Below are 115,343 nucleotides of genomic sequence, written 5' to 3' on the forward strand. Positions count from 1 at the left end.
TTGAATAATTCCAGGTACCCTTACCAGTTTGCATTTCCCACCAAACCCCCACAAATTTCATTGGCTTTATCCATGATGTATTTTCAATTTTTGATGGATCATTGAGATTCAGGATCAATTTTGAGGTTAATATATCCGCAGCATTATCAGTCACAATAATAGTACGCCACGGACTTTTAAAAGGGGCGTGTACATAGGCCTTATTGCCTGTAGGAGCTGGCACCAAACTAGCAGTAAGCTGATAATTGCTTCGATCAACATGCAATTGCATGGCTGGAAAGTTCACCAATCCAGCTTCATGTATATTGATATACAAGCCATCGGCTGTTTTCATCATTAACGGCGTCTGCACGGCATAAGCATCAGGAGCTACTCTTACTGCTATATCAGTTGATGAAGCTACCAGTTGTCTATTATCGATCTCGCTTATTTTTGAAGTGGTATATGGATATTCATTAGTATCATAATCGCCCGGTATCCAAAAAGTCTTGTGATCGCCTGCCATGTTAAATCCCGTCAACTCGTTCGAAACCACAAAATATTTCAGATTAGGTTGCTTTGGAAATTCATAACGAAAACCCACGCCATACTCAAATACCCTGAAAACAATATTCATCAGCCTATTTGGGCTATCTTTTTGCTTCAGGTGAATAGTTACCTGCTGATAATGATTACGAATACTGCTTACTTCGCCCCAAACCGGTTTCCAGGTCTCATCTACTGAAGTTTGCTCAGACCCAGTTAGCTCAAAATGTTTATCAAAGGCACTGTCATTAGCTAAAGTAAAACCCAAAGCAGAGGGTTTAATAACCGGTTTTTCGCCATAATAAACCGAATAAACCGGCTTTCCTTCAGCATCAAGCATAAACTCAAGTCTTACCTTGTTCATACTCGCTTTTATTAGTTTATTATCCTGTGCTTTAGCCGCATGCAATATGGCAAGGCACATCAAAAATGTGTAAATTTTTTTCATTATAATATCCGGCTTTGTTAGCGATGAAGGTTCATCATTGGTCTTTAAAAGCTCCAAAGTAACTCTTTTGTTACAGTTTTTTAATATAAAAATAAAAAAAGTGTAAAGTTACTTTAACTGAATTGTATCTAATAATCAATTCGATAAGCTAATGGCTACAGTGGAAAATGGAATAATCAGATCTTTGAGTATATTGAACCTCTTTTGATAGCATGTGCTTCCTTTAAAACAGAAACCAGGAGCTCTAGTTTCATGGGCTTGGAAACATAATTATCCATACCCTGCTTCAGACATATTTCACGATCTTCCGCAAGTGCATTTGCTGTCATTGCAACAATGTAAGGCTGTTCTATACCAAGTTGGCGGATATTTCTTGTGGCTTCAAACCCATCCATTTCAGGCATTTGAACATCCATCAATACCACATCAAATGTTTGTTCTGAAACCTTCTGCAATGCCTCAAGTCCATTATTGACAATTATGGTTTTATAACCTAGTTTGGCCAATATGCGCATTATAAGCATTTGATTGACAGGATTATCTTCCGCTATCAGGATATCTATCGGATACTGCTCTGCAAAATTGACATCAAGAACATTGCCTGGTTTTTCTTCTACCTGTATGGCTTCCCTCAGATCACCCAGTTCAGCATAAATACTCTTTAATAGCTGATTCTGTTTTACCGGTTTTATGAGTACAGCCGAGAACAAGCCAGGATATTTTTTGCGGCTTGTATCACCTATCGAGCTTAAAATAATAACGGGAACCGGATTAGGCATATTCTTAATTACACTTGCCAGGCCTGCCCCATCCATATCGGGCATCTCCATGTCAGAAATAACCAGGTCGAAACCTGTATCCTCAGTCAGGATTTTTATAGCCTCATGTGCAGAAGTACAGGTTACAGGCATAAGATTCCACTGCTCCAATTGGGTTTTTAAAATCACCAGGTTGGTTTTGTTGTCGTCAACTATCAGTATCCGCTTCCCTTTGATATTTGAAATACTATGTAATAACGGTGTTTCAGGAGCAGATTTAGTGCTTGTTTTAGCCTGTATTGTGAAGTTAAAAGTCGACCCTTCACCCACTTTACTTTCAACCCACACATTACCACCCATCAATTTAACCAGGCGCTCACTAATAATTAACCCTAAACCTGAACCGCCATATTTGCGGGTGGTAGACGAATCAACCTGTGAAAATGCCTGGAATAAAGTTGAAAGTTTATCCTCTGGAATACCTATACCAGTATCTTTAACGCTAAAACCAACCGCTATTTCATTACTGGAGACAATACTGGATAAAAATACTTTTATAAATACTTCACCCTGTGACGTGAATTTTATTGCATTATTGATCAGATTGATGATCACCTGTTTAAGACGAAGGCTATCCCCTATTACATAACGTGGCAGGTTAAAATCGATCTGGTATATAAGATCAAGATGTTGCTCTGCAGCCTTTTGCGAGAATATATCCATTATCTCTTCAATGTTCTGGCGCAAATCAAAATCCTCTTCCTCAATATCCATTTTACCTGATTCTATTTTCGAGAAATCCAGGATATCGTTGATTACATTAATAAGGCTGTCGCCGCAATTGACTATAGTTTCGGTATACTCGCGTTGCTCGCTTGTCAGGTTAGTTTCCGAAAGTAACGAAGCCATCCCTATCACACCATTCATTGGCGTCCTGATCTCATGACTCATAGTTGCCAGGAAAATACTTTTAGCCTGGTTGGCTTTATCAGCCTCTTGTCTGGCCTGGTATTCCTGATTTTTCTGATCCTGAAGTTCTTCTGATTGTGCCTGCAATTCCTCGTTCAGAGCCTGTAATTCCTCTGACTGTGCCAGCAATTCATCATTAACTGTCTGCAATTCTTCTGATTGGGCCTGCAATTCCTCGTTCAAGGCCTGCAGATTTTCAGATTGTAATTGCATTTCTTCAGTCTGGCGCACTATTACCGTGGTACGTTCCTTTACCTCATGCTCCAGTTTCGCCTTTTGCCTGATGATACTTTGAACCCGATACATATAGATGCGATAAATACATAATACCACAAATACAGCAACCGAAAACTCGAACCACCACGTAAGCCAAAACGGTGGTACAACTGTAACCTCTATGCTTAAAATCTGTGGAGACCATTGCCCCGAACTATTCTGGCTTTTAACCTTGAACACGTAATCACCGGGAGGAATATTAGTATAAGCTGCTATATTTTTGTTCCCTACATAATTCCACCCTTTATCAAAGCCTTCCATTATATAGGCATATTTCTTTTTAGTTGGCGACAAATAATCTAAGGATGCATATTCAAATGAAATAACCGATTGATCATGTGTTAATGTAATAGATTTTGTCTCGGAAATATCCTGTTTTAACGGCGAATCATCACTATCGTTTTTTGCAACTTCTACACTATTGTTAAATATCTGGAAATCCGTAAAAACAAGCGGCGGATTATATGCACCCTGGAATACTTCCTCCGGAAAAAATGAATTAAAACCATTTACCCCACCAAAATAGAAGGCTCCTGTACTGCTTCTCAAAGCTGAATGTTGTTTAAACTCATCCGCTTGCAAACCGTCTTCTATCGTAAAGTTTTTAAATTTATTCGTTTGGGGATCATACATGGATATCCCATTGTTGGTACTTATCCATAATTGTCCCTTATCATCTTCTAATATGGCTTGCGTATAATCATTAGGCAAACCATCCTTTGTTTTAAATATGGTAAAGCGACGGGTTACCGGATCAAAACGGTCAAGCCCCCCCAATGTACATATCCATATTTTGCCAAGATGATCCTGCATCAGATCAAGAACCGTATTGTTACTGATACTATTCTTTTTATCATTATGCGGAAAACGTACAAATGTGTTCGTTTTCGCATCAAAAAGATCCATACCGGCATTGTCTGTACCGATCCACAAATTTCCTTCTTTATCACTTAACAGGGCATTGATCCTGTCACTACTGATACTTTTAGGATCATTTTCATCATTTTTATAATGAATAAAGCTATTGGTTTGTGGTTGGTACAAATTTAAACCATCCCCAAAAGAACCAAGCCATATCCTTTTATCGGATGTTTGTGCTATGGCATAAATGTTATCTCCGCTTAAACTATTCGGGTCAGCCGGGTTATGTTTAAAAGCCTTAAAGGTTCGGGTAACGGGGTTCATTATATTTACGCCATTACCCCATGTACCTATCCATATGTTATTTTGATCGTCTGCCTTGATCTCAAGTATATTATTACCTGATATACTATTTTTATCAGAGTCCTTATGCTTGTAAGCTGTAAACTTACCCGACTTGAGATTAAACAAGTTTAATCCACCGCCGTCCGTGCCTATCCATATGTTATAATTTTTGTCTTCAAAAAGGCCGAGTACAAAATCATTTGAAAGGCTATAAGGCAGCGAGTTATGCTTATAGTGCATAAAATCGCTTTTATTTTTCTTATACAGGTTAATACCCCCGGCATAAACACCAAGCCACATATTGCCGTTCTTGTCCTTTAGAATTACATCTACTGAATTGCTGGTTAAAGTGGTATTGTCAACGTCATCATGATAAAAACTGGAGAATTGCTCCCACGCCGGATAGTATATACTCAAGCCACCATTCTCAGTTCCTATCCATAAATTATGATCGTCATCCTCAGCAATACTTTGTATACTATTGTTTACTAACGAACTACTGTTATTTGGATCATTTACAAAATGTCTGAACTTGCCTGTGCCTGCATTATAAAGGTTTAATCCTGTTTCTTGTGTACCTATCCACAGGCGGTGTTTACTGTCCTCAAAAATGGCGGTTACTTTATTCCCGGATATTGATTCCTTATCAGTTGGAATATTTTTGAAATTAACGAAATTATTGTTTTCGCGATCAAACAGGCTAAGACCGTTGCTCATTGTCCCTACCCATACATCATTATTATGATCTCTGTAAACAGTTATGATATCATTATCTGCAATGCTTTTTGGATCACTGCTATTAAGATAATGTACACTCTTACCAGTTTTAGGGTCGAACAGGTTCAAGCCACTCCTTTGCGTAGCAACCCATAATTTACCCGAACCGTCAAGTGCTACCTTACTGATAAAATTACTTGACAGACTATTCTTATCTTTTTCGTTATGCAGGTAACGATGAAACCGATTAGTATTTCTGTCGTATTTATTTAAACCGCCCCCAACTGTGGCAACCCAAATATTACCGCTTTTATCTTCAATAATATCCTGAATGAAATTATTACCGATAGTAGTAATATCTTTAACATCGTTTCTGAATATTTTAAACTTATATCCGTCATAGCGGTTCAACCCATCGGCAGTACCTATCCAGATAAATCCGCGGCCATCTTGCAATATGCAATTTGGATTTAGCTCGGAAAGGCCGTTTTCTGTCCCAAGATGATCAAAATGTAATTGTTGATTCTGGGCAAATAAACAAGCAGATATTGTAAGTAAAATGATAGTGAAAAAATATTTAACACCTCGTGTTATCACAGATCCTATCAAGTTGTTTGGTTTAACCATTAAAGTTCTACTAATCAGGTTTTAATAGCGTTAATCTATAATTGCATTTATTAATAGACTTTTACGTGAACCTTACATTTTTAGTTATAGGTTTATATGAGAAGTTCAATTTTACTAAGGATAAGTGGGGGTAAAATCTCTTTATAAACATTGTCAAAATTTCCAAAAAAACAATAAAATATGCGTTCATTGTCCTTAATGACAACTTTGCACAGGACAATCATATTTTTTATATAATAAAGCTTGTGCGGGTATTACGCAAAAAATACCGTGTAAACACCCTTGTTTAATGGATATATATCATTTAATTTTATATAAATTACTCATACACAATAATATTTTACTTCCCGATCTATTATACTTTGATTAATAATAGTCTATAAAACTGCTGCTAATATAGCCGATCAATCAAAACTGATCATGACATAAATAAACCAACCTATGCTGAAATCTTTCTCTTTTGGCAAAAATCAGGCTAGCGTTTTAATTACGCTTTTGATATTGATCTCTTTGGGGGCATGTTATTTCTTCATCTATCTTCCTAACAATGAAAAAGCCGTACAAGAACGACGGTTCCGGTGTTTGCGCAAAATTGATACTAACATCCATACAAAAATTGAAAACAGTTTTACGCAAATTGCCAATTTGCTGGAGAATTATGATAAAAACTCGCCGCCTTATATTAATATCAGCAGGGATAGTATTAAAAAGAAGGATAGTTTGCTTAGCGGGCTAAGGGAATATATTAGTGGTTATCCTAAAACATATTTTACTATACTGCTTCCCGAACAGGCAAATAAATATTTTAACAGGCACAGGCGTACTAATAGCACAAATCGCAGTAAGAGTGATACCCCGATATTTATTCGGGAAGACATATCAAATAATATCAGGTTTTATATTGACGTTAGCGCCCAGTTTACAATACTCGCTAAAAAAGCAAGAATTAATAACACTTATTCAAATGTTGGCAAACTGCTTAGAAGTGATACAATAGATAATAGAGTAATCGGCATCCAATTTGATTTTGAACAATTTTTCAAGCCCCTTTTACCTCCGGATGTCTTCGATAACTACCTTGTCTTTGTCAAAAATAAAAAGCTTTACGAAAGTTTTCCGTCCGGCCTGAATTTTACAGATCCCGATTCATTACTGAATGTAAAAAACAAAATTACCACGCCAGGTGTCCACAGCCTTAAAATTGGCGAAACGGATTATAAGATATTTTCTCATCCTGCATACACATATACTAATAACAAATGGTTAATCACCGGGTTGGTTTCTGATAGCAATTATCAAAAAGAGAAAAACCAATTGCCGCTATGGGCTTTGCTCATGCTTTTAACAGCCGTGATCATTATGCTGGTCTCATTGCCGTGGATAAAGCTTTACCATATGGGCAATAAAGATAGAGTCACAGTAAATGACGGGATCGCGTCAGTATTAGTATCTATGATATTGATGTCCCTGCTGTTCTTTGTGCTGTTTAAGTATCATTTTAGTTTTAAAGAAGAGAAATTGTCTTATTCCGGTACCAAATCCGGAGATGATTTATCCTATCCCAAGGACGCTTATTCGAGAAATGTGCTCGCGACAAAAGTTACTGATGCGTTTGAAAAAGAAATTAACAATGCCTATAAGTTGCTTGATACCATTGATAAAATTCACCAAAAAAAAGATACAGATGTCAATTTACTGGGAAGAGGCAAAGAAAAAACGATAATCAGATATGATACTTTATATAATGCGAGTGGGAATTGGGTTGCAACAATAAAAAATGGCCGATTAATTCCGTCTACACAAAACTCCGGCAACATACCCGAGTTATTGTTCACAAAATATGATCTGTTATTTAGAAAAGCCTCAAATGGGATTGATGTGAAACAAATTTTCTGGCTTGATAATTCGGGTATAGAAAAAACCAATCTGAGTATCGATTCAAATAATGAGCCCAAGTCTGATTATCACGAAAGAAACTACTTTAAAAATGCCATCGTAAGTAATTATAATAAAACCAGCGATCCTAAATTTTATATTGATCAGATAGTTTCACGTACGGAGGGAATTTTCAGAACAGTAATCGCAAAAAAATCTTTTAAAAATACACAGGTTGTGGGGATGACATTTACGGTGAAAAGCCTGGATAGCGTAATAATGCCCGATGGATATCAATTTGCTATTATTGATAATTACGGCCGGGTGCTTTATCATTCCAGGCCAAATCGCAATCTGAATGAGAACCTTAAAGATGAATTAGCTGACAGCAGTGAGCTGGTAAGCTGTATCGCTGCCCAATCTGACACCTGTTTTAAAGCCGAATATTATGGCAGACAATACAATGTAAAAATAAAGCCCCTGCCCAATCTATCTTATTTCACAATAATATTTGAGGATCTCGAATACAACGACATGCGCGATACCGAAGCTTACGCTTTTACTTTATCTATGCTCATCTTTCTGCTTATATTTCTTATTATCAAGTATAGCGTTGTCTTTTTTGTATCGTCAAGGCATTCGTATTTTAAGAAACAGCATTTTGATACCTCCTGGATAGGGCCCCATGTGAGATCACACCATCAATATAACCTGGCCATAATTGCCAATATCTTTATGATCCTGATATTGGTGATCTTTTTTAATTTTTCTTCTTTCCTGGAATACGTATATATTCTGCTTGATTCCGTTGTATTTACTTCCTTATTCTTAAATCTCATTTTTGCCGGCAAATACAAAAACACCGATCCTTATAAATACAATTTTAAAAAAACAGCTATAATATGGCTATCACTATTCATATTGGTAATAGATATTGTGGCCTGGTTTAACCTTAGAGGGCACGTCATTTACGTTTTTTTATATCAATTGATTTTAATAGGCGTCTATCCTTTCATCTTTATTTGGGGACAATCTTTGCTGGCAAAAGCACGTAAATACAAGATAGAATTCAACTTTTCATGGACATTCACTCACAGTTATGCGCTAATGGTTGTTACCCGTCTTATTATTTCCAGCGGCATATCGGTAGCATTCTTTTTTATATTTTCCTATAATTATGAGCAAAACCTGGATACGCGCTACAGGCAATTAGATTTTGCAAAAGCTTTATCACAAAAAGGGTATTTTACAGGAAAAGATATTACAGCCGTCAATAAAAGACTTGATAGCCTTAAAAACAATCAGATTTTTACGGCAGGCGTTTATTTTGACGAATTAGTTATTGACTCTATTAAAGCCGACACAGGAAATAAAATTGTTGCCAGGCTAACATCAATCTCAGCATATAAACATGAAGATTTTCTGACAGCAGCGATACTAAACACATTCCGGCTACAGGTAAATAGCGCAGAAGTAAAAAATAACAATCTTGATTTGCCGTCTATTGATAGTACTGTTTATTTTTCAAAATTGAATAGGAATTGTAGTGATGCTTCTCCTGTACAAACATTTTACAAAATAGGTTCAAATAAGTATGTCACAATCAGCTCACTATCAAGTACCAGCTATGGATCTCCCCATTTACTTTTCTGGTTTCTGCTTATTGGGATGCTTTTTATGTTTTATTATATCATCCATCAGGTCATCAGGAAGCTATTTGCTTTAAATCTGCACCCTACTGAAGGATGGGGACAAATGGATAGTAAATTATTGCGAAACAATAAATTCAATAAACTGGTATTAATTGTTGGTTCGCCGGGGTCAAATACATTATCAAAACTAAAATATAAGATAATTAAGAAAAAAATAAAGAGCAATAACGATATGCCGCTTGTGCTCGAGGATGCAGACCCATCAAAGGTCAATGTTTTTATTGCTGATATGATGAAGATATCAGTAGAAAACGGAGAATCTGATATCAGTTGGGTAAGGCATAAAAAAGAAATTCTTAGCGGTCATTCACTTACCATTATTAATCATTTTGAATATAATATCAAAGATCCATCTGCAAATAAGATAAAGCTTGATCTGCTTGAAGAGTTATTGATGCAGAGAAAAAATAACAAAGTGATTATTATCTCAACGATGCATCCGTTAACTTTTCTTGATTCATTTAGCCAGCAGCAAAACAACCCCATACCCGAAAGCGAACTAGGGAGATGGCATGCGTTATTAGGTAATTTTAGAGTGGTAATAGACCCTCTTATAAGTTCTGAAATTCCCGAAGGCACTCAAATGCCCGATAGGGCCATAATGGAAGAAACTAAGTACAGTCGCTTTTTACATAGAATGCAGAAGATATCTTTAAAATATATGGATAAGGGAATCAGTTCAATATTGCCGGAAGAGGAAATCAAAGCACAGATCACAGATTCGATGATATTTAAACTGCAGCTTACATCACAATATTTTTATACTGATATATGGCAATCGCTCACACGTGAAGAAAAATTTATATTATATGACCTTGCCGAAGATGGTCTTGTTAATTCATCTGACAGTTTTAATCTGAGCATGCTGATATGCAAAGGGCTGATCATAAAGCATGATGGCGTTCTGCTGTTGTTTAATAAAAGCTTTAGAAATTTTATATTGACTGCCATAGGTCAAAAAGAGATCAATCGTATTAAAGAACAGATAAAGGACAATGGTAAATGGGGGAATATGAAAGCGCCGATGAGCCTGGTTATATTAGCTATACTGGTATTTTTATTTGCTTCTCAGCAGGAAGCATATTCACACGTTATTACTTATATAACCGCATTAGGCGCGGGCATACCGGCAATCCTAAAAATATTTTCGATGTTTGGTGGCAGTAGTAGCAATACCCAAAAAACAGAATGATACTATATACTAGTGTCGTGTCAATTATGAATTGACGTTTAGTCCTGAGTCGAAAGTCTGGAGTCAGAAAAGCACAAAACCGACTTACTACTGAAGACTATTGACTTGACACCAGGTTATTCCAATTGAGCTAATTAAGGCATTCTGCATGAATTCAGTATCCCTTGATTTTGAGCCGGATAAATAACTCAGGCAGCCACAACTGCATTCTTATTATACTTATTCCGATAATCAACAGGTGGCATACCGGTGATTCTTTTAAATACGTCCCTGAACGCTTTGATATCGGTATACCCAACATCATACATCACTTCATAAATAGTTTTCCGGCTGCTCTCAAAACTCTTTTTGGCCGCTTCAATTTTCACACGCTGAATATATTCGACTACCGTGTTATGTGTTGATTTTTTGAAACGTCGTTCAAACGTACGGCGTACTATGCTGAATTTATCGGATAATTCGTCAACAGATATTTTGTTATGAAAGTTGTTCTCAATGTATTCCTGTGCATTTTTAACCACCTCGTCTTCATGATCTTTTTGCCCCTGGAAAATAATGAACGGCGACTGGTCATTTCGCCCCATATCAATTACAAAAAATTTAGACGCCAGGATGGCCATTTCGCGGTTAGTATATTTTTCAACCAGGTATAAAAGGAGGTTCCAGTAAGAATTAGCTCCACCGCTTGAGTAAACATGCCCTTCTTCGGTGATTATTTTTTCATCAACCAATTCAACCTCCGGGAACATATTTCTGAATTCATTGGCGAATAACCAATGGGTTGAACATTTTTTTCCATTAAGCAACCCGGTAGATGCCAACAGGAATGCACCCAAACATAAACTAGCTACCTCTGCTCCGCGGCTGTATTGCTCTACTATCCATGGAAGAAACTCTTTATTCAATTTTATGGCTGTATTCAAATCACCGCTTAATGGTGGTACAATTACCAGATCAGATTTCTTTGCTTCACTAAGCAATAAATCAGGATGGATAGAAAATGCACCGCCGTTAAATTTGACTTCTTTGGTAAGCCCAACTAATTGCACATGAAATAAGGGTGGTTTGCCTGCATTCTTTAAAAATTCGTTTACCGCGGTAAACATATACCTGGGATCAGCAACGCCTTGCAAAACAGCGCTTTCCGGAACGAGAATGGAAACTGTCTTCATAAATTATCTGATAAAATAGTTTGTCGCAAACAACCCTTTCGATTGTCGTATTTACGCGTTTTATAACCGGTTTATTGACACTAATTTGCATCATTCAATTAGGTAAACCAAATATATATGAAAAACGATCTGCAAAGTGAATTAACAAACACAAAACAGGATTTATTAAATACCCTGAATTTGTTTGACCAGGAAAATATAAATGTAGTCCCGTTCGAAGATAGCTGGACAGGCGGACAAGTAGCCGAACATGTTTTGAAGTCTTTATCCGGATGCCTGCAAAATATAACCGGTCCCACAAAGCTCACTGAAAGAAACCCCGCTGAGCATGTAAAACAATTAGGCGAAGTTTTTTTGAATATGAACATCAAAATGAAATCGCCGGATTTTATTATTCCGTCAAATGATCCGAAAACTAAAGCATTGCTTATTAAATCGCTGGCAGAAAGCCTGGACGGAATAAAAATTGTTGCTGGTACAGAAGATCTAAGCGCTACCTGTACCGGTTTTGAAATGCCGATGCTTGGCGCGCTTACACGGGTAGAATGGATCTCCTTTTCATTATTTCATACTCAAAGACATATTCATCAATTAAAAAATATTGCAAATCACTTAAAAACTCAAACAGCATGACAACGATTAATCCATACATCGGCTTTAATGGCAAATGCCGTGAAGCGATGACCTTCTATCAAAATTGCTTTGGTGGCGGAGAACTTAATTTTATGACATTTGAGGATACACCAATGGGTGACCAATGTGCCCCGCAAATGAAACAACATATTGTACATTCAAGCTTAATAAAAGGTCCTTTAACAATTATGGGCACAGATATGACCGGGCCTGAAGGCTACATTTATGGCAATTCTATTTCCATTTCAGTAAATTGCGTCAGCGAAGAAGAGATCAATACTTTGTTCAAACGATTTTCGGAAGGTGGAAAAATTCTCGATGCATTGGGAATCAAATTTTGGGGAGATATGTTTGGCATGGTTCAAGATAAATATAGCGTAGGCTGGATGTTTAACTACCATAAAAACGAACAGGATTAATAATATTTTTATAACTTGAATTATAACCAATTAAAAGACTAAGATCATGGCAATCGTAAATTCTTATTTAAACTTTAACGGTAATACCGAAGAAGCTTTTAATTTCTACAAATCAGTTTTTGGAACTGAATTCTCTGGTTTAATGCGTTTTAAAGACGCCCCGGGTGGCGACAAAATGCAGCCATCCGACAAGGAGAAATTGATGCATATCTCATTACCTGTCGGGAATGGAAATACATTAATGGCGACCGACATTCTGGAATCGCAAGGCCAGGTTTTGAAAGAAGGCAATAATTTCAGTTTATCTATATCACCCGACAGTGAGGATGAAGGTAACCGATTTTTCAATGGGCTTTCGGCCGGAGGAAAAGTAGAAGTGCCTTTTAGCAAAGCATTTTGGGGTGCTTATTTTGGAATGTTTACTGATAAATTCGGTATCAGGTGGATGATAAATTATGATCCCAATCAATCTAAATAATCAGAAAAAGAAATTATCATGAGCGCTAAAACCATAAAAATAACTTACTGGGTGCTTAATATCCTTTTCTGCCTTTTTCATGTAATGGATGCAATAGGAGGATTAACCCAGGCAAAAGCAGGTGTGGATGCAATGCAGGCAATGGGCTACCCTTTATATCTGATGAGTTTCCTGGCTGTTCTCAAGCTTTTGGGTGTAATTGCTCTGTTGCAGGATAAATTCAGAACGATCAAAGAATGGACATTTGCCGGCTTTTCTTTTACACTTATAGGCACAGCTGTATCTCATGCCTGTATTAATGATAACCCTGCCTTTGTCATACTGCCAGTGGTATTTTTAGCTTTGCTTTTTGCGCTATATTATTTCTGGAGAAAATTTGAGCAGGTAAAAGTTGACTTGGCATAACTGCACTCTCATATTTGCAGTATCTTAGTATTAGATACTGCAAATTTTCGAATATTATGAAAGGCGATTATTTAGAAAGTACCATCAAACAGTTTGAATATTACAAATTGCTTGGTGAAAAGTCGATGGAACAATTGCCCGAAGAAAAATTGTTCTGGCAATTTAATAATGAGAGTAATAGCATAGCAACTATTGTAAAACATCTTTGGGGCAATATGCTTTCCAGGTGGACGGACTTTTTAACATCAGACGGAGAAAAAGAATGGCGCAACAGGGATGCTGAGTTTGAAAATGATATCCGATCTAAAGAAGAGTTGCTGGCGAAATGGAACGAAGGCTGGCAATGTATGCTTAATTCATTAAAGCAATTGGAGGAGGATGATCTGCAAAAGATAATTTATATCCGTAACCAGGGGCATACCGTGATGGAGGCCATTAACCGGCAATTGGCTCATTATCCATATCATATTGGGCAAATGGTATACATAGCCAAGATGGTAGCTGATAATAACTGGAAAAGCCTGACCATTCCAAAAGGGAATTCACAATCATTCAATGCTGAAAAGTTCTCGAAACCTAAATCAAGAAAGCATTTTACTGATGAAATATTGAAAAGTCACAATAGACAATCACACTAAGCTGACGCGGCAGATCCTTTATTCCCCGGATTTTTTCTTTTCTTAAAATTATTTCTGTTCCTGTTGCGGCCATCAGATGGTTTACGATCTCTGAAAACCGGGGCTTCCCCCAATTCAGCAGGCAGTATATTTTCGGTGATCTCTTTACCTATCAGTTGTTCAATTGTTTTTAGTTTCCGGTTATCGCGTTCATTTACCAGGGTAATAGCTGTGCCTGTAGTTTCAGCACGTGCAGTACGACCTATGCGGTGAATATAATCTTCAGGATCGGATGGCACATCATAATTGATCACTAAATCAATACCTTCAACATCAATTCCCCGCGACAGCGCATCTGTACCAATAATAACGGGCAGATCGCGATTTTTAAAATCAAGTAGTATTTTTTCACGCTCATTCTGCTCAAAATCGGAATGGAACGCGCTTACCTTAATATGCGCCGCTCTAAGTTCGCGGTTCAGTCTTTTTACTTCATCCTTCGTATTAGCAAATATGATGGTACTGGTGTAATTGCCGTTTTTAAGCAAGAAAGTTACCAGCTTTGATTTTTGTTCATTATGAACTTTATATAGCTGCTGATTAATACCTTCTGCAGGTTGAGAAGTAGCGAGGTTGACCTGCTCCGGATTGCGCAAAATAGAATTGGCCAATTTGCGAATAGGTCCCGGCATGGTAGCCGAGAACAGAAGCGTTTGACGCTGCACAGGTATATCGCGTATGATGCGCATGATATCTCCCATAAAACCCATATCGAGCATTCGATCGGCCTCATCCAATATGAGGTATTTGATATGGTCAAGCTTAAGCACCCCCGAAGTCAGGTGGGCAATAAGTCTTCCCGGTGTTGCGATCAGAATATCTACCTTGTTTTGTATGCCTCTGCGTTGCTGTTCATACACAATGCCGTCGCCACCGCCATAAACCGCTATTGAGCTTAAACCTGTAAAATAGGCCAAACCTTCTACCTGCTGATCTATTTGCTGAGCCAGTTCGCGTGTAGGTGCCAATATAAGTGCAGTTATTTTATGCCCCTCACCTGCTTCAGCGATCTTGTGAAGCACTGGTAATAAATAAGAAGCTGTTTTCCCGGTGCCGGTTTGTGCACAGGCAATAAGGTCTTTACCCTCTAATACAATAGGTATAGCCATTTCCTGTATAGGCGTGGGCGTATTGTATCCCATGCTTAGGATACCTTCGTTGAGGTGTTCGTTAAAATTAAATTCCTGGAATGTCAATAGTCTAAATTATGTCCCGCAAGATACGAAAAATTTGAGGCTCAGCTAAATACTGTTTTTATTTAAATGCTTATCCTGCAATATATTTACCAATAAATGGTATTTTACTAATAATGAAGATCAACAAAAAGGACAGGATAAAACAAACTAACGCGGTGATGGGAATACTAAAAACGGGATTGCATAATTTATAACTGATACCCCACCATTGATCGATCAAAACAAGGAACAAGGCATGGCACAAATAAATACCTAAACTAAGCCCCCCTGCAAGGTCACGAATTTTAACCAAGGATTGCGGTAGTTTGAAAACCGTTACCCGGGCGAGTAAAAATATGCCCGATGAAAACAATATAATGAATGGCCCAAGTGGTTCATACATGGCTGTACTAAGATCTCTATTGTTTGCTGAAATGAAGTAGGTACCAATCGTAATTCCAATAAGACAAACGAAGAAATAAATGATCAATGGAGTTTTAATTCCTTTAGGTAATTCTTTTGAAGCAAGATAATGCCCTAATACTAAATAACCCAAATACCCTATAAAATAATGCACATCTATTTGTGGTTGAAATCTTGATAAATAGGGCTGACTAAAGGCCGTCACCACAAACCAAACGAGTAAAAAGTAAAGTATCTCTTTTTCTGTTGCATGCTGCACAAACTTGCTAATCACCGGTATAAACAGATACAGGCCAATCAGCATATATACATACCACAGATGGTAAAAAGCACCATATTTAAGCTGATGCAAAATGATATGAATATTTGCCCATACATCATTTGTAAAAGCAATATCCTCATTATACCAGGAGTAACCGATATAAACAAAACTCCAGAACAGAAAAGGCCAAATTACCCTGGTAAGGCGTCGTTTCAGGAAATCGCCTAGTTCATACTCACGATGAAGAAGCAATGTTCCGCTTATCATTACAAAAACAGGCACAGCAAAACGGACCAAAGCATTATAAAAATCAGCCACCAGCCAATGATTAAGTGGTGACTTTTTATAATCCATCAACAACAACGAGGCCGTATGCAGCACAATAACAGCAAAAAGAGAGATCACCTTTAAATTGTTGATCCAATCAATGGTTGGGGGCTTATTAACTACTGTATTTTGTGATGCTGAGGTTTCCAGGGCTGAAAGTTTTGTTAAAAATAGTATTTTAAAATAAAAACCCGGTTACCATTAAGCAACCGGGTATATGCAAAGATCAATGACTGTTATCAGATCAATTAAGAATTGACGTTTAGTCCTGAGTCGAAAGTCTGGAGTCTGGGATCGGAAAAATGCGAAACCGACTTAAGACTTACGACTAAAGACTTTTGACCTGACACCAGTTTTTTTTTATCTCTTCAGCTCAGTAATAGCTACTTGTGGCTGCAATACATCATGTACTTTTTCGGTTACGATGTTTTTCGCAAGGTCAAACTTTTTGGTCTCCTTAATATCCGTTGCAGAAGCACCAATTTTTACCTCGTAAGTACCTGCCTGTGCCACCCATGATAATTTAGCAGTATCAAATGATGCCAGATCCTTCGCAGATAATGTCAGGTTGATAGTTTGTGATTCTTTTGGAGCCAATAATTTGGTTTTAGCAAAAGCTTTTAACTCTTCTTCTGGCTTAGGTAAACCGCTTTGAGGCGCACTAACATAAAGCTCTACTACCTCACGGCCTGCTACATCACCATTATTAGTAACAGTAATGGTCGCTGTAATTGTACCGTTAAAAGTTTTTGAGCTCAGTTTAAGGTCACTATACTTAAAGTTGGTATATGATAAACCATATCCAAACGGATAGGCTGTTTTTACATCAAAAGTATTGTAGTAACGGTAGCCAACATAAATGCCTTCTTCGTAAGTCACTTCAGATGGCCTGCCTCCCATCATGCCTGGCTTTTCTCCTGCCGGCATTGGTAAATCCTTACCAGGGAAATTTTTCGCCGAGGGCACATCCTGGTAATCCATCGGGAATGTGGTTGCCAGTTTGCCAGAAGGGTTTACTTTTCCACTTAAAACGTCTGTAATAGCGTTACCTGCTTCCAAACCTGGCTGCCATGCTAACAAGATGCCATCAGCCTGATCTCTCCAGCTTGCTGTTTCAATTACACCGCCAATATTCAATACTACTACCAGTTTTTTACCTTTTGCATGGAAGGCATCAGAAATACTTTTAATCAAAGCTTTTTCATCAGTCGAAAGATTAAAGTCATTATCTACCTTACGGTCAGCACCTTCACCGGCATTACGGCCAATAGTAAAGACGGCCACATCAGCATCGTTAGCTTCTTTTGCAAGCACTTCAGGAGTAATGGCCAACTGTGGGGGTGGCGGAGGCAGCATAAAGAATGACATTGCGTTATGCGGCTGTTTTGCTTTTATATCTTTTAAATACGATTCATATGAGTTTTTAAGGTTATTATCAACTGTGTAACCGCCATTGGCTAAACCCTGTACCAGCGAAATGGTATATGCCTTGTTCACATTACCGCTACCACTGCCGCCGGCAATCAGGTCATATGAAGTATTACCAAAAAGGGCTATACTCTTAGCCTTTAAAGGCAGAGCGTGGCCTTCATCTTTTAACAACACCATTCCCTGCGCAGCCGCAGAACGGGAAATCTGTGCATCTTTTTTAAGATCAGGTGCGCTTGAATATTTGTACTTTTTAAACTCAGGCGATTTCAGGATGATATTCAATATCCTGGTAACATTGGCATCAAGTTGTGCCATGCTTAATTTGCCATTCTTCACTGCGTCAACAATAGCTTTTGATTGCTGCGGATTACCCGGCATCAATAGGTCATTACCGGCATTCATTTGCTCTACAGCATCTCGCCCGCCGAACCAGTCGGTCATTACTAACCCTTTAAAGCCCCATTCGTTCTTTAATACGGTGGTCAAAAGGTCACGGCGTTGTGATGTATAAGTTCCGTTCAATTTGTTATAAGATGACATTACTGTCCATGGATGTGAGTTTTTTATGGCGATCTCAAACCCCTTCAGATAAATCTCACGCATAGCCCTTTCGCTTACAATCGTATTTACGCTGTTACGATTAGTTTCCTGGTTATTAGCAACAAAATGTTTGATAGATGTTCCTACACCCTGTGATTGTATACCATTGATCATAGCAGCAGCAATACGGCCGGTTACCAGCGGATCTTCAGAGTAGTATTCAAAATTACGTCCACCCAATGGGTTACGGTGGATATTTACACCCGGGCCTAACAGCACATCAGCACCATATTCATGTACTTCACTACCGAATGCGGCACCAACCTGGTGCACCAATGCAGGATCCCATGAGGATGCCAGCAACGTACCAACCGGGAAAGCTGTAGCATAATAAGTTTTTGAGCTATCACCATTACGGATAGGGTCGATACGGATACCTGCCGGGCCATCAGAAACGGTAATTGATGGAATTCCCAAACGTTTAATGGCATGGGTACGACCTGCAGCGCCTGGTACTTTTTCAGGGATATTGTAAGCGTCCTCGTCAGACGGAGGCAGCTTAAATCCGCCGATATCAACACCCTCTTTCATTTGTTTTGCGGTGGGCTTCGGTGCTCCGGGCATTTTAAAGCCCATACCTACCACCAGTTTGGATTTCTCTTCCAGAGTCATGGCTTTAACAACATCTTTTACCGGGCTTTTCCCAAGCTGCGGGGTTGCCGCGGGCTGAGCTTTCGTCTGTGCAGACGCATTAATACTGACCAAGCAAGCCATCAAGGCTATGGTCGGCAAAAAGAATAAGTTTTTCTTCATTTCAGGATTATTTTGATTTGTTCCCTCAATTAGTAGCGAGGGATAAATTGGTTTATTGGTTCAACAAAACAACTTAGTGTCATTGTGACACAATGATAGTGATTATTTTATTATATCCAAATAACTGCAGCAGATTTATTTTATAGACAGATAGTTACACTGCCTAAGGTTTAAAACCCCAATCAAATAACTATTTAAATAATGTATTAAGGAAACGTACGTAATAGATACGCATACAAAAAGCATAGACAAGAAGCTGTTTTTAATCTATGAAAAGAATTGATCTGATGGGTTATTATGCATAAATACATCACTCAAATCATTTTTATTTATTTACTTTGGCACCCTGTATTACTTTTCAATACGGATTATAAAGATGACCTACTGTTTAGGAATTAAAGTTAAAGAGGGGCTGGTAGCCATTGCTGATACGCTGATTACTTCGGGGACGGAAACAGCTATCAAAAAGAAAATATTTATAGAACAAAAAGATAATTTTTCTCTTTTTATCATGACCAGCGGATTACGGTCTGTAAGGGATAAAGCGGTAGTATATTTCAGGGAACAATTGGAGAGTCAGGAGTTTAACAAACTGTACAAAGCCGCCAATGCTTTCGGACAGCAGATCAAACGGGTTGCCGAAGAAGACAAAGTATCACTTGAAAAAGCAGGCTTTAAATTCGACCTGAACACCATCATTGGAGGCCAACTAAAGGACGATACTGAACATAAGTTGTTTTTGCTTTTTCCTGAAGGGAATTGGGTAGAATTGGAACAGGGTGCACCTTACGTGATCATCGGTAATTCCGGACATGGCAAGGCTATACTTAACCGAACGCTGACAGAAAACACAAGCATGAAACTCGCTTTAAAGGCGGGGTTTTTGTCGTTTGATTCGACAAGGGTAAGTTCCAATAATGTTGACTTCCCGATAGATGTGATACTCTACAAAAAGGATACTTACGAGATCGCCGAACAGCGCTATGAACAAAAAGATCTCCAGGATATTTCTGCCCAATGGGCCGAAGAGCTAAAAAAAGCGCTCGAAGATATCTCAGAAGACTGGATGGAGGCTGCATTTGCAAAATTGCCACATAACGAAAAAGTATAATACTGTTGATTGAGTTGATTAAGTGAGTGGTTGAATGAGTTGAATTTCCTTTAGAAGATTATTATTACAATAACTTAATCAACCCAATTAAACTTAATCAACCAAAAAATATGAAATTCAATGTTTCCGCTGAAATGGGATATAAGATCAGGTCCGCGGGAACGCTGATATTAAATATTCATGCCTTACGAACGCCTACTCAGGCAGTTCTGGAGGAAACTTTTACTATTGAACCTTATGTAAAAGTAGAAGAGCTGTTTTCTGTCAATGGCGAGAACCGCATTATCCGCCTGGAGATAGAGGAAAAGGGTAATGTCAGGATCACTTATAAAGCTACCGTTGATAATACTTTTGAAATAAAAGACCATACCGGACGTGAAGAGATTCTCATAGGAAAAATGGACCCATTGGTATTACCTTATTTGTATCCAAGTCGTTATTGCCAATCGGATAAACTTTACAGACTGGCTAATAATCTTTTCGGGCATATTAATGACGCATACGAAAAGGTGCTGACTATTACTAACTGGATACATACAAATGTAGAATACCGCAGCGGCTCTACAAACGCACAAACATCTGCATATGATACTGTTACCCAACAAGCCGGTGTATGCCGTGATTTTGCACATTTGGGTATTGCACTTTGCAGGGCACTTACCATTCCGGCACGGTATTTTACAGGTTATGCCTATCAATTAGAGCCTGCTGATTTTCACGCATGTTTCGAGGCATATATTGGTGAAGAATGGATATTGTTTGATGCTACCAAATTGGTACCACTGAACGGACTAATTAAAATAGCCACCGGTCGTGATGCTGCCGATACAGCCATAGCCAATATCTTTGGGGACATCACTTTTACATCTATGCGGGTCAACTGTGAGTTGGCAGATGAAAATTTTGTGCCGGTTTATTTGTAGCAATATCGTAGATTCTACTCACCCTGACTTCGCTTCGCCCGTCATCCCTTTCTTCGGCAAGCCGAAAAGAAGGAAAAGCCAATTTCAATATTTTCTTTTTACCCTCTTTCCGCACAGCGGAGAGAGGGTCGTCCATCCGCCTTTAGGCGGAAGACGGGGTGAGTAAACCCACATGCTATTCGATATAATTACCCAATCACCCTAACCATATTTTTTATAACTTACAGCCACATTCTAACACATACTTATGGCTGAAACACCCCTCATCCAGATCCGTAATCTTTCCAAGTCATACGGCTCCAAACTGGTTTTAAAAGGACTTTCATTGGATATCTATCCCGGACAGGTAATAGGTTATATCGGCCCAAATGGCGCCGGTAAATCTACTACGGTTAAAATTCTGACCGGCCTTATTCCTGATTTTGAGGGTGAAGTGATTGTGGATGGTATCAATATGGCAGTTGATCCGCTCGGTATTAAAAAGCTGTTTGGCTATGTTCCCGAAAATGCAGAGATATACGATGTGTTGACTCCCATGGAGTACTTGGATTTTATCGGGAAATTGTACAGCATGGACGAAGCCACCTTACACGACAGGGCTAAAAAATTACTGATCGCTTTTGGTCTTGGTATAAATGGTGATGACCGCATGGATACGTTTTCCAAAGGAATGAAACAAAAAGTGTTACTCATATCCGGAATTATTCATAATCCCAAGATCATTATACTGGATGAACCCTTATCTGGTTTGGACGCCAATGCGGTGATTATGATCAAGGAGTTAATTATGAGGCTATCACAGGAAGGCAAAACGATCTTCTATTGCTCGCATATGATGGATGTGGTGGAGAAAGTGTCAGATAGAATACTACTTATTAATAAAGGTGAGATCATAGCCGACGGCACTTTCGAATCATTAAAACAAAATCATAGCGATACGCTCGAGCGGATATTCTCTAAGCTGACCGGCCGCGAAGACCAGGCAAATGAAACGGACGCCATTATTAATGCTTTTGATTAAAGTATGAACAATATCCTTTTAATGTTACTATCGATGGATAAACTGTTTTTACGTCTCGTATCTTTCTTTTACCCTGTTTTAGCGAAAACCGGTGTTGATACAGATCAGCTAAACGAAATATTGCGCGTAAAGCTGTTAATGGACAACCGCAGGCCCAAGGCCATGTTCGCGGCCCGTAAAAATGCCAAAAACAACGGGCAGCAATCGCCCTGGCTCACTAGCTTCTTTACCCTGTTAATGGGATTTCTTATAGGTTTGGTATTGACATTAGACGGTATGCCCTACGTTGGTGAAACCTATTATTTCATCATATTTATGATGTTGATGGCAATTACGCTGATATCAGATTTTACGACCGTATTGATAGACACCCGCGACCAATTTATTTTGCTGCCGCGACCAGTTAATGACCGCACAATAGCTGTATCACGTATATTGCATATCAGCATTTATGTATTGCGATTGGCTTTATTGCAAGGCTTACCGGCATTAATAATCGTAGGCTTTGTTGATGGTATAATGGCTGTGCCTGTCTTCTTTATACAAATACTTGAAGCCACATTCCTGAGCATCTTTATGGTGAATATCATTTACCTGTTGCTAATGAAATCAGTGAGCCCGCAACGCTTTAAAGATATTATCAGCTATTTCCAGATAGGATTTTCGGTATTGATATTTGCTACTTATTACCTGTTGCCAAGGCTGATCAATGTATCCGTATTGGGTAATGTTAACCTGCTTTCGCACTGGTGGGCTTATTGTTTACCCCCGGTTTGGATAGCTGCTTTGAACGAATTGCTGATACATTCGTCCCGCTCAGGGATGATCACCAGTGTACTGGCTATCATCGGGCTCACATTGCCTGTCGCTGGTTTATGGTTTGTGGCTAAAGTATTGGCCCCCGGTTTTAACAGGCGCTTATCCATCATTGCAACTTCTGATGGTAATACGAATACTTCGACCCAAATTAAAAAGGTGGGAAAATTCAGTTTAATAGAAAAGATCTCCAACCTTATCGCACCTGATCCTGTCGAAAATGCCGGGTTCAGGATCACATGGAAACTGGCTGCCCGTACCCGCGAATTTAAGATGAAAGTTTACCCCTCATTTGCTTATGTTCCTATCTACTTTATATTTATTGCATTAAACGGCAAAGGTGATATATCTGAAAGATTAGATAAGCTGCAAAACGGTCATAATTACGTTCTTTTGATCTATCTGAGTACATTTATATTATCATCTATACTCATGAATATATCCATGTCCGAAAAATATAAATCTGCCTGGGTCTATTATGCAATGCCTATCGATGAACCCGGTAAAATATTATCCGGTATGTATAAGGCGATCGTCACCCTTTACTTTTTACCTTATTGCCTGGTATTGAGCATTATAATTATTGCAATGTGGGGGCCACAGGCCATCAACGATTTGATCCTCGCCTTTCTGGTAAGCCTGGTATATGGTATGCTGATGGCATTGTTTATGGTGAAAGGATTGCCTTTTTCAAAACCTGTGATTGCTAAACAGGCCGGCGGCAAAATGATCACCTCTTTAATGATCCTTGCCCTTATAGCCAGCCTTGGATTTGGCCACTATTACTTGATGCGCTGGGAAATGGTAGTATGGATAGCTATCATCCCTTTCCTGTTTATCAACTGGATCATGTTCCGATACTACAAAAGGCAAACCTGGGATAATATAGAATTATCAGAGATATAGTAAGCGGGATCTTACTGGAAACTTTGCTTACCTTTCTAATTATTGATCTGGATCTCAGAAGCTGTCTATTATTTGATTTAAACTAATGATGTAAGTTCATTGCCGTTGACTTCAGTCAACGGAATAGTGGATTAAACATGTGGCTTTAGCCCAATATCCGCCTGAATAATTCGGCTAAAGCCAGATAGAGGCCTTTACTTCACCGTTGACTGAAGTCAACGGCAATGAATGAAATATTTTTAGCCAGTTTCTTAATTCAAAAAATCCTCTATCACAGGCAAAGCTGCCGGAGGATTATGTGCTGTCTTTAATGTAGTTAACTCCCCCATGTAGGCACCATGCCCACCGGGAAAAATAGCCAGGCTGGCATGTGGCATACGGCGATACATCTCAACTGCATGCTCTGGCAATGGCACATCTTTATCTCCAATAATTACCAGCGTAGTGTTTTGTATGGCGCTGATAGTCGCATCAGGTATGTCTGTAAAGTGCAGCATCCTTTGCACACATTGATCAAACATAATATGCAATGCATCCTGGCTGGGATTGACTGCTAAGAATGCCTGCTTGTACGCGTCAGGCATAACCCCAAAATCCGGGTTATTAAAGCCCTGCCAAAATTCAGGCACTACCCCTGCCCTTTTATACATGGATGAAGCTATGATCAGTTTGTTAACCAATTTAGGATGACGGATAGCAATCTGCAGCGCGGTAGTGCCACCGTTGCTAAAGCCGAATATATCGGCATTATCAATATGCAATTGCTGTAATAATGTGGCCACATCATCAGCATCTTGTTCAAAAGTTATCGGCCTGCCATCACGGTTATCGCTATGCCCATGGGCTTGGAATTCCACAGCAATTATTTTATGCGTTTTTTCCAACTCTGGTATCAACCTGCCAAAAGTGGTTTGGATAGTTGAGGCCGCGCCATGTATCAGCACCAAAGGTTTACCGGTGCCATGTATTTCGTAATACATGTGTAAACCGTTAACACTGGCATATTTTCCGTTCTGAGCTATTGCCGTATTCATAAATGTAATTATTAAAAATATTAAAGTTGTGACCCGTTTCATACCGAGTTATTTTTAGGATTTCAGATCTTGTTTTTCACTTTCATTCCGGCAAGGTATACTTCCAGTTTTTCTACATTTTGCTTTAATCCTTCGTCTGCCTTAAAGGTTTTCACTACCGGGATCAATTGTTCAGCCGATTCAAAAAGCATATGCCAGGTAAGCTGTGTTTGTTCACCCTGCGCTTCAAAACTTATGGTTGAAACAAACCTGGGAGCCGAAACATGTTCGTAAACTATCTTTTTATAGAGAACTACTTCTTTAAATATGCTTTTGTTTTTATAGTCTGTTCCATCAGGGCCATGCATAACCAGGTTCCATTCACCACCAGCGGTTAGATCCATTTTGCTAATGGTGGTTGTAAATCCATTAGGTCCCCACCAGTTGGCAATATGTTCAGGCTTGATCCATGCTTCCCAAACCAGATCTACCGGGGCATTCAGTTTCCTTGAAATAGTAATTTCCCGGTCGTGCGTGCTACTTTTTAGGTTTTCCATATCTTTCTTTTTTGAGTTTTTCTAAATATGTTTCTAAAGCGTCTAATTTATTCTCAAAATGCTGCCTGAATTGATCTACCCAAACAGATACCTCACTCAACTGATCTAATTGGGCCTCACAAAATCTTTCCCTGCCAACTTGTTTAATAGCGATTAATCCGCAATCAGTCAAGATCTGAACATGCAGTGATATAGCCTGCCGGCTAACATCAAACTTTTCGGCAATGGTGTTCACATTATGAGGCTGATCAGCAATCATGCTTATTATCGCTCTTCGGGTTGGGTCGGCTATCGCCTGATATACATCACGTCTGGCTCTCATATTGCACAAGTAAGTACTTGCAAATATAAGCGCAAGCATTTACTTGCGCAATATTTTTTTTAATTTTTTTTCAATAATAAATCTGATCTATAGAAAAGAGAGCATATCTCCAGAAGATCGTAAATAATTTGCAAATTTGATCTGTAAAGTGTTGTGTCTGATTGATACACTTAGTTCAATAAATACTCAACCATGAAAAAACAACTATTTATTATTCTTATTGCCTGCTTTAGTCTGACGGTTACCGCCACTGCTACTCAGGCACAAACAACCGAAAAACAAGCCACTGTTCACATTGATGGCGAGGTTACGTCACCCCTGGCAATAAATGACGCTGATCTGCAGAAATTCACGCAAACAACTGTTGTCAGGAAGGACAAAGATGGCCATGACCACACTTATTCGGGTGTACTTTTAGCCGATATTTTGAAAAAAGCGGGCGTGACCTTAGGTTCTGACCTAAAAGGGAAAAACCTTACAAAATGTCTGTTAATCACGGCCAGTGATAATTACCAGGTTATTTTCGCCTTAGCCGAACTGGATAAAGCATATACCGACAGAATTATCATCCTTGCTGACCAAATGGATGGCAAGCCTTTACCCACAGGTGATGGCCCTTTTCGGGTCATTATACAAGATGAGAAAAAGCCTGCCAGGTGCATTAAACAGGTAACCGGAATGAAAGTCCTATTCGCAAAATAGAAATAGATTATTAACTATCGACTCAGGACTTTCGACTAAAGACTCATAACGGCCTCACCGGGCTGCCGGTCCAATCCGTTCCAGGAGCAAGCCTTTCACCTTTCATTACTAATGAGAGGGCTTCGATTTTGGTGTCATCGCCTATTTCACTATCGTAAAGGATAATAGTTCCTGCACCAATACTGCTGCGTGCCCCTATCTTCACCGGTCCAACTTTCATTACACGGTCTTCAAACAAATGTGTCTGCGGACCACAATCGGCATTTAAGGCCACATCATTGCAGATGGTCACCATATCAAATTCGGTGATATCTGTAGTATTCATCCATACTCTTCTACCGGTTTTTACACCCAACAACCGCATAAACAAGGGTAACCAGGGTGTTCCCTGCATATATTCCAAAAGGAATGGGATAGACAATGCCTCATAGGTTGAAGTGATGGCTTCGCTGCGCCATACTTTCCAGGTCCACATGGGTTTTTGCTGTGGCCTGTATTTGCCTATAAATGTCCATTTCAATAAGGCAGTTAGTAAGAACGCCGGGATGCCCATAAAGAACAGGTAGTAGAATGGGAAATACAGGATGATCTTCCATAGTGGTTTTTCAACCAACAAGTCATGCCCATAGGCTATAAACAGGATAGAAAAACAGATGATAGCACTTTCCGGCAGTATGATACGTATAAACTCAACCGTTGCTCTTGCCACTTTACGCCGGCGTTTTGGGCGAATAGTCAGCTCCGGCGGGAACGGATTACTTTCCTGCCTGCGCGGAAGTGCAATAGCCGGTGAACCAAACCAATCGCGTGCGTTGCTATCAGCCATTTGTTGGGCATCAGGTGGGGTTGATAATACACCAATCAGCATATTACCTTCCAAATGATAACCTTGTGGTATCAGTGCACTATTACCTACAAAACTAAAACCATCAATGATCGTTTTATCCAATATTAATTGCTGACCACGCACGTCGGCTTCGCCTAATGTAACCGCATCAGCCACAAAAGCTCCGCTGCCAATTTCCAGTAATGGGTGAGTTACATTGCTGGCTGTAGATATCTCCGTATCCTTGCCTACCTTCGCTCCCAACGCCCTGAAAAATCTAGAAACAAATACAGTAGCATAAATAGGGTGCATTACGATCAGGTTTAATGATAATAGCTGATCAGCAAACCATTTGCGCACATAAAACATGCTATAGATAGGGAATTTGCCAGGCTTTACTTTCCGCTGTAAAAGCCGGGTAATAATAATAGTTTCAGCAGCAAATAACGCGAGATATATCACGGCCAAAACAGGCGCACCTATCAGATAGGTAAAATCATAATCATCAGCAGCATTATCCAGTTTGTTAATCGTGATGATAGTCGGCAAGAGCGGTAGCAGAATGATGAATGGAAAGATCAAAATAAACAGGATAAAGATCATTTTATATTTTCTGCGCCTGGCCTTAGATACTGGTAACGGCTGTGGCAGATCGGCAATATCTTTTTTCTCTTTTAATTGCGCCGGGCTACCCTGCCAAACCTCGCCCTCGGCAATAGTCCCACCCGGCTGCAAATGGCTCAGGTCTTGCAACTCACCCCAATCTTCTATTGTTGTACCACCTGATATTATTGCACTGCTGCCGATATAAGCATGGTCTCCAATAGTTATTCTGCGCAATTTTAATATTCCATCCTCTACAAAAGCATTGTTCAGACTGGTTTGTGAACTTAAACTGGCATCGCTGCCAATAGAGATCAGGTCCTCTGCACCAAAGCTAAAATCACTGATCTGCGCATCTTCGGTAATTTTCATTCCCAGCATACGCAGGTATGACGGATAAAGCGGCGTACCATTAAGAAACTGCGCAGGTAACAAACGCTGCATAGTTTTTACAAACCACCATCTGAAATAATATGATCCCCATAGCGGATAATCCCCCTCTTTCATTTTGCCGATAACCAGCCACTTGGTTGCAACACACACCACAGTGAAAATAGGCGGGATAAATGAGAATAATACCAGTGAAGTAATAATAGAATAAAGAACTACGCCCGTCTCCTGGTCCACATAGTAATAACCCAGGTACGGGATAAATATCTGAAACGCAAAAAGCCCGTAAATAATCAGCAGTGACACTGTTTGTGCCAGCCAACATGCAATGTGCCGAAAGAAAGGCACTTTTTTAAAGTTACTTGCCCTTGTGCTTTTTTCCTGCGGCTCTTTGTCCCATGCATCGATCAACGTACTGATGGGCCGGTGGATATATACATCCTTTAACGAGACATGCGGTAAGCCTGCATCACGCCTTAACTGGGATACAAAACCAGCTGCCAGCAAGGAATGTCCGCCCAAATCATCAAAAAAATCCATTGAGGGGTCAATGGTTTTGTTCGGGAATGTCTTGCGAAGCACAGCCATTATCCTGTCATGTGCAGGGGCATCCAGATCAAGTGCTTCCTGTGCATCACTATTTGGATCGATGGTAAAAGACTCAGGCATAGGCAAAGTCTTACGGTTGATCTTCCCGCTGGGCATTCTGGGCATTTCGGGCAGGGTAACTATTGTACCAGGCACCATGTAAGATGGCAATGTTTTACCTAATTCAAGCCTGAAAAGATTTTCTTCAATACAAACCTGGTCTTCCATTACCACATAACCCACCAGTTGTTCCTGCCCGGTGCTATCCTTACGCACAGCAACAGCTGCCGACCTTACGCCTGATATCCCGTTCAAACAGGCTTCAATCTCCCCCAACTCAATCCGGTAACCACGCAACTTGATCTGATCGTCAAACCGTCCTTGCAGATCTATGGATCCGTCCCGATTAATGATAGCTGCATCACCTGTACGATAGACTCTATCGCCCGGTAACTCAGCAAGTGAAGCGGGCTTTTGAACAAATTTCTCCGAAGTTAGCTGAGGCAATTTCACGTATCCGTTTGATACCCCCGGGCCGGTAATAACCAGCTCCCCTGCTTCGCCGAATGGCAACAAATTTAACTTGTCATCTACCACAGCCAGGTTATAATTAGGCAATGGCTGTCCTATCACGATGTTATCACCTGGATTTAGCTGAGCGATGGTAGCAGTAACCGTAGTCTCCGTCGGGCCATAGCTATTATAAAATTTAATACCTTCTTTTGCCCATTTCGCTAAAACCTGTGGCGTACACGCCTCGCCGCCTGCGTTAACCAACCGTAATGACGGTATCGTATCTTCCATCACAGCAAGCAAACTTGGCACCGCATGCAGTATAGTTATATTTTCTTTTTTTAGTGTGTCGCCTAATTCATCAATGGCTTTTGATGTTGTATTATCTGCTACCCAAAGCGTTGCCCCGGCAAAATAACTGATCCAGGTTTCTTCGCACCACATATCAAATGACACGGAAAATCCCTGGTATACTTTATCCTCTGGTTTAATATTAAATACAGTTTGCTCAGCCCTCACCAAATGGCAAATCTGCTTATGGCTGATAGGGATTCCTTTAGGTTTACCTGTACTGCCCGAAGTATATAATACATAAGCGCAATCATTGGGTTGAGGACCAGCCCCCCCGCCCCCTAAAGGGGGAGAAGCAGTTTTTAACTCCCCCTTTAGGGGGCTGGGGGGCACTTGCAGCAATTTGCACTGCACATTCAACTGCTGCATACTGAAGCAGGCGGTAGCGCCTACTTCTTCCATGATCACCTCTACCCTTTCGGCAGGTATTTCCCGATCAACAGGAACATAAGCGGCACCGGCTTTTATAATACCCAGAATGGCTGCATGTAATTCAAACCCACGCTGCCACCACACGCCAACATTACTTTTGCAACCAATGCCATTTTTTATGAGATAAGCGGCTATTACATCACTCCATCTGTCGAGCTCGCCATAAGTTAATTGCTGGTCATGAAAAATAAGTGCAGTTTTATTCGCATATTGCTGCGCTGATGCGGAAAATAAAGTTACAAGGGTCTCCTCTCTGATCAGATCCGGACGATCGGCACCAATTACAATACTTAGCTCACTCATAAAAACAGTACCTATTCCTTTGTTAAGGTATTGATATAGACAACAAGAATAGCGGAAGGTTTATACATCAATATTAAAGATTGTTTATTGCTGTTATGCAAAACAAAATATAAATCTTTTATTACCTTTCTGTGCTAATATTAAACTGATGGTCATCTGCTGCTATACCGAAATAAACTACCCATGGAGCGAACAGGAACTTGCCGATAAACTGGCGTTGCTCCCCGAAAAATTACGGCAGCAGGCATTACGCAAAAGGCAATGGATAGACAGGCAATTGTCCATAGCTGGAAAATTACTTTTGATACATTTATTAGAAAAGTTTAAGAGTGATTTCACTTTGTCCCATCTAAAATATAATACTTATCATCGACCATATTTTAATGCTGAATTTGATTTTAATATTGCTCATTCAGGAAATATGGTGATCTGTTGCGGAACTGATACCGGACAAATTGGGATCGATATTGAACAGATAAAAGAGATAGATCTGGATGATTATTTAAACTATTTTACCAAAAATGAATGGGATAAGATCGATCATTATCCGAAGCGGTTTAATGGCTTTTATAATTTCTGGACACGCAAGGAAGCTGTTTTAAAAGCCATAGGAAGTGGCTTCCATACGCCATTATCATCAGTTGATGTTTCAAACGAAAGCGTGGTCTATGATGATATTATTTATCATATACAATCATTAGAGATCGATCCAAATTATAAATGCCATATTGCGACAACTCAAATTTCACCAAGTATGAGGTTGATCAATATAAACTTATGATTGAGTATACTTGCAAAACACTAACTTTGTTATTGCGTTCTTGAACCTATGAAGAAGTTCTTATTGATTATCAGCCTGTTTACCTTATCTGCAAATATTTCTTTTGCCGATGCTATCACCATTAATCACTTTGTTGTCAAGGAAAATCCATTTGCGAAAAACGAAATCGCTATTGTGGCTGTTGACACTGCAAATAATGTTCTTGAAAATGTTAACGGAATATTCGCTTTTACTATCGATGGCTTCCAGGAATCTTTAAGATTTAACAGGGGCACTGCTTTTTACCAGCATAAGCTCGACAAATCAAGCTTCTTATATGTAAAACATGTGAATGAAGCAGGTACGCATTCCATCCTATACTACGTTTATAAAACCGATGATAAACTAACGCCTATCCATATTAGTTGGATTGTGCTTTTGGCGATTCCTGTACTATTGGTGTTGCTGAGTTATTTGTTCAAAAAATTTGTCATCATTGCGATCATCATCTTTATTATCTTCCTGTATTTTAACCACCATGCGGGTTTAAGCATTCCAACATTTTTTGAGAGTATTATTGATGGATTGAAGGGAATCTTTAAGTAGCCCCCTCTAAATCTCCACCGGTAGGGCAATGTCATTAAGTTAAGCAATAAAAGTAAAATGAATCTAAAATCCCTCCTTTTTGCTTGCAAAAGGGAGGGTGGTCGAGCAAAGCAAAGACCGGGTGGGTAAAATATGCAAGCAGCATTGACGCTAATGCATTGGCGACATCTACCCACCCCGACTACGCTACGCTGGTCGGCCCTCCATTTTGCTTGCAAAAGGGAGGGCAAAAAAAGAAAGAGATCTTAATTTAAGAACATTGCCGGCGGAGAGACTTATACAATGCCCTCCCTTCTGGGGAGGGTTGGGTTGGGCTAAAATGGCAGTCCTATACCGAAGTTGAGTTGTAGAAAATTAAAGTTATCAGTGTTAGTTTGCTGGTACTCCTTTTTAAATTCCCCCGAATGGAATAATTCGTCAAAGTGTTTAATCAACACCCATTGATCTGCTCCGGTAAACTCAGGATCTTTAAACTTGAGCGCGGCATCAAACCTGAAAATGAAAAAGCCGAGGTCGAAGCGCAAACCTGTTCCTATACCTATAGCTGTCGACTGAAAAAAGTTATTGAATTTAAATTGGCCGCCCGGGGTTTCAGGGTCGTTATGTAATCGCCATACGTTACCGGCATCAATAAAGAATGCACCTTTTAACTTTGATCCGAAAAAATTATCAGCGAGTTTGTACCTGTATTCAGCATTGGCTACAAACTTTATTTCACCATATTGATCAAGATATTTTAAGCGAAGCCTGGTAGTGTCTGCCGTCGGTCCTACACCATAACTTGCCCTGTTAAAATTACCCGGACCAAGAGTGCGTGGTAACCATGCGCGGATATCGTTTGCCCCGCCTGTATAAAAGTTCTTTTCAAATACCAGTTGTGTACTATTCCCGTATGGAATCCCAATTCCGGGATTAAGACGGAAAACCAATTGCTGTTCACCTCCGAGGCTTTTGTAAAATCGCAGATCAATCTCAGCCTTGGTATATTGTGCAAAAGTATAACCAAAAATTGTGCGTGCTCCGGATGTATCTCTGGGGGTATTAAATATATTACTCAACAGTGAAAGGGTATTGCCGCCTACGTCTAACGCCCCTTTGAAGTATAAAAAATTCTTATATGAATTTAATTTATTGGCATTTAGCTGATAACTATACTGGCTCCCAAATGTAAATACTGTACGGCCTATCAAGTAAACATATGAATAGAAATTCTCTTTCAATAACTGCTCCTTTGCAACCGGATCAATAGTACCTTTTGAAAATTCAATATTTATTGGTGTTAAAGTATGTACCTTATCGGGTGTTTCGGTAAAATCATAGGTAATAGAATTGGAAATCCCCTCGCGTTCAACCAAACCTTTTTGAAAAAACAGGGAGTAATTACTTGAAAAAGTGGTATGGGGCACACCGTATTTACCTAATATGGGCAAATTAAAAGGAGACAATATTTGCGGATAGGTAACAGTAGCGCCAAGTTTAAACTCCTGGTTTTCAATATGACCGCCTATAGAAGAACCGCTATCGAACAGCGTGCTGTAGTTAAATTTAAGCTGGAATATAGCCGCTGTTTTGAATAAGTTTCTATCTGTGAATGTATTGCCAACGTTAAACCCGTAACGCCCTGCATTAAACAGGAACTCGCCCTCTACCCTGTCTGACATTTGCTTTAACGGCACAATATCAATCTTGCTATTTAGGCGATTCGTACTATCCGGTAATTTCTCGTAGGTGGGATTCGGCACATTTCTAAACACATTAAGTTCAGACAGGCGACTGGTTGTCAATGACTGTTTGTCAATATTATACAAATCTCCCTTCTTTTGGAAAATATAGATAGTAACGATCCTGGGGCCAAATTTTTTGGAGTAATCCACAAACCTGAATTGTGAATCGACCTGCAACGTATCAGGCTTTCCCGGCGTACGGCCATTGCTGCTTGAAATGGTGATCAGCGTATTGTTGATCTTATAAATTGGATGGGATGATTTACCTAACGGGTTATCAATGATCATATTGACATCTGCAATTCCCTTATTATAAGTAGTATCCGAATTAAAAGTGATGTACTGCCTGAAAAAGTCGAAATAACCATTGCGTTTCATCAGCATGAATACTTCGTCCCTTTGAGCAGCAAGACTATCGGTATCAAAACGTCCACCAATCCTTATATGTGAAAGCTTTGCTCTATTAGCCCGATATAAGCCCTGCATTTTTTTATCGGCTATGCTATCAGTAAAATTCCGCACCCTAAACATTGGCCCTTCTGTTGCAGTAAATATCAGTTCTGCTTTTTTCTTTTTTACGCTGATACTATCCGCTACCTTGGCTTTCAGGTATCCTTTGTTCTGCAAAAACTTTTGGATCTGTAATCTTGAAAATTCTACAAGGGAGCTATCCAGCAAATTAGGAGCTTCACCTATATCTCTTTTCCCATTTTTACTGAACCAATAATAAAACTTCAGGTTAAGCCAGTTATTGGGTTGCTGTTCTTTATCAACGTAATTTACAGCAGCTTCTGAAAATTCCTTATCAACACCTTTTATAGTTATCTTCCTTACAAGCGCCTGGTTGGGTTTAAGCCTATGGGTTAAGCTGCAGCCGGTGACCAGAAAGATGAGTAAAATACTTAATATTGTAAGGCGATAACCTTTAGGTTTTATATATGCTTTCAAAATCTCAGATCAATTTACTAAAGTCATTACAACATAAAAAGTTTCGCCGCGAACACGGGCTTTTCCTGGTTGAAGGCCATAAATCAATAGCCGAATTCATTAATTCTGCATACCAGATAGAGGCTGTTTACCATACCAACGCATTCAGCCCAAAAGTGCTGAAATTATCCCAAAAAATAAACTTATGTGAAATTTCTGTTACAGACCTGGAGAAGATCAGCAGCTTAAAAACTCCGCAGGAAGTAATAGTATTGTTAAAGATACCTCAATGGCCTGTTCTTAAGCACGAACAGCTAAAAGGAAAATTCTCATTAGTGCTTGATGGCATACAAGATCCGGGTAATTTGGGTACGATAATTCGTATTGCCGATTGGTTTGGTATCGAAAACATTATCTGTTCGGATGATACGGTAGATGTATATAATCCAAAAGTAGTGCAAGCCTGTATGGGCTCCTTGTCAAGAGTAAAAGTACATTATACATCGCTCATTGGACTTTTGGGCCAAATAAAACTGCCTATATTTGGCGCATTGCTTGATGGTGAAGATATTTATAATACCAACTTTGGCAGCGATGGACTCGTAGTAATGGGGAATGAAGGCAATGGCATGCGCCCCGAAATACAAAAATTGGTAAATAAAGCAGTCACTATACCACGCATTGGCGGGGCCGAATCATTAAATGTGGCTATAGCTACTGCACTTTTCTGTTCAGAAATAACCAGAAAATGAAATAATAAACTTGGCATGCAATAAATAATTTACTATTTTTGCACTCCTTAAAAAGGGTCGGGTGGCCGAGTGGCTAGGCAGAGGTCTGCAAAACCTTTTACAGCGGTTCGAATCCGCTCCCGACCTCAAGGTTTAAAAAATTAAAATTACAACACCATGGGCGTTACTCGTTTAAAAAGAAAAGACAGAAAAAATAAAACTGTATCCCGTTTAGAAGTACAGGCTCTTAAGCTTGCTACCAACATCGAACAGGGAAGCCGTTCTGCTGAACCAAAAAACAGCCAGATCGCTAAAAACAATGCAGCTTTAGATAAGGCTTTAGGAAAATAATTCGCCCAGGGGGTTCGAATTTTCAAGAACTATAAATCCTGTTGGTTTATGCCGACAGGATTTTTTTATTGATTCTTTTTACCAGGCCGGGACCTTCATAAATAAAACCGGTATAAAGTTGGATAAGCGATGCCCCGGCTTTCAATTTCTCCATAGCATCTTCAGGCGAATGAATTCCACCCACGCCTATTATCGGAAATGCGCCATTTGACTTTTGCGACAAGTACCGTACCACTTCTGTAGATCTCTTAGTTAAAGGCTTACCACTTAGTCCACCTGCTTCGCCGCTCAATTTCTCTGATTTTAGCCCATCGCGTATAATGGTTGTATTGGTAGCTATAACACCAGCAATACCTGTTTCCTTTACAATATCCACGATATCATCCAATTGCTCATTAGTAAGATCCGGCGCTATCTTCAATAAAATAGGCCTGCTTATACCGTTCTTAGCGTTACGCTGTTGTAAGGTGTTCAATATCTTAGTTAAAGGCTCTTTTTCCTGCAATGCGCGTAGTCCGGGCGTATTGGGGGAGCTTACATTCACTACAAAATAATCCACCACATCAAACAATCTGTCAAAACATTTAATATAATCTTTAACGGCATCTTCATTATCAGTCACCTTATTCTTACCGATATTGCCGCCTATCATCAGTCCTTTTTGGGCTTTTGAATTACGCCGATAAGCGGCTATCCTTTCAGCAGCCACATCCATTCCCAGGTTATTAAAACCCATACGGTTGATGAGCGCTTTATCCGCCGGAAGGCGAAACATTCTTGGTTTTAAATTGCCGGGCTGCGGCAAGGGTGTTACTGTACCAACCTCCACAAAACCAAAACCAAGGTTACCCATTTCGACGATCAGTTCGGCATTTTTATCAAATCCTGCTGCAAGCCCTACCGGGTTTTTAAATTTCAATCCGAATACTTCTCTTTCAAGCTCTTCATCCTCTATATTCCATAACATCCTGCTGAATGCCGCACCGCCCGGAAAACGATTAAAACGTTTCAGGTTACGTGTAACAAAGTAATGCATCTTTTCAGGATCAAACAGAAACAACAGTGGCTTTATTAACTGATACATGCCGCGAAGTTAACAGTTTGAATGAATAAGCTCAAAGGAGAAAGCGCAAAGCTGAAAGCTCATATAGTATATTATTACATTGAAACCAAAAAGCTTTCGGCTTTGGTCTTTAAGCTTTCAGCTTAAAAAAGTATCTTTGCGCGCAAATGATAGCTATTAATAATCTTACGTTCGAGATCGGTGCGCGGGCATTGTATGATGAGGCCAACTGGCATATTAAACCCGGTGAAAAAATAGGCCTTATCGGGGCCAATGGTACAGGCAAAACCACACTGCTTAAAATTATAGTTGGCGACTATAAACCAACTTCGGGCACTATATCCATGGCTAAGGACCTTACCATGGGTTATCTTAACCAGGATCTGCTATCCTACTCTTCTGATAAAAACATATTGCATGTAGCGATGGAGGCTTTTGAGCGTCAGAATCAATTGCATGATGAGATAGAAGTACTGTTACAAAAACTTGAAACAGAATACACTGAAGATCTGCTGCACAAACTCAGCGATAAACAACACGAGTTTGAAGTACTGGACGGTTATAATATTGAGTATAAGGCACACGAAATATTAGCCGGTTTAGGTTTCAGTGAACCAGATACACACCGCAAACTGAGTGAATTCTCCGGTGGATGGCGTATGAGGGTGATGCTTGCTAAAATATTATTACAGGCGCCAGATATATTATTACTGGATGAGCCAACCAACCACCTTGACTTACCATCCATTGTATGGCTGGAAGATTATTTAAAGGCATTTGAAGGTGCAATAGTTATCGTATCACACGACAGGTGGTTTTTAGATAAGGTGATCAACCGTACAGTGGAATCACGTAAAGGCAAATTGACTGTTTATGCAGGCAATTATTCTTTCTATTTAGAAGAAAAAGCGTTGCGCGAAGAAATACAGCGTGGTGAGTTTAAAAACCAGCAATCAAAAATTAAGCAGGAAGAACGTTTGATAGAGCGTTTCAGGGCCAAAGCCTCAAAAGCGAAAATGGCCCAATCGCGTATTAAAATGCTCGATAAAATGGATCGCGTGGACGACGTGGATGATGATAATCCGTCAGTAAATTTCAGTTTTCGTTTTTCAAAACAATCAGGTCGCCATGTAGTGACGCTTGATCATATCACCAAAAAATATCCCTCTATTGATATTTTGACGGGCGCTGAAGCAGTTATTGAAAAAGGCGATAAAATTGCTCTGATAGGTGCTAACGGTAAAGGTAAATCTACCCTGTTGCGTATCATTGCCGGAGCTGATAAAGATTTCGCAGGTAAATCTGAAACCGGCCATAACGTATCACAAACGTTTTTTGCACAGCACCAGTTAGAAGCCCTGCATCTTGAAAATACTGCCTTACAGGAACTCCAGTCATTTGCACCGAAACATACAGAAACAGAGCTGCGCACAATATTGGGTTCGTTTCTATTTACAGGCGATGATGTATTTAAAAAGGTCAAAGTATTATCCGGAGGTGAAAAATCGCGCGTTGCTTTAGCTAAAGCGCTAACTGCCGATGCCAACTTCCTTGTACTGGATGAGCCTACCAATCACCTGGATATAGCATCAGTAAACATATTGATACAGGCATTACAACAATTTGAAGGCACATTCATCGTAGTATCGCACGACCGTTATTTCCTTGATAATATTGCAAATAAGATCTGGTTCATTGAAGATCAGCAAATAAAACAATACCCGGGTACTTATGCAGAGTTTGATGTATGGAACAGCAAACGCAAGCTGGAACCTAAAACTCCCGCCCCTGCTCCTCAACCTAAAAAAGAAGAGAAGAAAGAGCCTGTTGCGGTTAAGCAACAACCTAACGATGAAAAGTCGAAACAGCTTAAAAAATTGAATCAGGATCTGACCAGGATGGAAGAGCAGATAGGCGACCTTGAAAAAACAGTAAAACAGCTTGAAGTGCAATTGGCCGATGATAAATTATATACTGATGCCCAAAAAGCCCAGGATGTAACTGAAACTTATCAGCTGAAGAAATTGGAGCTAAAAGAGGTGCAGACAAAATGGGAAGCCTTAGCTGAACATATCCTGGAGTTAGAGGCGTAAGCCAGTAGTTAAAGATTAGCGGTAGTGAGATACTAAATGAACAGCCATGCCGTTCAGGTGTTAATAAACCTTTACACAATGTATAAAATGATAAAAAGGATACTTTCTGTCTCTATTATTTTACTTACCGCTTCAATCTCATTTGCCCAATCAGCTTACAATAACCAGGTTTTTCGTCCTGAGATTAAAAGTGTAGAATTTTATAACACTAAGAAGAACCCTTCTTTTCCGCTCATTCGCCTTAATTCGGGCGAGCAGTTGAAATTGGATTTTGATGATCTGAGTAGTGGCAGCCGCAACTATTATTACACTATTGAACATTGCGATGATTCCTGGAATTCATCCAATCTTTCACCAGTAGAATATCTGCAAAATTTCACTGAAGATCAGATACGTGATTATAATTATTCATCAACAACACTGCAAAAATACACGCATTACGATATCAAATTTCCTAATGATAATATCAAACCCAAGCTATCAGGAAATTATGTTTTGAAAGTATATGAGGACAATGATCCTTCAAAAATAGTGCTTGTTCAGCGTTTTTATGTGGTCGATTCAAAGGTTTCCATTATGGCCGAAGTGGTTCCTTCATCAGATAATTCATTAAGGCAGACCAATCAGAAGATCAACTTTCAGATCAATTACGGCGCTTTAAGGGTACAAAATCCTGGTTATGATATCCGTACATTCATCATGCAAAATGCACGCAGCGAGACCGGGCAGCTGAGCAACCAACCATCCAATATACACGGAACATCATTAGTTTATAATGATTTGAGCACAAATGATTTTCAAGGGTTAAATGAGTTCAGGCATTTTGATACGAGGAGTTTAAAGCTTAATTCGGACCGTATTTTACATATTTATCGTGATACAGCCAATACGGTTATCCTGTTGACCGACCCCACCCTTGATCAGCCTAATTATACCTTTTATTATGATAATGGCGGCAACTTTTACATAGGTAACCAGGACGGCAGCAACCCAGCTATTGATGCTGATTATGCGCACATGTACTTTACGTTAGCCAGCACTAAACCAGGCGGCAATGGCTCGGCATATATTGTGGGTCAGTTTAACAATTTCCGTATTGACGAAAACAGCAAGCTTCAATATGATGCAGTAAGAAATCGTTATGGCACACAACTGCTTTTAAAGCAAGGCGTGTATGACTATGCTTACGTTTGGGTACCTAATGGTTCTGATAAACCTGATAATACTTATTTTGAAGGCTCACACTTCGAAACTGAAAATAACTATCAAATATTAGTTTACTACCATCCCGCAGGAGCAAGATGGACAGAGTTGGTGGGTTACCAGGTTTTAAATACCGGCAAAAAATAAAGTGTTCATGCCGTGACACTTAAATCGTCTTCAAAAAGCCCCTTAAAACGTATCTTTGCAAAAAGATCAGCCATGAAAGCCAAAAACCCTAAGGAATCACATACTATAATGAATGAACTGGTATTGCCCAATGATACCAATACATTGAATAACCTGATGGGTGGGCGTTTGCTGCATTGGATGGATATTGCAGCAGCAATTTCGGCACAAAAACATTGCAACCGTATTGTGGTGACTGCTTCTGTTGATAATGTTTCCTTTAAACACTCTATCAAACTGGGCGATGTAGTAACCATCGAAGCTAAAGTAACCCGCGCGTTTACAACTTCGGTAGAAGTGCGTTTGGATGTATGGGCTGAAAACATCCCTTCAGGGACCAAATTAAAGAGCAACGAGGCTTATTATACTTTTGTAGCAGTAGACCAAAGCGGTCGCACCATACCCGTACCTGCACTTGAGCCGGAGACTGAAGAAGATAAAATGCTATATGCCGGGGCACTGCGCCGCCGCCAGCTGCGCCTGATATTGGGTGGAAAAATGAAACCCGATGATGCTACAGAACTGAAAGCTCTATTTTTCGCTGAGCAGAAAGATTAAGCTTTAAGCTTACCGGTTTCCTCTTTTAAGATATTCAGCACATTACCTTCACTCACGTTACCGAAAAGTGATACACCTGCTGCCCCGTTTTTTAACGCGTATTGAATCCCCTGGCGTATTTCATCATCACTCTTAAAATCAGAAAGGTATAAACCCGCATATAATGGAAATGACCCAGCCAAAAAATGCACACCTTCGGCTACCGCATCCCCTATCCAGCTTACCTTTTCTTTATAAAATCCGTGATAGATCATCGGGCAAACAGCATCAAGTCTCCAATTTGTCCAATCCTGGCGCACATTGCGTCGGGCTACCTCGGGCGTTGGAAATACCGCGGCAGTAATGGCCTTATGATGGTTCTTTGCTATGTCAGACAGACTATTTACCACGCGGGTAATATTTCTGTATCGAAACAAACGCCATGACAGGCTGGCTTCAGGAAACTGAATATCAGAAAGCTCAATACCAAAATCGTTTTTAAATTTGGCCCGACAAACATCACAATAGCAAAAATCATATTCGGGCAATTCTTTGGTCTGCTCAATATTGTATTTAGACCAAAGATTTACTGGTAATACCACATCGCAATAACGCACATAATCAAGGTGGATACCATCTACGTAATCTTTATTCAGAATATCATTTACCTGTTGCTCCAAATATTGTTGCACTTCGGGCCTGGATGGACAAAGCCAACGGTAGTAAGTAACATAAGGCGGATGATTCGCACATGACTCTCCATTACGGTTTTTGCTGTACCATTCAGGGTGTGTACCAACTAATTCGGCACGGTTAAAGGTCCATATCCAGCGGTGCGTCTCAATACCCTGTGCTTTTGCTGCACGGAAATGCCTTTCGCTATCAGCCTCAAAAAATATCCCGGTGATACCGGCGGCTTTAAATGCAGCATAACGCGTTTTAAGCTCATCATCCATATCTTTTTGATTAGGATTAGTCCAAACCCAATTCTTCCATTTCTTTTTTTTGCTGGAAGGTAAATGTGCTGCTGCTTCACTTTTTATAGGTAATTGTGTGGCTAATCCGGCTACGATGCTTGCTTTTAAAAATTCGCGTTTATTCATGAGGTTGATTATTTATTCGCTGTATAAGTCCGTCCTGGTTAATGGCCCATGTCGCTTTAGTTTCACTATCTGTTATCCATGCCATAAACTGGTGCCGGGTGGCTTCCAGTTTTAAGATATTATCTTTTTTGTCGATGCCGGCGTGTTCATCAATGCCCAGATCATGCAGCGTTAACGCATATTCATGGTGTCCAATAAACCACTTTTTTTGGCGATAGTAAATTAGCCATAAATATTGTTTCTGCAGTTCAGCATAAGGTAAATTAAACGTTACAGAATTGGGAGTTTTATTACTAAACTGCAGGTAACCCCACCTTTCAGGATAATGCATATTAATAACACCTTGCGGCGACCATACCCAGTTATGTTCGGGTAGTGCTTTTCCTGAACTATCTTTTAATTTAACATAATTGCCATTGACAACTTTTGTATCCCATTCAACACGGGAAAAATTGATCCGCCACATTGTACCGTCGTGTGGTGTGCCAGACCGGAGATTTGAGACAAGCGATTTAAAAGGTATAGCCATTTCAACCGTCCAGCCTTCATCCTTATCAGAGGGATCATTCAAAGTGCCTTGTATCTTCACTGCTGATCTTAAAGCCCTCAAATCCCAGTTACTTAATGGACTACCGCCATCCCGGTAAGGTTTAGTTAAAAGCAGGTCGAAAATCGTATTCAATGGATTTACCTCAACTTCGTAATAAGGTTGGGCGGTATTAGCCGGGTCAATAAAAAATTCAAAATCATTATCATGAAAAATAACATCATCGTGATGCTTCAGGGTGGCCCACACATTCGGTTCGGTTAGCTGAGCGGCAATGTAAAGGCAGCTATCATCCCAAAGCATTTTGATCTTCGTTGGGTATGTGGGTTTAGGCTTTGCCGATCCTTCAATATCAACAAACTCCTTTGTCCAGTTGACCTGCTGCCAAACTAGTTCATTGATGTTACCGTCTATTACAGGTGGGTGGTCAACGTGATAAACCACATAGTTCCCGGGTGTTTCAAACAGGTTTTCCAGTCCCTTGAATGCGGATGATTGTGCATTAACGGTAATTGTATAAAGCAAAATTGCTGATAACGATGCTAATCCCTTCAAGTAATTAACACGTGCTATAAACCATGAACTATTATCCATTAGCTATTAGCCATTTCCAATACCTTATCAAACTCTTCTGGTTTCACAGCGCTTACAGACAAACGGCCCAGGCGCACCAATTCCATAGTCTTCAATGACGGTTCAGCCTTGATCTGTTCAAGTGTTACTGATTTTTTTAGAGATTCAAAAGGAGCAAATTCGACTACCAGCCAATTTGGATCAGTTGTGGTTGGATCCTGGTATGACTCTTTAATAACCTTAGCAATCCCGACTATATCTTTACCCTCGTTGCTGTGGTAAAAAAAAGCCAGGTCGCCCTCTTTCATCGCTCGCAGGTTATTACGGGCAGCAAAATTGCGCACGCCGTCCCACATGGTGCGGCCATCCTTATTGAATTGTTCCCAGCTGTACTTATGAGGTTCCGATTTGATGAGCCAATAGTTCATGATAGTTGATTTTACTTCAGTAAAAATGTGAAAAAGCCCGGAGAAACAGAAATGAACATGATGTTAAAATCGGAATAATTACCCGAAGGCTACGGCTTTAGCCGGCTACCGGTAAAAGACTTGTTACACTTGTGATTTTGCTTTTTGGTGTATATTTGAATGACCTGCTTTAATGTTTAAACTCACAAATAGACTTATCACATAATAAAACCGATAAAAACAAGTTACTGTAAAACATATTATCCCCTTATATATGAGAAAAACCTACCCTCTAAAAAGACTATTATTTGTTTCTGTTTCAGTTATCGTTCTTGCTACAGCTTCCTGTAAAAAGGATAATAATAACCAGGTGAAACCTACTCCTGTAATTACTAATGCTACTCCTACAAAATTTGGGTTATATGAGGCTACTGATTCCATTTATAAATTAGCGTATACCTATGTATCGAAAATAGGAACACTTGATGTTACCAATTCTGATTACTACCTGGTGTTTGATACAGGCTCTGGCGGTTTTGTAATTGACGCCGACGGTATTTTGCCTTCATCTATGATCACCAGTACAGGTTTTAATTTTACGCAGGACTCAACCGTTGTGAACGGGATCACTATTTATAATCAAAAATCAACAATTGAATATGGTGATGATGCGAATACCACAGACAAGGTTTATGGTAACCTGGCCTATGCCAATGTGACCATAGGCGATGATAATGGCAATATCGTTATAAAGCGCCTGCCATTCTTTTTGTATTACAAAGCAGTAGATGGTAACGGCAAGGTATTTACTACACATCATGACTTTGACGTATTAGGCGTGTCCCCCGAATACGATGTTACTTTCCCCAATAATGCCTATATTACAAGTCCTTTTAGTTATTTCGATCCCGGAACAGGCCTCACTAAAGGATTTAAGATGGCAGCCCTGGGCACGAACAATTTTTCGTATGAGGGCACTTATGTGCCTGGCGTAGTTACATTAGGTTTAACTGCGTCTGATCTTTCATCAGCAAGCGGTTTTATAATGCATCAATTAACCTATCGGCCAGGCGATGGTTATGCACCTGTTATTCCAGTATCATTGACTTATAACAATAAGACGGTTGCTACTGATGCAATATTTGATACAGGTACCGAACCTTATAGTTATCTCGAAGACACATCCGCAGCTGATACCACATTACTCTTGCCGAACAACACCAATGTATCACTCTCTAGTACGCAGGGATTTAGCTATACATATACTACGAGTGCTACCGAAAACATTACTTATGTTGAGAATCCTCGGGTATCTCAATCCAACTTTTCCGTCATAAGCCTTGAGTTCTTTTTAAACAATGAATACATGGTTGATTACACTAATCACAAGTTGGGCCTGAAGAATAACTAGGTTATTAATATACTTTACCTGGTTGCTATCACTTTCCCTTTATCGTCCAGTGTTGCAATAACCGGTTGATTTTGTTTATTGATGTATATTTTTAAGCGGGGTGTGCCTTTGTCATCCCGCAAAAATAATCCCACTTCACCATCGGAATCTTTTCCGACAAAAAGCCGTTCTCTACCTAACCATCCCTCGGCACGCACTTTTTTTATACCAGCGTTGTAAGCACCGGTATCTTTTAGATTTTTCAAGGAGTCTACATAGTCAATCAGTCTGCCTGTAGGGAAACGGTCATCCCGGTCCCACAGCTTTAGCCCATAACTTCTATTTAGTCCGCTGGCTTCTTTATCCTGCGCATATTGTACCTGCATGATCTGATCGTTCTTATACTGATCGATGGAATAGGTCATGCTCGCTCCTTTTTTGCTTCCATCATAAACCAGCCCGCCGCACTCATCACCGTCATCATTAAAAAATATCATACCCGCTGGTCTGTCCCGTTTAGGCAGGTCTTTCCCATTATAGGAGCCCGGATGCTGATTTTCGTGATTACTGATCACCATTCTTAATTTACCATCCTGCTCAACTATATTAATTCTGCCGGCTGTTATTTCATTAAAGTGCCCGTCAGTATGCATCATTTTAAATACAGCTGCTATACACGCAATCACAATAATGGTTAATACGATGGCGTATATTTTTAATATCTTAACCTGTTTTGCCAGTTCTTCCATGGTTTTTAGTTTGATGAAGGTTCAATTTTATATCACAGGGAAAATAACTATTTATTCATTCTATATTGATACACAAATAGTAAATATTTTTTGATATTTCTTTTTAAGAAAAAATTGACAATATATCGCCAACAATTTTATCTTTACAGTCGGAAGATAGAGGATATGGGATTACAATTAAGAATAACATTTAATGATACGGATCATACGTATCAGATCATTAACAGTAAGTTGATTGATCAGTATACTACCGAGCTTGAGTTAATGCTGGATGGCGAAAAAGTGGGATTACTGAAGGATAAAGACAGGGGATGGGTACAAAAAGATGGTGATAGTACAATTGACCCAGGCCTTGTATTAGCGTTGGGCCGCTCCGTATCACTGCGATTGCGGATGTAGCGTACTATTAGAGATAGGCAAAAATAAAACGCAAAAAATCAAGGAAGTATCTACTTCCTTGATTTTAATATATAAGCACGCCACGCCAGGCGTAGCGCTATTCAAATCTGGTCAGAATTATCTGCTCCTGCGGTTATCTCTTGAGTAACCACCGCCGCCACCGCCGCCGTAGCCGCCACCACCGCCACGGTTACCACCGCCGCCGCCGTAACCACCGCTGCTTCTGCTGTTGTCTCTGGGCTTTTTATCTTCAGCCTGGTTTACTACAATGTTTCTGCCTGCAACTTCGCTCCCATTCAATTCGGCAATCGCTTTTTTTGCTGCCTCATCATCCGTCATCTCAACAAAACCAAACCCTTTGCTTCTCCCGGTTTCTCTGTCGTTAATAATTTTTGCTGAGCTTACTTCTCCAAATGCTTCGAAGAGTTCTTTTAAATCTGCTTCCTGTACTTTGAAAGGAAGGCTTCCTACGAAAATGTTCATTAATTAAATTTTTAAATAGTTAAGATGCAGTGCTTAACATCACTTTGTAACGCCAATGGGAGTCAATAGTAAAGGTGCACATTTTTTTATTTACTGGGTATAAATTATAAATTAATATTTATAAAAAACTTTATTACTTATTATTTAAGCTTACTCTATTGCCATGTAACAATCTCTCTAAGGGTTTGTTTTAAATTAATGAAGAATTTTAAACATTAATTCTTTCATCAGTTCACCATTGCCCGAATTTGAATCAACGCCCTTACTTTTCAGGTCATATTCGCGCAGCAAACTAATTATTTGCATCGATTTTCCGTAATTATAATTGCGGGCCGCTAATTCATAATCCTTTATAAAATAAGGACTTACACCCAATTCCCGCGCCAGGCCTTGCGGCGACTTGTCTTTGGCATAATGATAAAGCAGCACTTTACTGAAAAAATTGTTCAGATTCCCTAATACCAGCACTATTGGATTAGCCTTTGGGTTCGCCTCAAAATAATTAATGATCTGGTTTACCTTGAAAGGGTCTTTCCTGCTTAATGCAGATTGCAGTTCAAAAACATTGTATTCTTTGCTGATACCAATATTATCCTGTACATGCTGCAAGGTGATCGTTTGCCCAACTGGAACATTCAACATCAGCTTTTCCATCTCGTTAGCAATTTTAGACAGGTCATTGCCTAAATATTCGGCCAGCATAGCTGAGGCTTGCGGATCGATCCGGTATTTTTTCCCGGCAACAAAAGCTTCTATCCACGACGGTATCTTGCTATCATAAAGCGGAGCCGATTCAAAAATGACTCCGTTTTTTTCAATCGCCTTGTACGTTTTTTTGCGCTTGTCAAACTTTCCATACTTATAGCAAAAAATAAGAATTGTACTTTTTAAGGGATTCTCAAGATAATTGAGCAGTGGATTGATGCTTTTTTTATCATCATCGTCCCTCCCCCACTTCATATCCTGCGCTTCTTTTACCAGCACAACCTGGTATTCGGCCATCATCGGGTAACGTTTAGCCGCGTTAAGCACAACCATAATATCAGTATCCTTACCATACAATACCGTTTGGTTAAACCCACGCTCTGCTTCCGAAAGCAGTTGATGCTCGGCATAATTACTTACCTGGTCGATAAAATAAGGCTCTTCGCCATGCAGCAGGTAAAGCGGTTTATACTTGCGGTTTTTGAGGTCTTTTATAATATCGTCGGCAGTCATACTGGAATTCAAAAGTAGTTATTTTTGGGGAAGTTGGAGACGTTGGAAATGTTGTAGTGGTTGTAATGGTTGAAGATGTCGAAAGGGGCGTTGTAAAAACCAATTTAACTTTTATAACATTTACAACTTTTATAACCATTTCAACCCAATCAACTAACTTTGAGGCCATGTTACAGCCACTTGAATTACCCCCCTATCCTTTTAAGATCACTGAGCAAAATGGCCGGCTGACATTGTTTGACGATATCCGTAAAAAACATATCGTGATCACGCCCGAAGAATGGGTGAGGCAGCATTTTGTACAGTACCTCATCAATCAAAAAGGGTATCCGAAATCATTGATCAAACTGGAAGGAGGATTAAAGCTTCATGGAAATGCCCGACGAACGGACATTGTGGTTTTCAATTCTTCGGGTGAAAAGATATTATTGATTGAATGCAAAGCACCTTCTGTTAATATCAGCCAAAAGGTTTTTGATCAGGTTGCCCGATACAATATGGTGCACAAGGTGGCCTTGCTCGCTGTAAGTAACGGCTTAAAACATTACTACTGCCGTATTGATTTTATAAATGAAAAATATCAGTTTATTGAAGCCCTGCCCGATTATAAAGAAATTGCGCTCTAAATAACTGTAGTCACCAGGTTCTGCATTTTTTCACGCAGTTCATCAGGCTTAAACGGTTTTGAGACATAATCATTCATCCCCGAGCTAAATACACGTTCTTTAATATCTAACAGTGCCGATGCAGTTAACGCGATGATTGGCGTGTTGGCTTTTTTAGGGTCGCGTATTTTCCTGATCTCAACAGCTGCATCAAATCCATTCATTACCGGCATCTGCAGGTCCATCAGGATAATATCAAAATTACCATATTGAGCTATCTCTACTGCGCGCTCACCATTTTCGGCAATGGTTGGCGTAATGCCCCACTTAGAAAACAGCTTCTTCATCAGCATCACATTCACCAGGTTGTCTTCTGCTATCAGCACACGGAGGCTGTTCATGCCTTCATTCCCGTTTAATACCAATGGTTGTTTTTCGGCCAGTTCGGTAGCGGTTTCGGTTGAAACAGGGAATTCCAGATTAAATGAAAATTCCGAACCTATTCCCGGCTGACTTAAAACGCTCATTTGTAAACCTTGTAGCTCCAACAGGCGTTTTACTATAGCCAGCCCTAAACCGGTACCTCCATATTGACGCGTAGTAGTTATAGATTCCTGTGTAAAAGGCTCAAATATGGCATCAAGATTTTCTTTTTCTATGCCTATGCCGGTATCTTTAACAGCAAAATCGACTGTAACTGTATTATGCCGATCTTCAAGCTGTGTAACTTTCACCCAAACATTTCCGGTATGGGTGAACTTAATAGCATTACTTATCAGATTGAAAACGATTTGGGTCAAACGGGTCGGGTCACCAAAAAACTCCCTGTTTCTAAGGCTATCATCTATCTCCAATATAAAATTAAGTCCCTTTTCTTCCGCTTTCAGCTTTTGTCCCCCGCATACATTTTGCATCAGCTCAACCAGGTTAAACTTGAGATTTTCAAACACCACTTTGCCCGATTCGATTTTGTTAAAATCCAGTACATCATTTACCAATGCCAACAGGTTATTGGCAGAAAATTTTAAGATATCCAAATTATCTTTCTGATCTGGCCTTGGGTTACCCATTATGAGTAAGTTCGTCATTCCTATCACCGCGTTCATAGGGGTCCGTATCTCATGTGACATGGTAGAAAGGAATTCGGATTTTGCCTGGGATGATTTCTCGACTTTTTCTATTGCTTTCTCAAACTCTACATTCAGGTTTCCCCGCTCTTCGGCAGTAGCTTTCAACTGCTTTATACTCTTGATAAATGCCCGGTAAAAGTGATTTTGAATGAATATTATAAATATAAAATTGGCAAAAATGGCTATGATCATGGTTGATCCGTCTACCACCTTTGGCTTTAAAGGTATAAAGTAGGTATTATCATATTCAAGCACCAAAAATATCAGGATGGGAATCAGGTTAACCAGCGAATAAAATAGTCCGCAGGTTTGCCCGAGCATATAAAAGCTAAATACGATGATCAGAAGAGTGATTTGGGCAGTAACAATATTTACGCTTTGAAGCGTAATAAACACATTGGTAAGATTGACCATGGTACCCAGTACCAGCAAAATATGTGATATGATGCCCCACCTTGGCCTAAATGTTAAATATTTGAACAGGATAAGGATACTTAATAGCAGCATACTTGTGCTGTAGCTGAGTATCTGACGATGCTGGATATAAAGTGTAGCCAATATTGCCGCAACAGTAATAATTGCAAGCCATAAACCATAGTATAGTAAACGTATCCGGGCCTGATCAAGGATGGTCTGATCCCTGGTTAATATTTTATTTACTGAGAAGTTAAAAAAACCTACGTCTCTGTTCATTTACAGGGCTTTACCGATGTGTAAAATTACTCTTAAAATTACGATGCCCGGAAAGATTCACAAACATTAATTTTCAAGATTGTATTGTTATACACAATTAGTTTGCCAAAGAGTCCAGGTTATCTTCAATTATTTTCAACTTAGTTTCAGCATCCGCTTTTTTCTTTAATTCGTTATCGATGATCTCGGGTTTGGCATTGTTCATAAAACGTTCGTTACCCAATTTTGCATCTACCGATTTTAAAAATCCAAGCAGGTATTCTTTCTCTTTGGTCAGTCTTTCAGTTTCAGCAGCAGTATCTATATTCCCGGTCAGCGGTATGTAAAACTCGTCTTTCGATACCATAAAACTAACCGCACCATTTACCTTCTCATCAACAATATTGAATTCATTGATATTACCCATCTTACGGATGATAGGCTCATATTGACTATAACTAATTTTTGAGTTTACTTTTATCGATAAAGCCAGCGCTTCTTTCGGAGATATTTGTTTACTGTTACGGGTGTTGCGGATATCCGTAACCACCTGTTTAACTATTTCTACATCTTCCAGCAAATGGGCATTTATTTGCTCAATTTTTGGTAATTGGGCAACTATGCAGCAATCCATTTCGCCCCGTTTCCCGAAAACTTCATCATGCCATAGCTCCTCAGTGATAAACGGAATAAATGGATGAAGGATTTTCAAAATATCTTCGAAGAGCTTTATTGTTTGTGTATAAGTTTCCCTGTCGATAGGGTGCTTATAAGCCGGTTTGATCATCTCCAGATACCAGGCACAAAAGTCATCCCATACCAATTTATAAGTAGCCATTAATGCTTCCGATAAACGATATTGGGCAAAGTCATCTTCTATTTCGGTTAAGGCCTGACTAAAGCGGCTTTTGAACCATTCGCTAGCTATTTTATTCGGATTTTCAAGATTATCATCTACCTTCCAACCTTTAACTAAACTGAAGGCATTCCAAACCTTATTCCAGAAATTACGGCCCTGTTTGCAATGCTCCTCATCAAACATCAAGTCATTACCAGCAGGTGAGCTTAACAGCATCCCCACCCTTACACCATCGGCACCATATTCTTCAATCAGGTTCAGCGGATCAGGTGAGTTACCTAATGATTTAGACATCTTACGGCCCAGTTTATCACGTACAATACCGGTCAGATAAACATTTCTGAAAGGCAATTCACCCCTAAACTCATGCCCCGCCATGATCATTCTGGCTACCCAGAAAAACAATATCTCCGGCGCAGTTACCAGGTCATTAGTTGGATAATAGTAATTGATATCATCATTATTCGGATCTTTAAAACCATCAAACACAGATATCGGCCATAACCATGAAGAAAACCAGGTATCTACTACGTCTTCTTCCTGTTTTAAGTCGGTAGTTGTAAGTTTTGAGTTTTGAGTTTTCCCCTTAGCCAACTCCAAAGCTTCATCTACATTTTTAGCAATTACATATTGTCCGTCCGATAAATACCATGCGGGTATCTGTTGTCCCCACCATAATTGGCGACTGATTGTCCAGTCATGAACATTCTCCATCCAATGCTTATAAGTATTTACAAACTTATCCGGGATCAGTTTAATATCACCTTTCAACACATAATCCAGTGCGGGCTTGGCCATTTCTTCCATCTTGCAAAACCATTGCATGGATAGTTTCGGCTCAATCACCGCATCAGTACGTTCACTGAACCCGATCTGCGATTTATAGTCTTCGACCTTTGCCAACTGGTGTGCATTCTCCAGCAAAACAGCGATCTTTTTACGGGCGGCAAAACGATCCTCGCCTATCAGTATCTCTGCCTTTTCGTTCAGCGTTCCATCATCATTCAAAATATCTATAACCGGCAAGTTGTGCTTAATACCCAGATTATAGTCATTCAGATCATGTGCAGGTGTAACTTTCAAGCATCCCGTACCAAAATCCATCTCCACATAATCATCCAGGATGATCGGTATTTCTCTATTTATTAACGGAATGATCGCTTTTTTACCATGCAAATGCTTATACCTTTCATCATTAGGATTAATACAGATAGCAGTATCCGCCATAATGGTTTCCGGGCGGGTGGTTGCAATGGTAAGGAAGTCTGAAGTCTGAAGTCCGAAGTCCGAAGTCGATTTTTGACTTTCGCCATCCGCCCCGCGCTCACCGGCTACCGCATATTTAATATAGTAAAGCTTCTGATTAACTTCTTTACGAATAACTTCTTCATCCGAAACTGCAGTTTTCCCTTGCGGATCCCAGTTTACCATACGTACACCACGGTATATCCAACCCTTTTTATGAAGATGGATAAAGGTATCGATCACCGCTTCAGACAGGTCATCATCCATTGTAAAACGGGTACGGTCCCAATCACAGGATGCGCCTAGTTTCTTTAATTGTTCAAGTATAATACCACCGTATTTTTCTTTCCATTCCCAGGCATACTTCAGAAATTCCTCACGACTAAGGTCTTTTTTATTGATGCCGCGCTCTTTAAGCATGGCTACAACTTTGGCTTCAGTAGCAATACTGGCATGATCAGTTCCAGGTACCCAGCAGGCATTTTTACCTTTCATGCGGGCACGGCGTATCAATACATCCTGAATTGTATTGTTCAGCATGTGGCCCATGTGCAAAACGCCGGTAACATTCGGCGGCGGAATGACTATAGTATAAGGCTCACGCTCATCAGGCACCGACCTGAAAAACTTGTGCTTTAACCAATAGCTATACCATTTATCTTCTGCTTCTTTGGGCTGATACGTTTTAGAAATACTCATAGCGTGCAAAAATAGAGAATTCGGCGAATAGTTCATGGCTCATAGTTGATAGTTCCCGAAGAGCCTTAATCTTTGTAGATGGGTTACGTATTCTATCACAAATTTAATATGATTTTCAACGGGGTTCGTTTCCCCTCGGGGCCTCTGATTAAATTGTAAGGCCTTCGTCTGAACAAAAAAAATCGATAGAGGACATATAACCTTCGGTTTTAATACACCGAGAGCAAATTGATTTGCTTATCAGCCTATTATCTTTTAATAATTTTATAGATTTGAAACAGCTATTGATCTGATAAGGACTATTGAAGCCGTACATATTCCATATTACCCTATTTGACCTGGCCTTTCTGGTAGCGATAATCATTGGAATAAATTTCTCCCTGCTTTTAGGATTCAGCAAGCGGGCTTATCATTCAGCTAATAAGTATTTGGCGTTAGCCCTGATGATTAGTGTTTTGTGGACAGCCCGCATTTTAGCGATTGACATAGGGTTGGCAGCCATTTTTCCTATTTGGGCCTGTATACCGCTCCGGTTCTCACTGGCACTTGGACCCCTCATTTACTTTTATGTCCTCAAAATTACCCGACCTGAATTTAAGTTATGCTTCAAGGACCTTTTGCATTTTAGTCCGTTGTTTCTGGAGCTAAGCGTTCAGCTGGCATTTCAGCAACTAAACCCTGTATTGTCGGTGTTGGCGTTTATTTCGGTCATCACCTACCTGTATTTCTCTCATAGGCTGATAAAACGCTTTTATCAAGGGCTGAAATTTAACGAGATGAGTGACCGCTACCACCATCAATTGCGCTGGCTGCATCGCTTACTGACCGTTTTGGGACTGTTATGGCTGTTGTGGATACCCTTTACAGCGGTATATTATTATTACCAATCAGGCATAAGTATTTATTATCCCCTGTATCTACTTTTAATGGGAGACATTATTTGGATCGCAGTAGTAGCCCATTTAAGACCAGAGGCCGGGATGAAAGCGGAGGCGCTTGTCTCAAGACCATCATCCACTGCTGATCTGAAGCAAAAAGGTATTTGGCTAAAGAGGATCGTTAAGGAGAACCGATATTACCAGGACCCGGAATTAAGCTTAACCTCGCTGGCTGACAAGCTTGGTCTGACGACGCACGAATTATCCCGGATAATTAATACTGCGCTCAAAAAAAGCTTTAATGATTTTATCAATGAATACCGTGTGGCTGAAGTAGCGCAAAAAATGCAGGACCATGCTTATGATCATTTAACGCTGATGGGCATCGCCTATGATTCCGGGTTCAACTCCCAAAGCACCTTTCACCGCGCATTCAAAGAGCTGACGGGAAAAACACCTGCGGAATATAAAAAAGAACTACCATTTTATAATTTGACACATCGCTCCAGGTTTGCAGCTGTAATTTCGAGACATGAAACCACGCCAAAGTGGCCTCACGACAAGTTAAATCGCAACTATATGTTTAGAAATTATTTAATGGTCGCATGGCGCAACCTTATTAAGAATAAGGCATTGTCGCTCATTAATATAGGTGGCCTTGCAGTGGGTATGGCAGTGGTAATGCTAATCAGCTTGTGGGTTTTGGATGAAGTATCCTTTGATAAGTATCACGATAATTATCACCATATAGCGGAGGTGGCACAAAATGTGACCAATAATGGCGAAGTGAAAACCTCGTTCCAGGTACCATATCCCCTAGCAGCCGCGCTGCGCAAAAACTATGGCAGCGATTTTAAGTCTGTAGTAATGTCGACGCTCCCGAGAGATTATATACTGGGTTTAAGCGACAAAAAACTGACTGAACAAGGGGCCTTTATGGAAACCGGCGGTCCGGACCTGTTCACACTAAATATGCTTGAGGGGAGGGGCGATGCTATAAAGGACCCATCATCTATATTGATATCAGCGTCGACAGCTAAGGCATTTTTCGGAAATGCGGACCCCATGACTAAAGTATTGAAGATGAACAATCAGGATAACCTGAAAGTAGCCGGCGTTTATGCAGATCTGCCTGAAAATACCACGCTTGCCGGTCTGGCTTTTATTGGTTGCTGGGACCGTTATTATACAGATTATAGACTGAGCGAAATGCGCGAGCCATGGGGGCCAGGCAAAGTTAATTTATATGTTCAATTGGCTGATAATGCCGACCTCGGGAAAGTATCTTTAAAAATCAGGGATGAACAGCTGCGGCATTTAAAACCGGTTTCAGCTAAAGCGAAACCGGCGCTGTTCCTGCAGCCGATGAGTAAATGGCATTTGTACAGCGAGTTTAAGGACGGAAAAAACATTGGTGGCAAAATACAATATGTGTGGCTGTTTGGTATTGTAGGGGTGTTTGTACTGCTGCTGGCCTGTATTAACTTCATGAACTTAAGTACAGCCAGGTCTGAGAAACGCGCGCGCGAAGTAGGTATTCGCAAGGCAATTGGTTCATCCCGCAGCCAATTGATATACCAGTTTTACACTGAATCGTTACTTTGCGTATCGCTGGCATTTTTGGCCTCCATCCTATTGGTCGTGTTAAGTGTTCCAGCATTCGATCAGCTGACCGGTAAACAAATCGTCATTCCCTGGAACAACCCTGCGTTTTGGCTCGCCGGAATTGGTCTCAGCTTCATCACCGCAATTATCACCGGCAGTTACCCGGCACTCTACCTGTCGTCATTTAAGCCCGTGAAGGTATTAAAGGGGGTGTTCCGGGTCGGGCGGCTGGCTTCGGCCCCGCGTAAAGTACTGGTGGTACTTCAGTTTACAGTTTCTATTGTGCTGATCATCGGTACCCTTGTGGTTATCCGGCAGATACTTTTTGCCAAAGACCGCCCTGTAGGCTACATCCAGGACAGATTGGTTGCCATACCCGTCCGAACTTATGAACTCCACCAACATTTTGATGTGATAAAACAGGCCCTTGCGAGCAATGGCACAATAACGGAAATGGCCGAAGCAGATGCTCCACCTAACAAAGTTGCTGGTACTACCAGCGGCGTCGCATGGCCTGGAGAAGACCCCCATCTGGATGCCAGTTTCAGCCAGGACGATATTTCATACGATTATGGCAAAACCATTGGCTGGGAATTTAGCGCAGGCCGCGACTTCTCGCGATCATTCCTTTCCGATTCAGCAGCGGTGATCATCAACCAGGCAGCAGCTGATTTTATGACCATGAAAAAACCGACAGAAAACTACATAACCTTTTTTGGGGAAAAATTTAGGATCATAGGCGTAACTAAAGACATCATTAACCGTTCGCCTTATGGACAGGTGCAACCTATGGTTTATTTTTTAGCGAAATGGCCGGGAGGTTGTTTACTGCTAAAGATCAGCCCGAAAATGAGCGCTGGTAAAGCTATCAGCAACATTGCTTCGGTGTTAAAAACCGAGAATCCGCAACAGCCATTTGAGTATCATTTCGTTGACCAGGAATATGCCAAAGAATTCGGTAACGAAGAACGCATAGGTACGCTGGCAACCGCCTTCACCGGCCTGGCTATATTTATCAGCTGTCTTGGGTTGTTTGGTATGGCTTCATTCATGGCCGAACAGCGTGTTAAAGAAATAGGTATACGCAAGGTGCTTGGCGCTTCGGTATTCGGCCTGTGGCAATTGCTATCGAAAGATTTTGCCATACTGGTATTTGTTTCGATAATTATTGCCTCGCCTGTGGCTTATTACTTCATGCATAACTGGCTGAACAAATATCAGTATCATACTGATGTTTCCTGGTGGATATTTATTAGTACTGCTATTGTGACCATGCTGATCACACTACTAACGGTAAGCTTCCAATCTATAAAAGCCGCATTGGCAAACCCGATAAAAAGTTTGAAGACAGAATAGTAAGCTATGTATTTCGACTTTTTTATTTGCCCCGCTGTCCGAAGTTTAAATTTAGGTCCCGCGCTTTTTATAATAACCATCATAGGCTCAATCCTGGTCGCATGGGCAACGGTAGGTTATACGGCCATCAAAGCCGCGTTGGCCAATCCAGCAAGAAGTTTGCGCAATGAGTAGGAATTGCGTATGACCGTTTTAATAAACTAATTGTTCTAAGCCAGCAACGAAAGAGATTTAAGGGCGCTTTATCACAATATTTTTACAATAGCATAGTTTATAACGTTGTACTACATAAAAACTATGAAAATGAACTTTAGCCACAAAATATTGGATGTTCTGCTGCGGAAGATTGGCTTTTACACATTAGTCAGCTGGTTCAACCGCTAAAAACTGTCCTTTCTGTTTTGCATCTATTACAGGTAAATTATTAACTTCAACTTTTCTCAACTAACTAACATGAAATTGAAGTTCAAATATCTGATGCTTTCAGGCGCAGTTGTATTGGCTGCAGTGGCATTTACACCCGATGGTGGTAAAAAGAATGCCGGCGACCCTCCCACAAAATTTATTGATCCGGCTAACATGGATCTCTCAGTTAAACCCGGCGATGATTTCTTTGATTACGCCAATGGTACCTGGATCAAGCAAAATGCTATCCCTGCCAAAGAAACACGCTGGGGCAGCTTTAATATCCTTCACCAGGAAAATACGGATAAATTACTTGGCTTACTGAAAGAAGTAAGTAAAACACCGGGCTTACCTAAAGGCAGCCTGAAACAACGTGTTGGTGACTTGTATGCCAGTGGCATGGACAGCCTTGCTATTGAAAAGCTAGGTTACAACCCCATAAAGCCCGATCTGGCCCGCATCAACCAAGTGGCTGATCTGAACGGTGTTATTGCTGAAATCGTTTATGAACGTACAAATGGCGAGGGCAACCCATTATTTGGGTTTGGTGTTGGACAAGATTCAAAACATCCCACAAAAAATATTGTACAATTTAACCAGGGAGGCATCAGTTTACCCGATAGGGATTATTATTTAAAGGATGATGCCCGTACCAAAAAAATACAGGATGCCTACAGGCAGTACATCATAACGCTATTTACTCTAACAGGCACAAGCCAGGCCGATGCGGAAAAAAATGCTGCAACAATATTTACGATGGAAACCACGCTGGCCAAAGCACAATTGAGCCGTGTAGCCATGCGCGATCCTAATAAAACCTACAATAAGTTTTCGGTAACTGATTTTGATAAAACCACACCACATTTAAACTGGTCGCAATTAATGCCTTTGATGAAGGTAAGCGGACAGGATACTGTATTGGTGGCACAGCCCGATTTCTTTAAAGCAGCCGATGATTTACTTGCTTCCACATCAGTAGCAGACTGGAAAGTCTATCTGAAATGGAACATACTAAAGGGTTTTTCCGGAGCATTAAGTTCACCATTTGTAAAAGCAAATTTTGAATACAGCAGTGCTTTAAGCGGACAAAAAATACAAACGCCCCGCGACGAGCGTATGTCAGGACTGGTGGATGGCAGCATTGGCGAATTACTGGGCCAATTATATGTAGAGAAATACTTCACGCCCGCCGCCAAACAATACATGGTAAACCTGGTGAATAACTTAAAAGAAACATTAGGCGAACGTATACAACACCTCGACTGGATGAGCGATGCCACCAAGGCAAAGGCACTTAAAAAACTGGCTGCGTTTACAGTGAAGATCGGTTATCCGGATAAATGGCAGCCTTATGCCGGTTTAATGATCGAGCGGAATGACTATGCGGGCAACTTACGCCGCATATCAATATGGAGATATAATTATTCTACCAGTCAGTTGGGCAAACCTGTTGATAGAGCGCGCTGGGGTATGAGTCCGCCTACTGTTAATGCTTCCTACAGCCCAACCAATAATGATATTACATTCCCGGCAGGTATATTACAGTTTCCATTTTTTGATTTTGGTGCCGACGATGCCGTAAACTATGGCGGTATAGGCGCTGTTATCGGTCACGAAATGACACACGGCTTTGATGATCAGGGTCGTCAGTACGATGGTGACGGTACATTACGCGATTGGTGGACAAAAGATGATGCCGATAAATTCAAATTCCGTGCCGACCAGGTGGTTGCTCAATACAATGCATTTACTGTTTTGGATACCATTCATGTAAACGGCAAACTTACCCTGGGCGAAAACCTGGCTGACCTTGGTGGATTGAACGTGGCTTACGCTGCCTTTAAGAAAACAAAAGAAGGCCAATCTGATACCAAAATTGACGGATTTACACCTGATCAGCGTTTCTTTTTATCTTGGGCACAGGTTTGGCGTGGTTCACAGCGTCCGGAAGCCGCAGCTCAACGTATTCTTGTTGATCCGCACTCACCTGAGCAATACCGCACAAATGCGCCAATAACCAATATTGATGCATGGTATGCTGCGTTTAATGTACAGCCCGGTGATAAAATGTATAAAAAGCCTGAGGATAGAACGAAGGTTTGGTAATTGAGTTCTGAATCTTAAGTTATAAGTCTTGAGTTATAAGTCAAAGCCTGGTTTTTTATCGGGCTTTGCTGTTTTTGATGTTTTGTAATATCGGGCTGATTATTTGTATTAAGGTTGATGGGGTGTGGTTTGGGTTGTATTGAAAAAGGCAGCTCGGTTTCTACGATTTACTCTAGGCTAAACTCGCGGGGGAAGTTTGACGGGAAATTTCATATTAATATATTCGTTTTGACGATATTTATTAAGAACTTGCCTTCCACTTAAAAAAACGTTTTTTTGGATTTAAATATATAAATCTTTCTCAAACCTGATTTTATCACATCAAAATGAGCCCAAAACAATTTATTGACGAACTGTTTATGAAACGTTCAGTCTATGCAGATCCTGATCAAGCGCAACTTGCGGTCAATCTTTTGCACACAGTTTCTACTGATATATATTCGGAAAGCCAGCGATTTGTGTTTGAGCTGATTCAAAACGCAGACGATGCTGCACCGAATACCGGGAACGATGTTTATTTTGATTTTATCGATGATGCACTTATTGTTTCCCACAATGGTAAAGCATTTTCGGATGAGGATATCAAATCGCTCACAAATGCCGGGTCGAGCACAAAAAAAGCAGATCCAACTAAGACAGGATATAAAGGTATAGGTTTTAAATCCGTGTTTGGCAAATCCGAAAGAGTGTCAATATTTTCAAACGGCTACCAGTTCAGATTTGAAAAAAATTACCATGCTGCCGTGTTGCCTTGGCAAGTCATTCCGATATGGACGGAAATTAGCGAAATGTCGGAAGATATTCAAAAGAGTCTGTCGGAAAATCCGTTCTTGGTAAATACGGTAATTGAAACGGAAAAAACTGATGAATTAGAAAAGGAGCTGAAGGAATTGCTGGCAGACGGACAAATATTACTATTTTTGAGACGGGTGAAGAAAATTGCTGTATCGAGGGACGGCGGTGATGCTTTTACTATAGAAAAGAGAATCAGGTCCATAGATGAGGGCTATAATAGCGTTTCGCTATTAATCAATGGTAGGGAAATCAGCACTTGGATAGTTAAAACATTCGAAAATATCGTTATTCCGGAATCTACCAAAAGGGAATTGAAAAAAGATGATAAAACGCCGGATAAACTTAAAGAAGCGGATTTTACTGAGTTGTCTTTCGCCGTCCAGATTGTTGACAGCAAAATAAAAGCACTTGGGCGAGACGAAAGCCTGATTTTTACCTATCTGCCTACTAAAGTTTCAAATTTCTATTTTCCTTTTTTATTAAATGGCAGCTTTCTCACAAATGCACCACGCGAAGCTTTACATGAGGACCGGATTTGGAATCAATGGTTAATGAAATTGACAGCGGAAAAAATAGTGCAATGGTTAAGAGATTTAGCTGGCTCGGTTTATAAATTCGAGTTGCTTCAATTACTACCGGCAACATTCGGAGCAACGCCAAACGAGTTAAAGTCTGCTTTTAATAGTGCGCTAGAAAAATCCGTCAAGGAAACCGCGTTCATACCATCACTTACGTCGGTACTAATGAAGCCTGCCGATCTAATTATAGACAATACCGGATTGTCAGCCTTAACATTCATAGACCCTGTAACCGTTATTGAATTCATAAACAGGCAGCAAGGCACAAATTTCACTGAGCATTCATTCGTGCATAATTCCGTCCAACACAAGGAGATACTTGAACGTTGGGGTGCTACAGTTTTTGATATAGACTGGCTCGAACCTTTCTTTCTTTCGAACGAGTTTACAGATAGCCATAGCGCCGCTGAAAATTTCTCGTTGATCACGTACTTTTCAGAAAAAAGCAGGAATGATACGAGTGGAAAGTGGAAAGAACGACTTAAAGAAATACCTTTTATTATTACCGCAGACAATGAATTAAGGAATCCAGGATCTGTCTGTTTCCCGTCTGTAGCCTACCAGACGGAGTTTGGGGGGTCGGTCACAGTTATCGATCCTGATGTATATATAGATATTGAAAATGATCCACCTACAAGAAACTGGCTGGAACAAATGGGCGTTAAAGATCCGTCTGATGAAGCCTATCTGGAAAACGAGTTGATCGGTAATATTGAAACAGCGGTCACCGAAAATAATTATTTGCAAGTTACTCGTTATCTCTTTGATAAGCACAAAAAGGGCGAATTGTTGGATGAACATTATGAAAAGCTGAAAGATCTGAGATTATCCACCACCGCAGAAATTTTATTGGCAGCTAAACGATGTTACCTCGCTAATTTTTATGAACCGGTTTTAAGGCTTGAACAGGTCAATAATGTTTGCCGATATGTGTCTACCGAATATAAACGCCCAGGTGATATGGTAAGTGAATGGAAAACGTTCCTACTAAAGCTGGGTGTGGTGCAAGACATTCAATTACAGGTAATTTCATTAAAACCCGATGAGGCCCGTGAAAAATATATTGATTTCACCACATTTTTTGATGAAAACCGCACTCAGAAATACAATTCATATGGAGGGGGCGTCTATCACAACCCCATAACAAAATATCGGCTTACCACTTATTCGCTTTTGGAGTTTTCGACTGGTCATGAGTTTTCGAAGCTCTTTTGGGAACGGGTCGTCAAAACCAATTTTAAAAGAGGAACAGAAGACACGGGTATTGCTAATTGGCAAAACACCACTTCCTTACAGGTAAATTTCTTTAATTGGTGTATAAAAAACGCGCCTATATTTCCGACATCGCTTAATAACTGCGAGTTAGCCTCAGAAGTCTTTCTCAATGACAAGGAAACCATGGACGTGGCAGGCAAGTTTCTTCCTGTTTTCGATTATACCGAACCACTTTCGGAAGATTGGAAAAAGCTGTTGGGGTTTAAAAAACAGTTAACATTGGAAGATTATCTCTCCGTCCTCGAGAAAATGGCAGATCAAATGGAAGAAGGCGAACTCCTCAGCAAAGCAGATCAGAAACGGCTTGGACAGATTTACAATAAACTGGAAACATTGACCCCTGACCTCTCCGCCGACCACAAGGAATTAATAAGTGTCTGGGCCGAAAAGAACCACTTACCTGCGACAAATTTAAAATTTGAACCAATAAAACAACTTAAGCTGGTCAAAATTGCAGGATTTAACACTTCTTCGGAAAAGCTGAAAGTAATGTTACTCCCCGAGAATTGTAAAACAAATACACCTGAATTTGAGGCAATGGTAGCATTGTTTGATATCCAAATCATTGACCAATTCATTCCGTCTTTTGGACAGGAACCCATAATAAAAGAATTATCCTTGAAACGCAAGTTATGGGCAATTATTCCATTCCTCGCAGCAGTTAGTGAAAGGAAGCGTTTCGCAGATTTTGAAAATGAATTCAAGCGTATCAAAGCAGTGATTGAGCGCACTGATTTTTTCATTGCTACAGAGATTAAACTAACGTTCAAGGACGAGGAGGAAATTATTGAGGGTACTTCGTTGACGATTTACAGAGCGGCAAATAAATTGTATTTTAAAGGCAAGTGGAAAAGCCCGTTAACCATGTTTGTGCTGATTCCCGAACTCATTTCTATACTGGATATCAGAAACCTTAATGACGAACTCCGCTTGTTACTTGAATTAGATGAGGAGGAGATCACGGATTATTTTATATCTATGGGGTTTAATCTGCAGCGTTTAGAGTTTCAGGAAGTGAAGCAAGAACTGCCCTTTGACGATTCAGCGGAAGAAATTGTAACGGCTAAGACTGAGTTGTATTCAGACGTTGAACGTGATGATGATATTAATCATCAGGAACAAGAAAGCACAACACCTTTTACACCACATTATCCGGCATCAAGCTTGGCCACGTCCAGCTTAACAGTTCAAAAAAGATCGTTCTGGGCGGCAAGCAATGCCCCGACAAAGGAGTATGCCGAAATAGCCAGCGAAGGAGTACGAAGCGATATAGGATATTGGTCTGAAGAATTGGTTTATAACTTTCTTATTCAACAACAGAACGATTTTTCGTCAATTGTATGGGCAAACGAACATGAGGAAAGCGGCTTTCCTTATGACATCAGTTATGTTGAAAGTGGTATTAACAAATTCATCGACGTGAAAGGAACACCGTCAAACGAAAAGGATGTCTTATATCTATCTGATAAAGAATGGGTATTTATGTTTAAAATGGGTGCTAACTATTCGCTTTACCGGGTTTACCGTGCGGGGTTCGCCAACGCTCATGTTATTACTGTTGACAATCCAGCGGCGTTGATACAAACCGGTGAAGTTTTGCCATACCCAATCACGTTAAAGATATGACAAATAGTCCCCGCCAAGTTTAGCACCGACGTTAATCTTTAAATAAATTGCAGCGTCGACGCAGCAATTGGCGACGAGTTATAAGTCAAAGCCTGTGAAAGCCGGGTTTTGGTGTTTTAAATAAAAAAACATTGCAAATCACTTCTCAGGCAATTTGCAATAATTTTTCGTAGTCATATTTGCGGTATTTTTCTTCGGCTTCCTTTTCCTTTTGTAGTTGAAGTAATTCATTTTTTATCTGAACTTTCAGCCACAGATCTGCCGGGGTATGAAAGAAATAAGCAAATTTCAGCGCAAGCTCCGTATTAAAACGCCTGTCACTCCTGTAATATTTGTTCAGGTTTGAACCATCCATTTCAATGTAACCGGCAAACTTACCTTTGTTAATACCCAAAACCTTTAGAAAATCCTTTACAAAATCCTCAATTGCATAAATGTTTTCATAGGTGACCTGGTCATCATTTACATAATGCTCCATCCGGTATTGAACAGCTAACATCGCATTTCTGCGTAAACGTTCCGGAGAACGCTTGCTGTTATGGAGTTTGGCCAGGGCCGCTATTTCCGTCGCCTTTTCCTCGCTCCTGTTATGCCCGTCGTTTGGCCCGATAGTCAAATCTACAGCTTTGATTTTCCCGGTATTTCCAACTCGCTTTACGATCTTTTTTAATTTATCCATTACCTTAATCTTATCTATTGTGAAAGATACTCTTTAACAAGGGCCTCTCCATCTTCATCTATAATAACCATCGTTGTACCGCCCCAGCGTTTCGCATGATATTTGGTAGAATACAAGGCCATTAACTTAACCTCGTCTTCTTTCTTTTCTTCCATCACATCAAATTGCAACATGCTGTTATAATCACCTATACCCTCTATTACGCTCAACTGGTAAGCAAAGGCAATCAAACATCCTGCCACACGGTCGTACATTTTCGCATTCTTTTTATTGTGAGGGGCTACTTCAACAAAGGCCATATAAGGCGTTTTCTCACCTATCAGCTGGAATATCATGCACCCTTCTATTACCTCTGGCGTTTCTTCCGTTACCAAAAGGTATCCTGTTGCATTTTTTAACTTCTTTAATTCCTTATCGAAATTAAACCGCCAGTCCTGTTGTATAGACGGCATTTCTGATAGTTTGCCTGTTCTAATCAGTGCATCCACTTCTTTAGCGGTTGCCGTCTTAATTATTTTAACCTTCATTTACTTTATCATCATATTTTCTTCGATTTTAAGATTGAGATAAAGATACAAAATTAAATTCATTGGTACAAATTGTACCAAAATTACACTACGGTTACCACCTGCTAAGTTTAGCGTAGATGCTAAACCTTAAATAAATTCTAGTGTTGACACTGGAATTGGTGAGTATTAAAAAAAAATTACTGTAATACCTGTAAATCAATTACACAAAAAAATTAACTAATTTATTACCAGGTTATTAAATAGGAGTTCACAGGTATTCCGCGCATGAACGTGAACACTTATAGGAGCAAACCAGTAGTTTGAATTCAAACTTTACATCAATAAAACAATCAGTCAATTCTAACCTCTGCAACAAACAGTTATCTTTGCAGCAAATAATATATGATAATTCATCAATTTTACGATAAGGGTTTAGCACACGCATCATACGCAGTAATCAGGTTAGGAAAAATGATCGTTATCGATCCGGCCCGGGACCCACAGCCCTATTATGAGTTTGCAGCATTCAATAATGCAGATATTACCGGAGTTATTGAAACGCATCCACATGCCGATTTCATAAGTTCACATCTGGAAATACACCAAACAACAGGCGCGACCATTTATGCAAGTAAATTGCTTGGCGCTGTATACCCGCACGAAACTTTTGATGATGGCGAAGTGATCCAACTGGCAGATATTAAACTTCGCGCTATTAATACTCCTGGTCATTCGCCTGATTCTATCTGTGTTTTAGTGCAAGATGAAAACGGAAATGATAAAGCTCTATTTACAGGTGATACATTATTTGTTGGGGATGTAGGCCGGCCAGATCTGCGTGAAAATGTTGGAAACATTACTGCTGCCAAAGAAAAGCTGGCACATCAAATGTATCATTCTACCCGCGATAAGCTGATGCATCTTCCTCAAAATGTTGTTGTTTATCCGGCACATGGCCCAGGCTCGTTATGTGGTAAAAACCTTAGTCCCGACCTGCAAAGTACCATAGGTCGCGAACTGCGCGAAAACTATGCTTTACAGCTGATGGATGAACTTACTTTTGTGAAAACTCTTGTGGCCGATCAGCCATTTATACCAAAATATTTTGGTCACGATGTGGATATCAACAAAAAAGGCGCTGAACCATTTGCTAAAAGTATTGCTTCAGTCCCTAAAATTAAACATAACGCATCCTTGCAAACTGGTGTACTTGTTGTTGATACCCGTCCGCAGGATCAATTTAAAAATGGCCATGTAAAAGGTGCTATCAATATACAGGATGGCAATAAATTTGAAACCTGGCTGGGTTCAATTGTCGGGCCGGATGAAGTTTTTTACTTAATTGCTGCAGATGAGCTTAGTATGGATACACTCATAAAAAAAGCAGCCAAGATCGGATACGAAAAAAATATAAAGGCTGCTTTATTAAGCCCAACAACTGGTCTTGAAAAATTGCCTGAAGTAGATACTGAAGATTATACTTTTCACCCTGATCATTACACTGTTGTTGATGTGCGTAACTGGGGCGAGATTAATGAAGGGAAAATATTTGAACATTCCATTTCCATTCCGCTACCGGAATTGCGTGAACGACTGAATGAGATACCTACAGATAAACCCGTTGTTGTACACTGTGCAGCAGGCTATCGTTCAGCTGCCGCCAGCAGCATTGTTGCGGGCAAGATAACTACTGTACCGGTTTATGATCTTGGAGAAGCGGTTACAGAGGTCGGCAATCAGAAGTCAGAAATCGGAGATTAAATAATTGTTCATAGTTGATGGTTCATAGTTAATAGCCTTTTATTATTTGAAAAGAGTAACAATACTACCTTAATACTATTGTCAAGTCAACAGTCTTTAGTCGTAAGTCATAAGTCGAATTTTATGCATTCCCTTACTTAGAACTCAAGACTTTAGACTCAGGACTAAACGTTAGTTCTTAATTGACACGACACTATATTATTTATAAAACACCATAAACTATCATCCATGAACCATGAACTACAAATAGTCACCACTGCCGATGGTTCCAAAACAATTTATAACAGCGAAGTCGGCGAGAACTATCATTCAAGGCATGGTGCGTTGCAGGAAAGCCGGCATGTTTTTCTAAAGTCAGGACTTCAATATTTTTTAGAATATAAATTAAAAGTCTCTCCGTCAACTGGCGGAGGAGATTTAGAAGGGGCTGAGGTAAGCGTATTGGAAGTTGGTTTAGGAACAGGTCTCAATTTTTTATTAAGTGCTGACTATTGCACAGATAACAAGGTCAATCTTAATTACACAGGGATAGAAGCCTACCCTTTAACTAATGAATTAATAAGCCAAACCGGATATGATCAATATGTATCGGCATCGGTATGGGATAGCTTTATAAATGAATATCCTGGTTCGTTAAAACATCCTGTTAAAATAAATACTTATTGCCAATTGCAAACGGCCCATTGCAAACTGACTAATTTCACTACTAACAGTCAATATGATGTGATCTACTTTGATGCCTTTGCATCCGCTCGTCAGCCTGAGATGTGGGACGAAGATGCAATTACACATACCATCCATTTTTTAAAACCCGGAGGAATATTTGTCACCTATGCCATTACAGGCAACCTGAAACGCACATTAAAAAGTTTAGGATTAAAAATAGAAAAGGCTCCTGGAGCGCCAGGCAAACGCGAAATGCTCAGGGCAGTTAAATGTGCAGATGCGTGAATGTGCGGATATGCAGATTAGATGATTTGCAGATCCACTAAATCGACGGTGGCACCGGCATAGTATTCCTATTCACACAACTAAAAATCTGCACATTTGCATATCTGCACATTCCCACATTAACTACATTTGCATATCTGCACATTCGCAAAAATAAAGATATGCCAATAACAGCACCAATAACTGCCACTACACCGTCAACTGCGTTTGAACGTTTACTTACTATAATGGATGATCTGCGTTTAAACTGTCCCTGGGATAAAAAACAAACGCTCGAAAGTCTTCGGCATCTTACTATTGAAGAAGTGTATGAGTTATCTGATTCCATTTTAAGCGCAGATATGCCCGAAATAAAAAAAGAGCTGGGCGATATTATGCTTCATCTTGTGTTTTATGCCCGCATAGCATCAGAAACCAATGACTTCAATATTACCGATGTTTTAAACGGTATTTGTGATAAGCTGGTCAACAGGCATCCGCACATTTATGGCGACGTAGAAGTAAATGATGAAAACGATGTAAAACGTAATTGGGAGCAGATCAAACTAAAAGAAGGTAATAAATCTGTTTTAGGTGGTGTACCTGCCTCGTTGCCTGCTTTGGTAAAAGCATCGCGTATCCAGGAAAAAGCAAGAGGCGTGGGTTTTGATTGGGAAGAAAAAAGCCAGGTTTGGGCAAAAGTGGAAGAAGAACTGCAGGAATTTAAAAATGAATTTAATGCCGAAGATGAAAGTACCATTGATCACGACAGAGCCGAAAGTGAATTTGGCGACCTGCTTTTTTCACTGATCAATTATGCACGCTTTATAAATATCAATCCCGAAGATGCTCTTGAAAAAACTAACCGGAAGTTCATCAAGCGCTTCCAGTATCTCGAAAACAAGGCAAAAGAAAACGGCAAACAATTACATGATATGAGCCTTGCCGAGATGGATGTATTTTGGGACGAAGCAAAAAAATTATAAAATATGCAAAAGTTTGTAGCGTTAAAGAATTAACTTTCGTATTGGTAGAAAATACTGGTCAGATGAAACTTAAATTACTTTCCCTTTTCTCTTTAGTAACGATTCTTGCTACCGGGTGTTTAAAAACCCCGAAAGCCGCGGCTCCAGCACCTGCACCATCAGGGATTTTTACCGGGGAGTTTAAACTTTTGCACAGGCACACCGATAAGGTTCCTTTTGATTCAACAAAAGCTACCATTACAGTAAACTTGCAGACCCCTGCTTTTAATTATACAGTTACGGGTGATACCTTAACTCTGCATGCAGGTAGCTACGGAACATTTGGCGTTAGCGGGCCATACATATTGTTTAATGATAAAACTTATTCGGCAACGGCTGCTGTAACCAAAACACATTTAAGCGGATACTATCTGTACAATTATGATGGTACAAACCTGATCATGTATGCATCAAGTTCTGATACATTGGTTTTGGGATATAACCTCAAGAAAACAAGTAACTAATATACTTTATAATTACACTTTGGGCCGGCATTTATGTTGCCGGCTTTTTTATTGTGTGCTTATATTGAAAAATATTTTCGCTAACTGTAGCGATATTGCTATTTGTATCGTAACCACTACGAACAATTAAATTAATTGAATTATAGGTTGAATAATAACACTTAATGCATCCACCCCATCGTATTGCCGAAGATGAACTGATAAGGCAATGCAAAGCAGGCAGCTTAAAATACCAGGAACTGCTTTATAAGCAATTCTATGGCTATGCCATGGGTATAGGTTTACGTTACAGCCTGAATAGGGATGATGCATTAGAAGTGGTAAACGACGCTTTTATCAAGGCGTTTAATTCGATGGGAAATTATGATATCGCCAAACCTTTTAAAGCCTGGCTGCGTACGATAGTGGTGAACACTGCGATAGACAGGCGGCGCAAAGATCTGAAACACCAGTTAAATGTAGAACTGGAAAACGCCGGTCCTATAATTGGTCATGTTAATGCTATTGATCATTTAAATGCACAGGATATTCTAAGCCTGTTGAAAGAATTACCTGCTATTCAACTTGCAATTTTCAATTTATATGAGATTGATGGATATAATCATGATGAAATTGCCGGTATGCTTAACATCCCCGCAAGCTCATCAAGGGTTTATTTAAGCAGGGCGAAAGAGAAATTAAGAAAAATAATAATTGCCGAAACACAAAACCATGGACGATCAGTTGGATAACGACTTAAAAAACCGCATCAGGGATGTGTTCGACAATTATGAAGACGAACACGCTGATGAAGGCTGGGTGTTGCTCAGGGAAAAGTACCCTGAGAAGGCTAAACGCCGCGCGGTGGCCTGGCTTTGGTGGGGCTCCACGGTAGCGGCGCTGCTCCTGCTTTTCCTGGGTGTATGGTGGATAAGCAATAAGCCGATAACAAAACAAAATGCGGCACTCAATAAAAAACAACCGAGTAATTACCAGGCGCAAAAACCATTCGGAACAGAAAAAGACACTGGCATTGCAGGCAATAGCAAAGCAGATAGCGTTATTAACAGTCTGCAAAACCAAAATCTTGCAACTAACGCTACGCATTCCGATCACTTGCAAAAACACAACAAGGTTAAAACAAATCAGCAACCATCATCACCTGTCTCAACAAATCAGAATGAGGCTAAAGCGGATAATCAAAATGTTATTGCTAACAATTATATGCCCAAAAATGATCGTGCGATAAATGAAACAACAGCAACAAATCAGTCCAAATCTCAGGATCGGGAGATTGCTGCTAACAAAATCGATAATCCGGATAAAATTGACAACAATATAAAAACCGACAACGGCATTAAACCAACTGTTAAATCGTCAACTATTGTAGCTGCAAAGCCTGGGGTAAACATGCAGGAAGAGGTAAAGAAAGCCAATAAGTTACCTTTTTCTGATGATAATGTTGTGGACAATAAAAAGCCTGAGAAAGCTAAAAACACTAATAAAGCTGTTGATTTTGGCGTATATGCTGCCACCTATTTTAATTACGCCAAGGGCAGCAGTAGTCAGCTAAATGTTGGCGCAGGTGTTACCTCCGATATTAAATTAAGCCGGAACCTTAATCTTTCTACCGGTGTTACCATCGCACAAAATACTTTGAGTTATGGCAATCAGTTACCGCCTGATAATAATAACGCGAGGTTAAATGCAGCAGCAGTGGCACCAGCAACTGCTACCGTTGCTGCCAGTTATTTAGCTGCCTCTGGTCAGAATATTTACTCCGCTGTTACTCCTTCCTTAAAAAATTATAATGCCAGCCTGGTAGGTTTAGATGTCCCGGTGAATCTGAAATATGAGTTTAATCCTGAAAAAAGCCCCACGTATATTTCTATTGGCTTAAGCTCTGGCACATTTATAAATGAGACTTATACCTCAACATATAATTATAGTCTTCCTTTCGCAGCCAACGTATCGTCAACCTCCGATCAATCTGTGCATCAAAGCTTTAACAGCTTTTACTTTGCAAAAACGCTAAACTTTTCGTTTGGTACGGGCTACTCAGTAGGTCGCAATCAACTGATCATTGAACCTTTCCTAAAATACCCGCTTGATGGATTAGGATCAGAGCAGATCAAATTTGGTGCGGGTGGGGTTAATCTGAAATTCAATTTCCAGCCAAAGAAAAAATGACACGATTTTGGGATTTTAAGGATTTGATTGATTAACCATATCAGCTGCCTCTTTTAATCAATCAAATCCTAAAATCGTGTTTTATTAATCCTTATAATCCAATAAATCCTATAATCGTGTCTTATTTGAACCGTATAGCTTTCACAGGTGATATCCTGGTAACAAGCATGGACGGTATAATGAGTACCATTAGGCAAATCACGAGCGTACCAAGGTTTAAAAGAGCCATATCTGTCCAGTGTATCTCTATGGGTACAAACTTCATATAGTAGGATTCTTCATCCAACTTGAAAAAATGCGAGTTGTACTGAAACAAGCTTATCCCCAATCCGAATACATTACCTAATAATAGCCCGATGCCGATAAGATAGGTAGCATTGTATAAAAATATCTTTTGGATGGTCCAGTTCCCTGCCCCCATCGCTTTAAAAATACCGATCATCGATGTACGCTCAAGGATGATGATCAGTAAAGCAGATATCATATTGATTGTGGCTACAATCAGCATCAATATCAGCATTACCTGTGCATTTACATCAAGCAGTTTTAACCATTCGAAAATAGTTGGGTAAGAGTCACTAACGGTATATGATTTCAACTGCAGCGGCATTTTATCTTTCAAAAAGTCATTGGCCTCATCCAAACGGTTAAAATCCGATACCCTCAACTCATATCCACCTATTTCATCCGGATGCCAATTATTTAACCTTACGATCAATGAAAGATCGCCAACCACAAAACTCTTGTCAATATCCGCAACGCCAACATCAAAAATACCGGTAATGTAAAATGGGCGTTTTTTTAATGGCTCCTGCACAAAATACATCAAAAACTTATCCCCTACCTTTAGCTTTAGCCTGCTTGCTGTGTAGCTTGAGATCATGACCTGCTTTTGTGCGTCTACTGAATCCTTAAAGTCAATTACTTTACCTGCTACAAGTATATTCTTAAAATAGGTCCAGTCATAATCTTTATTAACGCCCTTCATTATCACCCCTTCTATCTCAGTGCGGGTTTTAATAATACCAGGTTTACTGGCAATAGGCATAATATGTGTAAACAGCGGGCTGGCTTGAACTTGTTTGATCAAACCCTTGTCAATTGTAAAAGGCGTGTTCTGGTCAGAATAATTATTATCAAATTTCTGTACCAGGATATCGCCTGCAAAGCCACGCAGCTTTTGTTTGATCTCTGATTTAAAGCCTCTAATTATCGCCACCGACAAGATCATCACACCAAGCCCGAGCATAATACCTATAATTGCGATCCGCACGATCAGTTTTGAAAAGGTGCGGTTCGATTTGAACGATATTCGGGAAGATATAAAGGAGGCGAAACTCAATGCAGGATGATTTTTGTACTTTAGCAAATATGCAGATTTCGGCTGAATTGAACTGACATTATTCGGTTTTATGTGTTATTTCACATCTGGAATCTGTTACCCGCAAAAATATACCGCTTTATGAAAAAAATATGCCTTTTCATTTTACTGCTAAATATTGGCCTGCCCACCATTTCTTACGCACAAGAGCCTCTGCTCACCGGTGCCGATAGAACGGATTTATACGTTAGTTATCTGAAAAATAAAAACGTCGGCATGGTAATTAACCAGACTTCTATTATCGGCAAAAATGAGGTATCAAGTATTGACAGCCTATTGAAATTAGGAATTCACATCACCAGGATCTTTGGTCCTGAACATGGTTTCAGAGGTAATGCAAGTAATGGTGCGACTGTGAATGATAGCGTCGACCCAAAAACAGGGATACCTGCAATTTCATTATATGGAAAGCATTACAAGCCTACCCCTGCTGACCTGCAAGGTCTTAATTTAGTGGTTTTCGATATACAGGACGTTGGGGTTCGTTTTTACACTTACCTATCTACGCTTCATTATGTTATGGAAGCCTGTGCTGAAAACAATGTGGAGTTAATGATCTTAGATCGCCCAAATCCTAATGGTTTTTATGTCGATGGCCCGATGCTGGATACTACCTACCGATCATTTGTTGGGCTTGACCAATTGCCCATTGTTCACGGATTGACTATTGCAGAATATGCCCAAATGATCAACGGCGAAGGATGGCTTAAAAATCATGTACAATGCAAATTAAAGATCATCAAAATGGTGGGGTATAACCATGACTTGCCTTACACTTTGCCTGTTAATCCGTCACCCAATCTTAATACAGCACAATCCATATTGCTTTATCCTAGTGTATGCTTGTTTGAGGGCACTACCCTTAGTTTAGGCAGAGGGACATTGGTTCCTTTCCAGGTATTGGGACATCCCTTGTTAAGCGGACAGTTCAAGTTTGCATTTACACCGGTTGGCATACCGGGGATGAGTGAAGATCCGCCACAAAAAGAAAAGACCTGTTACGGCATTGATCTGCGACATTATGATGTGAACCAGTTCCGGATTAGCAAAAAAATCGATATATTGTGGCTGATAAAATTATACAATGCTTTTCCGGACAAGGCGCATTTTTTTAATGCCTACTTTTCCAAATTGGCTGGTACTGATCAGTTAAGAAAGCAAATTGAAGCGGGACAAAGCGAAGAAGAGATCAGGAAAAGCTGGGAGCCTGCACTAAGCAGGTACAAAGAGATGCGTAAAAAGTATTTATTATACCAGTAATAAATTTTCTACAAAACAAAAACTAAACTATAAGAGTTAAAAGCACTTTACATCGCATATGAGAATTGTTTTTATGGGTACGCCCGAGTTTGCCGTCGCATCATTGAATGCTTTAATAGAGGCAGGCTGTGAGATTGTTGGCGTAGTTACGGCACCGGATAAACCGGCCGGTCGCGGCCAGGTTGTGAGCGAAAGTGCAGTTAAGCAATATGCTGTAGCAAACGGATTGAGAGTGCTTCAGCCTGAAAAATTAAAGAACGAAGAATTTTTGAATGATCTATACGCGCTCCAGGCTGATCTGCAGGTAGTGGTTGCATTCCGTATGCTTCCCGAAGCAGTTTGGAACATGCCCCCAAAGGGCACTATCAATTTGCACGCTTCGCTATTACCACAGTACCGTGGCGCAGCCCCTATAAACTGGGTATTGATCAATGGTGAAAAAGAAAGCGGCGTTACTACCTTCTTTTTAAAACACGACATCGATACCGGAAACATATTATTCACCGAAAAAATCACACTTACCGGTCATGAAACAGCCGGCGAACTCCATGACCGCCTGATGGATAAAGGTGCCGGATTACTCGTTAAAACTGTAAAAGCTGTTGAAAGTGGTCGCTATACCGAAAACCCCCAGGAACATTTAACTGAAGGCATTGAAATAAAACATGCACCCAAAATATTTAAAGAAGATTGCAAGATCGATTGGAACCAGCCTGCCGAAAAGGTTTATAATTTTATAAGGGGCCTCAGTCCCTATCCAACAGCATATACCACGCTGAATGATAAAATGCTGAAAGTATTCAAAGCGGAATATGAAATTGCTGAAACAGAATCAGAACCCGGAGAGTTTTTTTCGGATAACAGGACATTCTTAAAAGTCAGCGCCACAGATGGATTTGTTATCCTTACAGATATCCAGATGGAAGGCAAAAAACGTATGGGTGTTGCTGAATTTTTGAGGGGTGTGAGGTTATAAATGTTCCGTAGGAACAACCGCTTTGTAGAAAATAAACAAAATCCATTATGCCCCATAGGGGCTACCCTTATCCACCATCAATTTTTCGTCATAAATCATTAATCGGTTATCCTAAAAGCAATTAACTGCTACTTTTGCCGGATGATAATGAGCGGAGAAAATAGAATAGCACAATTAAAGGCCGAAATTGAGCCTTTACGTCAACAGCTGATACAACACGAACTTTATAAAAACATTCGGACAATAGATGACCTTAATGTTTTTATGGAGCACCATGTGTTTGCGGTGTGGGATTTTATGTCTCTGTTAAAATCATTACAACAAACGCTTACCAGCACTAATATCCCCTGGATGCCTGTAGGCGATGCAAATACCCGCTACCTCATTAATGAAATTGTTTTAGGCGAAGAAAGCGATGTGGATGCCCAAGGAAACCGCACCAGTCATTTTGAATTATACCTTGAAGCAATGAATCAAGCCGGATCTTCAGAGATTGGTATTAATAGCCTGTTCAATGAACTGGCATGGGGTAAAAATATTGACGAAGCGCTTATTATCGCCAACATACCAGCATCAGCCCGCCGATTTGTACAACATACTTTTGATGTGATTGATACCGGTAAACCCTATCTGCAGGCTGCAGTATTTACTTTCGGACGCGAAGACCTGATACCAGGAATGTTCATCAGCATGGTTAAAGAGATCAGCAAACAATTTCCCGGCAAAGTTGATACGCTATTATACTATCTCGAACGCCATATCGAAGTCGATGGCGAACATCACTCACTACTGGCTTACCAAATGACAGCCGAGCTCTGCGGCAATGATGACAGCAAATGGATTGAAGCTACTGAAGCTGTAAAAGAAGCTTTACAGGAGCGATTGTCTCTTTGGGATGGTATATTAGAAAATGTTAAAAGCACAACTGCTGTATAAACTCAAAAAACTAAAGTCATACCCACAGGTTTACTTCTTCTCTTGCGCCTTAGCCTCATACTTCTCTGCCAGCTTTTTTGTTTGCGCATTTAGTTTTGATGACTGAGAAGAAATAGCGTCTGCACTTTTGCTATCTGGGAACCCATTATTTTGGTATTCTTCTATTACAGATAATGAAGCCACTATCCTTAGGGTCTGATAATAATTAGCTGTGCTTAATTGTTCATCATCCATCCTTTTTATGATAGATGTAAACTTTGATACTTTTTCAACGTATCTTTTTTGGCTATTTATTAATATCTCACGCAGCCTTTGTTTTATTACTGAATCCTGGATGCGATCTAGATTTGCAAATGCGGCATAATAGTACTCATCAGATTTTGAATCATATTCTTTAAATGCCTTCAGGCTATCCAGTCGACCCGCATTAAATTGTTCCATCTTGTCTTCCAATTTTCTCAGGTCAGAATTCTTTTTAACCATGTCGAAATAGATCGCATCTACCAGGTTATCTCCTCTGCTCTTACTTACAAGACTAAAATCTTTATTATCATCCTGAAGCGGTTTAGGCACATCCGGTTTTTTTGTTGTATGATTTATTGAAGGACTTCTATTGCAGGAAAGAAGGGTTATAGCTAAGAAAATAATAGATAATAGGGTTATAGGTTTCATAACGGCGTTTAGGTTTATTCTCTAAATATAAACAAGAAAGACCTATAAATAAAATCCAGAAACAGACTTACACTTTATTCAGTTCCTCCATCAACCCTTTGCTCAAACGGTTAAAATAACGCTTTACTCCAAAGCCCATTACCCATTGTATGCCTTTGGTGGCATTGGTTAAAAACACTTCTTCGGCTTCATATAATATATCCGGATTGATCTGAGCCTCGGTAAATGGGATGTTGCTTTCTTTAGCCAATTTGATTACGATCTGCCGCATTATCCCTTCCACACAACCCTCACTTAAAGCGGGGGTGTACAAATGATTCTTATACCAAACAAAAATATTAGAGCTGCTGGCTTCGCACAAAAAACCATTTTGATTAAGCAAAAAGGTGTCGTCAAGCTTGTTTTGGTTTTTATAAACACCTGCCAATACATAAATCAATGAATTGCAGGTTTTAATATTCGACAGAAAGTTGGTCGGCTTGGTCAGGTCAGTAAAAATATCCATGATCAGGCCCTTGTCGTTCAAAAAATAGCGTGGCTCGTCTAAGGGCTGTAACTCAATACAATACCCCATCTTATTTTGTGTAGGTGCATATAATCCTTCCGAATCACGGTAAACTGTAAGGCGTAACCTACCGTGTTTAATTTTATTTCTCAGCGCAAGCTGCTCCACCTTCTCCCTCAAAAACCAGGCATCCATCTGTGAGTAGCCATCAATTTTCAAGGCTTTCATCCCCCGTTGCAGGCGGTCGGCATGCAGGTCGGCGAATTTAAGTTGCCCTTTCATCAACCGCATACTTTCAAACAAACCGTCGCCATAATTAAAAGCACGGTTAGCTGTAGTAAATAGTTTGGTGTCGGCACGTATTAGCTCGCCATTAAAATTGATAAACAAGGGCACCATACTTAAGCTTTTTGGAAGTGAGATAGGAGATGTTAGGATTTGGCTCATACTTTATACTAATATTTTTTATGCGTTTTTGTTCCCATATCTCACTCTAAATTCCCGCATCTGTATTAGAATACTTACGCCATTTTTGTAAAACTGCTTCAAAGTCAGCCGGTAAAGGCGCTTCAAAGTGAATATCTTTTTTTAGGGTTGGATGTTTAAACCCTAATGTCTGTGCATGCAGCGCCTGCCGGGGCATCAACTCAAAACAATTCTCAACAAACTGTTTGTATTTACTAAACACCGTTCCTTTTAATATTTTATCGCCTCCGTAGGTAGCATCGCTAAACAAAGGATGCCCGATATGTTTCATATGGGCACGAATCTGGTGTGTGCGCCCTGTCTCCAGCTGACATTCTATCAGGGTCACATAATTCAACCGCTCCAAGACTTTGTAGTGTGTTACAGACCATTTCCCCTTTTCCGGATCATCATAAATAGACATCACCCTTCTGTCACCTACGCTGCGTCCAATGTATCCGCTTACTGTTCCATCCTCCTCAATATCACCCCAAACAAGGGCAAGGTATTTCCGGGTGATAGTATGCTCAAAAAATTGGCGGGCAAGGTAGGTCATAGAGCGCTCATTCTTGCTGATGAGCAGCAAACCAGAGGTATCCTTATCAATGCGATGGACTAATCCCGGCCTTCCATCATTACCAGGTAGCGTAGGCAATTGCTGAAAATGATAAACCAACGCATTCACCAACGTTCCGGTATAATTGTTATAGCCAGGGTGAACTACCATTCCCGCTTCCTTATTTACAACCAGCACATCATCATCTTCATAAACTATATTCAGGGGTAGGTTTTCAGGATATACCTCGGTATCCCTTGGTGGATGAGGTAATACAACCGAAATAACATCAAGAGGCTTAACCTTATAACTGGATTTTACAGACTTATCATTAACCAGTACATTCCCCTGTTCAATAGCGGTTTGAATGCGGTTGCGCGACGCATTTTCAACGCGTGACATTAAAAATTTGTCTATGCGCAACAACGATTGCCCTTTGTCAACTATTATACGGAGGTGCTCATATAGGTCCTGTTCTTCCTGCTCTAATAGTTCGTTTTCGGTTATCATTATAAGGCAAAAGTACTCGTTTTTTCAGACTATTGATGATTGATGGATACTTGTTCTAAATTTGCTTAATGAATATCGATTTCGAGATCTTTAGCCCAATTCATCAAATTCAGCATCAATTGTTTGATGAACAAGGCTTAAAGGTTTTCATTAAGCGCGATGATATGATCCATCCTGTCATATCGGGTAATAAATGGCGTAAATTAAAATACTTGTTAAAGCAGGCGCAAGCCGAAAACAAAACACACCTGGTAACATTTGGCGGGGCCTATTCCAACCACTTACTGGCTACTGCAGCTGCTGCTGCGAAATTTGGATTTAAGTCGACAGGATTTGTACGCGGCGAAGAAGTGAATAATGATACGCTCTTTTTATGCCGTTTACATGGCATGAATTTAATATTTACAGATAGGGAAAGTTATAGCGATAAACCGGCTCTATTTAAACGGAACTTTGCTAAGGATAACAATGCATTCTTTATTGACGAAGGTGGTGCATCAGCATTAGCAACAAAAGGATGCAGCGAGTTAATTGATGAATTACCAGAAACATACGATCATATCTTTTGCGCCTGCGGAACGGGCACTACTGCGGCAGGTATCATCAATGGATTGTCCGAACGAAAACTTCCGACTCAATTCCACGGAATACCGGTATTAAAAAACGGCGAATTTCTGAGATCTGACATTGATAATTTTTTAGAAAGACCTTCAGAATACCATCTTCAAACAGATTACCACTTTGGCGGATATGGAAAAGTAAATGATGAGCTTATCAAATTTGTGAAACAATTTGTTGCTGAAACAGGGATATTAATAGAACCCATTTATACCGGAAAAATGCTGTATGCCTTATACGATCTGGCAACCAAAAACTATTTTAAACCTGGCAGCCGGATATTGGCCATTCATACGGGTGGTATTTGGGGGTTATTGGGGATGAAAGACAAGTTCACTAAAATTTAAGGTTCTCTTCCATATACCATTTTAAGTATTCCTCTGTTAAACTATTTAGATCAATATCTTTTCTTAGCAATGATCGTTTTGGTAATAAAACTGATATTGAAGTATTTATTTCCACGTTAGCAATAATCCTATCTGAGCTATAACTCCCATTCTTAAACTTTTCAAAAGGCTGCGCTAAAAGATCATAAAGCTCACTTTGAAACTTGATAGTGTCTCGCCTATTTATACATAACACCCTCACATAATGCCAAACGTCTGAAATAACTGTGGGTAATAAATTAGTATCAGGCTTTTTTTCATATAAAAACGCATTAAGTTTGTTAAAGCCTGTCATTTCTTTTATCCACCGATCCCTATCTTCTTTTTCTGAGTATTCATCGGTAAAGTCCTCATATTTATCTATCCGTCGTGCAACGGCTAATATTTTCTCCTTGCTTGGTTTGTTCAAATAAGGAAAGACAAAGGAGGTATTAAAATTATCTTTAGAGACATTTAATTGCAGGAACAAATTCTTGATTTTCATTTTTGAAATAACCGGGTAGTTTTGTACATTAAAAGACACTGTATCCTTAGTGAATTTATCACCGGTACTACCTGCACTGGAAGTAATTAGCTGATATTTTGTTATTTTAAAATTCCCATTGGCAAACTTAGTTATTTCAATTCGTTCACCTTTCCCATAAACACCAGGGCCCCATGAATTATGGCCCTTTCCGTACTCGAATATGATCTTCGACACAGAATCCGCATTCTGAGCCGAAACCATTTGACTGAAAATAATAAGTAGCAAAAACAAAAAGAATTTCATTTTTTAGACATGGCTTAAGCAGAATTCTACCAATTTACTAAAAATATTTATCAAAAAATCCTTAGAACTATTTTAACAATCAGTCCAAAATATAGGTTTAAACAATTTAAAGTTACTTTTTCTCCAATCGGTTCAAAAACCGCTCAAATATTGTTTCTAAGCACTTTTTTAGTAAATTTGGAATAAACCGACAATGTATGTACAAGCTGCAAGTATCTCCGGAAAATGTTCATGATTCATTAAAGAAGCACATTCTTGCCGATGGCTTTGACCTTACTTTTGACATGGAAAAAAGCAAGGGCGTATATATGTACGATGCTAAACATAAACGCACTTACCTTGACTTTTTTACTTGCTTTGCCTCTGTACCATTAGGTTATAATCACCCTAAAATGGTGAATGATGAAGTGTTCAAAAAGAATCTGATGCTTGCAGCATTAACTAATCCTTCCAACTCAGATATCTACACCGAGCAATATGCCCAGTTTATGGAGACTTTTGACCGCGTAGGTATTCCTGAGTACCTGCCACACGCCTTTTTTATCTCTGGCGGAGCATTGGCTATTGAGAATGCCATTAAAGTATCAATGGATTGGAAAGTGCAAAAGAATTTTGCAAAAGGCTATACCAAAGAAAAAGGTTTTAAGGTATTACACTTCGAGCACGCTTTTCATGGGCGGAGCGGTTATACTTTGAGTTTAACCAACACCTTACCCGTTAAAACAAAATGGTATGCCAAATTCGACTGGCCAAGAGTATCCTTCCCGCAGATCAATTTTCCATACTCAGACAGTAATCATGAAGATCTATTAAGAAGGGAAGCCTTATCAATAGAACAGATCAAAAAAGCCTTTGAAGTAAATAAGGACGACATCTGTGCTATTATCATCGAGCCCATACAATCCGAAGGTGGCGATAACCATGTAAGGCAGGAATACTTAGAAAAACTAAGGCAACTGGCTGATGAAAACGATGCCATGCTGATCTATGATGAAGTGCAAACCGGAGTAGGCCTCACAGGGAAGTTCTGGTGTCACGAACATTTTGGCGAAAATGCTCGTCCTGATATATTAGCCTTTGGTAAAAAGATGCAGGTGTGCGGCATTCTGGCAGGTAAGAAGGTGGATGAAGTAGAAGGCAATGTGTTTAATGTATCCTCACGTATTAACTCGACTTGGGGTGGTAGTTTAGTGGATATGGTACGCTCATCAAAAATAATGGAAATTATTGCAGAAGATGATCTTTGCAACAATGCTGCTATAATTGGGGAGTACCTGCAAAACGAACTAATAAAAATTTCTGAACGAAATTCCCTTGTGACTAATATAAGAGGCAGGGGACTGCTTACAGCCTTTGACTTTCCTGATAAAGCAAAACGGGATAAGTTCGTTAAAGAAGGAATGAACAGAAATGTAATGTTCCTGGGATGCGGCGATCACACTATACGTTTCAGGCCGGCACTGATCATGGATAAGGCTCATATTGATGAAGGGCTTCAAGTGTTAGAGCATATATTAGGTATATTATAATATTATTGTAATATTTTTGCTACAAAGCACCTGTTTAATCAATAATAGGTGCTTTTTTTTGGCCTCTTGATACTAAATATGTCAATTTACGTTAACTAAATATCCATATATTAATATATGCTATTTTTTAACCACAATAGGCAATATTTCTAATTATTATGTGGATTAGTTTTACATTTTATATATTACTTAAGTAGGGAAGTCGACAACGATCATGAGCAAGCATATCGAAAAATTAAAAAAACAATTAGTAGAAGTATCTGAAGTAGTAAATTCGTTTCGTTCAGAAGCGGTACAGGTGCGAATTATTGATCGTCTTTTGGACGCAATAATCGAATCTGATAGGGTAGATTCAGATAATGGGGATGCACTAAGCAGACGTGGTCGTAAACCAAGATCTGGTGATGATGATGAAAACTACTCTCCTGCTGGCCGAAAAAAACCCGGAGCTACTAAAATTTTAAACCAACTATTGGCAACTGATTTCTTTACTGCAAGGCACTCAATATCTGATATTGCTGATTATTGTAAAGAGAATTACGATTCTGAATTCAAAACATCTGAATTATCTGGTATACTTCTGAAACTTGCCAAAGAAAACAAATTGCGCAGGGAAAGAAGCAACGATAATAATCGCTTTGAATATGTGAAGGCATAAATAAGAAAAGCCCAAAAAATCGGGGCTTTTCTTATTTAAGAGCAAACAGGTTATCTACTCCCAGGATTTTTCTTGAAATAAAGCCTTCAGCATATTTCACACCGATACTTTTTCCAAACTCCCTGGCCCGGGCTTCAATTACCTGTATAAAGTCAGGGGACGAGATATAAGTTTGAGGTTCATTTTCCCAGTCAGGGTTATAAAACTGGGAGCCGAAAGCATGAATACTTTCAATCTTTTTATCCCAATGATTGGTCACATCAACCAGTATATCGGGTTTTATATAATTATCCTGGATAAAATGCAGCACCAAATTTGGCCTCCATTCTTCCTGCTTGTTCCCATCATACCAAGTTTCTATCTTGCGTAGTCCGGATAAAAATGACGCATCCTCTACCAGATCACTCGCTCTCCCATGGTCGGGATGGCGGTCATGATAAGCGTTAGTAATTACTATTTCGGGCTTAAACCTGCGTATAGCTTCGATCACTTTCAACTGGTGCTCTTTTTTATTCTCAAAAAAGCCATCTGGCAATGAAAGATTATCTCTTGTAGTAAGCCCTAATATTTTAGCTGATTCCGCAGCCTCATGGTCACGGATCTCAGCCGATCCCCTGGTACCCAGTTCTCCTCTGGTCAAGTCAACAATACCCACTTTTTTGCCCAATGATACTTCTTTCAAAATAGTACCTGCGCAGCCCAGTTCAGCATCATCGGGATGCACCGGCAAAACCAATATATCTAATTTAAGCATATTAAATCTTTATTATTTAGCCGCCAGCAAGCGTGCTATCTTCTTCCTGATCTTTGAAGAAGTGGGTTTAGTAAACGGATAAAAGAAATCGGTAACTAAACCTGCTTTATTGATCAAAAATTTATGAAAGTTCCATCTGGGAACAGATCTCAATTTACCATTCTGCTTCTTATCAGCAAAAAATTGGTACAGCGGATGTGCATATGGACCTCTGACCCGTATCTTTTCAAAAACAGGATAATTGGCTCCTGCATCCTCACAAAATTTAGCCAACTCTTTGCCCTCCAGCGGTTCCTGCCCGCCAAAATCATTTGAAGGGAAGGCCAGTATTTCAAAATCCTGATCTTTGAATTCGTCCTTTAAAGCCGAAAGATCCTTAAGTTGAGGGGTAAAACCACACTGAGATGCGGTGTTAACGATCAAAAGTACCTTATTCCGATAATCGGATAAGCTTATTTCTTCACCGTCTAATCTTTGTATATTAAACTGGTAGATGTCGTTATTATCCATTATTAGTTTTGATAGGAATAGTATCCCGCCTGCTGAAGAATGGCTTCAATATCCCGCTCTTCATTAGGGTCGTACGTTTCCTTTAGATTATGGCCAAAAATACGGGCAACAGATTGAAACATAAATGCCTTCAATCCGCCCTTCAATTCTTTGACCATTGCATAGCTTGTAGTACCTGTTTGCCTGTCAATTAGCTTAATCAGTATTTCTCCCTGACTAATTGTCAGGTTCTCAATTTCTTTTTTAAACAGGTCCTTAATTTCTGTCTCGCAGGTATCAACCATTAATTTCTGTTTTTTCTTATCAGCTGTTGTAGCCAGGCTACGCTGTAGTTTTTGGTATCTTTCTGCGGCAAATTTAGCATAAGGTAAAACTTTGTAGATATTGTACCTTAATCTATTATAAGCATCACGGTCAGCTTTGCTTTTGAATATCCTTACGTCAACTATCTTAATTTCGGGTGTAACAATCATGGGAACCAATTCACCGTCAAGATTGGTAAGATAGGTCTTGATGGTATCATTTTTGCCAGTAGTTACTGTACGAGGTTGTTGCTCCTGGGCATTTACTACCCCCTGGCAACAAAACAACAACAAAAGAAAACCAATAAATTTCATAATTTTACGTATTACAAAATTAACGTAATTTTTTTGGTATTAAAATTACAACCTGCAATTATTCTTATTTATTGCAAGTTAACATATTATACGTGGATGTGACCATGAAAGATTTAGTGATCGATATAGAAGCCGAAAAGAATGAGATACTGAAAAGATATCGTGCTTTGCTTCGTGCCAGTAAATCTACCTTACAAAAAGGCGACAAAAGGCTGATACGTAAGGCATTTGATATGGCACTTGAAAGCCATAAAGATATGCGCCGTAAATCAGGCGAGCCATATATTTACCATCCTATTGCTGTTGCCCAGATCGCTGCGGAAGAAATCGGGCTGGGTACTACCTCAATTGTATGCGCATTGTTACATGATGTGGTTGAAGATACAGCAGTAAGCCTGGATGATATTGAAAGGGAATTTGGAAAGAAAGTAGCCAAAATCATTGATGGCCTAACCAAAATATCGGGCGTATTTGATACCAACAGCTCGCTGCAGGCGGAAAATTTCCGTAAAATGCTGCTTACCCTTGCAGATGATGTGAGGGTAATATTGATAAAATTGGCCGACCGGCTGCACAATATGCGCACGATGGAGTTTATGCCGCGCGACAAGCAGCTTAAACTGTCGTCAGAAACGGTTTATCTGTATGCCCCGCTGGCACATCGCCTTGGGCTATATGCCATAAAATCAGAACTGGAAGATCTGTCCATGAAATACATGGAACGCGAAACTTACCAGTTCATTAAAAATAAGCTGAATGAGAAAAAGGCCGAGCGGGAAAAATTTATCAGGGATTTTATTGAACCGGTAAAAAAAGTACTGGAAGGCCAGGGTTTGAATTCCGATGTATTCGGCAGGCCAAAGTCTATCCATTCCATTTGGAATAAAATGAAGAAAAAGGCGATACCTTTTGAGGAGGTATATGATCTTTTTGCTATCCGGATCATCTTGGATAGTACACCAGAAAATGAAAAATCAGATTGCTGGAAAGCTTATTCCATAGTTACGGACTTGTATCGCCCTAATCCTGACCGCCTGCGCGATTGGATATCGTCGCCCAAAGCAAACGGGTATGAGTCATTACATACTACAGTGATGGGCCCACGCGGCCAATGGGTTGAGGTACAGATACGTACCAAACGAATGAACGAGATCGCGGAAAAGGGTTTTGCTGCACATTGGAAATATAAGGAATCATCAACCGATAGCGGGCTCGACCAATGGGTGCAAAAAGTACGCGATATGCTGAAAAACCCGGAATCAAACGCACTTGATTTCCTGGATGATTTTAAAATGAACTTGTTTTCTGACGAGATATTCATTTTTACTCCAAAGGGGGCCCTTATACAGTTGCCATTAAATGCAACAGCGCTTGATTTTGCTTTCGAGATACATACCGACGTAGGCGCAAGTTGTATTGGCGCCAAAGTGAACCACAAACTGGTGCCGCTGGGTTATAAACTGCAAAATGGCGACCAGGTAGAGATAATCACCTCGAGCAAGCAAACACCGAAAGAAGACTGGCTGAATATCGTAGTAACAGCTAAGGCTAAAGCCAAGATAAAATCAGCTTTAAAAGAAGAGAAGCGTAAGGTAGCAGACGAAGGTAAGGAGATATTGGAGCGTAAGATGAAATCGTTGAAGATCACTTACAACTCTGAAAATATACACAAGATCAGTTATTATTTTAAACTACCTTCTACACAGGACCTGTTCTTTAATGTAGCCCAGGGCATTATTGATATGAAGGACCTGAAAGAATACCAGGCTTCAGAAAAAGTAATTGAAAACAAACCGCAGGACAAGATAGAAACTGAGCAGGTGCAAAGCTTGCTACGCAATATCAAAACCAAAGACAGCGATATGCTGCTGATTGGTGAGGATATGCAAAAAATTGACTACAAGCTGGCCAATTGTTGTAATCCTATACCGGGCGATGATGTGTTTGGTTTTATCACTGTTAGTGATGGCATTAAGATACACCGTACCAACTGCCCTAATGCAGCTAAACTGATGGCCAATTATGGTTACCGAATTGTAAAAGCCAGGTGGACCAATCAACAGGAACTGGCATTTTTGACCGGATTACGCATAACGGGAATTGATGATGTGGGCCTGATCAATAAACTGACCACCGTTATATCAAACGATTTTAAAGTGAACATGCGTTCTATCACAGTTGATAGCGATAACGGGATTTTTGAAGGCTCTATAATGGTATACGTAAATGATACCGAACACCTGGATAACCTGATAAAGCGTTTGAAGCAAGTAAGAGGTGTTACTTCTGTAAATCGTTTTGATTCGGCCATTGAGAAGGCCTCTTAAAGAAAGAGTCAGGAAGCAGGATTCAGGAACCAAGATTAATTAATCTGTTTGGGTTTTATCATGGTTCTTGATTCTTATCTCTTGATTCTGTTTTATTTAATAACTTTGCCCTTTAATAATTCATTATGCCTCAAGAAACCATAGCCATGGTTAAAAAGATTTTCGAGGCTTACCTCGAAAATAAAAATCTCAGGAAAACGCCTGAACGTTTTGCCATATTGGAAGAAATTTATTCGCGCAGCGACCATTTTGATGTGGAGTCACTATACATCCACATGAAAAATAAAAAATACCGTGTCAGCCGCGCTACGGTATATAATACACTTGAACTATTAGTTTCGTGCGATTTGGTGACCAAACACCAGTTTGGCAAAAACATGGCCCAGTTCGAAAAATCATACGGTTATAAACAACATGACCATATTATCTGCATTGATTGCGGTAAAGTAGTTGAATTTTGCGATCCGCGTATACAGCAAATACAAAGTATGATGGGCGGATTATTAAAATTCGAAATAAAGCACCACTCCTTAAACCTTTATGGTAATTGTGAAAAACTTAGGGCGGGCTTTTGTGAAAGAAAAGTATAAAAAATGAATAAACCGGTTTTAAGCAAACAGGCATTTTGGGATGTCGATATGGAAAAAATCGACTTTGAAAAGAATGCGCGACACGTTGTTGAAAAGGTAATTGAAAGAGGCACTGCGGACGATTTTATAAATATTTTAAATTATTACGGCTTTAAAAAAGTAAAAGAATTATCACTGCAAGCCCTTTGGCTGTCAGATATTAGTATAAATTTTTGCTGTACTTTGTTTAAAGTTAAACCTACCGATTTTAGATGTTACGAGAAGAAACGGTTGAACCTGCAACACTGGAACTTCTAAAAAAAATATCCGCATTGCCGGAACTGAAGCAATTCAGACTGGTTGGTGGTACCGCACTCTCACTTTTGCTTGGTCATAGAAAATCAATTGATTTAGATTTTTTTAGTGATAAGCCTCTCGAAAAAGATCTTTTAATTGAAGCATTAGAAGATTCCCTTGGTAAAATCATCACAACAAATGAAAGAACTAAATCGATTTACCAATGTATTATCCAAAATGTAAAAGTTGATTTTGTTTCAGTCCGTGACCCTTTCTTGAATCCCGTGCAATTGATTGATGGTATTCCATTTGCTGATATCAAAGATCTAATCGCTTTAAAACTCAATACAGTTAAAGGCCGTGGGATGAAAAAGGATTTTTGGGACATTGCTAAACTCCTGAAAATTTATTCACTTGACAATCTTTTTCAATTTTATCATGATAGATATAGATATGATGATACCTTTGCAGTGATCAGATCAATAATCTATTTCGCTGATGCCGAAGACGATGCCGATCCCGAAACATTGGATGGTACAACATGGCCTGAAGTAAAAAAAGTTATTACAAAAGCATTTGACGATTATTATAAAAAAAGAATAAAAAATTAATGGCTGTTGACGTATTATTAGGCCTCCAATGGGGCGATGAAGGTAAAGGAAAAATTGTTGATGTACTGAGTGCAGATTATGACCTGATCGCACGTTTCCAGGGCGGCCCCAATGCCGGGCATACACTTGAATTTGACGGAAAGAAATTTGTTTTAAATACTATCCCTTCAGGTATATTTTTTGAAAACACGCTTAACCTGATTGGTAATGGTGTGGTGATCGATCCTATTACTCTAAGGAAAGAGTTAGAAAAACTGAAAGATGCCGGTCATGATCTTTTTGCAAAAAAGAACCTGGTGATCGCAAAAAAAGCGCATCTGATATTACCAACCCATCAATTGCTGGATGCAGCTTCTGAAAAGAAGATGGGTGAAGGTAAGATTGGTTCAACCTTAAAAGGTATCGGGCCAACTTATATGGACAAAACCGGGCGTAATGGTTTACGCATGGGCGATGTTACCTTACCCGATTTTAAAGAGCGCTACCAAAAACTAACTGATAAGCATACTTCTATGCTACAGGCATTGTATGGCGAAGTTCCTGATTTTTCAGAACGCGAGCAGGCATTTTTTGAGGCCATTGAATTACTTAAGAAGTTCCCGTTGGTTGATTCGGAACATTTGGTAAACAATTACCTGAAACAAGGCAAAAAAGTATTAGCAGAAGGCGCACAGGGCGCCATGCTGGATATCGACTTCGGTTCTTACCCATTTGTTACCTCATCCAATACCACTGCTGCAGGTGCTTGCACAGGACTTGGAATAGCACCAAGCAAGATCGGTGATGTAATAGGCATTTTTAAAGCATATTGCACACGTGTTGGTGGTGGCCCCTTCCCTACTGAACTGAATAATGAGACTGGTGAAGAACTGCGTCGCATCGGTCACGAATTTGGTGCTACTACAGGCAGGCCACGCCGTACCGGCTGGATCGATCTTCCTGCACTAAAATATGCTATCATGCTGAGTGGTGTTACCCAGTTAGTAATGACCAAGGCTGATGTTTTAAGTGGTTTTGATAAGATATACGCTTGTACCCATTATAATTACCTGGGCGAAAAAATAGATTATATGCCTTATGATATTTGCTCAGTAAGCCCCGAGCCCGTTTTGAAGGAAATTGATGGCTGGAACGAGGACCTGACAGGTATAACAGAGCTTTCTCAAATACCAGATAGATTAAAATCATATATTGATTATTTGGAAGCAGAATTAGGTGTTCCGGTTAAATATCTTTCAGTAGGTCCTGACCGTAAGCAAACATTGGTATTACATTAAAAGCATTGTATTGCTGACAATATAAAGGCTCCCCACATAATGAGGAGCCTTTTTTATAAGTTTTCATCAGGAATTTTTATTGGAGTGCAATCTGTTTTGTAAGTGACGGATCAGACTGGATCTTCCGTCCTCCCCTGACAACTATATCTGAACCATCCGCAAAAAATGCCGAATAAGGTTTAACACTTAAGTAGGGCTCAAATTCTTTACCGTACAGTTTTTCAATATCAGCATCAAATATGGTATCAGTTACCGACCCCGCATTCCAACTGATGTGCTCTACCTGGTATTCCATAGTCAGCTTATTACCTATTTTGTTATACCCCCAGTAATGCTCAAGGATGAACTCTTCCTGGCTTCCGGCATCCATAATAGCCAATTGATTATTTATTGTTCCGCCCAATCGATTCCACCTGCCGTCAAGCTTCCATTCATATATATATTGAGTATTATCCTTTGTCAACGGATTAATGCTGTGGCGCATAGGCATAGCACTGTAATGTTCTTTGTAAAGGTTATTAGCAATAAGAACAATTCCGCGCTTAGGCACTATTTCGCTTACAAATACAGCGCCGCGCTTCCACTCAGCACCATCAAAATGCCTTACATAAAACCGCAGATTAACCTCTTCAAAATTGATATGCAACGGCCATTTCACACCCAGAACTTGAGTATCCTGGAATAAAAACCCTACCATACTAACCAATGCCTTTCCTTGCCAAAGATCAAGTACTGTAAACGGGGGCAAATAGGGATTTAAAATATCAGGATCAACCTCATAATTGAGCATTAACAGGTTGTTCCACTTTGCTTTTAAAAATTGAGGTTTGGGCATTTTGAGGATCTTTTAGAAGGCAAGTTACGCTTCGTCAGCAGATTCCTTGCGCTTAAAGAGGTTTACTTTTGATTCTTTGCCTTTGAGCAAACGCTCTATATTTTTCTGATGCGTAACCAATATAAGCGCGCAAATGCACATCCCATAAATTATTACCGAGCGGATATATAATGGATAAACAAAAGTGACACCAATAAGGTAAGTGAAGCCGCCGATTATAGAACTAAGCGATACATACCGGGTAATAAGCAATACGATAATAAACACAATTACGCAAAGCAAAGCTGCCTGCAAGTGAATGGCCAGTATCATACCAAATAATGTTGCAATCCCTTTGCCACCTCTGAAACCTGCAAAAATCGGAAACAGGTGACCCATAACTGCCGCTATACCTAAAGCCAATTCAAAATTAATGAAAGGCACCGAGTGTGGTCCGCCAGTAACGGAAACGCCTATAAAATAAGCCAGGTTGGTGGCTGTAAATCCTTTTAAAATATCAATAAGCATTACCGGGATGCCTGCTTTTTTCCCCAATACCCTGAAAGTATTGGTAGCCCCCGCGTTGCCGCTGCCATATTCCCGTACATCAACACCATAAAACGCCCTGCCTATCCATACAGCAGTAGGGATTGACCCTACAAGATAGGCTAATACGAGTGCCCAAATCGAGTAAACGTTTATCATTTCTGCACAATATTAATAAAATGATATTGTAGTAACTACTTTGGTTATTATTAAACGGAATTTTATCATTTTCTGAATCACTGGCTGATACATCTGATTAAGTAGTCTTATTAATTTTAACAGTTCACTGATAAACTGATCACTAATCTCTAATTAACCGCCTTCAAACTCAGATCTAAACTTTTTACAAAATGTGTTAACGCCCCTACCGAAATATAATCCACACCACATTCAGCATATTGCCTGATATTATCAACCGTTATACCGCCTGATGCTTCGGTAATATACCTTCCTTCGATAATATTTACAGCCTGGCACAGATCAATAAGGTTAAAATTATCCAACAAAATGCGATTGACACCCCCTGTTTGTAAAACCTGTTCCAATTCTTCCAGATTCCGCACCTCTATTTCAATAGCTAATTTTTTATCCAGCTTTTCAAGGTACCTGTGGGTATTTTCAATAGCCTGCCTGATACCGCCAGAATAATCCACGTGATTATCTTTGATCAGAATCATATCATACAATCCGAATCGATGGTTAACTCCCCCACCTATCCTTACTGCCCATTTTTCAAGATAGCGCATACCGGGTGTGGTCTTGCGTGTATCCAATACTTTGCTATTTGTGCCATTAAGCAGATTCACGATCTCCCTGGTCTTTGTCGCGATGCCTGACATACGTTGCATACAGTTAAGCACCAAACGTTCGGCTTTAAGTATGCTTTGGGCATTACCTTCTACTTCAAAAACGATGTCCTTTGGTTTTACTTCGGCACCGTCATTTAAAAAGATATTTACGTTCAGGTTATTGTCAACCTGTTTAAATATTTCAACAGCCAGTTCTACGCCAGCTAATATGCCGTAATCTTTTACCAGCAGTTTTGCTTTGCCAATGGTGTCTTCAGGAATTGTGGCCAGTGAAGTGTGATCGCCATCGCCTACATCTTCGGCTAAGGCATTGGCTATAAAATGATGTATGAGTTGTTTATCCAAACTTTTGATGTTTATACCGATATCTTTCGGGACTCAAAAGTATAAACAATTGGTGATTATTTTGTTTTTTCGGTCTCTATACGTAATTCATTTAGTTCAAACCGGCCGTTGACGTTTTTTAAGGAGAAGGAAGTACGGTATACACCATTATTGGTAGTAAGCATGAGTACGGCAAAACGATAATTCGCATTTGATGTGACCCTGTGAATTACTTTTACAGCTATGGGCTGATTATGCTTAAAAAAGTTAGTTAGAATAGCTTCGGATTGTTTGTTCGAATAAACATTTTCTTCGCCCAAAACAGCAAGTTCAACGCTGGACGAAAAAGTGCCGGCCAGTTCATGTACATTCCCCTGTCTAATTAATTCAGCGGTTTTATCAATTACATCTTTAGACTGAGCGAATATAAAAGACAGTGGTAAAATCAGCAAAAGCACATAAAGCAGCTTCATATTGATAAATTGAATTTATACCGAACAAGTTCGTATAGTAAATTATTAATGTTAAACGCCTATTAATCTTTAAACGTTGCCATTATATTTGCATTGTGGAAAAAAACAAAAAAGTTGTACTTATAATACTTGACGGCTGGGGATATGGCCGCAATGACAAGTCTAACGCGATACTTGCAGCCGATACGCCATTTTTTGATTCGATGCTGCAAAAGTATCCCAATTCAAAACTCGAAGCATCAGGCACAGCCGTCGGATTACCTGCCGGACAGATGGGTAATTCTGAGGTAGGGCACATGAACCTAGGCGCAGGTCGCATTGTTTACCAGGAACTGGGCCGTATTCACAAAGCAGTGGATGATAATGAATTCCCAACTAATCCTGTAATTAAGGAAGCCTTTGAATACGCTAAAAGGAATAATAAAGATGTGCACTTCATCGGTCTTGTATCAGATGGTGGTGTACACTCGCACATCAGACATTTAGAAGGTCTATGTGATGCCGCAATGCAATTTAATCTGGATAAAGTATATGTACATGCCTTTCTTGATGGACGCGATACAGACCCTAATTCAGGTGTAAAATTTATGGGCCAGCTTGAAGATCATATCAGCAAAACACCTGTTAAGATTGCATCAGCCATCGGCCGGTATTACGCTATGGACCGTGATAACCGCTGGGAAAGGGTTAAAAAAGCTTACGATCTATTGGTTACCGGCACAGGGAAACCGACTAAGGATATCTTAGGCGCGATAAAAGAATCATACGAAGCCGGGGTTACCGACGAATTTGTTGATCCGATTGTCCGGGTTGATGATAAAGGTGAACCAATAGCTGTAATTAAAAACGATGATGTGGTAATATGCATCAATTTCAGGACCGACCGCGGGCGTGAGATCACACAGGCATTAACCCAAAAATCATTTCCTGAGCAAAACATGCATCCGCTCAACCTGCATTATATCACCATGACTACCTATGACGAAACGTTTAAAAATGTCAGGGTGATATTTACCAAAGATGACCTTACAAAAACGCTGGGCGAAATATTACAGGATGCCGGCAAGAACCAGATACGTATCGCAGAGACAGAAAAATATCCTCACGTAACCTTCTTCTTTTCCGGAGGCAGGGAAAAGGAATTTATTAATGAGAAACGCTTATTAATCCCGTCGCCAAAAGTTGCTACTTATGATCTTCAGCCCGAAATGAGCGCCGAAGGTATTCGTGATGCGATCATTCCTGAACTGAAAAGCGGCTGGCCCGATGTGGTGATCCTTAATTTTGCTAATACAGATATGGTAGGCCATACCGGTGTGTTTGAAGCGGTGGTCAAAGCTGCTGAAACAGCCGATCGTTGCACCCAGGATGTTGTGGAAACAGGTATAAAAAATGGTTATTCATTCATCATCATAGCTGACCACGGCAATGCCGATTATATGATCAACGATGATGGCTCGCCAAATACAGCGCATACTACCAATCTTGTACCGTGCATCATTATTGATAATGACGTAAAACAGGTAAAGGATGGTAAATTGGGTGATATAGCCCCTACTATTTTAAAAATGATAGGCGTTGCTATTCCTAAAGAAATGAGCGGAAATGTATTGGTATAAGCCATTAAATAAAATAACTGTTTACTTAATAGCTGGCTTTGTTTTATCGCTGGCTATTAATTCGTGCAAAAGCGACAGCCATTCGGCAACTGATACCATGAAGTTTTTTGATATCAAAGGATATTTCAAAGCCGATTCTGCACGTCTGAGCAAATTAAACCCATTGGTAAATAAAACGGTAGTGCATAACAGTATTACCGAAACCAAAAAAGTACATGTACCTAACTGGGGGACTGAATTAAGCCTGTTCAGTGAATCGGATATAAATAAACCTGCGTGGAAAGCTAGTTATTATGTGCAAACTACTGATGATTTCCTGATCTATAAAGCAAAAGATCCTTCATTAAAAACACAACGGATCGTTATAAAAAGAGAGGGTGATCGGCTAAAATGGATAATGATAGTTAACCATACAAAAAACATATTGTATGAAAGCTTTGAAAAGTTGAGTTACTTTCCCGACTCACTTTATCTAATTCAGAAAAAACAAAGGGTAAGAGTATTGGGCACCGATATTTATAAGATCAGCGGCTCAATAAATTAATGACGCACGATCGCATTAGCCGCTGTAGCAGTTGCAAGTTTACTTTTCACCTGGTCTTTCAGCGAAGCAATATCTTGCCGGTTTGGGTTATCTGCCAAAACCTTATCAAAATCCACGATAGCAGCTCTTAAAGAATTAATACCACGGTTTTTGTCGTAAAACTTAGTATTCGGCTGAATTTTAAAATCCCCATATTCCCTATAAGCAATACCCCTGTTTTGATAGAATTTGGTATTGTTCTGTGTATCTGTAGGATCTACAGCGATGGCTTTGGTAAAATCAACTATAGCGCCTAAAAGATACTTTTCCTTATCAGCATCACTTAGCTGGAGTTCTTTGGCCAGATAGCTTTTTGCCCTGGCCCTGTAATAATAAGCAGAACCATCAGCTGGCTTTAGCGCAATCACTTTGTTATAAGCTTGTATCGATTTTTTATAGTCTTCGCTATGGTAATAAGAATACCCCAGCATCCATAGTGCGCTGGCATTCGTTGAGTCAATAATGCACGACCTCTCCAGGTGACTTACTGCCGCTTTAAAATCTCCGTCAAAAAAAGCCTGTTGCCCCAACTTAAAATAAGCGTTCTGGCCAAAGGATGCATTTAGCGAAGTAATAATCAAAAAAGACAGTATTACCGGTACTTTCATTGAGAGTTTTGCTCGTGAACAAAAATAGAAAACTTTACCTTGTGCATTTAATAACTTATTTTGTATCAAAATATTATATAAACGTATCATTTTATTAAAAACTACGTTTAAATGTTCACTAAACATACTAACAAAAACCTTGCTGACTTTTTTTCACCCGCAAAAATTATCATGCATTTTTTAATAAAAAGATAGTTACTAATATAAACAACAAATAATCATTGGTTTATAATTAATTAACATACAACGTTCGGTCGTGCCATATCTTGGCATAGGTCTTGAACTATGGTTACACTTCGGGTAAATAATTACTTTTACCCATATTTTTTATACCTGTAATTTTGCAGGCTGACATTATGACGTTTTTTAAACAGACAGAAAGGGTATTTGATGAGTTTTGATCCATTTGATTTTAAAAATGCACTACCAATTATAAACGAAGATTCCGAATTTTTCCCTCTGATGTCATCAGAGGATGAGGAGGAAATGAATAATGAACAAGTTCCGGAAATACTATCCATATTGCCATTACGCAATACCGTATTATTTCCGGGGGTTGTCATCCCTATTACGGTAGGCAGAGATAAATCGATCAAACTGATACGCGACGCCAATAAAGGCAAGCGGATGATTGGTGTGGTTGCCCAACAGGATGTGGCTATTGAGGACCCTACTTTTAATCAATTAAATAAAGTTGGTACAATAGCATTAATCATAAAGATGCTGCAAATGCCCGATGGAAATACTACGGTTATTCTCCAGGGCAAAAAACGCTTTCTTTTAAAAGAAGAGGTACAGACTGAGCCCTATTTAAAGGCATCAATTGAACCTTTCAGGGAAATAAAGCCTAAAGAAGATAAAGAATTCAAAGCCATGGTTTCGTCCATTAAGGACATGGCGATGAATATCATCCAGCTTTCGCCAAATATTCCGAGCGAAGCTGGTATAGCAATTCGCAATATTGAGAGCACTTCGTTCCTGATAAATTTCATTTCATCAAATATGAATGCCGATATGACAGCCAAACAAAGGCTGCTTGAGGTTGCCAATTTGCGTGATAGAACAAAGCTTGTATTGGAGCACCTCACACTTGATCTGCAAATGCTCGAGTTAAAAAACCAGATACAAAGCAAAGTGCGTATTGATCTGGATAAACAACAGCGTGATTATTTTTTAAATCAGCAGCTAAAAACTATTCAGGAAGAGCTTGGAGGCAATTCGCCTGATCTTGAAATCGAAGACTTGCGTAAACGGGCGATCAGTAAAAAATGGGGTAAAGAGGTTCAGAACCACTTTGGCAAAGAGCTGGAAAAATTAGCCAGAACAAATCCTGCAGCAGCTGATTATTCAGTTCAGATCAATTACCTGGAGCTGTTGCTTGACCTACCCTGGAACGACTTTACAAAAGATAATTTTGATCTGAAACGGGCACAAAAAATCCTGGATAAAGATCATTTTGGCTTAGATAAGGTAAAACAACGCATTATCGAGTATTTGGCAGTACTAAAGCTAAAACACAATATGAAGGCACCTATCCTTTGCCTGGTTGGGCCACCGGGAGTTGGAAAAACATCTCTGGGTAAATCCATCGCAAAAGCTTTAGGCCGCAAATACGTACGTATGGCTTTAGGCGGTATACGTGATGAGGCTGAGATAAGAGGCCATCGTAAAACATATATCGGTGCAATGCCGGGCCGTATTATCCAGGCTATAAAAAAGGCAGGTGCAGCAAACCCCGTATTTATACTGGATGAGATAGATAAAGTGGGCAATGATTTTAGGGGTGACCCATCATCAGCCTTACTGGAAGTACTTGATCCTGAGCAAAACAGCACCTTTTATGATCATTATGTAGAGGTTGATTTCGACCTTTCAAACGTAATGTTTATTGCGACGGCAAACTCATTGAGCAGTATCCAACCCGCTCTGCTTGACCGTATGGAGATCATCGATGTGAGCGGTTATACGATCGAGGAAAAGATCGAGATAGCTAAACAGCACCTGGTACCTAAGCAACGTGAGGCACATGGTTTAAAACCCAAGGATGTTGTTTTAAAAAATGACGTGCTTGAAAAATTGATTGAAGATTACACCCGCGAATCAGGCGTTCGTTCACTTGAGAAAAAAATAGGCTCTGTGGTACGTGGCGTAGCAAAAGATATCGCCATGGGCGAGCTCCATACACCTTTAGTTACTAAAAAGGAAGTAGAAAAAATATTAGGTGCACCCATATTTGATAAAGATCTTTACGAGGGGAACGAGGTAGCTGGCGTAGTAACAGGTCTGGCATGGACTTCCGTTGGCGGTGATATATTATTTATCGAAGCAAGCTTAAGCCCCGGCAAAGGCCGTTTAACTTTAACCGGTAACCTGGGCGATGTGATGAAGGAGTCAACAACTATTGCGTTAGCTTATTTAAGGGCTCATGCGAAAGATTTTGACATCAACCCAAAACTGTTCGATCAATGGGATGTGCACGTACACGTACCGGCTGGCGCTACACCAAAAGACGGCCCTTCGGCAGGCATTACTATGCTTACTGCACTCACCTCCGCTTTCACTCAACGCAAAGTAAAACCGCATCTAGCCATGACAGGTGAGATCACCCTGCGCGGACGTGTCTTGCCTGTTGGTGGTATCAAAGAAAAAATACTGGCAGCCAAACGTGCCAACATTAAGGAAATCATTCTTTGCAAATCTAACCATAAAGATATCCTTGAAATTAAGGAAGATTATATAAAAGACCTTAAGTTCCACTATGTTACCGACATGAAAGAGGTGATCAATATGGCGCTTTTACAACAGAAGGTAAATGATCCCCTAGACCTCTCCACTAAAGAAGATATAAGCCCGGTAATGAATTAATACCGGTGTAAAACAAGCTCATTTTTAATTTATTATGTATAGCTCTGCCCACAGCAGGGCTATACTTTTTTACATTTAGCTGTACGCCTGAAACTTTTTGATTACCAGTAACGTAATACGCGGTAGCTAAACTAATAACATAATAAATAATCTATAAATGAATAATCGTTTTACACTAAGGGGCAGGGTTATCTTATTACTACTACTGGTTTTTCAGTTAGGGCTGAAATTACAAGCTTCAGCAAGCACCCGGATGGTTTGTGATACGGATAAAACAGCCGACACACATCGGGTTACAGCTAATACAGATACTATTGTAATGATAAATGGTGTACCCACCAAAGTGTCAATGTCCAGCCCTCTTGTAAAAAAGGATACCGCATCTAATGGTTTAAGCCAGGATGAGATTAAAAATATTCCACCGGCTTTTAATAATAATACTACTACAATTGTTGCCCCACCTTCAGATGGTACCATACAGGTTAGAAACTTTGGTATGACCAACAGAAACACTACAATAGTTGCCCCACCTAATGATGGCTTGATCCAGGTAAAAGATGCAAAGGGAGGCTATATTCAAGGCTCACCATCAGGAGTTAACGCAAAACCTGCAGAAACTAAAAAATTAGATACACCTGCAACAACAGAGGTCATTAAAAAAGTAACCGACACGGTTACTAAACGAGTAACAGATACTATTACTAAAACAGCAACCGACACAATTACTAAAAATGCACAAAAAGATACAATTACTAAGGTAGTAACAGACACTATAACCCAAACCCAGAGAGATACAGTTACCAAAACGCTTAGAGATACGGTTACGAAGACACTGAGGGACACCGTAACCAAGACTATAAGAGATACGGTAACTAGAACCATAAGAGATACTGTTACTAAAACAATGACCGATACCCTGGTAAAGAAATCAGATAGCACATTAATGAAGAAAGCTGACACTACAGCCATGCAACAGGATACCCTTGATGCAAGTCAAATAAAAGCCAAGAACATTTACCTGGAAGTTGGTGGGGCTGGCCTTGCGATATCGCTCAACTATGATTCGCGATTCGGCGATCAGCGGGACGGATGGGGTTACAACGTTGGTGTAGGCGGCTTCATCTCGGGTGGTAATAAGGTCGTCACGGTTCCATTCCAGCTCAACTTTTTGATAGGCAATTATAGTTCCTTTATAGAGGTCGGTGGGGGGGCCACATTCCTCCACTCGACGGGTGATACCAAAGGTAAAACGTGGCAGTTTGATAACATAACCGGTTTCGTAGCCACAGGTTCTATTGGGTATCGTTATCAACCGGAACAAAAGGGATTAAGCTTTAGAGTAGCATTTACACCTATCCTGTACGATGAAGGCCTCATACCTGCCGGTGGTATAAGCGTAGGATATACCTTTAAATAAAAAAATATTGATTAAGTTTACAAAAGCTCCGATTTCATCGGAGCTTTTTTTATTTTCGGCTTTGTTTCTTCAACACCCTTATGAATTATAAACTATTTTGCCTCTTCGTATGCCTTATTTGTTGCTGCAAGGCATTTTCTCAGTCACATAGCAACGAGATTGGCGCACAGAGTGATAATGACTCTTATCTTGGACAGGGCTCAGATAGGTATTATACCGATGGTATTTTTATTTATTATCGCCATGCGTTAAAAGTTAATGCGGGCAGCGAGCTTCAAAACAAAGTATTGGGTTTCGAGGCAGGTCAGAAAATATTTAACCCGCAAAGCGGCAGCATATATTATGGTGGAAAGGACGATACGAGATATATCGACCGCCCTTTTGCTGCTTATCTATACGTTGGATCAACACTTAATCTCCTGTATAAAAATGAAAGTAATTTAAAATTAGGGGGCCAGATTGGGGTGGTAGGGCCCGATGCGTATGGTAAGCAAGTGCAGGATTATGTACACGATAATTTTGGCTTTTATCATCCATCTGGCTGGGAATACCAGATAGACAATAATTGGGAATTAAACCTTTCAGCAGAATATAACAGGTTACTTGCACGCGGCTCATGGATAGATGTTTCGCTGACAAGCTATGCAAACCTGGGTAATGGTTTTACCGGCGCCGGCATTGGCCCACTCCTTCGGCTGGGTGATTTTAACCAATTATTTAATTCAGTAAGCACGCAAAGTACGGCCATAAAATCAAGTTCAGTTACCTCGTTACACAGCCACGAATTATTTTTTTATTATAAACCACAATTTAATGTGGTGGCTTATGATGCAACAGTACAGGGTAGTCTGTTTGGTTCAAGGAATCCTAATAGCATGGAAATCACGTTAGACCCTGAACGGTTTGTTTTCAGTAATCAGCTGGGTATTGGTTATTCGGGTAAACGCTTTGTGCTGGATGCTGCCGCTATATTCCATACAAAAGATGTAAAACAAATGGTACAATCACATCAATGGGGATCAGTTACTCTATTGTACCGTTTTAATTAATCATCAAAGCTGTTTTTCCGGTTTTCTTTTTTGCTGGCTTGTATTTTCTTATTCGCCAGTCTGGCGGCGATCATGGCTTTGCTGGGTTTGGTTGCTTTTCGCACTTTGGGTTTATGAAGTGCTCTTACTAATATCAGGTGCAATTTCTCAAGTGCCTTTTCCTTATTCAGATACTGACTCCGCTCCTCTTCACATACTACCTGCACGTGCCCATCTTTGTTTAACCGCGATTGGAGCTTTGTTAATAGCAAGGCTTTCTCTTCGTCAGTAAACAATGTCGATTGATTGATAGCAAACAATAATTCGACTTTGCTGGATACTTTATTTACGTTTTGTCCGCCTTTTCCTCCGCTTCTTGATGTTTTATAAGTGACCTCCTTTTGCAGGTCGGCTTTAGTAAAGTTCATCGTCAAATTTAAATAATTAGTTGAATGGTTGATTGAGTTAGATTGAGTTGAATAAGTTAGATTGGAAAAAGTTATTTTTTTGGCAACCCATTTAACGACTTAACTTATTCAACCATTCAACCACTCACAAATTTTTATTATTTTAGCTACCCAATGAGCAATAATATTGTGATAGCTATTGACGGCTATTCTTCATGCGGTAAAAGCACCTTAGCCAAAGCATTAGCCCAAAAGCTTCATTTTATTTACGTCGATAGCGGCGCGATGTACCGTGCAGTAACGCTTTATTTTTTACGCCACGCAGTTGATCTGAACGATCATGAAGAGATCGCGGAAGCTCTAAAAAACATCCATCTCAACTTCCATTCGCGGGATTACCAGACCCACATTACCTTAAATGATGAGGAAGTATCGGACGAGATACGCCAGATGCCTGTATCGGATAATGTAAGCGGTGTATCCGCTTTGCGAGAAGTAAGGCACGAAATGGTAAAGCAACAGCAACGCATGGGCAAATCAAAGAATATCGTAATGGATGGCCGCGATATTGGCACTACGGTATTCCCTGATGCGCCGCTTAAGATATTCATGACAGCCGACCCTAAAGTGCGTGCTGAAAGGCGATTCAAAGAATTACATGAAAAAAATCCGGACATTACTCTTGAGGAAGTATTTGAAAACATCGCCCATCGTGATTACCTGGATACTACCCGTGTAGAAAGCCCGCTTGTAAGAGCTAAAGATGCTATTATACTGGATAATACCAATATGACACCGGATGAACAGTTAGACTTTGCTTTGGATAAGGTTAATCCATTATTGTCTTGAACCATGATTTACCTGATTAAAGGATTACCGTGATTTTATAATTTCTAAATCCTAAACTCTAAATCCTAAAAGTATAAACTATCACTGATCAACTTATCACCACCCAAAAATTTCTCCGCTTTCACGCCAAAATGGTTTAAAAAATCTACACCCTCATCATTGGGCAGGCCCTTATATTCTGCATATGATTTCATGAAATAAACATGCTTTACTCCTGCCGAAAATATTAACCTGGCGCAAGGTAAGCAAGGCGATAATGTAGTATAAAGGGTTGATCCGTCCAGATTAGCGCCATTCTTAGTGGCGTATAATATGGCATTTTCTTCAGCATGCAAAGCCAGCGAGCAACTACCACGTGCATCCCGCGGGCATCCCGTTTCGGGCCATTCCTCATCACAGTTATGTGTGCCTGCAGGCGGGCCATTATAGCCTATAGAAATAATACGCGTATCCTTAACCAAAACAGCACCGACCTGTGCCTTAACGCAATGTGAGCGCTTGGCCAGGTCAGTTGCCAGGTTCATAAAAATATGATCGAAACTTAATTTAGTCATTAAATAGTTCATTAGTTCACTTGTTCATTGGTTTATTAGTAACCAGGAATGACAAGTGAACTAATGAACCAATGAGCTAATGAATAATTGATTAGTGTCCTGCTCCTGTTTCTATGGCATCAAAATCAATACCTTGTTTGATTAGGACAGCCTTTGTCCTTACTGCATAAAATGCGAGGTACGCAAAACACATGATGCCTACAATATATGACAGTTGGATACCAAGTAAATTGGGTGATGCCAAGTAACCTTGCAATAAGCTAATGATACCACCACCCATAATCATCATAATTAAATAGCCCGATCCCTCATTTGTATGTGTTCCCAATCCTGCAATTGCCAAAGCATAGATGCTTGGCCATAAGGTAGAACAGAATAATCCGACACTGATAAATGAGTAAACACTAATCATACCACCAGTCATTATTCCAATTGCGAGAGCAACTATAGCAAGAGTTGAAGAAATCAATAACTGACGCGCTGGATTACCTTTACTAAGTAAATCCCCTATAATCATCACAACAATTACAGCCGGATAAATATAAAATGGTGTAACATCGTGCTGTGCGAGCTTGTTTATTAAAAGGAAAACCAGAAATGCAATGTAAGGCATGACCAACTTCAATACTTTTTTCATGATACTTGATAAGTTGAATGCTCCTACCGAAGCTGTCCATCTACCTATCATTAAACTTGCCCAATAAAGAGATACGAAAGGGGCAATATCACCGGTAGCAGTATGCAATTTCTCTTTCATAAACTCCGGCAAATTACTTGCTGTAGAAACTTCAACACCTACATAAACAAATATTGCAATCATACCTAAAGCTAACTGCGGATATTTAAGGGCATTTTTGCGCGGAGGGGCAACAGGAACATCTACTTTTGCTACTTCGCCGTTTGAATGATCCTCTTCAGTTATTTTCTCTATTTTGTTAGGGACTGACGAGAATTTAAAAATAACGGCAACAATCAGGAACAAGGCTCCTAATACTAAATATGGATACTTAACGGACTCAATACTTGCTACATGTGTTTTAGCTGCTACCGAACCGAAAATGGCAAGACTAACCAATACAGGGCCAATAGTAGTACCAAAATTGTTAACTCCTCCTGCTAAGTTCAACCTTTGGGAACCTGTTTTGGGGTTACCCATAATAATTGCCAATGGATTAGCTGCTGTTTGCTGGAGGGAATATCCCAATCCAATAATAAATAGGCCAGTGATCAGCAATCCGAACGATGCTGTTTGCGCAGCAGGATAAAACATCAAAGCACCAATAGTTGAAATTATCAGACCAAGTACGATGCCATTTTTATATCCCAAGCGGTTCAAAATATCTCCGCCAATAAGTTTAGATACAAATGAATAAATTATTGCTCCGACTGTATACGCTACATAAAACGCAAACGAGATCATCTGTGATTGCCATTGTTGCAAATGAAGTTTCTCTTTAAATACCGGGATCAGGATGTCATTACTGGCAGCCACAAAGCCCCAAAAGAAAAAAACGATTGTTAGTGTAAAAAAGGCTGAAGAATTGCTTTTTGATTTGTTTTGTTCCATTGCTAATTTAGGTTGGAAATTCAGTGTTTAGAAACCACTAACATAAAGATTATTTTTATAAAATCGATATATACTTTTTAATAATAAAATCCCAACTTTAAGTTTGGTTGTTACCTATTAAAAATCGCATATTCGTTCCCGGCTAACGGCAACCAACATTCCAAAGCCTAAAATTAATGATAGAAGCTGTAATCAGAGGGATTGGGGTAGGATTAGTGCTCACGTTTTTGACAGGTCCGGTCTTTTTTGCATTAATAAAAACAAGCATTGAAAAGGGTTTTCATGCGGGTGTAGCGCTGGCTTTAGGCGTGGTTACCAGTGATATAGTGTTTGTTGGCGCGATCTTGTTTGGGTCTCAATATTTTGATATTTCGAGCCATGATAAGCAACATGCGGGAATAGTAGGTTGTGTTATCCTTTTTGCTTTGGGTATTTACTATCTGTTCAAAAAGTCGGAAGTTAATTATGATAATAAGGTACCTTCTCGTTTAAAACGCACAGGATATTTTTTTAAGGGTTTCCTGATGTGTATCTTAAATCCAACCCTCCTATTTCACTGGACTGTTGTAATAGGTACGGCAAGTACACTGTACATTGAAAGCGTGCCCAATCGATCATGGAAGATTGCAGTTATGTTCCTGACCATATTGGTTGTTCAGTTTGGCCTTGATACCACCAAAGCATTTTATGCTAACAAGCTACGGGATAAGATCTCTGTTAAATTTGTTCACCGGCTTAATGAGGTAGCCGGCATAGCATTGATCATAGCGTCGCTTATACTGTTTGATAAGCTGGTAACTCATTATGTCTTTGCACCTTTTAGCAGCTAATTTTAGTCTGAAGTCCTAAGTCAAAAGTAATATAACTTAAGACTTAGGACTTCGAACTTGAAACTAATTACATATATCCTCTCAGATTCTTTCCTTCCATCCAGTTAACAAAAGCACGGTTAACTACTTTGTTACCACCTGGTGTTGGGAAATTACCAGAGAAATACCAATCACCGGTATGATCTGGACATGCTGCATGCAGATTATCCAATGTTTGGTAGATTACCTTTACTTCTGCTTTGATCTCTTTAGGTGTGATGATCTTTGCTATGCGATCTGATATTTGCTGATCAGTAAATGGCTCATAAATGGCCTTTACATAATTTTCGACCTCTTCTTTAGGCAGTGAGCCACTATCCTTACATTTTTGATAAACTCCAAGGATAATATCTTCTTTGCCTTGCTCTTTTAGTAAGCTGATAGCTGCTTCAAAAGCAACAAATTCGCCCATGCGCGACATATCAATACCATAACAATCAGGGAAACGGATCTGCGGTGCAGATGAAACTACCACTATCTTTTTAGGGCCCAAACGATCCAGTATTTTTAATATGCTTTGTCTTAAAGTAGTACCACGAACAATCGAATCATCCAATACTACTAAAGTATCTGCGCCTTTTTTGATCAAGCCGTAGGTAGTGTCATAAACATGCGCTACCATCTCGCTGCGGTCAGCATCCTGGGTAATAAAAGTGCGGAGCTTAACATCCTTTATAGCTATCTTTTCTATACGTGGTGCCAGGCACAATACCTCATTTAATTCCTCATCACTTATCTTATCTTCCCGGTTCAGCAAGCGTTCTTTTTGATAAGTCTTGATATATTTATGCACCCCTTCTACCATACCGTAAAAAGCCACTTCGGCAGTGTTAGGTATGTATGAGAAAACGGTATTCTTAATATCATTGTTTACTGCGTCAAGTATCTGCGGGCAGAGCAGGCGGCCTAATTGTTTACGTTCGCGGTAAATAGATGCATCGCTTCCGCGCGAGAAATAAATACGCTCAAAAGAGCATGATTTTTTCTCAAGTGGCTCGCTGAACATCTCTTCCCTGATTCGTCCGTTTTTCTTAACGATCAGTGCATGACCGGGCTGTATTTCCTTAATATCCTCAATCGGAATATTAAAGGCAGTTTGCAGTGCCGGGCGCTCAGAAGCAGCAACTACTATCTCATCATTGTAATAATAAAAGGCTGGTCTGATACCTGAAGGATCGCGCATTACAAAAGCATCACCATGACCGAATATCCCTGCAATGGTATATCCTCCATCCCAGTTCTTAGCAGATTTACGCAATATCTTCGCAACATCAAGATCATTAGCTATCAGCTTGCTGATCTCCATGTTGTCATCGTGGCCTTCTCTTTTATATTGGTCGAACAATCCCTGATTTTCAGTATCCAGGAAGTGGCCTATCTTTTCCAGTACAGTAATGGTATCAGCTTTTTCTTTAGGATGCTGGCCCAGGTCGTATAGTTGCTGTAGCAACTCGTCAACATTGGTCATGTTGAAATTACCTGCGATAACCAGGTTACGTGTTTGCCAGTTGTTCTGCCTTAAAAATGGATGACAGTTTTCAATGCTGTTCTTACCATGAGTTCCGTAGCGCAAATGCCCTAACAAAACCTCGCCGGTAAAACTTACATTTTCCTTCAGCCATTCCGCATCGTTCAGCTTTTCTGGTTGCTCTTTTTGGATATCGGCAAATTTCTTCTGGATATATTCAAAAATGTCCGCCACAGCATTTGAAGCCATTGAGCGGTGTCTGCTTATATAACGTTTACCCGGCTCTATATCTAATTTAATGGTAGCAACGCCTGCGCCATCCTGGCCCCGGTTGTGTTGTTTTTCCATCAAAAGATAAAGTTTGTTTAGCCCATACAGCGCAGTGCCGTATTTTTTTTGGTAATAAGAGAGTGGCTTTAAAAGGCGGATAAATGCCACACCGCATTCATGTTTAATCTGATCACTCATGATTGGTAATGAGGCTGCAAAAGTACTATTTTAATGTTGGAACTTTAAATTAACAATGTCATTAGATTGCATTAATATTCACTTTTAGAATTTACCTTTATTTTAGCCTGATAGTTTTTTGCAATGATAAAATAATCGATACGTAATATTATAATCACTATTGCTAGCCGCATGGATTCCATTTAATTCAACACAATTACTTTATCACCATTCTTTCTTCTTACTGTTAATACACCACCTTTTTCCAAAGCATTCCAGGTATATCCTTCGTCTGCATTGACCTCTTTCATTGGTTGATCATTTAGCAATACCGCTGATGGTTTTGCTTTCATCCGGATAGTCTCGGTACCTTGCTTATCAAATGTGCGATAAAACAAACGCACCTTATTTGTATCCACTTTATCAAAATTGAGGTAGATGAATTTTTTTAGATAGCCTTTGTAATCCGCCTGCTGGATGACCGATGTTGTGGAAAGAATATGATCTTCGGCGGGGGCCAATGCCGGATAGGTAGCCATCGCTCTCAGATAGTGTCGTATGTAGTCCCCATACCCATCAGTAAGCCAGGGCTCATCAGTAGGAAAACAGTTTTTACCATCTACATCAACCGCATAGGTGGCCCAATTCAATTCATGGATGGCATTAGTATAAAGGGACGTATCACCTGAGAGATAAGAGTACAATAATTCATCTGCTGCCTGCCTTGCGCTATGGCTGTTTCCCGGAACGGGATAAACAGTTTGTTCGTTGGTTACGATCACACCATATTTCTTCCATTTATCATTCGCGAAATTGGTATGTACCCAATTGATAATGTTTTTTACCTGTGTTTTCCATTCGGGAAAATACTGTGGGTGTTCCATCATATAACGGGCACAGGTCATAGCGTTTATTTGCGTTTCGCTCCATTCGCCTACGTCTTCAAAAAATGGGCCCCATTTGTTATTCTGCACCGGATATTTCTTTGCCCATGCCAGTATTTTATCAAAGCTTATTTTGTAAGCTGCAATATTTCCTTTTTTCAGTTCGATCAGATCATCAAACATTTGCAGAGTAGGTGTGAGATTGCTGGTATAACAGGCAGTGTCTTTTACATTGTTATAAGGCTTGTCCGTTGTATTCAGCAACACGGTCTTACCTGTGTACACATTTACCTTAAAAGGCAGTGGCGAATGATCCGCATCACCAGTTTTCACATTAGCGGCAAGCGTATTAGCAATTTTTACAGCCGCATCAAGAAATATCGGATCGTTCTTGATTTTATAAAGATGAATCAACTCTAACCCCAACGATCCTGCTTTGTCAAGCTGCGCTACATCCTTACCATTGCGCATATCCCCATCATATACCCCCGAATAAATGAGTGTATTGTAAGGGAAAGGAATATCAGGATACTTACAATTGGCAGGCGACAAACCGTGTGTAAGGTAGTATCCAGCTAAAAAGCAAGCATTCTCCTTTATATTTTCATCCCCGGTATAGGCATACAATAAACGCCATGACGAGATCGCCATCATAAACTGGTCACCTCCTATCCCACGCGGGTCGTCAAAATTCGGATTCCATACCTGGTGGTTCATGTAGTAAGGCAACCCATTCATATCCCGCAGCATATTGAACCAAAAGCTCCATATCGTATGCAGGTTATGGTCATACGCTATTGCCGGATCAGCATTGTACCACGGAACTATATCGCCGTTTTTATCGGTTTGTATGTTATGGTATATTAATAATCCGCCCTGCTGTGCAAATAAACTGACGTTCACGAAGGCAAATAACAATAGCAGAACAATACCTCTTTTGGTCATAAATTTTATGTTTTATGTAATATTTTTATTACCGGTTTATAATTGCTTTCAGGCTTTTGGCGGCACCTAATTTAATTAATATAACATTGACAATTTAAATTTATATTTAGCCATCCTATCCAACATCTTAAATTATTTATAGCCAATTATGAAAAAAAATCCCGGCGGTGAAAACGCTATTAGCAGAAGGAAATTTATAGAAAAAACTGCGATCCTTTCCGCTTTTACACTTGTCCCAAATTTTGTTTTTGGCTGCAAGAGCCGTACTATGCCGGATAATCTGACTAACATTGGCTTTATCGGAACCGGCAAGCAGGCTATGGATCTGAAGAAATATTTTTTAGATACAGGAGAAGTAAAGATCGTAGCTGCTGCTGATGTATACGGTGGTAAACTAAAACGCTTTGCTGATGAGGTTAATCAATATTATGCCGATAAATTTCCGCAAAGTAAGTATCCGGGGTGTACTACCTACTCCGATTTCCGGGAACTTTTGGCCCGTAAAGATATCAGCGCAGTTATTATTGCAGTTCCTGATCACTGGCATTCGGTGATTGCCATACTTGCTGCCAGGGCCGGGAAAGATATTTATTGCGAAAAGCCCCTTTCATTAACTATTAATGAGGGTCGGGCAATGGTAACGGAAGCAAGAAAACATGAAAGAGTATTTCAAACTGGCAGTATGCAACGTTCATGGCCCGAATTCAGGCAGGCTGTGGAGCTGGTGCGTAACGGATATATTGGTGAGATCAAAACGGTAAAAGTAAATGTAGGTGGTCCTCCTGTACCTTATAATTTACCTGCCGAACCAGTGCCATCTGACCTGAACTGGGATTTCTGGTTGGGGCCAAATGTACCACAGGTTTATAACCATAACCTGGCACCCGGACTAAAAGATGAGTTTTGGGCGCATTGGCGCGATTATAAGGAATTTGGCGGCGGTTTTATGACCGACTGGGGCGCTCATATGTTTGATATTGCTCAATGGGGCCTTGATATGGATAGCAGCGGCCCGGTTCTGATCACCCCTCCTGATAAAGATCACCAGTTTTTAACCTATCAGTATGCTAATGGGATTACTATGACGCATGAGCCAATAAAAGGTGATAGCGGCGTGCATTTTATCGGCACAAAAGGCGAGATACATGTAGTACGCGGAAAGCTGGAAACCACTCCCGCAGAATTAAAAGACAGGGTTATCGGCGACAACGAAAAGCATGTATATAAAAGCGAAAATCATTACAAAGATTTCCTGCAAGCAATGCGCAAACGCACAAAACCTGTAGCCGATGTAGAGATAGGCCACCGTACAGCTACGGTTTGTAATTTGGGTAACCTGGCTTATGAATTGAAGCGCCCCCTGCACTGGGACCCCATTAAAGAGGAATTTATCAATGATGATGAAGCCAACAAATTAAGGGGCAGAGAAATGAGGAAACCGTGGGTGGTATAGCCTCACCTAAATCCTCCCCGGTAGGGAGGACTTTAAAAGACAAATAAAGTCTCCCCATCCGGGGGAGATTTAGAGGGGGCTTATGGGCTATTACTTACTAAATCCTACTAACTTGTGTAATTGCCCCGGATTGTAAACATGGCCACCTTTTACTACCGTAGTCACATTTCTGATATCGCGGATATTTTTCAGCGGATCGCCATCCACAATGATCAGGTCGGCATGCTTGCCCTCCTCAATTGATCCGGTGGTTTTATCTACATTCATCACCCTCGCAGGTATAATAGTAGCAGTTTGCAGGGCATCAGCCGGTGTCAATCCAGCCTGAACATATAATTCTAATTCACGGGCAACACTAAAGCCTGGAAAACCCTGATCGGTTCCGGCTACGATAGTTACCCCCGCATCATGCAGTTTCTTTACAATCTGCACCATACTTTCATAAAGGGGTTTAAACTTTCTGGCCCCAGTCGAATCCTGGCCGGTATTTTTTAACAAAGCCTGCAACGGTAATGGCAAGGTATAAAATGCAGGTTCCATAGTGGTGATATCATCTTTTACAGAACGGAAACTCATTTCAAACACACCCAAAGTTGGGTCAATCACAACGTTATGCTGTTTAATAAAATTAATAGCAGCAATACTGGTAGAATCATTAAAATCTATTGAGCGATCTTTGTTCCTTTTCATGACGGAGTACACGTATTGAACATGGTTCACCATATTCATGCCTGAATCAACTCCCTGCTGCAAGGTCATTCCGTTAGGAATATGTCCTGTTACTGTTAATCCCAATCTATGTGCCTCATCACAAATATATTTTACTGTAGCCGGTCTCACCGAGCTATAGATTTTGATCTGAACAAAACCATTCTCTTTATATCTGTCCACAGCCTGTATAGCCTCTTCTTTGGTAGCGGCCTGTATAATGCCTAATGCATACGGCCCTTTTCCATCAATAATACCTGCCTTTAATATCTCAGGCCCTACCCCCTTGCCCTGGTCAATCGCATCTTTTATCGCATTAATAAAGCTAAACTCATTACCGCAATCGCGCACTGTAGTTACTCCGGCTGCTAAATAAGCCGGGCCCCATTCTGCCTGTTCAAAATGGGCATGCATATCCCACAAACCGGGCAACAGCATTTTACCTTTAGCATCAATGATTTTTGCTCCGGCAGGAATAGCAACTTCGCCATCTTTACTTATTTTTTTAATGATGCCATTTTCGATGATAACGGTGGCATTGGATATGGTCTTTTCGTTTACCACATCTACAACTGTTCCACCCTTTATAGCGATCAATTTATCAGCAGTAGTTTTTATCATAGCCGATTTGGTGAACAAGCGCATACTATAAGTTGCGGTCTTTCCTATCAACGTTGATAACAAAGAGTCATAAGGTTCTCGCACGCTTTCGAACTTGTCAAACTCGGCGTCATTGGTGATGACACATATTAACCGGGTTTGATTATCTGTCCAAACAAACTCGTTGCCCCATATTAGTCCGCCGATAGTATATCTTTCCAGTATCAATGGTTTTCCATTATAAGTTAAGGTATCGGAACCATCTCTTTTTATCTGTACAGACCCGGTAGGCAGCGTATTGATATTGGCTGGTTCGTGATGCTTTTTCCAGTATTGTATCAATACTTGTTGTACAATAGTAGGCGCGTACCCGGCTATCGGGAAAGTAAGCGGCTGTATCTTTTTGTCGTAAACAGAATCATCCACTTTAACATGTGCCTGGCTACCGCTTATGCTGATCTCATCATTAACAGTTGCACCGCGTGCCACATTACCTTTGATGTTCAATCGTAGCGGTTCTAATACAGGGTTCACTCTCAGTTCAGCTTTTAAAGGAACTGGTGAACCACGGTCGACGAATTCAAAATCGGCAGTGTAGGTTTTAGAGTTTTTATTATTGGTAATATGATAAGTTTCCTTACCGATATGTTGTTCAAATTTGTGCAGTAGGAATACGCCGCTGTCGGCAAGTGGATTTTGTGCGTAAAGGTTCAGAATCAAGCCTGATAACAGGATAGAAAGTAGAATTTTTTTCATAAGTTGAGGTTGCATGTGATGGCATAAAGTTATTATTTATTTCTTATCTTAAATAGAATCAGGCGATTAAACCATCTTGAAAAATATCCATCTAAAGACACGATCCCCCCTCAAAACATTCACAGTTATGAAAAAAACTCTCCTTATCCTGCTATTGGGTATCGCTGCCCAACCCTTATTTGCACAACAAAAAAATATCAAAAAACCAGATGGCGGTTCTATCTCCACTCAGTTTATTGATCAAACTGCTAAAAAATTAATGAATACAGCCGGGGTCACTGGTTTGTGTATTGGTGTCATCAATGATAACAAACCTACTTATGTGCGGGCATATGGTTATAAGAACAAAGCAAAAAATGAGCTAAATGATACTTTAACCAGCTTTTATGCGGCCTCACTAGCCAAGCCTCTTTTTGCATATATTGTAGTTCAACTGGCGCAGGAAGGTATCATCGACCTTGACAAACCACTTTATTCTTATCTGCCTAAACCAATACCCGAATACGATAATTACAAGGAACTGGCAGGCGATGATCGGTGGAAATTAATCACCGCACGTCATTGCTTAAGTCATACCACAGGATTCCCGAACTGGCGCAACAGCGACCCGAATAATTTTCAGAAGATGGGTATCTTCTTTACTCCCGGCACGCATTATTCTTACTCCGGAGAAGGGATAATGTTATTGCAAATGGTGGTTGAAACCATTACGCATAGAAATTTGGAAGAACTGGCGCGGGAAAAGGTATTTGCGCCTTTGCACATGACTAAGACAAGCTTTGTATGGCAACAGCGATTTGAAAGCGATTATGCCAATGGTCATGGCATTGAAGAAGATACTCTACCAAAAGACCGGTATAAACAGCAGTTTGCTGCCGGATCAATGGAGACGACTATTGCCGATTACACACGGTTCATAGCAGGTGTACTGCAGAAGAAAAATCTTTCTGATAAATTCGGGAATGAAATGCTTTCTCCACAGATAGCTATTAACTCAAAAAAGCAGATATTTTCATTAAATACTGCCGATACAACAAGAGACAATGATGCTATACAGCTATCATACGGACTTGGCTGGGGCCTTTTTAAAACTCCCTATGGGAGGGCGTTTTTCAAAGAAGGACACGGCATGGGATGGGTACATTATATGATCGCTGATCCTGAGAAAAAGACGGCTTTAATTATCATGAGTAACAGCGCTAATGGTGAAAGTATTTTCACTGAACTGGTTCAAAAGTTTACGGGGATCACCATTCCTTCATATTGGGAAAATTACATCCCTTATCGTGGCACTGCAAAATTATCTACAGAGCAATTAAAACAGTTTGAAGGCATTTGGGAAGGGCCGGAATACACGGCTACAATAAAACTTGTAAATGGGGAATTAATGGTTGAGGCCCCGAAAGTGAACTTACCACCAACGAGATTGTATTCGCAAAACGACCATCATTTATTTTTGAGAATAATGGAAGCGGATTTAGAATTTGTAAAAGGGCCGGATGGAAGATTTGATAAAGCAATTGCCGATGATGAGGGGCAACATTATGAATTGAAAAGGGTCAAATAGAAATTATAGAGACGCCATCCTCAACGTCTCTATAATTTTATAACTTCTCCCCATGCTGACTAATATCTAACCCTATCTCCTCTTCTTCTTTTGAAACACGAAGCGGGGATATCATATCAGTGATCTTTAATAACAACAACGAACCGAAAAAGGAAAATACCGATGCTGCCACCAGGGCTATGCATTGTACAAAAAACAAATGTGTATGGCCGAAAAACAAACCATCCCCCGTTGTATTTCCTGGATTTACATTTCTATTGGCAAATACGCCTGTAAGCAGCATACCCACCATACCACCTACTCCGTGGCATGGGAACACATCCAGCGTATCGTCAATTGAAGTACGTGTACGCCATTCAACCACCAGGTTACTTACCACTGCCGAGATAATGCCTATAGCCAGTGAATGCGGTACCGAAACATAACCAGCCGCAGGTGTAATGGCAACCAGTCCGACAACGGCACCAATACAAGTACCTATAGCAGACGGTTTACGTCCTAACAGCATATCAAAAAATATCCAGGTTAAACCCGCCGCTGCGGATGCGGTAGTGCTGGTAGCTAGTGCATTTACAGCTAAATGATTGGCCCCAAAGGCTGAACCGGCATTAAAGCCAAACCAGCCAAACCATAATAATCCGGTACCGATTATTACGTAGGTAACACGGGCAGGTGCGTGGTTAGCCTCACTTCGGCTCTTGAGATATAATGCCGATGCTAAAGCTGCCCAACCTGCAGACATGTGTACTACCGTGCCGCCTGCAAAATCAAGCACGCCAAGTTTAAATAAAATACCATCAGGATGCCATGTGGCATGAGCCAAAGGCGAGAAAATAAAAATAGAGAACAGGCAAAGGAATATGATATAGCTATTGAACCGTATACGTTCCGCAAATGCTCCGGTGATCAAAGCCGGAGTAATGATCGCAAATTTTAACTGATACATGGCAAAAAGCAATAATGGTATTGTTGGAGCCAATTTCCAGGTTGCATTACCCAGCATGCCTTTCATCATAAAATAGGTGGATGGGTTACCAATTACACCTCCCAGCGTATCACCAAAAGCGAGACTGAAGCCTACAATTCCCCACATTACCGTAATGATTACCATACAAATAACACTTTGGAGCATGGTTGATATTACGTTCTTTTTATTTACCATACCACCATAAAAGAAGGCAAGGCTAGGTGTCATGATCAGAACCAAAGCTGTCGACATTAACATCCAGGCAATATCTCCCGTGTTAAATTTAGGGTTACCGGAATTGTGGAACTCAACAGACGGAAAAATAAAGGTCAGTATTAATATACCTACAATGAGGGCAAAAGGAAAATAACGTTTCATAATTTTAGAAAGTCGGTTTATTTGCGGACTGCCAAATTACTGCTTTTTCTAAAAAATGAACGATTTATTCAAATAATATCAAGAAAACATTGATTTTTTTGACAATTACAATTATTTAATCAAAATATCTGGGAAAACTCCTAAAAGAACAATCAATAATGTAATAATTGCAATTGAAGTGAGCAGAAATGAGTTTGATGGGGCAAAACCTGGGGTTCTATCAGTTTTTCGCAGAAATAAGTTAAGTGGAACCTTAATATAATAGAATAAAGAAACGACTGTTGTTACCGCTCCGGTTATCATCAATAAAAGTAGCCAAATGTTATGGCCCGACTGATAAACAGCATAAACCGAAGAAAACACTACAAATTTGCCATAAAATCCGGCGGTGATTGGCAGGCCAGTGAGTGATATCAGGATAATGACGAAGCACACCCCAGCAAGCGGATATTTAAAACCAAGCCCCTTGTAATCATCAATATTCTCTGCTTGCGCGGTATTAGAAAAATAGCTTGCCAGCATCCACGCCCCAATATTAGCCAATGCGTAGGCTAAAAGGTAAAAAGTGAGTGCTGAAATTCCCTGAGTAGTGAATGTTACTATAGCCATCAGTGCAAAACCTGTATGCCCGATGCTTGAATAAGCCAGCATTCTTTTGATATTATTCTGAAGTGTAGCAGCAAAATTTCCCGCAATCATGGTAATTATGCCTACAATGGATAAAAACAATTGGAAATCAAACGCTGTCCATGGCGTAGAAGTGGTTGATATAAATGGGATTAAGAAATTGATCAGCA

93 protein-coding genes and 1 tRNA gene (2 of these 94 only partly in view) are annotated in these 115,343 nt (G+C 40.0%); 51 read left to right on the forward strand and 43 right to left on the reverse strand.

Features of this window, described 5'->3' with window-relative positions:
* Both ACPPVU_RS19290 and ACPPVU_RS19295 read right to left on the reverse strand, forming a co-directional pair.
* Nucleotides 1-973, reverse strand: the beginning of a protein-coding gene (locus ACPPVU_RS19290) for a glycoside hydrolase family 97 protein (RefSeq protein ID WP_426668294.1). 1,166 nt of this gene lie to the left of the window's left edge; 973 of the gene's 2,139 nt are visible here — the first part of the coding sequence; its start codon is at nt 971-973; the stop codon falls past the left edge of the window.
* 176 nt (nt 974-1,149) lie between these two features.
* Nucleotides 1,150-5,508, reverse strand: a complete 4,359-nt coding sequence (locus tag ACPPVU_RS19295) for a two-component regulator propeller domain-containing protein (protein WP_426668295.1) — start codon at nt 5,506-5,508, stop codon at nt 1,150-1,152.
* A gap of 459 nt (nt 5,509-5,967) precedes the next feature.
* On the opposite strand from ACPPVU_RS19295, the gene ACPPVU_RS19300 reads away from it, so the two are divergent.
* Entirely contained in the window at nt 5,968-10,305 is a 4,338-nt protein-coding gene (locus ACPPVU_RS19300; protein ID WP_426668296.1) for a cache domain-containing protein, read from the forward strand.
* Nucleotides 10,306-10,493: 188 nt separating this feature from the next.
* On the opposite strand, the gene ACPPVU_RS19305 is transcribed toward ACPPVU_RS19300, so the two are convergent.
* Complete coding sequence (locus tag ACPPVU_RS19305; protein ID WP_426668297.1) at nt 10,494-11,477, reverse strand: GlxA family transcriptional regulator; 984 nt, start codon at nt 11,475-11,477, stop codon at nt 10,494-10,496.
* Between the two features lie 117 nt (nt 11,478-11,594).
* Between ACPPVU_RS19305 and ACPPVU_RS19310 the strand changes: the two genes are divergently transcribed.
* From ACPPVU_RS19310 to ACPPVU_RS19330, 5 genes are read left to right on the forward strand one after another with little or no spacing between them, the layout of a single operon-like run.
* Nucleotides 11,595-12,110 carry a DinB family protein gene (locus ACPPVU_RS19310; RefSeq protein ID WP_426668298.1) on the forward strand — a complete coding sequence of 172 codons (516 nt, stop codon included), beginning with the start codon at nt 11,595-11,597 and terminating at the stop codon, nt 12,108-12,110.
* Entirely contained in the window at nt 12,107-12,529 is a 423-nt protein-coding gene (locus ACPPVU_RS19315) for a VOC family protein (RefSeq protein WP_426668299.1), read from the forward strand. Before ACPPVU_RS19310 ends, ACPPVU_RS19315 begins: the two co-directional genes overlap by 4 nt.
* 46 nt (nt 12,530-12,575) lie before the next feature.
* Entirely contained in the window at nt 12,576-13,007 is a 432-nt protein-coding gene (locus ACPPVU_RS19320; RefSeq protein WP_426668300.1) for a VOC family protein, read from the forward strand.
* An 18-nt stretch (nt 13,008-13,025) separates the two neighbouring features.
* Nucleotides 13,026-13,412 carry a DoxX family protein gene (locus ACPPVU_RS19325; protein ID WP_426668301.1) on the forward strand — a complete coding sequence of 129 codons (387 nt, stop codon included), beginning with the start codon at nt 13,026-13,028 and terminating at the stop codon, nt 13,410-13,412.
* A 56-nt stretch (nt 13,413-13,468) separates the two neighbouring features.
* Nucleotides 13,469-14,050 (forward strand): DUF1572 domain-containing protein, encoded by a 582-nt coding sequence (locus tag ACPPVU_RS19330; RefSeq protein WP_426668303.1) that lies wholly within the window; start codon nt 13,469-13,471, stop codon nt 14,048-14,050.
* On the opposite strand, the gene ACPPVU_RS19335 is transcribed toward ACPPVU_RS19330, so the two are convergent.
* The 3 genes from ACPPVU_RS19335 to ACPPVU_RS19345 form a co-directional block, all read right to left on the reverse strand.
* Complete coding sequence (locus tag ACPPVU_RS19335) at nt 14,047-15,285, reverse strand: DEAD/DEAH box helicase (RefSeq protein WP_426668304.1); 1,239 nt, start codon at nt 15,283-15,285, stop codon at nt 14,047-14,049. The two genes, ACPPVU_RS19330 and ACPPVU_RS19335, sit on opposite strands and share 4 nt — an antisense overlap.
* Nucleotides 15,286-15,355: 70 nt before the next feature.
* Nucleotides 15,356-16,453: an acyltransferase gene (locus ACPPVU_RS19340; protein ID WP_426672208.1), complete on the reverse strand. Its 1,098-nt coding sequence runs from the start codon at nt 16,451-16,453 to the stop codon at nt 15,356-15,358.
* 183 nt (nt 16,454-16,636) lie between these two features.
* Nucleotides 16,637-19,060 carry a glycoside hydrolase family 3 C-terminal domain-containing protein gene (locus ACPPVU_RS19345; RefSeq protein WP_426668305.1) on the reverse strand — a complete coding sequence of 808 codons (2,424 nt, stop codon included), beginning with the start codon at nt 19,058-19,060 and terminating at the stop codon, nt 16,637-16,639.
* 376 nt (nt 19,061-19,436) lie between these two features.
* Between ACPPVU_RS19345 and ACPPVU_RS19350 the strand changes: the two genes are divergently transcribed.
* The 4 genes from ACPPVU_RS19350 to ACPPVU_RS19365 all read left to right on the forward strand — a co-directional run bounded on the left by ACPPVU_RS19350 (nt 19,437) and on the right by ACPPVU_RS19365 (nt 23,837).
* On the forward strand, nt 19,437-20,171 hold the full coding sequence (locus ACPPVU_RS19350) for a peptidase (protein ID WP_426668306.1): 735 nt from the start codon (nt 19,437-19,439) through the stop codon (nt 20,169-20,171).
* A gap of 110 nt (nt 20,172-20,281) precedes the next feature.
* Nucleotides 20,282-21,094 (forward strand): transglutaminase-like domain-containing protein, encoded by an 813-nt coding sequence (locus ACPPVU_RS19355; protein WP_426668308.1) that lies wholly within the window; start codon nt 20,282-20,284, stop codon nt 21,092-21,094.
* A gap of 247 nt (nt 21,095-21,341) precedes the next feature.
* Nucleotides 21,342-22,115, forward strand: coding sequence for an ABC transporter ATP-binding protein (locus ACPPVU_RS19360; RefSeq protein WP_426668309.1), 774 nt, complete (start codon nt 21,342-21,344; stop codon nt 22,113-22,115).
* 3 nt (nt 22,116-22,118) lie between these two features.
* Nucleotides 22,119-23,837 (forward strand): hypothetical protein, encoded by a 1,719-nt coding sequence (locus ACPPVU_RS19365; protein ID WP_426668310.1) that lies wholly within the window; start codon nt 22,119-22,121, stop codon nt 23,835-23,837.
* 251 nt (nt 23,838-24,088) lie between these two features.
* Here ACPPVU_RS19365 and ACPPVU_RS19370 read toward each other — a convergent pair whose 3' ends face one another.
* The 3 genes from ACPPVU_RS19370 to ACPPVU_RS19380 all read right to left on the reverse strand — a co-directional run bounded on the left by ACPPVU_RS19370 (nt 24,089) and on the right by ACPPVU_RS19380 (nt 25,729).
* Nucleotides 24,089-24,871, reverse strand: a complete 783-nt coding sequence (locus tag ACPPVU_RS19370; protein WP_426668311.1) for an alpha/beta fold hydrolase — start codon at nt 24,869-24,871, stop codon at nt 24,089-24,091.
* A gap of 62 nt (nt 24,872-24,933) precedes the next feature.
* Nucleotides 24,934-25,407 (reverse strand): SRPBCC family protein, encoded by a 474-nt coding sequence (locus ACPPVU_RS19375; protein ID WP_426668312.1) that lies wholly within the window; start codon nt 25,405-25,407, stop codon nt 24,934-24,936.
* A complete protein-coding gene (locus ACPPVU_RS19380; protein ID WP_426668313.1) occupies nt 25,388-25,729 on the reverse strand; it encodes an ArsR/SmtB family transcription factor in 342 nt (113 codons plus the stop codon). Before ACPPVU_RS19380 ends, ACPPVU_RS19375 begins: the two co-directional genes overlap by 20 nt.
* A gap of 192 nt (nt 25,730-25,921) precedes the next feature.
* On the opposite strand from ACPPVU_RS19380, the gene ACPPVU_RS19385 reads away from it, so the two are divergent.
* On the forward strand, nt 25,922-26,431 hold the full coding sequence (locus ACPPVU_RS19385) for a molybdopterin-dependent oxidoreductase (protein ID WP_426668315.1): 510 nt from the start codon (nt 25,922-25,924) through the stop codon (nt 26,429-26,431).
* Between the two features lie 43 nt (nt 26,432-26,474).
* On the opposite strand, the gene ACPPVU_RS19390 is transcribed toward ACPPVU_RS19385, so the two are convergent.
* On the reverse strand, nt 26,475-30,437 hold the full coding sequence (locus tag ACPPVU_RS19390) for a Pls/PosA family non-ribosomal peptide synthetase (RefSeq protein ID WP_426668317.1): 3,963 nt from the start codon (nt 30,435-30,437) through the stop codon (nt 26,475-26,477).
* A gap of 148 nt (nt 30,438-30,585) precedes the next feature.
* On the opposite strand from ACPPVU_RS19390, the gene ACPPVU_RS19395 reads away from it, so the two are divergent.
* A complete protein-coding gene (locus tag ACPPVU_RS19395) occupies nt 30,586-31,218 on the forward strand; it encodes a 4'-phosphopantetheinyl transferase family protein (RefSeq protein WP_426668318.1) in 633 nt (210 codons plus the stop codon).
* Nucleotides 31,219-31,266: 48 nt separating this feature from the next.
* The gene (locus ACPPVU_RS19400) at nt 31,267-31,803 is read left to right on the forward strand and encodes a hypothetical protein (protein WP_426668320.1); all 537 of its coding nucleotides are present in this window, start codon (nt 31,267-31,269) and stop codon (nt 31,801-31,803) included.
* 314 nt (nt 31,804-32,117) lie between these two features.
* On the opposite strand, the gene ACPPVU_RS19405 is transcribed toward ACPPVU_RS19400, so the two are convergent.
* Nucleotides 32,118-34,475 (reverse strand): BamA/TamA family outer membrane protein, encoded by a 2,358-nt coding sequence (locus ACPPVU_RS19405; protein WP_426668322.1) that lies wholly within the window; start codon nt 34,473-34,475, stop codon nt 32,118-32,120.
* On the opposite strand from ACPPVU_RS19405, the gene ACPPVU_RS19410 reads away from it, so the two are divergent.
* The 3 genes from ACPPVU_RS19410 (at nt 34,466) to ACPPVU_RS19420 (ending at nt 35,536) form a co-directional block, all read left to right on the forward strand.
* Nucleotides 34,466-35,206, forward strand: a complete 741-nt coding sequence (locus ACPPVU_RS19410; RefSeq protein WP_426668324.1) for a TrmH family RNA methyltransferase — start codon at nt 34,466-34,468, stop codon at nt 35,204-35,206. The two genes, ACPPVU_RS19405 and ACPPVU_RS19410, sit on opposite strands and share 10 nt — an antisense overlap.
* 55 nt (nt 35,207-35,261) lie before the next feature.
* Nucleotides 35,262-35,332, forward strand: a tRNA-Cys gene (locus ACPPVU_RS19415).
* A gap of 30 nt (nt 35,333-35,362) precedes the next feature.
* Nucleotides 35,363-35,536: a spore protein gene (locus tag ACPPVU_RS19420; RefSeq protein WP_426668326.1), complete on the forward strand. Its 174-nt coding sequence runs from the start codon at nt 35,363-35,365 to the stop codon at nt 35,534-35,536.
* Nucleotides 35,537-35,582: 46 nt separating this feature from the next.
* Here ACPPVU_RS19420 and ACPPVU_RS19425 read toward each other — a convergent pair whose 3' ends face one another.
* Nucleotides 35,583-36,620 (reverse strand): quinone-dependent dihydroorotate dehydrogenase, encoded by a 1,038-nt coding sequence (locus ACPPVU_RS19425; RefSeq protein ID WP_426668328.1) that lies wholly within the window; start codon nt 36,618-36,620, stop codon nt 35,583-35,585.
* Nucleotides 36,621-36,766: 146 nt separating this feature from the next.
* Between ACPPVU_RS19425 and ACPPVU_RS19430 the strand changes: the two genes are divergently transcribed.
* The 3 genes from ACPPVU_RS19430 to ACPPVU_RS19440 all read left to right on the forward strand — a co-directional run bounded on the left by ACPPVU_RS19430 (nt 36,767) and on the right by ACPPVU_RS19440 (nt 40,639).
* Nucleotides 36,767-38,692, forward strand: coding sequence for an ABC-F family ATP-binding cassette domain-containing protein (locus ACPPVU_RS19430; protein WP_426668329.1), 1,926 nt, complete (start codon nt 36,767-36,769; stop codon nt 38,690-38,692).
* Nucleotides 38,693-38,779: 87 nt separating this feature from the next.
* Nucleotides 38,780-40,042: a DUF5103 domain-containing protein gene (locus ACPPVU_RS19435; protein WP_426668331.1), complete on the forward strand. Its 1,263-nt coding sequence runs from the start codon at nt 38,780-38,782 to the stop codon at nt 40,040-40,042.
* Between the two features lie 72 nt (nt 40,043-40,114).
* Nucleotides 40,115-40,639: an acyl-CoA thioesterase gene (locus ACPPVU_RS19440; protein WP_426668332.1), complete on the forward strand. Its 525-nt coding sequence runs from the start codon at nt 40,115-40,117 to the stop codon at nt 40,637-40,639.
* Here the strand turns inward: ACPPVU_RS19440 and ACPPVU_RS19445 are convergent.
* Genes ACPPVU_RS19445 through ACPPVU_RS19455 form a run of 3 tightly spaced genes read right to left on the reverse strand, consistent with a single transcriptional unit; the run spans nt 40,636 to nt 43,269 of the window.
* On the reverse strand, nt 40,636-41,721 hold the full coding sequence (locus ACPPVU_RS19445; RefSeq protein ID WP_426668334.1) for a family 10 glycosylhydrolase: 1,086 nt from the start codon (nt 41,719-41,721) through the stop codon (nt 40,636-40,638). The two genes, ACPPVU_RS19440 and ACPPVU_RS19445, sit on opposite strands and share 4 nt — an antisense overlap.
* Complete coding sequence (locus tag ACPPVU_RS19450) at nt 41,714-42,862, reverse strand: carbohydrate-binding family 9-like protein (RefSeq protein WP_426668335.1); 1,149 nt, start codon at nt 42,860-42,862, stop codon at nt 41,714-41,716. The genes ACPPVU_RS19445 and ACPPVU_RS19450 overlap by 8 nt, the downstream gene beginning before the upstream one ends.
* Entirely contained in the window at nt 42,862-43,269 is a 408-nt protein-coding gene (locus tag ACPPVU_RS19455) for an EVE domain-containing protein (RefSeq protein ID WP_426668337.1), read from the reverse strand. The genes ACPPVU_RS19450 and ACPPVU_RS19455 overlap by 1 nt, the downstream gene beginning before the upstream one ends.
* 253 nt (nt 43,270-43,522) lie before the next feature.
* Here ACPPVU_RS19455 and ACPPVU_RS19460 point away from each other — a divergent pair, with 253 nt between their 5' ends.
* Nucleotides 43,523-44,659 carry a hypothetical protein gene (locus ACPPVU_RS19460; protein WP_426668338.1) on the forward strand — a complete coding sequence of 379 codons (1,137 nt, stop codon included), beginning with the start codon at nt 43,523-43,525 and terminating at the stop codon, nt 44,657-44,659.
* Nucleotides 44,660-44,673: 14 nt separating this feature from the next.
* Here the strand turns inward: ACPPVU_RS19460 and ACPPVU_RS19465 are convergent, their stop codons facing one another.
* Nucleotides 44,674-45,387, reverse strand: a complete 714-nt coding sequence (locus tag ACPPVU_RS19465) for a hypothetical protein (RefSeq protein ID WP_426668340.1) — start codon at nt 45,385-45,387, stop codon at nt 44,674-44,676.
* Nucleotides 45,388-45,501: 114 nt separating this feature from the next.
* Here ACPPVU_RS19465 and ACPPVU_RS19470 point away from each other — a divergent pair, with 114 nt between their 5' ends.
* Nucleotides 45,502-45,786, forward strand: coding sequence for a hypothetical protein (locus tag ACPPVU_RS19470; protein ID WP_426668341.1), 285 nt, complete (start codon nt 45,502-45,504; stop codon nt 45,784-45,786).
* 117 nt (nt 45,787-45,903) lie between these two features.
* Here ACPPVU_RS19470 and ACPPVU_RS19475 read toward each other — a convergent pair whose 3' ends face one another.
* Together ACPPVU_RS19475 and holA are read right to left on the reverse strand one after the other, a co-directional pair.
* Complete coding sequence (locus ACPPVU_RS19475; RefSeq protein ID WP_426668342.1) at nt 45,904-46,269, reverse strand: RNA recognition motif domain-containing protein; 366 nt, start codon at nt 46,267-46,269, stop codon at nt 45,904-45,906.
* 195 nt (nt 46,270-46,464) lie between these two features.
* Entirely contained in the window at nt 46,465-47,487 is a 1,023-nt protein-coding gene (holA, locus tag ACPPVU_RS19480; protein ID WP_426672209.1) for a DNA polymerase III subunit delta, read from the reverse strand.
* Between the two features lie 167 nt (nt 47,488-47,654).
* Between holA and ACPPVU_RS19485 the strand changes: the two genes are divergently transcribed.
* The gene (locus ACPPVU_RS19485) at nt 47,655-48,113 is read left to right on the forward strand and encodes a type I restriction enzyme HsdR N-terminal domain-containing protein (RefSeq protein ID WP_426668343.1); all 459 of its coding nucleotides are present in this window, start codon (nt 47,655-47,657) and stop codon (nt 48,111-48,113) included.
* On the opposite strand, the gene ACPPVU_RS19490 is transcribed toward ACPPVU_RS19485, so the two are convergent.
* On the reverse strand, nt 48,110-49,915 hold the full coding sequence (locus tag ACPPVU_RS19490; protein WP_426668344.1) for an ATP-binding protein: 1,806 nt from the start codon (nt 49,913-49,915) through the stop codon (nt 48,110-48,112). The genes ACPPVU_RS19485 and ACPPVU_RS19490 overlap by 4 nt on opposite strands.
* A gap of 97 nt (nt 49,916-50,012) precedes the next feature.
* Nucleotides 50,013-52,697, reverse strand: a complete 2,685-nt coding sequence (locus ACPPVU_RS19495; protein ID WP_426668346.1) for a valine--tRNA ligase — start codon at nt 52,695-52,697, stop codon at nt 50,013-50,015.
* A gap of 302 nt (nt 52,698-52,999) precedes the next feature.
* Here ACPPVU_RS19495 and ACPPVU_RS19500 point away from each other — a divergent pair, with 302 nt between their 5' ends.
* The 3 genes from ACPPVU_RS19500 (at nt 53,000) to ACPPVU_RS19510 (ending at nt 63,321) form a co-directional block, all read left to right on the forward strand.
* Nucleotides 53,000-56,536, forward strand: a complete 3,537-nt coding sequence (locus ACPPVU_RS19500) for an FtsX-like permease family protein (protein ID WP_426668348.1) — start codon at nt 53,000-53,002, stop codon at nt 56,534-56,536.
* A 453-nt stretch (nt 56,537-56,989) separates the two neighbouring features.
* A complete protein-coding gene (locus tag ACPPVU_RS19505) occupies nt 56,990-59,047 on the forward strand; it encodes a M13 family metallopeptidase (RefSeq protein ID WP_426668349.1) in 2,058 nt (685 codons plus the stop codon).
* Nucleotides 59,048-59,373: 326 nt separating this feature from the next.
* Nucleotides 59,374-63,321 carry a sacsin N-terminal ATP-binding-like domain-containing protein gene (locus ACPPVU_RS19510; RefSeq protein ID WP_426668350.1) on the forward strand — a complete coding sequence of 1,316 codons (3,948 nt, stop codon included), beginning with the start codon at nt 59,374-59,376 and terminating at the stop codon, nt 63,319-63,321.
* Between the two features lie 145 nt (nt 63,322-63,466).
* On the opposite strand, the gene ACPPVU_RS19515 is transcribed toward ACPPVU_RS19510, so the two are convergent.
* Together ACPPVU_RS19515 and ACPPVU_RS19520 are read right to left on the reverse strand one after the other, a co-directional pair.
* Nucleotides 63,467-64,000 (reverse strand): helix-turn-helix transcriptional regulator, encoded by a 534-nt coding sequence (locus ACPPVU_RS19515; RefSeq protein WP_426668351.1) that lies wholly within the window; start codon nt 63,998-64,000, stop codon nt 63,467-63,469.
* Nucleotides 64,001-64,014: 14 nt separating this feature from the next.
* A complete protein-coding gene (locus ACPPVU_RS19520) occupies nt 64,015-64,527 on the reverse strand; it encodes a hypothetical protein (RefSeq protein WP_426668352.1) in 513 nt (170 codons plus the stop codon).
* Between the two features lie 384 nt (nt 64,528-64,911).
* Between ACPPVU_RS19520 and ACPPVU_RS19525 the strand changes: the two genes are divergently transcribed.
* From ACPPVU_RS19525 to ACPPVU_RS19550, 6 genes are all read left to right on the forward strand, one after another.
* Complete coding sequence (locus ACPPVU_RS19525; protein WP_426668353.1) at nt 64,912-66,270, forward strand: MBL fold metallo-hydrolase; 1,359 nt, start codon at nt 64,912-64,914, stop codon at nt 66,268-66,270.
* 228 nt (nt 66,271-66,498) lie between these two features.
* Complete coding sequence (gene mnmD, locus ACPPVU_RS19530; RefSeq protein WP_426668354.1) at nt 66,499-67,221, forward strand: tRNA (5-methylaminomethyl-2-thiouridine)(34)-methyltransferase MnmD; 723 nt, start codon at nt 66,499-66,501, stop codon at nt 67,219-67,221.
* Between the two features lie 161 nt (nt 67,222-67,382).
* Complete coding sequence (mazG, locus tag ACPPVU_RS19535; protein ID WP_426668355.1) at nt 67,383-68,186, forward strand: nucleoside triphosphate pyrophosphohydrolase; 804 nt, start codon at nt 67,383-67,385, stop codon at nt 68,184-68,186.
* 62 nt (nt 68,187-68,248) lie between these two features.
* Complete coding sequence (locus ACPPVU_RS19540; RefSeq protein WP_426668356.1) at nt 68,249-68,689, forward strand: hypothetical protein; 441 nt, start codon at nt 68,249-68,251, stop codon at nt 68,687-68,689.
* A 164-nt stretch (nt 68,690-68,853) separates the two neighbouring features.
* Complete coding sequence (locus ACPPVU_RS19545; protein WP_426668357.1) at nt 68,854-69,420, forward strand: RNA polymerase sigma factor; 567 nt, start codon at nt 68,854-68,856, stop codon at nt 69,418-69,420.
* Nucleotides 69,383-70,858: a hypothetical protein gene (locus tag ACPPVU_RS19550; protein WP_426668359.1), complete on the forward strand. Its 1,476-nt coding sequence runs from the start codon at nt 69,383-69,385 to the stop codon at nt 70,856-70,858. Before ACPPVU_RS19545 ends, ACPPVU_RS19550 begins: the two co-directional genes overlap by 38 nt.
* Before the next feature lie 121 nt (nt 70,859-70,979).
* Here the strand turns inward: ACPPVU_RS19550 and ACPPVU_RS19555 are convergent, their stop codons facing one another.
* On the reverse strand, nt 70,980-72,227 hold the full coding sequence (locus tag ACPPVU_RS19555) for an ABC transporter permease (RefSeq protein WP_426668360.1): 1,248 nt from the start codon (nt 72,225-72,227) through the stop codon (nt 70,980-70,982).
* Between the two features lie 93 nt (nt 72,228-72,320).
* Here ACPPVU_RS19555 and ACPPVU_RS19560 point away from each other — a divergent pair, with 93 nt between their 5' ends.
* From ACPPVU_RS19560 to ACPPVU_RS19570, 3 genes are all read left to right on the forward strand, one after another.
* The gene (locus ACPPVU_RS19560; RefSeq protein ID WP_426668361.1) at nt 72,321-73,499 is read left to right on the forward strand and encodes an exo-beta-N-acetylmuramidase NamZ family protein; all 1,179 of its coding nucleotides are present in this window, start codon (nt 72,321-72,323) and stop codon (nt 73,497-73,499) included.
* A gap of 58 nt (nt 73,500-73,557) precedes the next feature.
* Nucleotides 73,558-74,475 (forward strand): methionyl-tRNA formyltransferase, encoded by a 918-nt coding sequence (gene fmt, locus ACPPVU_RS19565; protein WP_426668363.1) that lies wholly within the window; start codon nt 73,558-73,560, stop codon nt 74,473-74,475.
* 147 nt (nt 74,476-74,622) lie between these two features.
* Nucleotides 74,623-75,411, forward strand: a complete 789-nt coding sequence (locus ACPPVU_RS19570; RefSeq protein WP_426668364.1) for a DUF3050 domain-containing protein — start codon at nt 74,623-74,625, stop codon at nt 75,409-75,411.
* Nucleotides 75,412-75,441: 30 nt separating this feature from the next.
* Here ACPPVU_RS19570 and ACPPVU_RS19575 read toward each other — a convergent pair whose 3' ends face one another.
* The 3 genes from ACPPVU_RS19575 to ACPPVU_RS19585 all read right to left on the reverse strand — a co-directional run bounded on the left by ACPPVU_RS19575 (nt 75,442) and on the right by ACPPVU_RS19585 (nt 78,119).
* A complete protein-coding gene (locus ACPPVU_RS19575) occupies nt 75,442-76,083 on the reverse strand; it encodes a hypothetical protein (protein WP_426668366.1) in 642 nt (213 codons plus the stop codon).
* 67 nt (nt 76,084-76,150) lie between these two features.
* Entirely contained in the window at nt 76,151-77,035 is an 885-nt protein-coding gene (locus tag ACPPVU_RS19580) for an aminotransferase class IV (protein WP_426668367.1), read from the reverse strand.
* Nucleotides 77,036-77,081: 46 nt separating this feature from the next.
* The gene (locus ACPPVU_RS19585) at nt 77,082-78,119 is read right to left on the reverse strand and encodes an RluA family pseudouridine synthase (protein WP_426668368.1); all 1,038 of its coding nucleotides are present in this window, start codon (nt 78,117-78,119) and stop codon (nt 77,082-77,084) included.
* A 68-nt stretch (nt 78,120-78,187) separates the two neighbouring features.
* Here ACPPVU_RS19585 and ACPPVU_RS19590 point away from each other — a divergent pair, with 68 nt between their 5' ends.
* Nucleotides 78,188-79,084 (forward strand): 1-aminocyclopropane-1-carboxylate deaminase/D-cysteine desulfhydrase, encoded by an 897-nt coding sequence (locus ACPPVU_RS19590; protein ID WP_426668370.1) that lies wholly within the window; start codon nt 78,188-78,190, stop codon nt 79,082-79,084.
* Here the strand turns inward: ACPPVU_RS19590 and ACPPVU_RS19595 are convergent.
* Nucleotides 79,074-79,892 carry a hypothetical protein gene (locus ACPPVU_RS19595; protein WP_426668371.1) on the reverse strand — a complete coding sequence of 273 codons (819 nt, stop codon included), beginning with the start codon at nt 79,890-79,892 and terminating at the stop codon, nt 79,074-79,076. The genes ACPPVU_RS19590 and ACPPVU_RS19595 overlap by 11 nt on opposite strands.
* A 197-nt stretch (nt 79,893-80,089) precedes the next feature.
* Here ACPPVU_RS19595 and lat point away from each other — a divergent pair, with 197 nt between their 5' ends.
* Nucleotides 80,090-81,421, forward strand: coding sequence for an L-lysine 6-transaminase (gene lat / locus ACPPVU_RS19600; protein ID WP_426668373.1), 1,332 nt, complete (start codon nt 80,090-80,092; stop codon nt 81,419-81,421).
* Between the two features lie 214 nt (nt 81,422-81,635).
* Nucleotides 81,636-82,079: a hypothetical protein gene (locus tag ACPPVU_RS19605; RefSeq protein WP_426668374.1), complete on the forward strand. Its 444-nt coding sequence runs from the start codon at nt 81,636-81,638 to the stop codon at nt 82,077-82,079.
* Between the two features lie 31 nt (nt 82,080-82,110).
* Here the strand turns inward: ACPPVU_RS19605 and bshB1 are convergent, their stop codons facing one another.
* From bshB1 to ACPPVU_RS19620, 3 genes are read right to left on the reverse strand one after another with little or no spacing between them, the layout of a single operon-like run.
* Nucleotides 82,111-82,833, reverse strand: a complete 723-nt coding sequence (gene bshB1 / locus ACPPVU_RS19610) for a bacillithiol biosynthesis deacetylase BshB1 (protein ID WP_426668376.1) — start codon at nt 82,831-82,833, stop codon at nt 82,111-82,113.
* Nucleotides 82,834-82,845: 12 nt separating this feature from the next.
* Nucleotides 82,846-83,343 (reverse strand): glutathione peroxidase, encoded by a 498-nt coding sequence (locus ACPPVU_RS19615; protein WP_426668377.1) that lies wholly within the window; start codon nt 83,341-83,343, stop codon nt 82,846-82,848.
* 2 nt (nt 83,344-83,345) lie between these two features.
* Nucleotides 83,346-83,960: a DUF4294 domain-containing protein gene (locus tag ACPPVU_RS19620; protein ID WP_426668379.1), complete on the reverse strand. Its 615-nt coding sequence runs from the start codon at nt 83,958-83,960 to the stop codon at nt 83,346-83,348.
* Between the two features lie 104 nt (nt 83,961-84,064).
* On the opposite strand from ACPPVU_RS19620, the gene ACPPVU_RS19625 reads away from it, so the two are divergent.
* The 5 genes from ACPPVU_RS19625 to ACPPVU_RS19645 all read left to right on the forward strand — a co-directional run bounded on the left by ACPPVU_RS19625 (nt 84,065) and on the right by ACPPVU_RS19645 (nt 89,041).
* Nucleotides 84,065-86,287 carry a RelA/SpoT family protein gene (locus ACPPVU_RS19625; protein ID WP_426668380.1) on the forward strand — a complete coding sequence of 741 codons (2,223 nt, stop codon included), beginning with the start codon at nt 84,065-84,067 and terminating at the stop codon, nt 86,285-86,287.
* A gap of 125 nt (nt 86,288-86,412) precedes the next feature.
* Nucleotides 86,413-86,877, forward strand: coding sequence for a Fur family transcriptional regulator (locus tag ACPPVU_RS19630; protein WP_426668381.1), 465 nt, complete (start codon nt 86,413-86,415; stop codon nt 86,875-86,877).
* 3 nt (nt 86,878-86,880) lie between these two features.
* On the forward strand, nt 86,881-87,174 hold the full coding sequence (locus ACPPVU_RS19635; RefSeq protein ID WP_426668383.1) for a DUF6922 domain-containing protein: 294 nt from the start codon (nt 86,881-86,883) through the stop codon (nt 87,172-87,174).
* Entirely contained in the window at nt 87,129-87,764 is a 636-nt protein-coding gene (locus ACPPVU_RS19640; RefSeq protein ID WP_426668384.1) for a nucleotidyl transferase AbiEii/AbiGii toxin family protein, read from the forward strand. The genes ACPPVU_RS19635 and ACPPVU_RS19640 overlap by 46 nt, the downstream gene beginning before the upstream one ends.
* Nucleotides 87,764-89,041: an adenylosuccinate synthase gene (locus ACPPVU_RS19645; RefSeq protein WP_426668385.1), complete on the forward strand. Its 1,278-nt coding sequence runs from the start codon at nt 87,764-87,766 to the stop codon at nt 89,039-89,041. Before ACPPVU_RS19640 ends, ACPPVU_RS19645 begins: the two co-directional genes overlap by 1 nt.
* Before the next feature lie 76 nt (nt 89,042-89,117).
* Here ACPPVU_RS19645 and ACPPVU_RS19650 read toward each other — a convergent pair whose 3' ends face one another.
* From ACPPVU_RS19650 to ACPPVU_RS19665, 4 genes are all read right to left on the reverse strand, one after another.
* Nucleotides 89,118-89,876, reverse strand: a complete 759-nt coding sequence (locus ACPPVU_RS19650) for a YqjF family protein (protein ID WP_426668386.1) — start codon at nt 89,874-89,876, stop codon at nt 89,118-89,120.
* 24 nt (nt 89,877-89,900) lie between these two features.
* Nucleotides 89,901-90,560, reverse strand: coding sequence for a glycerol-3-phosphate 1-O-acyltransferase PlsY (gene plsY / locus ACPPVU_RS19655; RefSeq protein WP_426668387.1), 660 nt, complete (start codon nt 90,558-90,560; stop codon nt 89,901-89,903).
* Nucleotides 90,561-90,709: 149 nt separating this feature from the next.
* On the reverse strand, nt 90,710-91,555 hold the full coding sequence (gene nadC / locus ACPPVU_RS19660) for a carboxylating nicotinate-nucleotide diphosphorylase (protein ID WP_426668388.1): 846 nt from the start codon (nt 91,553-91,555) through the stop codon (nt 90,710-90,712).
* A 56-nt stretch (nt 91,556-91,611) separates the two neighbouring features.
* The gene (locus tag ACPPVU_RS19665) at nt 91,612-92,007 is read right to left on the reverse strand and encodes a DUF4783 domain-containing protein (RefSeq protein ID WP_426668389.1); all 396 of its coding nucleotides are present in this window, start codon (nt 92,005-92,007) and stop codon (nt 91,612-91,614) included.
* A 92-nt stretch (nt 92,008-92,099) separates the two neighbouring features.
* Between ACPPVU_RS19665 and gpmI the strand changes: the two genes are divergently transcribed.
* Nucleotides 92,100-93,626 carry a 2,3-bisphosphoglycerate-independent phosphoglycerate mutase gene (gene gpmI / locus ACPPVU_RS19670; RefSeq protein ID WP_426672210.1) on the forward strand — a complete coding sequence of 509 codons (1,527 nt, stop codon included), beginning with the start codon at nt 92,100-92,102 and terminating at the stop codon, nt 93,624-93,626.
* Nucleotides 93,613-94,170, forward strand: coding sequence for a hypothetical protein (locus tag ACPPVU_RS19675; RefSeq protein ID WP_426668391.1), 558 nt, complete (start codon nt 93,613-93,615; stop codon nt 94,168-94,170). The genes gpmI and ACPPVU_RS19675 overlap by 14 nt, the downstream gene beginning before the upstream one ends.
* Here ACPPVU_RS19675 and ACPPVU_RS19680 read toward each other — a convergent pair.
* Entirely contained in the window at nt 94,167-94,817 is a 651-nt protein-coding gene (locus ACPPVU_RS19680) for a tetratricopeptide repeat protein (RefSeq protein ID WP_426668392.1), read from the reverse strand. The genes ACPPVU_RS19675 and ACPPVU_RS19680 overlap by 4 nt on opposite strands.
* 390 nt (nt 94,818-95,207) lie before the next feature.
* On the opposite strand from ACPPVU_RS19680, the gene lon reads away from it, so the two are divergent.
* The 3 genes from lon to ACPPVU_RS19695 all read left to right on the forward strand — a co-directional run bounded on the left by lon (nt 95,208) and on the right by ACPPVU_RS19695 (nt 100,148).
* Entirely contained in the window at nt 95,208-97,682 is a 2,475-nt protein-coding gene (lon, locus tag ACPPVU_RS19685; RefSeq protein WP_426668393.1) for an endopeptidase La, read from the forward strand.
* A gap of 157 nt (nt 97,683-97,839) precedes the next feature.
* Nucleotides 97,840-99,099: a hypothetical protein gene (locus tag ACPPVU_RS19690; protein WP_426668394.1), complete on the forward strand. Its 1,260-nt coding sequence runs from the start codon at nt 97,840-97,842 to the stop codon at nt 99,097-99,099.
* An 80-nt stretch (nt 99,100-99,179) separates the two neighbouring features.
* Entirely contained in the window at nt 99,180-100,148 is a 969-nt protein-coding gene (locus ACPPVU_RS19695; protein ID WP_426668395.1) for a lipid A deacylase LpxR family protein, read from the forward strand.
* On the opposite strand, the gene arfB is transcribed toward ACPPVU_RS19695, so the two are convergent.
* Entirely contained in the window at nt 100,145-100,555 is a 411-nt protein-coding gene (gene arfB, locus ACPPVU_RS19700) for an alternative ribosome rescue aminoacyl-tRNA hydrolase ArfB (protein ID WP_426668396.1), read from the reverse strand. The genes ACPPVU_RS19695 and arfB overlap by 4 nt on opposite strands.
* Before the next feature lie 153 nt (nt 100,556-100,708).
* On the opposite strand from arfB, the gene cmk reads away from it, so the two are divergent.
* Complete coding sequence (gene cmk / locus ACPPVU_RS19705; RefSeq protein WP_426668397.1) at nt 100,709-101,383, forward strand: (d)CMP kinase; 675 nt, start codon at nt 100,709-100,711, stop codon at nt 101,381-101,383.
* A 65-nt stretch (nt 101,384-101,448) separates the two neighbouring features.
* Here cmk and ACPPVU_RS19710 read toward each other — a convergent pair whose 3' ends face one another.
* Complete coding sequence (locus tag ACPPVU_RS19710; RefSeq protein ID WP_426668398.1) at nt 101,449-101,937, reverse strand: deoxycytidylate deaminase; 489 nt, start codon at nt 101,935-101,937, stop codon at nt 101,449-101,451.
* Nucleotides 101,938-102,028: 91 nt separating this feature from the next.
* A complete protein-coding gene (locus tag ACPPVU_RS19715; protein ID WP_426668399.1) occupies nt 102,029-103,504 on the reverse strand; it encodes an MFS transporter in 1,476 nt (491 codons plus the stop codon).
* Nucleotides 103,505-103,680: 176 nt separating this feature from the next.
* On the opposite strand from ACPPVU_RS19715, the gene ACPPVU_RS19720 reads away from it, so the two are divergent.
* Nucleotides 103,681-104,334: a LysE family translocator gene (locus tag ACPPVU_RS19720; RefSeq protein ID WP_426668400.1), complete on the forward strand. Its 654-nt coding sequence runs from the start codon at nt 103,681-103,683 to the stop codon at nt 104,332-104,334.
* A gap of 67 nt (nt 104,335-104,401) precedes the next feature.
* Here ACPPVU_RS19720 and ACPPVU_RS19725 read toward each other — a convergent pair whose 3' ends face one another.
* Nucleotides 104,402-106,309 (reverse strand): class II glutamine amidotransferase, encoded by a 1,908-nt coding sequence (locus ACPPVU_RS19725; RefSeq protein WP_426668401.1) that lies wholly within the window; start codon nt 106,307-106,309, stop codon nt 104,402-104,404.
* Between the two features lie 182 nt (nt 106,310-106,491).
* A complete protein-coding gene (locus ACPPVU_RS19730) occupies nt 106,492-108,117 on the reverse strand; it encodes a hypothetical protein (RefSeq protein WP_426668403.1) in 1,626 nt (541 codons plus the stop codon).
* A 148-nt stretch (nt 108,118-108,265) separates the two neighbouring features.
* Between ACPPVU_RS19730 and ACPPVU_RS19735 the strand changes: the two genes are divergently transcribed.
* Nucleotides 108,266-109,570 carry a Gfo/Idh/MocA family protein gene (locus ACPPVU_RS19735; RefSeq protein WP_426668404.1) on the forward strand — a complete coding sequence of 435 codons (1,305 nt, stop codon included), beginning with the start codon at nt 108,266-108,268 and terminating at the stop codon, nt 109,568-109,570.
* A 90-nt stretch (nt 109,571-109,660) separates the two neighbouring features.
* On the opposite strand, the gene ACPPVU_RS19740 is transcribed toward ACPPVU_RS19735, so the two are convergent.
* Nucleotides 109,661-111,634 (reverse strand): amidohydrolase family protein, encoded by a 1,974-nt coding sequence (locus tag ACPPVU_RS19740; RefSeq protein ID WP_426668405.1) that lies wholly within the window; start codon nt 111,632-111,634, stop codon nt 109,661-109,663.
* 127 nt (nt 111,635-111,761) lie between these two features.
* Here ACPPVU_RS19740 and ACPPVU_RS19745 point away from each other — a divergent pair, with 127 nt between their 5' ends.
* A complete protein-coding gene (locus tag ACPPVU_RS19745) occupies nt 111,762-113,201 on the forward strand; it encodes a serine hydrolase domain-containing protein (RefSeq protein WP_426668406.1) in 1,440 nt (479 codons plus the stop codon).
* A gap of 37 nt (nt 113,202-113,238) precedes the next feature.
* Here ACPPVU_RS19745 and ACPPVU_RS19750 read toward each other — a convergent pair whose 3' ends face one another.
* Both ACPPVU_RS19750 and ACPPVU_RS19755 read right to left on the reverse strand, forming a co-directional pair.
* Nucleotides 113,239-114,546: an ammonium transporter gene (locus ACPPVU_RS19750; RefSeq protein ID WP_426668408.1), complete on the reverse strand. Its 1,308-nt coding sequence runs from the start codon at nt 114,544-114,546 to the stop codon at nt 113,239-113,241.
* A 111-nt stretch (nt 114,547-114,657) separates the two neighbouring features.
* Nucleotides 114,658-115,343: the 3' end of an NADH-quinone oxidoreductase subunit N gene (locus tag ACPPVU_RS19755; protein ID WP_426668410.1), read on the reverse strand. The gene runs 814 nt beyond the window's last position; 686 of the gene's 1,500 nt are visible here — the last part of the coding sequence; its start codon lies off the right edge, out of view; its stop codon occupies nt 114,658-114,660.

This window comes from Mucilaginibacter sp. McL0603, assembly GCF_049992945.1.
Lineage (GTDB): Bacteria > Bacteroidota > Bacteroidia > Sphingobacteriales > Sphingobacteriaceae > Mucilaginibacter.

Coding starts and splice junctions, on each gene's coding strand:
- ACPPVU_RS19300 (WP_426668296.1), top strand. CDS start 5,968: ATGCTGAAATCTTTCTCTTTTGGCAAAAATCAGGCTAGCGTTTTAATT.
- ACPPVU_RS19305 (WP_426668297.1), bottom strand. CDS start 11,477: ATGAAGACAGTTTCCATTCTCGTTCCGGAAAGCGCTGTTTTGCAAGGC.
- ACPPVU_RS19310 (WP_426668298.1), top strand. CDS start 11,595: ATGAAAAACGATCTGCAAAGTGAATTAACAAACACAAAACAGGATTTA.
- ACPPVU_RS19315 (WP_426668299.1), top strand. CDS start 12,107: ATGACAACGATTAATCCATACATCGGCTTTAATGGCAAATGCCGTGAA.
- ACPPVU_RS19320 (WP_426668300.1), top strand. CDS start 12,576: ATGGCAATCGTAAATTCTTATTTAAACTTTAACGGTAATACCGAAGAA.
- ACPPVU_RS19325 (WP_426668301.1), top strand. CDS start 13,026: ATGAGCGCTAAAACCATAAAAATAACTTACTGGGTGCTTAATATCCTT.
- ACPPVU_RS19330 (WP_426668303.1), top strand. CDS start 13,469: ATGAAAGGCGATTATTTAGAAAGTACCATCAAACAGTTTGAATATTAC.
- ACPPVU_RS19345 (WP_426668305.1), bottom strand. CDS start 19,060: ATGAAGAAAAACTTATTCTTTTTGCCGACCATAGCCTTGATGGCTTGC.
- ACPPVU_RS19350 (WP_426668306.1), top strand. CDS start 19,437: ATGACCTACTGTTTAGGAATTAAAGTTAAAGAGGGGCTGGTAGCCATT.
- ACPPVU_RS19355 (WP_426668308.1), top strand. CDS start 20,282: ATGAAATTCAATGTTTCCGCTGAAATGGGATATAAGATCAGGTCCGCG.
- ACPPVU_RS19360 (WP_426668309.1), top strand. CDS start 21,342: ATGGCTGAAACACCCCTCATCCAGATCCGTAATCTTTCCAAGTCATAC.
- ACPPVU_RS19365 (WP_426668310.1), top strand. CDS start 22,119: ATGAACAATATCCTTTTAATGTTACTATCGATGGATAAACTGTTTTTA.
- ACPPVU_RS19370 (WP_426668311.1), bottom strand. CDS start 24,871: ATGAATACGGCAATAGCTCAGAACGGAAAATATGCCAGTGTTAACGGT.
- ACPPVU_RS19375 (WP_426668312.1), bottom strand. CDS start 25,407: ATGGAAAACCTAAAAAGTAGCACGCACGACCGGGAAATTACTATTTCA.
- ACPPVU_RS19380 (WP_426668313.1), bottom strand. CDS start 25,729: ATGAGAGCCAGACGTGATGTATATCAGGCGATAGCCGACCCAACCCGA.
- ACPPVU_RS19385 (WP_426668315.1), top strand. CDS start 25,922: ATGAAAAAACAACTATTTATTATTCTTATTGCCTGCTTTAGTCTGACG.
- ACPPVU_RS19390 (WP_426668317.1), bottom strand. CDS start 30,437: ATGAGTGAGCTAAGTATTGTAATTGGTGCCGATCGTCCGGATCTGATC.
- ACPPVU_RS19395 (WP_426668318.1), top strand. CDS start 30,586: ATGGTCATCTGCTGCTATACCGAAATAAACTACCCATGGAGCGAACAG.
- ACPPVU_RS19400 (WP_426668320.1), top strand. CDS start 31,267: ATGAAGAAGTTCTTATTGATTATCAGCCTGTTTACCTTATCTGCAAAT.
- ACPPVU_RS19410 (WP_426668324.1), top strand. CDS start 34,466: ATGCTTTCAAAATCTCAGATCAATTTACTAAAGTCATTACAACATAAA.
- ACPPVU_RS19420 (WP_426668326.1), top strand. CDS start 35,363: ATGGGCGTTACTCGTTTAAAAAGAAAAGACAGAAAAAATAAAACTGTA.
- ACPPVU_RS19425 (WP_426668328.1), bottom strand. CDS start 36,620: ATGTATCAGTTAATAAAGCCACTGTTGTTTCTGTTTGATCCTGAAAAG.
- ACPPVU_RS19430 (WP_426668329.1), top strand. CDS start 36,767: ATGATAGCTATTAATAATCTTACGTTCGAGATCGGTGCGCGGGCATTG.
- ACPPVU_RS19435 (WP_426668331.1), top strand. CDS start 38,780: ATGATAAAAAGGATACTTTCTGTCTCTATTATTTTACTTACCGCTTCA.
- ACPPVU_RS19440 (WP_426668332.1), top strand. CDS start 40,115: ATGAAAGCCAAAAACCCTAAGGAATCACATACTATAATGAATGAACTG.
- ACPPVU_RS19445 (WP_426668334.1), bottom strand. CDS start 41,721: ATGAATAAACGCGAATTTTTAAAAGCAAGCATCGTAGCCGGATTAGCC.
- ACPPVU_RS19450 (WP_426668335.1), bottom strand. CDS start 42,862: ATGGATAATAGTTCATGGTTTATAGCACGTGTTAATTACTTGAAGGGA.
- ACPPVU_RS19455 (WP_426668337.1), bottom strand. CDS start 43,269: ATGAACTATTGGCTCATCAAATCGGAACCTCATAAGTACAGCTGGGAA.
- ACPPVU_RS19460 (WP_426668338.1), top strand. CDS start 43,523: ATGAGAAAAACCTACCCTCTAAAAAGACTATTATTTGTTTCTGTTTCA.
- ACPPVU_RS19465 (WP_426668340.1), bottom strand. CDS start 45,387: ATGGAAGAACTGGCAAAACAGGTTAAGATATTAAAAATATACGCCATC.
- ACPPVU_RS19475 (WP_426668342.1), bottom strand. CDS start 46,269: ATGAACATTTTCGTAGGAAGCCTTCCTTTCAAAGTACAGGAAGCAGAT.
- holA (WP_426672209.1), bottom strand. CDS start 47,487: ATGACTGCCGACGATATTATAAAAGACCTCAAAAACCGCAAGTATAAA.
- ACPPVU_RS19485 (WP_426668343.1), top strand. CDS start 47,655: ATGTTACAGCCACTTGAATTACCCCCCTATCCTTTTAAGATCACTGAG.
- ACPPVU_RS19490 (WP_426668344.1), bottom strand. CDS start 49,915: ATGAACAGAGACGTAGGTTTTTTTAACTTCTCAGTAAATAAAATATTA.
- ACPPVU_RS19495 (WP_426668346.1), bottom strand. CDS start 52,697: ATGAGTATTTCTAAAACGTATCAGCCCAAAGAAGCAGAAGATAAATGG.
- ACPPVU_RS19505 (WP_426668349.1), top strand. CDS start 56,990: ATGAAATTGAAGTTCAAATATCTGATGCTTTCAGGCGCAGTTGTATTG.
- ACPPVU_RS19510 (WP_426668350.1), top strand. CDS start 59,374: ATGAGCCCAAAACAATTTATTGACGAACTGTTTATGAAACGTTCAGTC.
- ACPPVU_RS19515 (WP_426668351.1), bottom strand. CDS start 64,000: ATGGATAAATTAAAAAAGATCGTAAAGCGAGTTGGAAATACCGGGAAA.
- ACPPVU_RS19520 (WP_426668352.1), bottom strand. CDS start 64,527: ATGAAGGTTAAAATAATTAAGACGGCAACCGCTAAAGAAGTGGATGCA.
- ACPPVU_RS19525 (WP_426668353.1), top strand. CDS start 64,912: ATGATAATTCATCAATTTTACGATAAGGGTTTAGCACACGCATCATAC.
- mnmD (WP_426668354.1), top strand. CDS start 66,499: ATGAACCATGAACTACAAATAGTCACCACTGCCGATGGTTCCAAAACA.
- mazG (WP_426668355.1), top strand. CDS start 67,383: ATGCCAATAACAGCACCAATAACTGCCACTACACCGTCAACTGCGTTT.
- ACPPVU_RS19540 (WP_426668356.1), top strand. CDS start 68,249: ATGAAACTTAAATTACTTTCCCTTTTCTCTTTAGTAACGATTCTTGCT.
- ACPPVU_RS19545 (WP_426668357.1), top strand. CDS start 68,854: ATGCATCCACCCCATCGTATTGCCGAAGATGAACTGATAAGGCAATGC.
- ACPPVU_RS19560 (WP_426668361.1), top strand. CDS start 72,321: ATGAAAAAAATATGCCTTTTCATTTTACTGCTAAATATTGGCCTGCCC.
- fmt (WP_426668363.1), top strand. CDS start 73,558: ATGAGAATTGTTTTTATGGGTACGCCCGAGTTTGCCGTCGCATCATTG.
- ACPPVU_RS19570 (WP_426668364.1), top strand. CDS start 74,623: ATGAGCGGAGAAAATAGAATAGCACAATTAAAGGCCGAAATTGAGCCT.
- ACPPVU_RS19575 (WP_426668366.1), bottom strand. CDS start 76,083: ATGAAACCTATAACCCTATTATCTATTATTTTCTTAGCTATAACCCTT.
- ACPPVU_RS19580 (WP_426668367.1), bottom strand. CDS start 77,035: ATGAGCCAAATCCTAACATCTCCTATCTCACTTCCAAAAAGCTTAAGT.
- ACPPVU_RS19585 (WP_426668368.1), bottom strand. CDS start 78,119: ATGATAACCGAAAACGAACTATTAGAGCAGGAAGAACAGGACCTATAT.
- ACPPVU_RS19590 (WP_426668370.1), top strand. CDS start 78,188: ATGAATATCGATTTCGAGATCTTTAGCCCAATTCATCAAATTCAGCAT.
- ACPPVU_RS19595 (WP_426668371.1), bottom strand. CDS start 79,892: ATGAAATTCTTTTTGTTTTTGCTACTTATTATTTTCAGTCAAATGGTT.
- lat (WP_426668373.1), top strand. CDS start 80,090: ATGTACAAGCTGCAAGTATCTCCGGAAAATGTTCATGATTCATTAAAG.
- ACPPVU_RS19605 (WP_426668374.1), top strand. CDS start 81,636: ATGAGCAAGCATATCGAAAAATTAAAAAAACAATTAGTAGAAGTATCT.
- bshB1 (WP_426668376.1), bottom strand. CDS start 82,833: ATGCTTAAATTAGATATATTGGTTTTGCCGGTGCATCCCGATGATGCT.
- ACPPVU_RS19615 (WP_426668377.1), bottom strand. CDS start 83,343: ATGGATAATAACGACATCTACCAGTTTAATATACAAAGATTAGACGGT.
- ACPPVU_RS19620 (WP_426668379.1), bottom strand. CDS start 83,960: ATGAAATTTATTGGTTTTCTTTTGTTGTTGTTTTGTTGCCAGGGGGTA.
- ACPPVU_RS19625 (WP_426668380.1), top strand. CDS start 84,065: ATGAAAGATTTAGTGATCGATATAGAAGCCGAAAAGAATGAGATACTG.
- ACPPVU_RS19630 (WP_426668381.1), top strand. CDS start 86,413: ATGCCTCAAGAAACCATAGCCATGGTTAAAAAGATTTTCGAGGCTTAC.
- ACPPVU_RS19635 (WP_426668383.1), top strand. CDS start 86,881: ATGAATAAACCGGTTTTAAGCAAACAGGCATTTTGGGATGTCGATATG.
- ACPPVU_RS19640 (WP_426668384.1), top strand. CDS start 87,129: ATGTTACGAGAAGAAACGGTTGAACCTGCAACACTGGAACTTCTAAAA.
- ACPPVU_RS19645 (WP_426668385.1), top strand. CDS start 87,764: ATGGCTGTTGACGTATTATTAGGCCTCCAATGGGGCGATGAAGGTAAA.
- ACPPVU_RS19650 (WP_426668386.1), bottom strand. CDS start 89,876: ATGCCCAAACCTCAATTTTTAAAAGCAAAGTGGAACAACCTGTTAATG.
- plsY (WP_426668387.1), bottom strand. CDS start 90,560: ATGATAAACGTTTACTCGATTTGGGCACTCGTATTAGCCTATCTTGTA.
- ACPPVU_RS19665 (WP_426668389.1), bottom strand. CDS start 92,007: ATGAAGCTGCTTTATGTGCTTTTGCTGATTTTACCACTGTCTTTTATA.
- ACPPVU_RS19675 (WP_426668391.1), top strand. CDS start 93,613: ATGTATTGGTATAAGCCATTAAATAAAATAACTGTTTACTTAATAGCT.
- ACPPVU_RS19680 (WP_426668392.1), bottom strand. CDS start 94,817: ATGAAAGTACCGGTAATACTGTCTTTTTTGATTATTACTTCGCTAAAT.
- lon (WP_426668393.1), top strand. CDS start 95,208: ATGAGTTTTGATCCATTTGATTTTAAAAATGCACTACCAATTATAAAC.
- ACPPVU_RS19690 (WP_426668394.1), top strand. CDS start 97,840: ATGAATAATCGTTTTACACTAAGGGGCAGGGTTATCTTATTACTACTA.
- ACPPVU_RS19695 (WP_426668395.1), top strand. CDS start 99,180: ATGAATTATAAACTATTTTGCCTCTTCGTATGCCTTATTTGTTGCTGC.
- arfB (WP_426668396.1), bottom strand. CDS start 100,555: ATGAACTTTACTAAAGCCGACCTGCAAAAGGAGGTCACTTATAAAACA.
- cmk (WP_426668397.1), top strand. CDS start 100,709: ATGAGCAATAATATTGTGATAGCTATTGACGGCTATTCTTCATGCGGT.
- ACPPVU_RS19710 (WP_426668398.1), bottom strand. CDS start 101,937: ATGACTAAATTAAGTTTCGATCATATTTTTATGAACCTGGCAACTGAC.
- ACPPVU_RS19715 (WP_426668399.1), bottom strand. CDS start 103,504: ATGGAACAAAACAAATCAAAAAGCAATTCTTCAGCCTTTTTTACACTA.
- ACPPVU_RS19720 (WP_426668400.1), top strand. CDS start 103,681: ATGATAGAAGCTGTAATCAGAGGGATTGGGGTAGGATTAGTGCTCACG.
- ACPPVU_RS19725 (WP_426668401.1), bottom strand. CDS start 106,309: ATGAGTGATCAGATTAAACATGAATGCGGTGTGGCATTTATCCGCCTT.
- ACPPVU_RS19730 (WP_426668403.1), bottom strand. CDS start 108,117: ATGACCAAAAGAGGTATTGTTCTGCTATTGTTATTTGCCTTCGTGAAC.
- ACPPVU_RS19735 (WP_426668404.1), top strand. CDS start 108,266: ATGAAAAAAAATCCCGGCGGTGAAAACGCTATTAGCAGAAGGAAATTT.
- ACPPVU_RS19740 (WP_426668405.1), bottom strand. CDS start 111,634: ATGAAAAAAATTCTACTTTCTATCCTGTTATCAGGCTTGATTCTGAAC.
- ACPPVU_RS19745 (WP_426668406.1), top strand. CDS start 111,762: ATGAAAAAAACTCTCCTTATCCTGCTATTGGGTATCGCTGCCCAACCC.
- ACPPVU_RS19750 (WP_426668408.1), bottom strand. CDS start 114,546: ATGAAACGTTATTTTCCTTTTGCCCTCATTGTAGGTATATTAATACTG.